Source organism: Mesorhizobium sp. P2_E7 (assembly GCF_056403855.1).
Map to the genome: position 1 here is coordinate 1 of NZ_JBFUER010000001.1, position 111856 is coordinate 111856.

At 62.1% G+C, this 111856-nt stretch carries 110 protein-coding genes and 2 pseudogenes (1 of these 112 cut by a window edge); 58 read left to right on the plus strand and 54 right to left on the minus strand.

The annotated features are described in order from the left end of the window. Positions 1-33: 33 nt before the first annotated feature. A complete protein-coding gene (locus tag AC1DYC_RS00005) occupies positions 34-2256 on the minus strand; it encodes an AMP-binding protein (RefSeq protein ID WP_477402891.1) in 2223 nt (740 codons plus the stop codon). A gap of 199 nt (positions 2257-2455) precedes the next feature. Between AC1DYC_RS00005 and parS the strand changes: the two genes are divergently transcribed. Next, the gene (gene parS, locus AC1DYC_RS00010; protein WP_477402893.1) at positions 2456-2944 is read left to right on the plus strand and encodes a type II RES/Xre toxin-antitoxin system antitoxin; all 489 of its coding nucleotides are present in this window, start codon (positions 2456-2458) and stop codon (positions 2942-2944) included. Next, positions 2941-3447, plus strand: coding sequence for an RES family NAD+ phosphorylase (locus tag AC1DYC_RS00015; RefSeq protein ID WP_477402895.1), 507 nt, complete (start codon positions 2941-2943; stop codon positions 3445-3447). Before parS ends, AC1DYC_RS00015 begins: the two co-directional genes overlap by 4 nt. Positions 3448-3451: 4 nt before the next feature. On the opposite strand, the gene AC1DYC_RS00020 is transcribed toward AC1DYC_RS00015, so the two are convergent. Beyond that, positions 3452-3859, minus strand: coding sequence for a tautomerase family protein (locus tag AC1DYC_RS00020; RefSeq protein WP_477402897.1), 408 nt, complete (start codon positions 3857-3859; stop codon positions 3452-3454). 112 nt (positions 3860-3971) lie between these two features. On the opposite strand from AC1DYC_RS00020, the gene AC1DYC_RS00025 reads away from it, so the two are divergent. Beyond that, positions 3972-4835 (plus strand): LysR substrate-binding domain-containing protein, encoded by an 864-nt coding sequence (locus tag AC1DYC_RS00025; RefSeq protein WP_477402899.1) that lies wholly within the window; start codon positions 3972-3974, stop codon positions 4833-4835. Between the two features lie 151 nt (positions 4836-4986). Here the strand turns inward: AC1DYC_RS00025 and AC1DYC_RS00030 are convergent, their stop codons facing one another. Continuing rightward, positions 4987-5910 carry a DMT family transporter gene (locus AC1DYC_RS00030; protein ID WP_477402901.1) on the minus strand — a complete coding sequence of 308 codons (924 nt, stop codon included), beginning with the start codon at positions 5908-5910 and terminating at the stop codon, positions 4987-4989. A gap of 351 nt (positions 5911-6261) precedes the next feature. Here AC1DYC_RS00030 and AC1DYC_RS00035 point away from each other — a divergent pair, with 351 nt between their 5' ends. Next, entirely contained in the window at positions 6262-6693 is a 432-nt protein-coding gene (locus tag AC1DYC_RS00035) for a nuclear transport factor 2 family protein (protein WP_477402903.1), read from the plus strand. 10 nt (positions 6694-6703) lie between these two features. Here the strand turns inward: AC1DYC_RS00035 and AC1DYC_RS00040 are convergent, their stop codons facing one another. Beyond that, on the minus strand, positions 6704-8206 hold the full coding sequence (locus AC1DYC_RS00040; protein WP_477402905.1) for a S10 family peptidase: 1503 nt from the start codon (positions 8204-8206) through the stop codon (positions 6704-6706). 138 nt (positions 8207-8344) lie between these two features. Between AC1DYC_RS00040 and AC1DYC_RS00045 the strand changes: the two genes are divergently transcribed. Then, positions 8345-8851, plus strand: a complete 507-nt coding sequence (locus AC1DYC_RS00045) for an OsmC family protein (protein ID WP_477402907.1) — start codon at positions 8345-8347, stop codon at positions 8849-8851. 152 nt (positions 8852-9003) lie between these two features. Here AC1DYC_RS00045 and AC1DYC_RS00050 read toward each other — a convergent pair whose 3' ends face one another. From AC1DYC_RS00050 to rplI, 10 genes are all read right to left on the minus strand, one after another. Next, on the minus strand, positions 9004-9225 hold the full coding sequence (locus AC1DYC_RS00050; protein ID WP_023689120.1) for a hypothetical protein: 222 nt from the start codon (positions 9223-9225) through the stop codon (positions 9004-9006). Between the two features lie 138 nt (positions 9226-9363). Then, a complete protein-coding gene (locus AC1DYC_RS00055) occupies positions 9364-9993 on the minus strand; it encodes a hypothetical protein (protein ID WP_477402909.1) in 630 nt (209 codons plus the stop codon). A gap of 79 nt (positions 9994-10072) precedes the next feature. Next, positions 10073-10828 carry an SDR family NAD(P)-dependent oxidoreductase gene (locus AC1DYC_RS00060; RefSeq protein WP_477402911.1) on the minus strand — a complete coding sequence of 252 codons (756 nt, stop codon included), beginning with the start codon at positions 10826-10828 and terminating at the stop codon, positions 10073-10075. 30 nt (positions 10829-10858) lie between these two features. Further along, entirely contained in the window at positions 10859-12340 is a 1482-nt protein-coding gene (gene purF, locus AC1DYC_RS00065; protein WP_112397309.1) for an amidophosphoribosyltransferase, read from the minus strand. A 129-nt stretch (positions 12341-12469) separates the two neighbouring features. Further along, positions 12470-13141 (minus strand): CvpA family protein, encoded by a 672-nt coding sequence (locus tag AC1DYC_RS00070; protein ID WP_477301946.1) that lies wholly within the window; start codon positions 13139-13141, stop codon positions 12470-12472. 48 nt (positions 13142-13189) lie between these two features. Then, positions 13190-14593, minus strand: coding sequence for a DNA repair protein RadA (radA, locus tag AC1DYC_RS00075; RefSeq protein WP_477288147.1), 1404 nt, complete (start codon positions 14591-14593; stop codon positions 13190-13192). Between the two features lie 230 nt (positions 14594-14823). After that, positions 14824-16314: a replicative DNA helicase gene (locus AC1DYC_RS00080; protein ID WP_477288145.1), complete on the minus strand. Its 1491-nt coding sequence runs from the start codon at positions 16312-16314 to the stop codon at positions 14824-14826. Between the two features lie 218 nt (positions 16315-16532). Continuing rightward, positions 16533-17510 (minus strand): small ribosomal subunit Rsm22 family protein, encoded by a 978-nt coding sequence (locus tag AC1DYC_RS00085; RefSeq protein WP_477402913.1) that lies wholly within the window; start codon positions 17508-17510, stop codon positions 16533-16535. 164 nt (positions 17511-17674) lie between these two features. After that, a complete protein-coding gene (locus AC1DYC_RS00090) occupies positions 17675-19024 on the minus strand; it encodes a class I SAM-dependent methyltransferase (RefSeq protein ID WP_477402915.1) in 1350 nt (449 codons plus the stop codon). A gap of 179 nt (positions 19025-19203) precedes the next feature. Further along, positions 19204-19788, minus strand: a complete 585-nt coding sequence (gene rplI / locus AC1DYC_RS00095; protein WP_477288139.1) for a 50S ribosomal protein L9 — start codon at positions 19786-19788, stop codon at positions 19204-19206. Here rplI and AC1DYC_RS00100 point away from each other — a divergent pair. Further along, positions 19787-20026 carry a hypothetical protein gene (locus AC1DYC_RS00100; protein ID WP_477402917.1) on the plus strand — a complete coding sequence of 80 codons (240 nt, stop codon included), beginning with the start codon at positions 19787-19789 and terminating at the stop codon, positions 20024-20026. The genes rplI and AC1DYC_RS00100 overlap by 2 nt on opposite strands. A 30-nt stretch (positions 20027-20056) precedes the next feature. On the opposite strand, the gene rpsR is transcribed toward AC1DYC_RS00100, so the two are convergent. The 7 genes from rpsR to AC1DYC_RS00135 form a co-directional block, all read right to left on the minus strand. Beyond that, positions 20057-20305 (minus strand): 30S ribosomal protein S18, encoded by a 249-nt coding sequence (gene rpsR / locus AC1DYC_RS00105; protein WP_006203718.1) that lies wholly within the window; start codon positions 20303-20305, stop codon positions 20057-20059. Beyond that, positions 20305-20805: a 30S ribosomal protein S6 gene (rpsF, locus tag AC1DYC_RS00110; RefSeq protein WP_477402919.1), complete on the minus strand. Its 501-nt coding sequence runs from the start codon at positions 20803-20805 to the stop codon at positions 20305-20307. The genes rpsR and rpsF overlap by 1 nt, the downstream gene beginning before the upstream one ends. 266 nt (positions 20806-21071) lie before the next feature. Continuing rightward, entirely contained in the window at positions 21072-22133 is a 1062-nt protein-coding gene (locus AC1DYC_RS00115; RefSeq protein WP_477402921.1) for a trypsin-like peptidase domain-containing protein, read from the minus strand. Positions 22134-22141: 8 nt separating this feature from the next. Then, positions 22142-23914, minus strand: coding sequence for a hypothetical protein (locus AC1DYC_RS00120; RefSeq protein ID WP_477402923.1), 1773 nt, complete (start codon positions 23912-23914; stop codon positions 22142-22144). After that, on the minus strand, positions 23914-25176 hold the full coding sequence (locus tag AC1DYC_RS00125; protein WP_477402924.1) for an ABC transporter ATP-binding protein: 1263 nt from the start codon (positions 25174-25176) through the stop codon (positions 23914-23916). The genes AC1DYC_RS00120 and AC1DYC_RS00125 overlap by 1 nt, the downstream gene beginning before the upstream one ends. Beyond that, on the minus strand, positions 25176-25529 hold the full coding sequence (locus AC1DYC_RS00130) for a hypothetical protein (RefSeq protein ID WP_477402926.1): 354 nt from the start codon (positions 25527-25529) through the stop codon (positions 25176-25178). The genes AC1DYC_RS00125 and AC1DYC_RS00130 overlap by 1 nt, the downstream gene beginning before the upstream one ends. A gap of 310 nt (positions 25530-25839) precedes the next feature. Next, the gene (locus tag AC1DYC_RS00135) at positions 25840-27768 is read right to left on the minus strand and encodes an LTA synthase family protein (protein ID WP_477402928.1); all 1929 of its coding nucleotides are present in this window, start codon (positions 27766-27768) and stop codon (positions 25840-25842) included. Between the two features lie 278 nt (positions 27769-28046). Here AC1DYC_RS00135 and fabD point away from each other — a divergent pair, with 278 nt between their 5' ends. The 7 genes from fabD (at position 28047) to gmk (ending at position 34817) form a co-directional block, all read left to right on the plus strand. Continuing rightward, complete coding sequence (gene fabD / locus AC1DYC_RS00140) at positions 28047-28994, plus strand: ACP S-malonyltransferase (protein WP_477402930.1); 948 nt, start codon at positions 28047-28049, stop codon at positions 28992-28994. 61 nt (positions 28995-29055) lie between these two features. Then, positions 29056-29793, plus strand: coding sequence for a 3-oxoacyl-[acyl-carrier-protein] reductase (fabG, locus tag AC1DYC_RS00145; RefSeq protein WP_477402932.1), 738 nt, complete (start codon positions 29056-29058; stop codon positions 29791-29793). Between the two features lie 200 nt (positions 29794-29993). Continuing rightward, the gene (locus tag AC1DYC_RS00150) at positions 29994-30230 is read left to right on the plus strand and encodes an acyl carrier protein (RefSeq protein ID WP_006203723.1); all 237 of its coding nucleotides are present in this window, start codon (positions 29994-29996) and stop codon (positions 30228-30230) included. 34 nt (positions 30231-30264) lie between these two features. Further along, on the plus strand, positions 30265-31527 hold the full coding sequence (gene fabF / locus AC1DYC_RS00155; protein ID WP_477402934.1) for a beta-ketoacyl-ACP synthase II: 1263 nt from the start codon (positions 30265-30267) through the stop codon (positions 31525-31527). Between the two features lie 202 nt (positions 31528-31729). Continuing rightward, the gene (gene mltG, locus AC1DYC_RS00160) at positions 31730-32989 is read left to right on the plus strand and encodes an endolytic transglycosylase MltG (RefSeq protein WP_477402936.1); all 1260 of its coding nucleotides are present in this window, start codon (positions 31730-31732) and stop codon (positions 32987-32989) included. Between the two features lie 256 nt (positions 32990-33245). Then, positions 33246-34136, plus strand: coding sequence for a YicC/YloC family endoribonuclease (locus AC1DYC_RS00165; RefSeq protein WP_477301927.1), 891 nt, complete (start codon positions 33246-33248; stop codon positions 34134-34136). A gap of 6 nt (positions 34137-34142) precedes the next feature. Beyond that, complete coding sequence (gmk, locus tag AC1DYC_RS00170) at positions 34143-34817, plus strand: guanylate kinase (protein ID WP_162712060.1); 675 nt, start codon at positions 34143-34145, stop codon at positions 34815-34817. 122 nt (positions 34818-34939) lie between these two features. Here the strand turns inward: gmk and rsmA are convergent, their stop codons facing one another. The 6 genes from rsmA to lptF all read right to left on the minus strand — a co-directional run bounded on the left by rsmA (position 34940) and on the right by lptF (position 42543). Continuing rightward, the gene (gene rsmA / locus AC1DYC_RS00175) at positions 34940-35779 is read right to left on the minus strand and encodes a 16S rRNA (adenine(1518)-N(6)/adenine(1519)-N(6))-dimethyltransferase RsmA (RefSeq protein ID WP_477402938.1); all 840 of its coding nucleotides are present in this window, start codon (positions 35777-35779) and stop codon (positions 34940-34942) included. A 10-nt stretch (positions 35780-35789) separates the two neighbouring features. Continuing rightward, complete coding sequence (gene pdxA / locus AC1DYC_RS00180) at positions 35790-36818, minus strand: 4-hydroxythreonine-4-phosphate dehydrogenase PdxA (RefSeq protein WP_477402940.1); 1029 nt, start codon at positions 36816-36818, stop codon at positions 35790-35792. A gap of 12 nt (positions 36819-36830) precedes the next feature. Continuing rightward, the gene (locus AC1DYC_RS00185) at positions 36831-37760 is read right to left on the minus strand and encodes a SurA N-terminal domain-containing protein (protein ID WP_477402942.1); all 930 of its coding nucleotides are present in this window, start codon (positions 37758-37760) and stop codon (positions 36831-36833) included. Positions 37761-37835: 75 nt separating this feature from the next. Further along, positions 37836-40259: an LPS-assembly protein LptD gene (locus AC1DYC_RS00190; RefSeq protein ID WP_477402944.1), complete on the minus strand. Its 2424-nt coding sequence runs from the start codon at positions 40257-40259 to the stop codon at positions 37836-37838. Then, complete coding sequence (lptG, locus tag AC1DYC_RS00195) at positions 40259-41341, minus strand: LPS export ABC transporter permease LptG (RefSeq protein ID WP_477288112.1); 1083 nt, start codon at positions 41339-41341, stop codon at positions 40259-40261. The genes AC1DYC_RS00190 and lptG overlap by 1 nt, the downstream gene beginning before the upstream one ends. A 2-nt stretch (positions 41342-41343) precedes the next feature. Beyond that, complete coding sequence (gene lptF, locus AC1DYC_RS00200) at positions 41344-42543, minus strand: LPS export ABC transporter permease LptF (RefSeq protein ID WP_477402946.1); 1200 nt, start codon at positions 42541-42543, stop codon at positions 41344-41346. A gap of 373 nt (positions 42544-42916) precedes the next feature. Between lptF and AC1DYC_RS00205 the strand changes: the two genes are divergently transcribed. The 8 genes from AC1DYC_RS00205 to AC1DYC_RS00240 all read left to right on the plus strand — a co-directional run bounded on the left by AC1DYC_RS00205 (position 42917) and on the right by AC1DYC_RS00240 (position 51151). Next, positions 42917-44407: a leucyl aminopeptidase gene (locus tag AC1DYC_RS00205; RefSeq protein WP_477402948.1), complete on the plus strand. Its 1491-nt coding sequence runs from the start codon at positions 42917-42919 to the stop codon at positions 44405-44407. 9 nt (positions 44408-44416) lie between these two features. Next, positions 44417-44866 (plus strand): DNA polymerase III subunit chi, encoded by a 450-nt coding sequence (locus tag AC1DYC_RS00210; protein WP_477402950.1) that lies wholly within the window; start codon positions 44417-44419, stop codon positions 44864-44866. A 95-nt stretch (positions 44867-44961) separates the two neighbouring features. Next, positions 44962-45951: a 3-oxoacyl-[acyl-carrier-protein] synthase III C-terminal domain-containing protein gene (locus AC1DYC_RS00215; protein ID WP_477402952.1), complete on the plus strand. Its 990-nt coding sequence runs from the start codon at positions 44962-44964 to the stop codon at positions 45949-45951. Positions 45952-45953: 2 nt separating this feature from the next. Continuing rightward, entirely contained in the window at positions 45954-46946 is a 993-nt protein-coding gene (locus tag AC1DYC_RS00220; RefSeq protein WP_477402954.1) for an NAD-dependent epimerase/dehydratase family protein, read from the plus strand. After that, positions 46943-47767: an MBL fold metallo-hydrolase gene (locus AC1DYC_RS00225; RefSeq protein WP_477402955.1), complete on the plus strand. Its 825-nt coding sequence runs from the start codon at positions 46943-46945 to the stop codon at positions 47765-47767. Before AC1DYC_RS00220 ends, AC1DYC_RS00225 begins: the two co-directional genes overlap by 4 nt. Next, positions 47764-49020, plus strand: coding sequence for a F390 synthetase-related protein (locus AC1DYC_RS00230; RefSeq protein ID WP_477402957.1), 1257 nt, complete (start codon positions 47764-47766; stop codon positions 49018-49020). Before AC1DYC_RS00225 ends, AC1DYC_RS00230 begins: the two co-directional genes overlap by 4 nt. Next, on the plus strand, positions 49017-50150 hold the full coding sequence (locus AC1DYC_RS00235) for a GNAT family N-acetyltransferase (RefSeq protein ID WP_477402959.1): 1134 nt from the start codon (positions 49017-49019) through the stop codon (positions 50148-50150). The genes AC1DYC_RS00230 and AC1DYC_RS00235 overlap by 4 nt, the downstream gene beginning before the upstream one ends. Further along, the gene (locus AC1DYC_RS00240; RefSeq protein ID WP_477402961.1) at positions 50147-51151 is read left to right on the plus strand and encodes a Rieske 2Fe-2S domain-containing protein; all 1005 of its coding nucleotides are present in this window, start codon (positions 50147-50149) and stop codon (positions 51149-51151) included. Before AC1DYC_RS00235 ends, AC1DYC_RS00240 begins: the two co-directional genes overlap by 4 nt. A 54-nt stretch (positions 51152-51205) precedes the next feature. On the opposite strand, the gene AC1DYC_RS00245 is transcribed toward AC1DYC_RS00240, so the two are convergent. The 3 genes from AC1DYC_RS00245 to AC1DYC_RS00255 all read right to left on the minus strand — a co-directional run bounded on the left by AC1DYC_RS00245 (position 51206) and on the right by AC1DYC_RS00255 (position 53417). Further along, complete coding sequence (locus tag AC1DYC_RS00245; RefSeq protein ID WP_477402963.1) at positions 51206-52372, minus strand: ATP-grasp domain-containing protein; 1167 nt, start codon at positions 52370-52372, stop codon at positions 51206-51208. 5 nt (positions 52373-52377) lie between these two features. Further along, on the minus strand, positions 52378-52770 hold the full coding sequence (locus AC1DYC_RS00250) for a hypothetical protein (protein WP_477402965.1): 393 nt from the start codon (positions 52768-52770) through the stop codon (positions 52378-52380). Between the two features lie 176 nt (positions 52771-52946). Next, a complete protein-coding gene (locus AC1DYC_RS00255; RefSeq protein WP_477402967.1) occupies positions 52947-53417 on the minus strand; it encodes a carboxymuconolactone decarboxylase family protein in 471 nt (156 codons plus the stop codon). An 86-nt stretch (positions 53418-53503) separates the two neighbouring features. Between AC1DYC_RS00255 and AC1DYC_RS00260 the strand changes: the two genes are divergently transcribed. After that, positions 53504-54163 carry a TetR/AcrR family transcriptional regulator gene (locus tag AC1DYC_RS00260; protein WP_477402969.1) on the plus strand — a complete coding sequence of 220 codons (660 nt, stop codon included), beginning with the start codon at positions 53504-53506 and terminating at the stop codon, positions 54161-54163. Positions 54164-54190: 27 nt separating this feature from the next. Here AC1DYC_RS00260 and AC1DYC_RS00265 read toward each other — a convergent pair whose 3' ends face one another. Together AC1DYC_RS00265 and AC1DYC_RS00270 are read right to left on the minus strand one after the other, a co-directional pair. After that, a complete protein-coding gene (locus AC1DYC_RS00265; RefSeq protein WP_477402971.1) occupies positions 54191-54967 on the minus strand; it encodes an OmpA family protein in 777 nt (258 codons plus the stop codon). Positions 54968-55054: 87 nt separating this feature from the next. Then, on the minus strand, positions 55055-58330 hold the full coding sequence (locus AC1DYC_RS00270) for a DUF6212 domain-containing protein (RefSeq protein ID WP_477402973.1): 3276 nt from the start codon (positions 58328-58330) through the stop codon (positions 55055-55057). 156 nt (positions 58331-58486) lie between these two features. Here AC1DYC_RS00270 and AC1DYC_RS00275 point away from each other — a divergent pair, with 156 nt between their 5' ends. Next, complete coding sequence (locus AC1DYC_RS00275; RefSeq protein ID WP_477402975.1) at positions 58487-59500, plus strand: glycosyltransferase family 2 protein; 1014 nt, start codon at positions 58487-58489, stop codon at positions 59498-59500. A gap of 38 nt (positions 59501-59538) precedes the next feature. Here the strand turns inward: AC1DYC_RS00275 and AC1DYC_RS00280 are convergent, their stop codons facing one another. Beyond that, positions 59539-59826: a hypothetical protein gene (locus AC1DYC_RS00280; RefSeq protein WP_477402977.1), complete on the minus strand. Its 288-nt coding sequence runs from the start codon at positions 59824-59826 to the stop codon at positions 59539-59541. 152 nt (positions 59827-59978) lie between these two features. Continuing rightward, complete coding sequence (locus AC1DYC_RS00285; RefSeq protein ID WP_477402979.1) at positions 59979-62657, minus strand: DUF6212 domain-containing protein; 2679 nt, start codon at positions 62655-62657, stop codon at positions 59979-59981. 235 nt (positions 62658-62892) lie between these two features. Between AC1DYC_RS00285 and AC1DYC_RS00290 the strand changes: the two genes are divergently transcribed. The 3 genes from AC1DYC_RS00290 (at position 62893) to AC1DYC_RS00300 (ending at position 66980) form a co-directional block, all read left to right on the plus strand. After that, positions 62893-63411: a hypothetical protein gene (locus AC1DYC_RS00290; protein WP_477402981.1), complete on the plus strand. Its 519-nt coding sequence runs from the start codon at positions 62893-62895 to the stop codon at positions 63409-63411. 496 nt (positions 63412-63907) lie between these two features. Next, positions 63908-66175 carry a sulfatase-like hydrolase/transferase gene (locus tag AC1DYC_RS00295; RefSeq protein ID WP_477402983.1) on the plus strand — a complete coding sequence of 756 codons (2268 nt, stop codon included), beginning with the start codon at positions 63908-63910 and terminating at the stop codon, positions 66173-66175. Positions 66176-66389: 214 nt separating this feature from the next. Then, a complete protein-coding gene (locus tag AC1DYC_RS00300; RefSeq protein WP_477402985.1) occupies positions 66390-66980 on the plus strand; it encodes a DUF995 domain-containing protein in 591 nt (196 codons plus the stop codon). 63 nt (positions 66981-67043) lie between these two features. On the opposite strand, the gene galE is transcribed toward AC1DYC_RS00300, so the two are convergent. Continuing rightward, a complete protein-coding gene (gene galE / locus AC1DYC_RS00305; RefSeq protein ID WP_477402987.1) occupies positions 67044-68123 on the minus strand; it encodes a UDP-glucose 4-epimerase GalE in 1080 nt (359 codons plus the stop codon). Beyond that, the gene (locus AC1DYC_RS00310; RefSeq protein ID WP_477402989.1) at positions 68124-69161 is read right to left on the minus strand and encodes a UDP-glucuronic acid decarboxylase family protein; all 1038 of its coding nucleotides are present in this window, start codon (positions 69159-69161) and stop codon (positions 68124-68126) included. A 1218-nt stretch (positions 69162-70379) separates the two neighbouring features. Between AC1DYC_RS00310 and AC1DYC_RS00315 the strand changes: the two genes are divergently transcribed. The 6 genes from AC1DYC_RS00315 (at position 70380) to AC1DYC_RS00340 (ending at position 74291) form a co-directional block, all read left to right on the plus strand. Next, entirely contained in the window at positions 70380-70994 is a 615-nt protein-coding gene (locus AC1DYC_RS00315) for a hypothetical protein (RefSeq protein WP_477402991.1), read from the plus strand. Positions 70995-71001: 7 nt separating this feature from the next. After that, positions 71002-71850 (plus strand): 23S rRNA (adenine(2030)-N(6))-methyltransferase RlmJ, encoded by an 849-nt coding sequence (locus AC1DYC_RS00320; protein WP_477402993.1) that lies wholly within the window; start codon positions 71002-71004, stop codon positions 71848-71850. Beyond that, positions 71843-72106: a VOC family protein gene (locus AC1DYC_RS00325; protein ID WP_477402995.1), complete on the plus strand. Its 264-nt coding sequence runs from the start codon at positions 71843-71845 to the stop codon at positions 72104-72106. The genes AC1DYC_RS00320 and AC1DYC_RS00325 overlap by 8 nt, the downstream gene beginning before the upstream one ends. Before the next feature lie 200 nt (positions 72107-72306). Then, a complete protein-coding gene (locus AC1DYC_RS00330) occupies positions 72307-72753 on the plus strand; it encodes a hypothetical protein (protein WP_477301863.1) in 447 nt (148 codons plus the stop codon). Positions 72754-72882: 129 nt separating this feature from the next. Further along, a complete protein-coding gene (locus AC1DYC_RS00335) occupies positions 72883-73458 on the plus strand; it encodes a TetR/AcrR family transcriptional regulator (protein WP_477402997.1) in 576 nt (191 codons plus the stop codon). Next, positions 73455-74291 carry an EamA family transporter gene (locus AC1DYC_RS00340; protein WP_477402999.1) on the plus strand — a complete coding sequence of 279 codons (837 nt, stop codon included), beginning with the start codon at positions 73455-73457 and terminating at the stop codon, positions 74289-74291. The genes AC1DYC_RS00335 and AC1DYC_RS00340 overlap by 4 nt, the downstream gene beginning before the upstream one ends. Positions 74292-74322: 31 nt before the next feature. Here the strand turns inward: AC1DYC_RS00340 and AC1DYC_RS00345 are convergent, their stop codons facing one another. Beyond that, positions 74323-74949 carry a TetR/AcrR family transcriptional regulator gene (locus AC1DYC_RS00345; RefSeq protein ID WP_477403001.1) on the minus strand — a complete coding sequence of 209 codons (627 nt, stop codon included), beginning with the start codon at positions 74947-74949 and terminating at the stop codon, positions 74323-74325. Between the two features lie 62 nt (positions 74950-75011). Between AC1DYC_RS00345 and AC1DYC_RS00350 the strand changes: the two genes are divergently transcribed. Beyond that, complete coding sequence (locus AC1DYC_RS00350; RefSeq protein WP_477403003.1) at positions 75012-75539, plus strand: DinB family protein; 528 nt, start codon at positions 75012-75014, stop codon at positions 75537-75539. Positions 75540-75790: 251 nt separating this feature from the next. Here AC1DYC_RS00350 and AC1DYC_RS00355 read toward each other — a convergent pair whose 3' ends face one another. After that, a complete protein-coding gene (locus AC1DYC_RS00355; protein ID WP_477403005.1) occupies positions 75791-76000 on the minus strand; it encodes a hypothetical protein in 210 nt (69 codons plus the stop codon). Positions 76001-76131: 131 nt separating this feature from the next. On the opposite strand from AC1DYC_RS00355, the gene AC1DYC_RS00360 reads away from it, so the two are divergent. Beyond that, positions 76132-76509, plus strand: a complete 378-nt coding sequence (locus AC1DYC_RS00360; RefSeq protein WP_477301853.1) for a hypothetical protein — start codon at positions 76132-76134, stop codon at positions 76507-76509. A 349-nt stretch (positions 76510-76858) separates the two neighbouring features. Further along, the gene (locus tag AC1DYC_RS00365) at positions 76859-77455 is read left to right on the plus strand and encodes a glutathione S-transferase family protein (protein WP_477403007.1); all 597 of its coding nucleotides are present in this window, start codon (positions 76859-76861) and stop codon (positions 77453-77455) included. Between the two features lie 182 nt (positions 77456-77637). On the opposite strand, the gene AC1DYC_RS00370 is transcribed toward AC1DYC_RS00365, so the two are convergent. Then, positions 77638-78288, minus strand: coding sequence for an outer membrane protein (locus tag AC1DYC_RS00370; protein WP_477403009.1), 651 nt, complete (start codon positions 78286-78288; stop codon positions 77638-77640). 413 nt (positions 78289-78701) lie between these two features. Here AC1DYC_RS00370 and AC1DYC_RS00375 point away from each other — a divergent pair, with 413 nt between their 5' ends. The 6 genes from AC1DYC_RS00375 to AC1DYC_RS00400 all read left to right on the plus strand — a co-directional run bounded on the left by AC1DYC_RS00375 (position 78702) and on the right by AC1DYC_RS00400 (position 83898). Then, on the plus strand, positions 78702-79466 hold the full coding sequence (locus tag AC1DYC_RS00375; RefSeq protein WP_477403011.1) for an SDR family oxidoreductase: 765 nt from the start codon (positions 78702-78704) through the stop codon (positions 79464-79466). After that, a complete protein-coding gene (uvrC, locus tag AC1DYC_RS00380) occupies positions 79463-81532 on the plus strand; it encodes an excinuclease ABC subunit UvrC (protein WP_477403013.1) in 2070 nt (689 codons plus the stop codon). Before AC1DYC_RS00375 ends, uvrC begins: the two co-directional genes overlap by 4 nt. A 175-nt stretch (positions 81533-81707) precedes the next feature. After that, positions 81708-82304: a CDP-diacylglycerol--glycerol-3-phosphate 3-phosphatidyltransferase gene (pgsA, locus tag AC1DYC_RS00385; RefSeq protein WP_097573323.1), complete on the plus strand. Its 597-nt coding sequence runs from the start codon at positions 81708-81710 to the stop codon at positions 82302-82304. Between the two features lies 1 nt (position 82305). Beyond that, positions 82306-82563, plus strand: a complete 258-nt coding sequence (gene moaD, locus AC1DYC_RS00390; protein ID WP_477403014.1) for a molybdopterin converting factor subunit 1 — start codon at positions 82306-82308, stop codon at positions 82561-82563. Positions 82564-82567: 4 nt separating this feature from the next. Next, entirely contained in the window at positions 82568-83044 is a 477-nt protein-coding gene (locus AC1DYC_RS00395; protein WP_477301841.1) for a molybdenum cofactor biosynthesis protein MoaE, read from the plus strand. A gap of 86 nt (positions 83045-83130) precedes the next feature. Further along, a complete protein-coding gene (locus AC1DYC_RS00400) occupies positions 83131-83898 on the plus strand; it encodes a YbaY family lipoprotein (RefSeq protein ID WP_477403016.1) in 768 nt (255 codons plus the stop codon). Positions 83899-83901: 3 nt separating this feature from the next. On the opposite strand, the gene AC1DYC_RS00405 is transcribed toward AC1DYC_RS00400, so the two are convergent. After that, complete coding sequence (locus AC1DYC_RS00405) at positions 83902-84378, minus strand: cupin domain-containing protein (protein ID WP_477301837.1); 477 nt, start codon at positions 84376-84378, stop codon at positions 83902-83904. A 63-nt stretch (positions 84379-84441) separates the two neighbouring features. Between AC1DYC_RS00405 and AC1DYC_RS00410 the strand changes: the two genes are divergently transcribed. Beyond that, positions 84442-84897, plus strand: a complete 456-nt coding sequence (locus AC1DYC_RS00410) for a MarR family winged helix-turn-helix transcriptional regulator (protein WP_477403018.1) — start codon at positions 84442-84444, stop codon at positions 84895-84897. Between the two features lie 87 nt (positions 84898-84984). Here AC1DYC_RS00410 and ndk read toward each other — a convergent pair whose 3' ends face one another. Then, a complete protein-coding gene (gene ndk, locus AC1DYC_RS00415; RefSeq protein WP_023701900.1) occupies positions 84985-85407 on the minus strand; it encodes a nucleoside-diphosphate kinase in 423 nt (140 codons plus the stop codon). A 220-nt stretch (positions 85408-85627) separates the two neighbouring features. On the opposite strand from ndk, the gene AC1DYC_RS00420 reads away from it, so the two are divergent. Further along, entirely contained in the window at positions 85628-85828 is a 201-nt protein-coding gene (locus AC1DYC_RS00420) for a hypothetical protein (RefSeq protein ID WP_477403020.1), read from the plus strand. A gap of 6 nt (positions 85829-85834) precedes the next feature. Here AC1DYC_RS00420 and bluB read toward each other — a convergent pair whose 3' ends face one another. Beyond that, complete coding sequence (gene bluB, locus AC1DYC_RS00425; RefSeq protein ID WP_477403022.1) at positions 85835-86470, minus strand: 5,6-dimethylbenzimidazole synthase; 636 nt, start codon at positions 86468-86470, stop codon at positions 85835-85837. Between the two features lie 88 nt (positions 86471-86558). After that, the gene (locus AC1DYC_RS00430) at positions 86559-87254 is read right to left on the minus strand and encodes a glutathione S-transferase family protein (protein WP_477403024.1); all 696 of its coding nucleotides are present in this window, start codon (positions 87252-87254) and stop codon (positions 86559-86561) included. Positions 87255-87324: 70 nt separating this feature from the next. Here AC1DYC_RS00430 and AC1DYC_RS00435 point away from each other — a divergent pair, with 70 nt between their 5' ends. The 3 genes from AC1DYC_RS00435 (at position 87325) to AC1DYC_RS00445 (ending at position 90039) form a co-directional block, all read left to right on the plus strand. Further along, on the plus strand, positions 87325-87837 hold the full coding sequence (locus AC1DYC_RS00435) for a DinB family protein (protein WP_477403026.1): 513 nt from the start codon (positions 87325-87327) through the stop codon (positions 87835-87837). 503 nt (positions 87838-88340) lie between these two features. Continuing rightward, positions 88341-88976 (plus strand): hypothetical protein, encoded by a 636-nt coding sequence (locus AC1DYC_RS00440; protein ID WP_477403028.1) that lies wholly within the window; start codon positions 88341-88343, stop codon positions 88974-88976. Positions 88977-89253: 277 nt separating this feature from the next. Then, positions 89254-90039, plus strand: coding sequence for a GGDEF domain-containing protein (locus AC1DYC_RS00445; RefSeq protein WP_477403030.1), 786 nt, complete (start codon positions 89254-89256; stop codon positions 90037-90039). A 443-nt stretch (positions 90040-90482) separates the two neighbouring features. Here AC1DYC_RS00445 and AC1DYC_RS00450 read toward each other — a convergent pair whose 3' ends face one another. The 6 genes and pseudogenes from AC1DYC_RS00450 to AC1DYC_RS00475 all read right to left on the minus strand — a co-directional run. Further along, complete coding sequence (locus AC1DYC_RS00450) at positions 90483-90989, minus strand: hypothetical protein (protein WP_477403032.1); 507 nt, start codon at positions 90987-90989, stop codon at positions 90483-90485. Positions 90990-91242: 253 nt separating this feature from the next. Continuing rightward, positions 91243-92577, minus strand: coding sequence for an acyltransferase family protein (locus AC1DYC_RS00455; RefSeq protein WP_477403034.1), 1335 nt, complete (start codon positions 92575-92577; stop codon positions 91243-91245). A 729-nt stretch (positions 92578-93306) separates the two neighbouring features. Beyond that, entirely contained in the window at positions 93307-93546 is a 240-nt protein-coding gene (locus tag AC1DYC_RS00460; protein WP_477403036.1) for a hypothetical protein, read from the minus strand. A 240-nt stretch (positions 93547-93786) separates the two neighbouring features. Next, on the minus strand, positions 93787-94797 hold the full coding sequence (locus AC1DYC_RS00465) for a methyltransferase domain-containing protein (RefSeq protein WP_477403038.1): 1011 nt from the start codon (positions 94795-94797) through the stop codon (positions 93787-93789). Positions 94798-94934: 137 nt separating this feature from the next. Further along, on the minus strand, positions 94935-96101 hold the full coding sequence (locus tag AC1DYC_RS00470; RefSeq protein ID WP_477403040.1) for a class I SAM-dependent methyltransferase: 1167 nt from the start codon (positions 96099-96101) through the stop codon (positions 94935-94937). Positions 96102-96589: 488 nt separating this feature from the next. Then, a pseudogene (locus AC1DYC_RS00475) lies at positions 96590-96802 on the minus strand (hypothetical protein); the annotation flags it as partial. Positions 96803-96893: 91 nt separating this feature from the next. Between AC1DYC_RS00475 and AC1DYC_RS00480 the strand changes: the two are divergent. The 3 genes from AC1DYC_RS00480 to AC1DYC_RS00490 all read left to right on the plus strand — a co-directional run bounded on the left by AC1DYC_RS00480 (position 96894) and on the right by AC1DYC_RS00490 (position 98615). Further along, positions 96894-97052 carry a hypothetical protein gene (locus AC1DYC_RS00480; RefSeq protein WP_477403042.1) on the plus strand — a complete coding sequence of 53 codons (159 nt, stop codon included), beginning with the start codon at positions 96894-96896 and terminating at the stop codon, positions 97050-97052. 26 nt (positions 97053-97078) lie between these two features. Continuing rightward, positions 97079-97654: an acyltransferase family protein gene (locus AC1DYC_RS00485; RefSeq protein WP_477403044.1), complete on the plus strand. Its 576-nt coding sequence runs from the start codon at positions 97079-97081 to the stop codon at positions 97652-97654. 133 nt (positions 97655-97787) lie between these two features. Next, positions 97788-98615, plus strand: a complete 828-nt coding sequence (locus tag AC1DYC_RS00490) for a sterol desaturase family protein (protein WP_477403046.1) — start codon at positions 97788-97790, stop codon at positions 98613-98615. Positions 98616-98648: 33 nt separating this feature from the next. Here AC1DYC_RS00490 and AC1DYC_RS00495 read toward each other — a convergent pair whose 3' ends face one another. From AC1DYC_RS00495 to AC1DYC_RS00505, 3 genes and pseudogenes are all read right to left on the minus strand, one after another. After that, positions 98649-98951 carry a DUF982 domain-containing protein gene (locus AC1DYC_RS00495; protein ID WP_477403048.1) on the minus strand — a complete coding sequence of 101 codons (303 nt, stop codon included), beginning with the start codon at positions 98949-98951 and terminating at the stop codon, positions 98649-98651. A gap of 163 nt (positions 98952-99114) precedes the next feature. Then, positions 99115-101195, minus strand: a pseudogene (locus AC1DYC_RS00500) (ATP-dependent helicase). A gap of 66 nt (positions 101196-101261) precedes the next feature. After that, a complete protein-coding gene (locus tag AC1DYC_RS00505) occupies positions 101262-101456 on the minus strand; it encodes a hypothetical protein (protein WP_477403050.1) in 195 nt (64 codons plus the stop codon). Positions 101457-101593: 137 nt separating this feature from the next. Between AC1DYC_RS00505 and AC1DYC_RS00510 the strand changes: the two genes are divergently transcribed. Then, on the plus strand, positions 101594-101752 hold the full coding sequence (locus AC1DYC_RS00510; protein WP_192259017.1) for a hypothetical protein: 159 nt from the start codon (positions 101594-101596) through the stop codon (positions 101750-101752). 28 nt (positions 101753-101780) lie between these two features. Here the strand turns inward: AC1DYC_RS00510 and AC1DYC_RS00515 are convergent, their stop codons facing one another. Both AC1DYC_RS00515 and AC1DYC_RS00520 read right to left on the minus strand, forming a co-directional pair. After that, positions 101781-103295 (minus strand): cupin domain-containing protein, encoded by a 1515-nt coding sequence (locus AC1DYC_RS00515; RefSeq protein WP_477403052.1) that lies wholly within the window; start codon positions 103293-103295, stop codon positions 101781-101783. Positions 103296-103677: 382 nt separating this feature from the next. Beyond that, positions 103678-104646 carry a LysR substrate-binding domain-containing protein gene (locus AC1DYC_RS00520; RefSeq protein WP_477403053.1) on the minus strand — a complete coding sequence of 323 codons (969 nt, stop codon included), beginning with the start codon at positions 104644-104646 and terminating at the stop codon, positions 103678-103680. A gap of 111 nt (positions 104647-104757) precedes the next feature. Here AC1DYC_RS00520 and AC1DYC_RS00525 point away from each other — a divergent pair, with 111 nt between their 5' ends. From AC1DYC_RS00525 to AC1DYC_RS00560, 8 genes are all read left to right on the plus strand, one after another. Further along, positions 104758-105591, plus strand: coding sequence for a hypothetical protein (locus AC1DYC_RS00525; RefSeq protein ID WP_477403055.1), 834 nt, complete (start codon positions 104758-104760; stop codon positions 105589-105591). Between the two features lie 49 nt (positions 105592-105640). Beyond that, a complete protein-coding gene (locus AC1DYC_RS00530) occupies positions 105641-106564 on the plus strand; it encodes a DMT family transporter (protein WP_477408100.1) in 924 nt (307 codons plus the stop codon). Continuing rightward, positions 106557-106775: a hypothetical protein gene (locus AC1DYC_RS00535; protein WP_477403057.1), complete on the plus strand. Its 219-nt coding sequence runs from the start codon at positions 106557-106559 to the stop codon at positions 106773-106775. The genes AC1DYC_RS00530 and AC1DYC_RS00535 overlap by 8 nt, the downstream gene beginning before the upstream one ends. A gap of 169 nt (positions 106776-106944) precedes the next feature. Further along, complete coding sequence (locus AC1DYC_RS00540; protein ID WP_477301799.1) at positions 106945-107391, plus strand: Ros/MucR family transcriptional regulator; 447 nt, start codon at positions 106945-106947, stop codon at positions 107389-107391. 138 nt (positions 107392-107529) lie between these two features. Next, entirely contained in the window at positions 107530-109407 is a 1878-nt protein-coding gene (locus AC1DYC_RS00545) for an ABC-F family ATP-binding cassette domain-containing protein (RefSeq protein WP_477287984.1), read from the plus strand. Between the two features lie 256 nt (positions 109408-109663). Then, positions 109664-109981: a hypothetical protein gene (locus AC1DYC_RS00550; RefSeq protein WP_477403059.1), complete on the plus strand. Its 318-nt coding sequence runs from the start codon at positions 109664-109666 to the stop codon at positions 109979-109981. A gap of 17 nt (positions 109982-109998) precedes the next feature. Then, positions 109999-110196 (plus strand): hypothetical protein, encoded by a 198-nt coding sequence (locus tag AC1DYC_RS00555; RefSeq protein WP_477403061.1) that lies wholly within the window; start codon positions 109999-110001, stop codon positions 110194-110196. A gap of 42 nt (positions 110197-110238) precedes the next feature. Further along, positions 110239-111856 carry the 5' portion of a molybdopterin-containing oxidoreductase family protein gene (locus tag AC1DYC_RS00560; protein WP_477403062.1) on the plus strand. The gene runs 491 nt beyond the window's last position, so only the first 1618 of its 2109 coding nucleotides appear in the window; it begins with the start codon at positions 110239-110241; its stop codon lies off the right edge, out of view.

Here is a 111856-nt window from a genome sequence, read left to right on the forward strand (position 1 = left end):
GCCAGCATTTGGAATAGTCGTCTCTGACCGCCCCTAAGCCGCCACGCCCAGCCCCAGCTTCTCGATCGCCAGCTTCCGCGTCGAGACATAATCCGTCTTGCCCGAGCCCAGCACCGGGATTTCCTCGACCTTGACGATGTCGTTGGGCACCATCAGTTCGGCCGCGCCCGCTTTCTTGCCGAAGGCGCGCAGTTCTTCCGGATCGGCGTCGTCAGCGGTGGTGACCAGCACGATGCGCTCACCGCGCCTTTTGTCCGGCACCGCCACCGCGGCGTGACGCTCTTCCGGCCATAGCGATTGCACCAGCATTTCGACCGCACCCAGCGACACCATCTCGCCGGCGATCTTGGCGAAGCGCTTGGCCCGGCCGCGAATGGTGATGAAGCCTTCGCGGTCGACCGAGACGATGTCGCCCGTGTCATGCCAGCCGTCCAGCGGCTGCAATTCGCCGGGGCGGTCCGCCGTCATGTAGCCCATCATCAGATTCGGCCCGTCGAGCCATAGTCTTCCAGCGTCTTCAATGCCCTCGACCGGTTCAAGCTTCATTCGCATCGCCGGCAAGGGCCGTCCGACCGTGCCGTCGCGGCCATGGATGGCGGTGTTGACGGCAACCACCGGCGCTGCCTCCGTCAGCCCGAACCCCTCGATGATCGAGGCATCGAAGCGCTCGCGGTAGACGCGGCGCGTCTCCGGCTTCACCGCTTCGGCGCCGGCGACGACGAAACGCAGGCTGGAGAAATCGCCATCCTTGGCGGTGCGGGCATAATTGGCGAGGAAGGTGTCGGTGCCGAACATGATGGTCGGCTTCACCTTGCGGGCGATCTCCGGGATGATCTTGTAGTGCAGCGGCGAGGGGTAAAGGAACAGCTTTACCCCGGTCACCAAAGGCAGGATGGTGCCGCCGGTCAGCCCAAAAGAGTGAAAAACCGGCAGCACGTTAAGCAGGATGTCGGACGGCGAAATGGTGATGCGCGCCTCAGCCTGCATGGCGTTGGCGTGAAGATTGCGATGCGACAGCACCACGGCCTTGGGCGTACCTTCCGAGCCCGAAGTGAACAGGATCACCGCGGGCTTCGCCGCATCCTGCCGCTGCAGCGGCAGGCGCCACAGCACAGCCGCGGTGAGCTTTTCCAGGGCGGTGACGCTTGCGCGCACATCCTCCAGCCACAGCATTTTGGCGCCACCGGCCTCGACGGCGGCGATGATGTCGGCAAGCGCGGCCTTCTCGACGAACGCCCGGGAGGAGACAACAGTGCGGATGACCGCCGTGCGAACCGCCGCGGTGACGCTCGCCGGCCCGGCGGTGTAGTTGATCATCGCCGCGACACGGCCCGCCGATAGCAGGCCAACGAAGGACAGCACCACGCCATTGGCGTTGGGCAAGAGCACCCCGACGGCTTCGCCGGGTGCCGTCACTGCCTCGAAACGGCGGCCGAGCACGCGCGCGCCGATGAACATCTTTCGATAGCTGAGCGAGCCGCTGATCACGTCCTCGATGATCGGATGCGAGGCGCCGGTGCGATCGGCTGCATCGCGCATGGCCAGGAACAGGCCGCGATCGAGGTTGCTGCCGAAAAGCCTGGCCTCGGCGATGCGGTCGAACAGCGCATTGGTGTTGGAAGCCTGGTCGGGATTGCGCGCCACCAGTTCGGCAATCGTCATCGGCTCCAGCACGCTGATCGACAGTTTTGGGAACCAGTGGCGGGGCGCCCGGTCTTTTGGTGTCAAGGACACCGGCAGGTCGCGCGCGCCGGCGACGAAGATCGGCACGATGCGGGCGTCGGCCTGCATGGCGATGCGGGTGACGGCGCGGAAGAGGCGGAACGCCTTCACGTCGGGTTCGACGTCATCGGGCAGGTAGACGGCAAGCCGGCCCTTGCCCTTCAGCACCCTGACCAGCCGCCGGCTGACGAAAAGATGCTCGGCGTTGAAGGCGATGGTGCGACCAAGCTCGCGCCATGGTTCCAGCCAGGGCGAACGCGCCGAGGCCTCGTCGAGAATGTGCAGCGTGTCGTCGGGCAGCAGCGACAGCATCAGCGCCGGCTCGAAGCGCGACTGGTGCGAGACGACGTAGATCACCGGCGTCGGCGCGTTGCGGGCAATGCGGATGCGACTATCCTCGATCCGGTAGGCAAGCTTGAACGGCACATAGAGCGGCGCCTGGGTGAAGCGCAGGTCGAGGCGAAAGGTCTCGATCGCGGCAATCAGCAGCCAGGCCAGCACAAGGCCTGCAAGCAGCGCCAGTGTCAGGATCATGCCGCGTCTCTCCCAACGTTCCAGTATTGCAGCTCTTCGTCCGCTTTGCAGCAGAGGGTAGCGCAATGGGGGGTAAGGTCAATGCGCGGGCGCGATGGAGCGGTGTTCCAATCTGCCGTCGCCAAGGGATGAGCCAAACGTAGGTCTTGAAATGTTGTGACACGTGTCGTAAATAAAGCGACACGTGACGGAGAAGAACATGGCCAGTTCCCCGATGGGTTTTGCCGAAGCACCGTATATGGAGCCGGAATTCGAACGAATGGTCGACCTGTTTGGCGGACCGAAGGTTCTTGGATTCTTGGTAGCCAGTCCGCTCGAAGCTCATGAAATGATCATGCATGGAATTCCGGGCCAGGCACTCGAGAGCCTCGTCAGGCGCCTGACCGTCATTGATCCCGCTGATGCGTTTGAAACTGCATTCGGCATGAGCGAGCGGACATTTCAGCGGCACAAATCGGATCACTCCAAGACCCTCAGTCGGGAGCAAGGTTCCAGAACGTGGAATTTCGCCAAGGTCCTGACGAAAGCCACATCCGTGCTCGGAACTCAGGAAGACGCGGAAAAATGGATGATTGAGCCGGCCATGGGGTTGGACAACCACCGGCCGATCGATCTGCTGGCCACCGCGGCGGGGACCGCGCTTGTGCAGGAGTTTCTTGAACGGCTCGACTACGGTGTCTACGCGTGACGCCTTTGCCGGGTTCTCTCGGAACAGGGCATGTGTTGGGCTGGAGGCTTGATCACAGACGCTTCAAGGCAACATGGGACAGTGGCGAAGGAGCCTTCAAGCTTGGCGGAAGGTGGAACAGCAAAGGGGTCAGAGCGGTCTATGCGTCCATCGACCCGTCGACCGCCATTCTTGAGGTGGCAGTCCACAAGGGGTTCCGCACATTGGATAGTGTTCCTCACGTGCTGACGGCATTCGACATCGTCGATCCATCACAGATTTATGTGGTGCAAACCGACGATGTCCCGAACGCGAACTGGCTGCGTCCCGGCATTCCCGGCGCGGGACAGCAGCAGTTCGGCGACAGTCTGCTGGCAAAGCATCCCATCTTTCTAATCCCCAGCGCGGTATCCCAGCACAGCTGGAACCTAGTGTTCGACCCCGGCCGGGCGGCAGGCCTTTACAGGTTGCATCTCCAGGAGGATTTCGCGCTTGATACAAGGCTTCATCCTCCTGCTGGGTAAGCAATCAAGCCGCGTTCAGCCGCCCGCTGATGAACCGGAACTCCTGGCTCTTGCCGCCATAGCCATAGGCAGCGGCTGGCACTTCGTGCACGAAGGCATAGCTCTCCTCGTGCACACCACCCAGCAGTCTACCAAAGGCGTCAAAGATCGCCTTCAGATACGCCTCCAGCTCCAGCTTGGTGTTGGTGCCGTCGACCACCTTGATGTCGAGCCAGAAGGTGTTGGCGCCATGCTCGGCCAGCGACTTGCCGCCGGCGAACCAGTGCTGCGGGTCGACATAGTTGACGGCGACGGCGGTGATCGTCGGGTCCTTGCGCAGATGGGTCGCCGTCAGCTCGGTGATTTCCTTGGCAATTGTCGCGGACAGCCCGGCGTCGGGCTTGCCGGTGACGCTGATGTTGATGATGGGCATTTTTCTCTCCTTGGTTTGAGCGGCGTCTGTTTGCCGTTGGAGAGACCATGCCACTACAGTATGATCAAAAAAATCGAATTGTTTCGAATAAAAGGTTCTGTATTATCGAAGTATGCAAGCGCTCGATCCCGATCTGCTGAAAACCTTCCTCGCCTTTGTCGATGGCGGTTCACTGGCCCAGGCTGCGTCTGTTGTCGGCCGCTCGCCCTCGGCGGTGACGGCCCAGATGCAGCGGCTGGAGGAGATCGTCGGCGAACCGCTGCTGGTGGCGCAGGGGCGCGGGCGAGGCCTGACGCCGGCCGGCGAGGATCTGGTCGGGCATGCCCGGCGTATCCTTGCGGTGCACAGCGAGGCCTGGCTGGCGCTGAAAGGCGCGCGCGCCGCCGGCCGCGTCGCCATCGGCACCACGCAGGATTTCGCTGACAGCGGCCTGCCGGAACTGCTGCGCGCCTTTGCGACCAGCCATCCGCGCGTCAGGATCGAACTGCGCGTCGGCCGCTCGGCCGAACTTGGCGACGCGCTCCAGGCCGGTCAGCTCGATCTGGCCATCATCATGCGCAAAACCCCGGCCAATGACGAAGTCGGGCTGTTCAGCGAGCCGATGCTGTGGCTGTGCTCGCAAAGGGGCCTTGCCGTGCGGGAAGAGGAGTTGCCGCTGGCGCTGCTCGACCCGTATTGCGGCTTTCGCGAAGCGGCACTCGCAGCCCTCGATGCCGCCGGCCGCCGCTATCGCATCGCCGCCGGCAGCGCCAGCCTTGCCGGCCTGCGCACCGCGGTCAACGCCGGCATAGCGCTGACCTTGCGCACCGCCCGCTTTGCCCATTCCGGCATCGTTGAAGCACCGCGCGAACTCGGCCTGCCGCCGGTGCCGATCGCACAATTCGCCATCCGGCTCGGCCAGGGCGCCGAACGGCCGGCACGCGACCTTGCCGCCTTGCTCAGCGACAATCTCGCGTTGCCCGGCCTTACCGGCTGATTTCCCCTTACCTGCTGATATCCAAAGAAAAAGCCGACCTTTACGGTCGGCTTTGAGGAAGACGGGTCGAGGGGTTTGGGGGGACTTGGGGGGTGACCCGTCGCACCAATAATGCCTGAGTCGAATGATGGTTCCATGACTCCGAAAATAATTATGGGGCTGCCGCACTTTTTCTCGCCACCAGCCAATCACGCCCGGCATGGGTAAAAACCGCGCACAGCACGATGGCGCCGCCGATCAGGCTGGCGGCCGGTGCGATCTCGCCCAGGAACAGGAAGGCAAACAGGATCGCGAACGGCACTTCGGCGGCGCCGAGCAGGCCGGATTCGGGCGCCGGGATCAGCCGCGAGCCTTCCGTCCACAGGATCGACGCCATTGCAAACGATCCTCCGAAGGCAACGAGCAGCACGGCGTCGCGGCTCGAAACCGCCAGCGGGTCGGTAACGAACCAGCCGAACACGAACAAAAGGAACGCCGACACCGCACCCGCCCACACCACGGGCATGTCGCGGAAGGCGCGCACCATGATCATGTAGAGCGCGCTGCCGGTGGTCATCAGCAGTGCGAGCCCGTCGCCGAACAAATGGCCGCTGCCGAAGCCGGAGCCAACCATGATCGCAACGCCGCACAGCGAGACGGCAGCGGCAACAAGCGTCTGCGCCCGGAACGGCTCGCGCACCAGCACGAAGGCGAGCAGCGCGGTGATGAAGGGCGCGGTGGCATAGATGACCGCGACATTGGCGACATAAGTGAATTTGAACGCCGAGATGAAGGCGATGCTGGCCGCCGCGCCCTCGATCGCCAGCAGCCAGCCACGCCAGCCAAGCCGCAGGCTCTCGCGCCCGCCGGAGCGGCGCCGCCGCCACAGCACATAGAAGGTGATCAGGATCGAGCCGACGAAACCGCGCCAGCAGGTGATGGTCAGCGGGTCGGCATGGATCGATTTGGTCAGCACGCCGGTGAGGGCGAAGAAAGCCGCCGACGCCGACACCAGCGTGATGCCGAGCGTACGCTCGGCGGCGATGCTGGCCGCGCTGTTCATGAGCGTGTCGGGCTTGTCGAGGGAATCCGCCATGTCACCAGACTACGCTTGCTGTCCTGGCACCTTGCTGTCAGCAGGGGGCATCATCCCATGGCACAGCCGGCGCGCCTCTGCGCCAGCTTCGGGCTTACGTTGGGGCAGGGGCCGGCGGCATTCGCTGATGCATACAAAGGGCTTTTACGCGGACAAAAGCCACTTAACAGTGGTCGCTGACGCCATTGCGCGCGGCGGCGGACGTGCATGTTCGGGGTCTTGCAATGCTGGACGGCCCCAGCCCAATCAGGTAATTTTGAGGGCTCGCGGATTGATCGGCGCGGCTCAACCCGGCAGCGGACTACGGAGAGGGCGCGCCAATGCGTGCGCTGCATAAGCCCGGGAGTTTCGATGACCGAAGTAATCGATCGACTGGTGACGGCGATGAACGCGCATCATCTCGACGCTGTCACCGCTCTCATCCACGAGAACTATCGGAGCGTACAGCCGGCGCACCCGGGCAGAGCCTTCGTTGGGCGTGAGCAGATGCGCGCCAACTGGGAGGCCATGTTCACGGGAATACCTGACTTCCACGCGGCGATCACGCGCTCGGTCCAAGACGGTGACACGACCTGGATCGAATGGCATTGGTCAGGGACTCGCAGCGACGGGCAACCCTTCGAGGTGCGCGGGGTCACGCTGTTCGAGATCATCGACGGTCAGATTGTGGCCGGGCGATTGTATCTGGAGGACGTCGAGCGCCAGGTTGTCGGCATCGAAGACGCGGTTGAAGCCCTCTCCGGGCGCCGTCCGCCAACGACCAGCAGTGGAACCGGTTCGTGACCTCGCCACCTCACTGCGTCGCCTGGTAAAGCTCCGAAGCGGCCTCCTTCAGCGCGCGCCGGCCGTCGGGCCTGAAATACATCATGTGGCCGCCCTCGATGACGTCGAGACGGATGGGCTTGGCGTTGGCGAGCGTCGGGAGCTGGTTCACCAGATAGCGTGAGGCGAGATAGGGCGTCACCAGATCGGTGTCGCCATTGACGATCACCACGCCGAGCGCCGGGTTCAGCGAGCGCGCGCGTTGCAGATCGTCCATCACCCCGGCATAACCTTGCCGCGAGCCGCCGTAGTCCCAATTGTGGGTCACGTCGCCATTGAGCAACCGGTAGCTGACGTCGGTACGAAAATTCAGCTCGTCGCGCGCATAGGCGACTAAGGCCGAGGTCAGTGCCGGCACGCTGCGGTCGAGCACTGGATCAGGGCCGGCGCTGGGGGCGCTTTCCGGCGCGATGTCGGCAGTGGCGATCATGCCGTCATAAGGGCTGAGCACCTTGCCGCCGGTGCGCTGAAATTCACGCGCGAACAGGCCGGTCGGAATGCGGGCGAAATTGCGTTGCACGAGCTCGAGCGGCAGGCCCGTGATCTCGGCCACGCGCTGGCTGGCCAGCCGCCCGCCTTGTTCCAGCCCGCTGGTCAGAGCCGTGAGGTAGTCACCCAGAGCGTACTGTTCGACCACGGCGAGTTTTTCACGCAATGCCTCGCCGCTGATGCCTTCGCTGCGCAGCCGCACCGCCGCCAGCGAGGGCAGTTCGAGCGCCCAATGCAGCGGCTGGAATTCGTCTGGCAGCACCAGCGTGAATTCCAGCGCCGGCGAGATCAGCACGATGCCGTTCGGGCTCAGGCCAACATCCTCCTGCAGGGTCCTGGCGAGAAGCGCCGCCCGAAACCCGCCATAGCTTTCACCGGCAAGGAAGAGCGGCGATCCGGTGCGGCCGTTCTGGGCGAGATAGAGCCGGATGAAAGCGCCGATCGAACTGGCGTCCTGGCTGACGCCCCAAAAATCTTTCGTGTCCTGGCCGGGCGCCTCGCGGCTGTAGCCGGTGCCGACCGGATCGACGAAAACGAGATCGGTCATGTCGAGCCAGCTGTCGGGATTGTCGATCAGCTTTTGCGGCGGCGGCAGGAATTGCCCATCCGCGCCGGTCGCGATGACGCGCGGCCCTAGCGCGCCGAGATGCAGATAGGCCGACGCGGCGCCCGGACCGCCATTGAAGACGAAGGTGATGGGACGAGCCTTCTCTGCGCCCGCCGGTGGCAGCGTGTAGGCGACATAGAAGATCTCAGCCGTGACATCGGCCTTGCCGGAAAGCAGCGACAGCGTGCCGGCCTTGGCCTGGTAGTCCAGCGTGCGCCCGGCAATGGTGATCGAATGACTGGTGATCTGCGGCGCCGGCAGCAGCGACAGCACACCGCCGGCAGGGGCGGGGCGCTCGGGCGTTTCGGCTAGGCCTGGCGCTATCAGTGTGCCAAGCATCAGGAGAATTGCGGGAATGAGCTTCAGCTTGGCACGCATGACACCTCCGGGAATGGCTCCCGCATAGGTATGGTCTAGGCGGTCGAAGTCAAAGTAACTATTCGCGACGTCGTGGCCCCTCTGTCCCGCCGGCATATCAGTGCTATCAAAGCGTGAAGGACTCGAAAGGGACAGGCCATGGACGCCACCGCACTCAAAGCCATGCAGGCGCCGCTGAAGGAGGCTTATCGCGGCGATGCCGCGCAGGCGCTGATCACGCTTCGCGCCAGGGGCTCGATCGACGACCAGTCGATTGCCTGCAAGGTCGAGACGGGCAGGGCGCTGGCCGTGGCCGGGCTGCATCCTGCAACCGGTGGCTCAGGGCTCGAACTGTGTTCGGGCGACATGCTCCTCGAGGCGCTGGTCGCTTGCGCCGGCGTGACGCTGAAGGCGGTGGCGACGGCGCTGGAGTTCAGGCTTGGTGCTGCCACCGTCGAGGCCGAAGGCGATCTCGACTTTCGCGGCACGCTTGGCGTGGCCAAAGATGCCCCAGTCGGCTTCCGCGCCATCCGGCTGAATTTCAACCTCGACACGGACGAGCCGCAGGAGCGCATCGATTCACTCATCAAGCTGACCGAACGCTATTGCGTGGTGTTCCAGACCATAAACAGCAAGCCGGAGTTGACGGTGAGCGCGTGGCGCTAATCTCCCCCCTTGAGGGGGAGATGTCGCCGAAGGCGACAGAGGGGGTCGGGCCGACCGGGCGCGACCTCATATGGCAGAAGGAGGTTGGCGCTCTACGCGCGGCGACCCCCTTTGGCCTGCCGGCCATCTCCCCCTCAAGGGGGGAGATTACGCTACTGCGCCGCCGGCTCTTCCGCGTCCCCCTCATCCGTAAACGGCGAGGCGCTTGGCACGCAGTTCACTGCCCAGCCGGCCGGGGTCGGCTGCTTCTGGTATTCGGTGATGGCGTTGGTGCACTGTTCGCGGGTGTCGAAGGTGCTGGGCAGCACCACCATGCCGCCTTGCGGGCCGGCGATCACCAGGTACCAGACCAATGCTACGCTGGGAGCAGCCATGGGAATTCCTCGCTTTGATGGATGTCGGATTCGGATCGACCCTAGCAACTCCCGGCTGATGGCGAAAGCAGGGCGACGGGGGAGGGCCCTGCCAGATCATCACAGACCCGTGAACAGAACCGCTCCCCCACACGTCTCTCAGTTCACCGCAAAGCAGTAGAACAGGCCGTCGCCGCCGGTGCCTTTCAGCGCGTCCTGGCTGCAGCCGCCCCGCGAGGCATGCGAGGAGTTCCAGGATTTCGCCGCCGCCGACTCGTCCAACCCGGTGCGGTCGTGATGGCCCATCATCGCCGCGCCCTCCGCGCCACTTAGCGTCCAGTCGCCGCAGGTCTGGTCGGCGATCTTGGTGCCGTCGGGCTTCGAGCCGGTCAAAATGTCGTGCCGGTTCGGCTTGTCGCCGCGACCGTTGACCACTTCGCCCTTTTCGGTGAGCGCCGTTTGCTTGCTGATGGCGTTGGCATCGCTGTGCAGCGAGGCGACGTCGTCTGCGATCTTTTCGCCCTTGGCGTTGACCCACGGGCCCTTGCCGATGCGGTCGCGCGCATCGATATCGGCGGTCGAGAGATAGGCGTGCCATTCCTTGCCGGTCACCCCAGCAGCCTCTGCCAGCGAGGCGCAATGCGCATCGGCGCCCTTGAGCCCGCCGAGATCGGCGCCCTTGCCGGAACCGACACTCGTCACGAAGAAGCTCATCTTGGCGTCTTGGGCGAAGGCTGCGCCAGCCGTGGCGGCAATCGCAGCGGTGGCAACGAGAAGAAGTCTACGCATGTCGGTCCTCCGGTTTCGAATGTCCTACATTCGAAGAAACGTAACTGGAGGCCTGTTTAATCCCGATTCAGCCCAGCTTTTATTCCGGCTGCTGATAGGCGACGAAGCGCTGGTGCCTGGCCTGGAAGATCAGCCCCGTCTCCTTCAACTCGGGGCTGGCCAAGGGCACGATGCGCTTTGCAATCTCTGATGGGTGCGGCAGCGTCTCCGGATCTTCGCCGGGCGCGGCCTGAGCACGCATCGCGGTGCGGGTGGCGCCGGGATCGACAGCATTGATGCGCAGCGCCATGCTTTGTGTCTCATGCGCCCAGGAGCGCGCCATGGCTTCCACCGCCGCCTTCGACGCCGCATAAGGCGCCCAGAAGGCGCGCGCCGAATGCGCGGCCCCGGATGACATGAGAATGGCGCGGCCGGCGTCGGAGAGCCTGAGCAGCGGGTCGACCGAGCGGATCAGCCGCCAAGTCGAGATGACATTGATGGTCATCACCTTCTCGAAGGTTTTCGCCTCGACATGGCCGATCGGCGAGATGACCCCGAGCACGCCGGCATTGGCCACGAGGATGTCGAGCTTGCCCCAGCGCTCATGAATGGCACCGCCCAGCCGGTCGATGCCGGGCATGTCGGTGAGGTCGAGCGGCACCAGCGTCGCTTCGCCCTTGCCGGTTTTTGCGCGTTCGGCCTTGATCTGGTCATCGAGCTCTTCCAGGCCGCCGACGGTGCGGGCAACCGCAATCACATGCGCGCCGGCGGCGGCAAGTTCCTTGGCAATGAAATAGCCGATGCCGCGCGAAGCGCCGGTGACGACCGCGATGCGGCCGGAGAGGTCGAGGGTCATGCGAGCGCTTTCAAGGATGGCAGTTGGGCTTTAGGCCCCGTTGTTCGCCAGCAGCGACAGCGTGCGCACATTGTCGTGGCCTTCGAAGTCGAGCAGGCGGGTCGGGTACTGGCCGGTGAAGCAGGCGTCGCAGAATTGGGGCTGCTCATTGTCGCGGCCGGCCTCGCCGACGGCGCGATAGAGCCCGTCGATGGTGAGGAAGCCGAGCGAATCCACACGGATGAATTCGGCCATCTCCTCGATCGACATGCGCGACGCCAGAAGCTTCGACTTCTCCGGCGTGTCGACGCCGTAGAAGCACGACGCGCTCGTCGGCGGCGAGGCGATGCGCATATGCACTTCCCGGGCGCCGGCATCGCGCACCATCTGCACGATCTTCTGGCTGGTGGTGCCGCGCACGATGGAATCGTCGACCAGCACCACGCGCTTGCCCTCGATCATGCGGCGGTTGGCGTTGTGCTTGAGCTTTACGCCCATATGGCGGATGGAATCGCCGGGCTGGATGAAGGTGCGGCCGACATAGTGGTTGCGGATAATGCCGAGTTCGAAGGGGATGCCCGCGGCCTGGGAAAAGCCGATCGCCGCCGGCGTGCCGGAATCCGGCACCGGCACGACGATATCGGCCTCGACCGGGCTTTCCTGCGCCAGTTCGGCGCCGATGCGTTTGCGCACCTCGTAGACATTGCGGCCTTCGACCGAGGAGTCCGGACGGGCGAAATAAACATATTCGAAGATGCAGAAGCGGGTCTTCTGCGGCTCGAACGGGAACAGGCTCTCAATGCCCTTCGAGGTCACGACGACCATTTCGCCGGGCTTCAGGTCGCGAACGAAGCGGGCACCGATAATGTCAAGCGCGCAGGTTTCGGAGGCGAGGATCCAGGCGCCGTCGAGGTCGCCGAGCACCAGCGGGCGGATGCCGAGCGGGTCGCGGCAGCCGATCATCTTCTTGGAGGTCATCGCCACCAGCGAGAAGGCGCCTTCGACCTGGCGCACGGCGTCGATGAAGCGAGAGTTGAGGTCGCGCTCCTTGCTGGTCGCAACCAGGTGCAGCAGTGTCTCGGTGTCGGAGGTCGACGAGAAGATCGCGCCCTGCTTCTGCAGCGCGCGCTGCACGGTCATGGCGTTGGTGAGGTTGCCGTTGTGGGCGACGGCGAAGCCGCCATCGGCGAGTTCGGCGAAGAAGGGCTGGATGTTGCGCATGCCGGCGCCGCCGGTGGTGGCGTAGCGCGTGTGGCCGATGGCGCGGTTGCCTTGCAGGCTGTCGATGACATGCTGCTTGGTGAAGGTGTCGCCGATCAGGCCGACATGGCGTTCGACATGGAACTGCGTGCCGTCATAGGAGACGATACCGGCCGCTTCCTGGCCGCGATGCTGCAGCGCATGCAGGCCCAGCGTGACGATGGCCGCGGCGTCCTGCCGGCCGAAAATGCCGAACACACCGCATTCGTCGTGGAAATGATCGTCTGCTTCGGCGGAAAGCACGTCGTCTGCGTCTGCCTTCGAAACTGCCATGGGGCTCAAGCTCCGCTAAAATGGCCATATAAGGCGACAGCGCCGCGAAAGCAACGCACGCCGTGCGCCGTTTACATCATAGTCAGCTCATAAATGGCGCCCGCCCGGTGGGCGCCATACCGTTTCAGGTCAGTTTGCCGGTGCGGCCGGGGCCGGAGCGGCGGGCTGTGCCGGCGCATTGTCGGCCGGAGCGTCGGTCTCGTCGTCGGGCGCTGGCGCATCCTCGCCTGTTGCCGGAGCATCCGCCGCCGGCGCATCGGCTGCCGGAGGTGTCTCGGGTGCTGCCGGCTGATTCGGATTGAGCTTCTTCAGGATGGCGTTTTCCGGATCCTCGGGCAGCAGGCTTTCCAGCTTTGCGCCGATGGTCTCGAGCAGCGGCTTCGACTTGGCGTTGGCGATCCAGGCCGGAGCCTTGGCGCCGGCCAGCCAGTTGAAGAACAGAAGCGCCACCGCAACGACGAGGATGCCGCGCGCCGCGCCGTAGAGGAAGCCGAGCGTACGGTCGAGCGCGCCGATCCTGGAATCGATGATCCAGTCGGCAAGCTTCATGGTGATGACGGAAACGACGATCAGCGCGATGAGGAAAACGATGCCGGCGGACGCCGCCATGGCGATCTTGTCGCTTTCGACATAGGGCTGAACGTAAGGCAGCACCGGCTTGTAGAAGAAGAATGCCGCCGCGGCGGCAGCCGCCCAGGAGACGACGGACAGGATTTCACGGGACAGGCCGCGAACCATGGCAAGCATCGCCGAGACCAGGGTGAAGCCGACGAGAATTCCGTCAAGCAGCGTAATCGGCATGTTGTTCGCCCCACTCCGATTCTCTTTTCACGGCTCGGGCGAGCCGCGTTAGTCTTCCTCGTCGACACGGCTGCGCCTTGAGCCGGCTATGCGTGCCACGAGATCGGCAAGTTCGGTTGGCTGGAAAGCGCCGGCTCCGATCCCCCCGACAACCTCCTCGCTGCCCAAGGGCAGAACCGCACTTCCAAAACCCAGCTTTTCGGCCTCTTTAAGGCGTTGCTGCGCATGCGCAACCGGCCTCACCGCGCCCGACAAGCTGATTTCGCCGAAATAGACGCAATCGGCGGGAAGGGCAAGACCGGTGAGCGACGAAACCAGTGCAGCAGCGACCGCCAAATCGGCAGCCGGCTCGGAAATCCGGTAGCCGCCGGCGACGTTGAGATAGACATCGTGGGTGCCGAAGCGCACGCCGCAATGGGCCTCGAGCACGGCCAAAATCATCGACAGCCGCGCGCCGTCCCAGCCGACGACGGCGCGGCGCGGCGTGCCGAGCGAAGACGGCGCCACCAGCGCCTGGATCTCGACCAGCACCGGCCGCGTGCCCTCCATCCCGGCGAAAACCGCCGCGCCCGGCGACTTTGCATGGCGTTCGCCAAGGAACAGCTCCGACGGGTTGGCGACTTCGCGCAGGCCCTTGTCGGACATTTCGAAGACGCCGATCTCGTCGGTCGGGCCAAAGCGGTTCTTGACCGTGCGCAGGATGCGGTAGTGGTGGCCGCCTTCGCCTTCGAAATAGAGCACCGCGTCGACCATGTGCTCGACGACGCGCGGGCCGGCGATCTGGCCTTCCTTGGTGACATGGCCGACCAGCACGATGGCAGCACCCGTGGATTTGGCATAGCGGATCATCGCCTGGGCAGCGGCGCGTACCTGGGTGACGGTGCCGGGTGCCGAATCGGCCATGTCGGTCCACAGCGTCTGGATCGAATCGAGGATGACGAGATCCGGCCGCCTGCCATCGGCGATGGTGGCCAGGATGTCCTCGACATTGGTTTCGGCCGCGAGTTCGACCGGTGTGTCGGCGACGCCAAGCCGCTGTGCCCGCAGCCTGATCTGCGCGACGGCTTCTTCGCCCGAGACATAGACGATGCGGTGACCTTTTGACGCCAGTGCGGCAGCCGCTTGGGTGAGCAGCGTCGACTTGCCGATGCCGGGATCGCCGCCGACCAGCAGCGCCGAGCCGCGCACGAAACCGCCGCCGGTGGCGCGGTCGAGTTCGCCAATGCCCGAGATGATGCGCGGCGCATCCTCGATGTCGCCGGACAGGCTGGTCAGCACCACGGCGCGGCCCTTGCGGGCATTGCGCGTGTTGGCCGGTCCGGAGCCAATGCCGCCCGACGTGCCTTCCTCGACCAGCGTGTTCCACTCACCGCACGCATCGCATTTGCCGGCCCAGCGCTGATGCACTGATCCGCAATTCTGGCAGATGAACTGGACGCGGGATTTAGCCATGGGGCGGGGCGGCCTGCAGATAGCCAGAGGTCGGCGATCCTGCGCACCCCCCTCTGTCCTGCCGGACATCTCCCCCGCAAGGGGGGAGATTGGCTGCCATCGATGCTTTCGCCAATCGCCGACGTCGCAAGATGAGTGCCACCCGCAAAGGCGCTGATCTCCCCCCTTGCGGGGGAGATGGCCGGCAGGCCAGAGGGGGGTGTGACGGAGTGTGACGGTAGGCCAAAAAGCTACTCAAACCTCTCCGCAATATGATGCTCTTCAGCAAGGTCGGAAAACCGCGTGAATTCGCCATGGAAGGCAAGGCTGACCGAGCCCGTCGGGCCGTGGCGCTGCTTGGCGACGATGACTTCTGCCTTGCCGCGCATCTCGTTCATCTCGTGTTCCCACTTGATGTACTCGTCGGTGCCGGGCTTAGGCTCGCGGTTCTTCAGATAATATTCCTCGCGATAGACGAAGATCACCACGTCGGCGTCCTGCTCGATCGAGCCGGATTCGCGAAGGTCGGAGAGCTGCGGGCGCTTGTCTTCACGGCTTTCGACCTGACGCGACAGCTGCGACAGCGCGATGATCGGCACGGAGAGTTCCTTGGCCAGCGCCTTGAGGCCGGTGGTGATCTCGGTGATTTCCTGCACGCGGTTCTGCGAGGCCTTGGCGGATGAACCCTGCATCAGCTGGATATAGTCGATGACGATGAGGTCGAGGCCGCGCTGGCGTTTTAGACGGCGCGCGCGAGCGGACAGCTGAGCAATGGAAATACCGCCGGTCTGGTCGATGAACAGCGGGATTTTCTGCATGGTCTGCGAGCAGGCGACCAGTTTCTCGAAATCCATCTCCGAAATCTCGCCGCGGCGGATTTTTGACGACGAAATTTCCGTCTGTTCGGAAATGATACGGGTAGCCAGCTGTTCAGACGACATTTCCAGGGAGAAGAAGCCGACGACGCCGCCATTGGCTGCCTTGAACGAGCCGTCGGCCTGCTGCGCCGGCACATACATCTCGGCAATGTTGAAAGCGATGTTGGTGGCGAGCGATGTCTTGCCCATGCCCGGACGGCCGGCAATGATGATCAGATCCGACGCCTGCAGGCCACCCATGCGGCGGTCGAGATCGCGCATGCCCGTGGCGAGGCCTGACAGGTGGCCGTCGCGCATATAGGCGGCGTTGGCCATGTCGACGGCGGTCTTAACGGCGTCGGTGAAGCTCTCGAAGCCGCCATCGTAGCGGCCGGTCTCGGCCAGCTCGAACAGCCGCCGCTCGGCATCCTCGATCTGCTCGGACGGCGCCATGTCGACCGGCGCGTCATAGGCGATGTTGACCATGTCCTCGCCGACCGTGATCAGCGCGCGGCGCGTGGCCAGATCATAGATGGCGCGGCCATAGTCGGTGGCGTTGACGACGGTGACGGCTTCGACGGCGAGGCGCACGACATATTGCGCCACCGTCATGTCGCCGACCTTCTCGTCGGCCGGCAGGAAGGTTTTCAGCGTGATCGGCGTCGCCACCTTGCCCATGCGGATGAGCTCGGCTGCGACCTCGAAGATTTTGCGGTGCAGCGGCTCATAGAAATGGCCGGCCTTGAGGAAGTCGGAGACCCGGTAGAAGGCATCGTTGTTGACGAGGATGGCGCCGAGCAGCGCCTGCTCGGCCTCGATGTTGTTCGGCGCCTCACGATAAAGCGGTTGCTCCGCCACGCCGAATTTTCGTGCTGCCTCTGCCATGATGTCCCCGATTTCGATCCCGGCTTCTCGATACCAGAACGCGAAAGATCCGGTGCTGACTTATATGCATCAGTTGCGCCCAATCGGCGTTGATGCCCGCTGTCCACAGGGACGGCAAACCGTCCACAGGACAGAATTCCCGTGCTCTGATTCCGATTGACTCGCCAAATGCTGATTGTATTGGCTCGACAGGAACGAAGCAAGAACAATCTCGGTGGCTATCCGCTTCGTCCGTCCAATCTATCGCCCCAGTCCAGCCGCCGCGCTGCCCTGAACAGCTCACCGTCGCGCTTGGTGAAAAGCGTCTCGTCTGCGCTGCCGTCCGGCAGGCACAGTTTGAGCAGCACCTTGCCGGAGCCCGATTTCGGCGGCGCAATGACGCGCGGCTGATGTGCGGGCGCCGGCTGCCGCGACGCCGCGACGTAGATGAACTTCTCGTCCTCCCAAGGCACATCCGCATCCTTGGCCAGCCGGTGCAGGCGCGAGCGTGCGACGCGGCGCGAAAAATGGCACCAGTCGGGCGGCTCGAGCGGGCAGGGCGCCTCGTGCGGACACGGTGCCAGCACATGCGCGCCGGCCTCCAGCAATTGCTGCCGGACTGCCAGAATGCGCTGCCAGCCGGCCGGCGTGCCCGGCTCGACGATCAGCAGCGTATCGGCCGTCAATTGCCAGAGCCGGCCGACAAGTTTCGGCAGCGATGCCGGCGCGATCTCGTCCAGCACATAGGCGCAGGTCACCAGATCGGCAGGCTTGAGATCGGCAAGGTCGATGGTGACGTCGCCGGCGCGCCAGTCGGTGCTGGCGGCGATGGTTTCAAGAGCGAGCGACTGGCCGACCTTGCGCACGGCCGCACTGGCTTCAACCAGCACGGCCTGCTGGAGGTCAGGCCACTGGTGCGTGGTGGCCCAAAGCACCGTACCAGGACCGGCGCCGACATCGAGCAGGCTCTTTGGCTGGAAATCGGGCCGTGCATCGGCGAGCGCATCCAGGCTGGCGCGCACCGCGGCATAGGTCGCCGGCAGCCGCGTCGTCAGATAGGCTTTGACCGCCATCTCCTCGGCCATGTGCAGGCGGCCATCGCGCAGTTCGGCGCGGTAGCGGTCGGACAGCGTCTTGGCCGCCTGGCGCAGCGCCGGCAGCGGTATTGTTTCGAGCAGGCGTTCGATGCCTTGTCGGAGCGGTGCGGGCAGTTCCACGCTCAGGCTGCCCGTGGCGCGAGCAGGATGACGGAGGCGCCGGCAATCCCGGCAGGGACGGCTGCGATGAAGAGGAGGGTGGTCATCAAAAAAGGCCTCGCGAAAACGAGACCTTTTTCAGTGTCATAGCCGGCAATGGCAAGCGGCAATCCGCAATCGAGGCGTTATTCCCGATCCGACACCTTGCGGCGGCGTGCCGGCTTGGCGGCAGCGGACCTGGCAGCAACCGATCGCGCAGCGACGGACCTGGCAACAGCAGGCTCGGCGGCTGCCGTTTCCTGTCGATGCCCCATCTCGCGCATTTCCAGCGCCTTTTCACATTTGGCCATATAGTCGCGCGTCATCGGCAGCGTGTCGTTCTTCTTGGCGATCTGGATCTGGAAGATCACCAGATCCTGCCAGCGGAAGGCGGCTTCCGAGGCGGCGAGATAGAACTCCCACATCCTGCAGAAGCGCTCGTCATAGATGGCCTTGGCCTTGTCGCGGTTGGCGGCAAAGCGCTGGCCCCAGTGCTTCAGCGTATCGGCATAGTGCAGCCGCAGCATCTCGATGTCGGTAACCACCAGCCCCGACTTCTCGATCGCCGGCATCACCTCCGACAGCGACGGGATGTAGCCGCCGGGGAAGATGTATTTGCGGACGAAGGCGCTGGTCGCCCACGGCACGCCGGAGCGGCCGATCGTGTGCAGCAGCATGACGCCGTCCGGCTTCAACAGCGTCGCCGACTTTTCGAAGAAGGTGCGGAAATGGTTGACGCCGACATGCTCGAACATGCCGACCGAGACGATGCGGTCGAAGCGCTCGTTGAGTTCGCGGTAGTCCTTCAGCTCGAAATGCACGCGGTCCTGCAGGCCTTGCGCATGCGCCCGGTCGGTGGCGACGCCGTGCTGTTCGGTGGACAGCGTCACGCCTTGCACGTCGACGTCGAAAGCCTTGGCGAGGTAGAGGCCAAGCCCACCCCAGCCGGAGCCGATGTCGAGCACGGTCTGGCCGGCCTTCAGCCTGAGCTTGGCGGCGATGTGGCGCTTCTTGGCGACCTGCGCCTCGTCGAGCGTCATGTCCGGCTGTTCGAAATAGGCGCAGGAATACTGCATGTCCTCGTCGAGGAAGAGCCGGTAGAGGTCGCCCGACAGATCGTAGTGGCGCTGCACGTTGCGGCGCGAGCGCGAGGCGGTGTTGATCTGCTGCAGACGGCGGAAAGCGTGGCGCAGGCCCTCGATCGCCTTCGACCAGGTGGCGTCGATGCCGCCGCTGCCCATGTTCTGGAAGGCGATGCGCATCAGGCCGAGAACGCCGCCCTCAAGGATGTCGAGTTCGCCGTCCATGTAGGATTCCGGCACCGCCAGCATCGGATCGAAGGTGATGGCGCGTTCGGCGTGCCTGGTCTTGATGTGCATGTGCACCGGCTCGCCGCTGCCGTCGCCGAAAACCACGGTCAAACCCTTCGGCCCTGTCACCTTGAGATTGCCTGTGCGCACCAGGCGGTCGAGAACGCGCTTCAACAGAATATTCATCACCAAATGTCCCCTCACGGTCAGACTGGCTGTCTAATTCTGCCTTAATATATAGGGGCTCGAAAAGTTCCATTTGGCATAAAAATGCCCGGGCGAGACGGCCCGGGCATTGGTCCACAAAGGCTGGATGACGACAATGTGATTGGGAGCGCTGCTCCCCTTCGCTTGTCCTTAAGCGATCAGGCGTTGTCTTCGCCGCCTTCGAACTCGGTGTTCGGGTCGAAGAAGTTCTCCGGCCGCGCATTGTCGTTGATGTCGTCGCCATAGATGGCTTCGGCTGTGGTCAGCGTCTCGCCCTTGGCCTGGCGCTCGGCTTCCTCGGCCGTGCGGGCGATGTTGAGGCTGATGGTGACCTCGACTTCCGGATGCAGCGCGATCGCCACATTGGTGACGCCGATGGTCTTGATCGGCTGGTTGAGCTGGATCTGGTTGCGGTTGACCGAAAAGCCTTCGGCCGTCAGCAGCTCGGCGATGTCACGGGTCGACACCGAACCGTAGAGCTGGCCGGTTTCGCCGGCCGAACGCACGGCGATGAAGCTCTTGCCGTCGAGCTTTTCGGCGACCTGGCTGGCTTCCGACTTGCGCTCGAGGTTGCGGGCTTCGAGCTGGGCGCGCTGGCCTTCGAACTTCTTCTTGTTGGCTTCGTTGGCGCGCAGCGCCTTGCCCTGCGGCAGCAGGAAATTGCGGGCAAAGCCGTCCTTGACCTTGACGGTATCGCCCATCTGGCCGAGGCGGGAAACGCGTTCGAGAAGAATCACTTGCATGGTCTTGTTCCTTCGTCTGGGCACCGATCATAAGGTCGGCGCCGAATTGAGTGGAACAGGTCAGGAAGCTCTGAGCGCCTTGGCGCCGGTGTCGCTGTCCTGCCTGTCGCGGGAGTTAGAGGCTTTTCACCTCAACTCGGGATTTCAATGCATGTCGCCCAAAAGTGGGTCCCGGTTTTGGGACAACGACATGCATCATCAAAATACCCATGCGGCGCCCGTCGCCGTGGGAGAATAGAGCGGGCGGCGAACCGCCCGCTCGAAAGTCTTAACGAACCACGTAGGGCAGCAGGCCGAGGAAACGGGCGCGCTTGATCGCCTTGGCGAGTTCGCGCTGCTTCTTCTGGCTGACGGCGGTGATGCGCGACGGCACGATCTTGCCGCGCTCGGAAATGTAACGCTGCAGCAGACGCACGTCCTTGTAGTCGATCTTGGGCGCGTTGGCGCCGGAGAACGGGCAGGTCTTGCGGCGGCGATGGAACGGGCGCCGGGTCGGGATCTGATTGATGTCGACCATTATTCTGCACCCCCTTCAACACCTTCGCGCGGACGGCGCGGACCACGATCGCCACCGGCATCGCCGAACGAGCGCGGCGGACGATCACCACGGTCGCCACGATCACGGTCGCCGAACGAGCGCGGACCACGATCGCCACGGTCGCGGTCGCCGAAGCCGCCGCGTTCCGAGCGCTCTTCGCGCTTCTGCATCATGGCCGACGGGCCTTCCTCATGCGCCTCGACCTTGACGGTCAGGAAACGCAGCACGTCTTCGGACAGGCCCATCTGGCGCTCCATCTCGTTGAGCGCTGCGGGCGGGCAGGTGAGGTCCATAAGCGTGTAGTAAGCCTTCCGGTTCTTGTTGACCCGGTAGGTGAGGGACTTCAGTCCCCAGTTCTCGACCCGGCCGACGGACCCGCCATTTGCTGCGATGACGCCCTTGTACTGTTCGACAAGCGCATCGACCTGCTGCTGCGAGAGGTCCTGCCGGGCAAGGAACACATGTTCGTATAGAGCCATAGTGGTTCAGTGCCTTTCTTCGTTTCTCTCCCGGATCCTCGCGGCAAAAGCCTCTGCAACTTCTCTGACCCGCTGGTCCCGAAGGGGGCGGGGAAGAAAGGAGCATTTCGAGACGGTCGAGAGCGGAGACACGGGAGGCGGAAGCGCTTCTGGCTTCACACGAAGGTTTTGGGTAAAACCTCCGGCCCTCCGTTCAGCCCCCAGCAAGGACCGGCAGATTGCGGGCGTCTATACAGCAATTTGGCCAGGATGCAAGCAGGGCGGCGTCACTGTACGGCCGGCTTGGCGACAGGCGGCAACAGCACCTGGCGGAATTCAGGCGTGTCCAGGATCTTGCTGATCAGAATGCCTTCATTGGCGAAAAACCGCTCACCCAGCGCATTCTTCACGATATTTCCGCCGGAATGATGAATGGCGACGACTTTCCAGGCGTCGTTGAACACCGGCGATCCGCTCGATCCCGGCATCGTGTCGGTCATATATTGCAGCCGCTGCTCGAAAATGTTGACCACCTCGTTGGCGGTTGCAGCGATCTTCTTCGGTCCACCAGAGGGATGCTGGATGATGGTGACATGAGCGCCGACCGCGATGCTGCCTGCCGCCCCTTCGACAAGCTGCAGGACACCCCAGGAGGACAATGGTGGCTGGCCGTCAGCCTCGAGAATGCGCAGAATGGTGCAGTCGAGCTTGTCGATGGGGCTGGTCACGAAGGATGCCTTGGGGTCGACCGGATAGGTGCTGTGCGCCCGCAATCGTCCGGCTGCATCCTCTTCGAAATTGAATTCGACCACCGTTCCGGCAGCCGCCTCGGCCGATGGAACGACATGGTTGTTGGTGAGCACAATCCCTGGCGCAACGAGAAAGCCTGTCCCCAGGCCGGCAGGCGACACGACGCGGCAGATGGAACGTGACGCTTCGACCCCCTTGTAGAGCCAGGAGATGCTCTGCAGCGTCCCGCTCCACACCTTTTCCAGGGCGCTTTCCTGGGGCGGCGCCAGGTTTACCGACGGCGTCGGCGGCGGCAGCGGCGTTTGCGCCTTTGCCAGCGCGCCGTCGATCTCATCGATGAGATCGAGAACGTTAGCGTTGATCTGCGCCTTGCGCGTCGTTGCCTGGTCCTGGGTGATGACGCCCCGGCGTCGTTCTCCGGCCAGGTCGCGTATTTCGCCGGCCTTCATGATGAGTTCGCGGTAAAAGCCCGCCATCCTCTTTCCCGCCGGGCTGCCGTCTCTCGGCTGGCCGGCGATGAAATTGCGCAAGAGGTCTACCGCTTCCGCCGTGTAACCCTCGGCGATCTGGTTCTGGGCGTCCTGGAGGATTTCGTGCATGGATAACCTCAGCTGTCGACCGGCGCCATGTAGATTCGGTGGATGGCGCGGAATACGGGACGATACAGAGAGACCGTCAGAAGGATTGGGAGAAACGCCACCAGAAGCACCGCCAATGACACAAGGGCACCAAAGGAAAAATCAAAATAGTTATAAATGCTCGACGCGATAAACGCCAAAAATATAAGTATGAAAATAAGCAATGAAATTGATGGTGTTGAAAATATCGCAAACATTAGAAGGTAAATGCTTGCAGATCCGTTCATAAATTTCCGCGGCACATAGAAAATTATGAACGACAGAGCGGGAATAATAAGTATAGAAAAAACAATCAAATAAGTCATTCCGCCACTAAAGAAAACTACAACCGAAGCTATCACCGAAAAGTATAATAAAATCGAAAATAGAGCGCCGAAGGTGGCAAGCTTTACGTCCCATACCTTTGATGCGTAAGAAAAATTTGACGCCATATATATTCCATGAGCCAACAGTATGCCAAGCGCCGCAACGGCAGTGCCGAGCTCCATATCAATTGCATTGTAGACGTATATCGCGATAAGAAATAAAACAAAAATACCTAGGGATGAAGAAAAAAAGCTGGATACAAGGTACAGGACGTGATTTGAAGGATTGTTGAATTCGAAATGTCGATCAAGTTTGAACAAAGTAATAATAAGAATGGGAGGTATAAAGAAAAGAAGTGCGTACACAAATATGTACGAGATATATGCGGTATCTATCGTGTATGCAAAAATCACAAATAGTAAAACTATCATAGATATCGATATAATTTGCACTAAAAAATTGTAAATAAAAACTATGTGTATTCCAGTAGACCAAAAATAAGGATTTCCTACCAGAAGTTTTCTATCCCAGCGAATTATGCCATTTGGTGTAATCCGCTTGGGATTGGGGATTAATTTCCTCCAGGAAAATCGCCGCTCCGAGTCGGCGGGATTGTAGGCGCTGTTCGAGAGATGGCACGTGGCCATGAGAAGAGACAGCAGAAGGAAAAGGATCGCCCTGTTGCGATCAAGAAAGCTCGATCTGGAAGAGATCTCATTGGATCCACCGTCAGCAAAATCCTTGCTCCATTTTACGACGTGCATTCTGTCCGAAAGTCCTGTTCCGGCAACGGGAATATTGTTCTTGTTGGAGAACGTAGCGCATGACTGAGAGGAGCATTCGGTTCCGAAACTGCCGCACGAGCTTGAATCGTCGAACGAAGAGTTCAATCCATATTTGGGCGATATCGCAGCAGTAGCTTTTCTCGCCTGATCGTCGTTTGCTTCAAAGCAAAGGCCAAAGGCATATTTGGCCATTGTGTCGTAGTCGCTCGCAAACGCACTGTCGGGTTGGGTGGCGGCAATTTTCCTGGACAAAATATGATTGAGCCCGGTGGGGATGGCTCCTGCGGCGTAGAGACAGACGAAATACAAGAGCAGCGTGGTCAGGAATGTTCGCCAGTCAACTCTGGGAGGCGAGATTCGCCACAGGGAGAACATCCAGTAAGCCATCGCAAATACAATGGGCACCCAGATGAAGAGGGCATAGAAGTCCAGCGTCGCGAGCGTGGGAATGTCCGTGGGACTAACTTGAATAAGTGCCGCGGGGGCGCAGAGCGCGCAATACCCGAGCAGCGACCACCACAGCACGTGTAGAATGCTTGTGCGCCAAATAATGGGCCGCGCTGCCAGCAGCCACTTGTCGAATTGCTGCATCGGGCTCAGGTGGCTTAGCCCCCTGAGCATTCTCGTCCTTGAATTGATGATCCCTGCCATCAGACGGCTTCTCCCGATTCAAAGAGCTGCTTCACCGAACGGGAGATGTCGCGGAAATAGGTGAAGTCGACTTTCTGGCCTTTCAGGATCTCTAGAAACTGTTCGCGGCTCAATTGCCGGTTGGTCGTCACCACGAACGACATTCCATTGTACGAAACGCGTTCCACCATGGGCCGACGCAGCTTCTCGCGCAACTCGGAGATGTCGTCGCGACAGTCCAGCTCAAACATGTTCTGCCGCCGGTTTTCGCCGACGCCCTCGATCGGGCCATTGTAGACGACCCGCCCGTCGGTGAGGAAAAGAATGTCATCGGCAATGGCCTCGACCTCATGCAGATGTTGCGAACTGAGCAGCACAGCCATCGGATCGCTGATCGAACGCGACAGGTCGCGGATATCGCGCAGCACGGTAAGTTGTGATCGGATATCGAGATTTGCCAGCGGCTCATCCAGTGCAAGCAATTTGGGCTTCCAGATCAGAGCCCGCGCGAGTTCGAAACGCAGCTTGAAGCCACCAGACAACTCGTTCCAGCCAAGCTCAAGGTATTCGCCGAGCCCTAACCTTTCTACGACGTAGGTGAACTCCCGATCGTTTTCAGCGCCGAGGATACCTTTCGTCGCTGCGGCATACCGCAGGTTCTCCTCCAGCGTTCCGTGCCATTTGGCCAGTGATTGCGGCACATAGGCGATCTGGGCCTTGACTTTCGACCAGTCGATGACCGACTCCGCGGGCGCGCCTAGATAGGGATAGCAGAGCGTCCCCTCCATATGCTTCAGTTCGCCGACGACCATTCGAAACAATGTGGTCTTGCCATTGCCGTTTTCGCCCACCACTCCTGTGATCTCGCCCAGTCGCAATTTCAGGTCGACGCCATGGAGCCGGAATTCCTCCGGCTTGCCGGTCCGGTAGGTGTGCCCGAGATTGTGGCATTCGAACACGATGCTGCGATCGAGCTCGACCGGCTGATACTGGTCAAGGCGCTCGTCGAAAGCCTGCTTGTTGCGCAGGACGTCTTCGTGTGGATGTTCATGGTCGGCAACAATGCTGTCCAGCAGCGCAAGCATTTCCGTCTGCAGCTTCGTCTGCTCGATCTGCTCAGAGCTATCGGAGAAGGTCGCCTTGAGCAGAAGTGCCCGATGGCGAAGTTTTCGATCAAAGGCAAAGATGTTGGCGAACCGGATCAGGCTGTCTGCGCCGGACGCCGGATCAAGCATCAGATCCTGGCGCGTGGATTCAGCCTCGGTCGTGATGTTCTCAGACATCAGGAGGTTCCACCGGGTACAGGGCCATTCGGTACTTGCGGTGGGACGACAACAACAACCGGCGGCGACCGCAGGATCACCGCCTCATAGATATCGTCCTTATGGTTCAAAGCGTCGGACACACATTTGGCGCGCTGAACCTTGAAATCACTCTCGGTAATAGTCTGCTTGCGGAGTTGCCTCACAATGTCTGAAAAGGAGCCGCACCTGACCAGCGCTTCATTTCGATCGTCGCGGGTGCCAAATTCCGTCGCAAAATCCAGCATCCGATCGAAGAAGTATTCAAACTGACCGGCGGCAACCAGCCCGTCCAGCTCCTTTTCCCTGAAAACAACATCGGCAGCGTTTGCCATCCCCCGAAGTATTCCCCTCGTAGCTCGCATCACTGCAAGCAGAAATCCCCTGAACGAAATCTATAGTTGAACGTGTTGGCTGGCAACCGACTGGTTTGTTTGAGATCGGTTTGTTACCGCCTCCTTTGGAAAGAGGTGTCGGTCGCGGGGTGGCGCCGCCATACATCCGGTCGCAAGTCGAAAGCATCCCCGGCACAGCAAACCGGCTAAGCGCCCCGACTTGTTCCAGCAGATCGCCAACAAGTTCGCACCGTTGCACTAACGAATTGAGCGCGCCGGGAGTCCGCCCGGCTCTCGCAAGCGCCGTCCTTCAGCTCATATGCAGGCTGACACCGTTGACCGTTTCAGGGAAGAAGTCTGGTGCCGCTCGGCGCTTGCCGAACATCATGTCATATTGCAGCAGGCGGAAATCGTTGATCGCCGGATCGACGTCCTTCTGCCGCGCCCAATCGGACGTCGCTTCGCCTGACGGTGTCAGCAGAAGATTGCGGTCGACGACGCGGTAGCGTTCGCGCAGCGCGCCGAGGAAGCCGGTGTAGTAGGGGTGCGTGATCCCGGCCGTGGTCAGGATGTGGTAGGGCAGGAAGGCCGGGCTGACCGCCCCCATATCCTGCGCCGGACCGGTGCGGTTCGACCAGATGATCAGCGGCGTCTGGTGGTGCTCAAGTGCGGCCTCCGGCGTCGGCTCCTTGCGCGGCGCGACATTGTCTTTGAGGAAGCCGGTCTCGACATAGACGGGACCAAGCGGCGGCAGATGGTCGCCGAAGAAGGCAATGACCGTCGGCCGCTCGCGGTTCTTCGCCCATTCGATCAGCCGTTCGAGGCCACGGTCGGCATCGGCCGAACCCTCGGCGTAGCTCAGCAGCGATTCCCGCGCCCACGTGCTGATCGGCGCGGCGATCTTGTGGGTTGGATTGTAATAGCGGTACGGCTCGTAGGGGCCGTGGTTCTGCAGGCTGACGGCGAAGAAGAACACCGGCCGGTCGCTAGCGTCGGCCTCTGCGATGATCTCGTCGGTCATTGCCGCGTCGGAGGCCAGCGGCCCGCGCTTTTCCAGCGGCGGCAGCGTCTCTTCCGAGCGGAAATCGTTGAAGCCAAAATCGGCATAGACCGCGCCGCGGTTCCAGAACCAGTTGGTGCCGGGATGGATGGCGCGCGCCCGGTAGCCTTCGCTTTTCAGGAAGGTCGCCAGCGACGGTGTTGGCGTGCGCACATATTGCTGATACGGGATTGAGCCCGCCGGCAGGAAGGCGTTGGAAAAGCCGGTCAGCGCCTCGAATTCGATGTTGGCGGTCATGCCGCCGAATTCCGGCGAGAACATGTAGCCCGAGCGCAAAGCGCGCACATTGGGGATCGGGTCCGGCGTGATGGTAACGCCGGGCAGCTTGGTCGGATCCCAGAAGGATTCGCTCATCACCACGATGATGTCGGGTTTCTCGTCCGGCACCGAGGCCGTCACATCAGGCCTGTCGATCGCGTCGATCGCCTTGTCGGAATAGCCGGCCGGCGCAGAGACATGCGCCATCGGCACGTTGAGCGCGAAAGCCAGTGCAAACCCGTTGGAGGCGTAGTTCTCCTTCTGGTCCCACATGATCGGGATGATCTGCAGCCGGTCGCGGGTCCACGAGAAGGTGGCGTAGTCCATGATCGAGACGAAGAAGGCGAGCAGCGGCACCGCCAGCGTCAGCCGCGCCAGTCGCCCCTTGCGGCTGAGGATCGGCACCTTGCGGCGCCACAGCCGCCAGCCATAGATCAGCAGCGACAGTCCGGCGACGATGCCGACGGCCATGGCCACGGCCGTCCAGGGCCGCTCACGCACCAGGAGCGGCATCAATGCCATGATCTGGCGCGAATAGAGGAAATCGGTCGGGTAGAGCGGATCGCCGAGATAATGCGACTTCTGGTGCCCGACGAAGGCCAGCGCCAGCGTCAGCGGCGCCACGATCATCAGGCTCTGGTGGCTGCGGCCAAGCACGGCGTCCAGTCCGATCAGCACCAGCGCAAAGACGATGATGGTGGTCCAGCCGGGTTTGAAGGGCTGCAGGAAGAAGTCGACCGTGCCGAAGAAGTCGCCGCGCACGATCCATTCGATGGCGAACACCAGGACGGCGGCGGCAAGCAGGGTGACCAGACCGTAGCGGATGACAGGCCATCTGCGCCCCGGCAGGTAGCCGGTGGACGGATCGTCTTCCAAGAACTGTGGCGCGGGTACTGCCGCGCCCTTCCTGATCCTTGCCACGTCTCTTCCCCCGGCCCAAGCAACGCGTTTTTCCACCCGCGTCACCGTTCTGTCATAGAACTGTCATCCAAAAGCTAGCGCCTGTGGCGAAAATAAGAAGAGCCAGCAAACGATTCGTGAGCGGTTTTCATCAGGAGTGATCGGCAAAAAGCCTTTCGGAACAGGGACTCAAGGCTGGCTTCCACCTCGGACAAGGGCCGAAATGCCGCCATCGGGCTTGACTTGGCGGTCCGCCTTGCGTCACAGGCAGGAAAAATCAGGCGCTGGAGAGAGCCCAAATGGCCGTTGTATTCACCTTTCCGGGACAGGGCAGCCAGGCTGTCGGCATGGGCAAGGACCTCGCCGACGCCTTCCCCGAGGCGCGCAGGGTCTTCGAGGAAGTCGATGACGCGCTGGGTGAAAAGCTGTCGAAAGTGATCTGGGAAGGCCCGGAAGAGACGCTGACCCTGACCGCCAATGCCCAGCCGGCGCTGATGGCGGTGTCATTGGCCGCGGTGCGGGCGCTGGAAGCGCGCGGCTTTTCGCTGAAGGGCAAGGTGGCTTTCGTCGCCGGCCATTCGCTCGGCGAATATTCCGCCCTTGCCGCCGCCGGCTTCGTCTCGGTCGCCGATGCCGCCCGGCTGCTGCGCATCCGCGGCAATGCCATGCAGGCAGCGGTGCCGGCCGGCGAGGGTGCGATGGCGGCGATCATCGGACTGGAACAGCCCGATGTCGAAGCCGCTTGCACTGAAGCCGCAGCCGGCTCCGGCAAGGTCTGCCAGATCGCCAACGACAATGGCGGCGGCCAGCTGGTGATCTCCGGCGCCAAGGTTGCGGTCGAACTCGCCGCGAAACTGTGCACCGAAAAGGGCGCCAAGCGGGCGCTGATGCTGCAGGTCTCCGCGCCCTTTCACTCCGCGCTGATGGCGCCGGCGGCAAATGTCATGCGCGAGGCACTGGCCGGGGTGACGAAAAATGCGCCGGTGGTTCCCGTCGTCTCCAACGTCACCGTGACCCCGACCAGCGATCCCGACGAGATCGCGCGGCGCCTGGTCGAGCAGATCACCGGTCGCGTGCGCTGGCGCGAAACCGTGGAGTGGTTCGGCGCCAACGGCGTCACCACGCTCTACGAGATCGGCGCCGGCAAGGTGCTGTCCGGCCTGGCGCGCCGCATCAACCGCGACATCGCCACATCGGCCGTCGGCACGCCCGCCGATGTGGAGGCGGCGCTGGCCGCGCTTGCATAATCCACTGGCGATTTGACCCCTCCCGTGGGAAGGGTGTTCTCTTAAGATCAGGAGACAAAAAATGTTCGAACTGACCGGCCGCAAGGCGCTTGTCACCGGCGCATCGGGAGGGATTGGCGAGGCGATTGCCCGCGTGCTGCATGCGCAAGGCGCCATTGTCGGCCTGCACGGCACCCGCATCGAGAAACTCGAGACCCTGGCCGGCGAACTCGGCGATCGGGTAAAGCTGTTTCCGGCCAATTTGTCGAACCGCGACGAAGTCAAGGCGCTTGGCCAGAAGGCGGAAGCCGAACTCGAAGGCGTCGACATACTGGTAAACAATGCCGGCATCACCAAGGACGGCCTGTTCGTGCGCATGGCGGATGCGGACTGGGATTCGGTGCTGGAAGTGAACCTCACCGCCGTGTTCCGGCTGACCCGTGAACTCACCCATCCGATGATGCGCCGCCGCCATGGCCGCATCATCAACATCACCTCGGTGGTCGGCGTCACCGGCAATCCAGGCCAGACCAATTACTGCGCTTCCAAGGCCGGCATGATCGGCTTTTCCAAGTCGCTGGCGCAGGAGATCGCCACCCGCAACATCACCGTCAACTGCGTCGCCCCGGGCTTCATCGAATCGGCCATGACCGACAAGCTCAACGACAAGCAGAAAGAGGCGATCATGGCGGCGATCCCGACACGCCGCATGGGCACGAGTGTTGAAGTGGCGTCTGCCGTCGCCTATCTCGCCTCCAACGAAGCCGCCTACGTCACCGGCCAGACCATCCACGTCAACGGCGGCATGGCGATGATTTGAGGGGATAGGGCCGGCTTGTGAAAAGTGACCATTTCGCCTTTTACCTTAGCCAATTTTCGTGTAATGCGGCCCGCAACCCGGCGGTTCGGGCAAAAACCGGTCCGGCGTCGTTGCGTTTCCGGCAGGACCATCTTTCAGCTTGATTAGCGGCATTCTGCCCGCTAACGAAGACAGACAAACAAAAGACGAGGATGCCCCAAATGAGTGACACCGCAGAGCGCGTCAAGAAGATCGTCATCGAACATCTTGGCGTCGATGCCGACAAGGTGACGGAGCAGGCGAGCTTCATCGATGATCTGGGCGCGGACAGCCTCGACACGGTCGAACTCGTCATGGCGTTCGAAGAAGAGTTCGGCGTCGAGATTCCGGACGATGCGGCCGAGACCATCCTGACGGTCGGCGACGCCGTGAAGTACATCGACAAGGCTTCGGCCTGACGCTATCCGCAGTCATCACCGGGGAGGACCTGCGATGAGGCGTGTCGTCGTCACGGGCCTTGGCCTGGTTTCGCCATTCGGCATGGGCTTCGAGCACAGCTGGAAGGAACTGCTGACCGGCCGCAGCGCCGCCAAGCGCGTCACCGAGTTCGAAGTGGAAGATCTTGCCTGCAAGATTGCCCACGTCATTCCGCGCGGTGACGGCACCAACGGCACGCTCAATCCCGAAGCTGTGCTTGAGCCCAAGGAACTGCGCAAGATCGGCGACTTCATCCTTTACGGGATTGCGGCCGCCGACGAAGCGCTGAAGGATTCCGGCTGGGAGCCCGGCACCGAAGCCGAACGTTGCGCCACCGGCGTCATGATCGGCTCCGGCATTGGCGGCCTCGAGGGCATCGCCGAGAATGCGCTGATCCTGCATGAGCGCGGACCGCGCCGCATCAGCCCGTTCTTCATTCCCGGTAACATCATCAACCTGGTCTCCGGCCAGGTGTCGATCCGGCACGGGCTGAAAGGCCCCAACCACGCCGTCGTCACCGCCTGCTCGACCGGCGCGCACGCCATTGGCGATGCCGCCCGGCTGATTATCTTCGGCGATGCCGACGTGATGCTGGCCGGCGGTGCAGAATCGCCGGTGACCAGGCTTTCGCTTGCCGGCTTCGCCGCTTGCCGGGCACTGTCCACCGAGCGCAACGACACGCCTGAAAAGGCCTCGCGTCCCTATGACCGTGACCGTGACGGCTTTGTGATGGGCGAGGGCGCCGGCGTCGTCGTGCTGGAAGAGCTCGAACACGCCAAGGCGCGCGGCGCCAGGATTTATGCCGAGGTCACCGGCTACGGCCTGACCGGCGACGCCTATCACATCACCGCACCCGCCGAAGACGGCGACGGCGCCTTCCGCTGCATGACGGCGGCGCTGAACCGGGCCAAGCTGACGCCCGCCGATCTCGACTACATCAATGCGCATGGCACCTCGACCATGGCCGACACGATCGAGCTCGGCGCCGTCGAGCGGCTGGTCGGCAATGCCGCCTCGAAGATCTCGATGTCGTCGACCAAGTCGTCGATCGGCCATCTCCTGGGTGCCGCGGGGGCCGCCGAGGCGATCTTCTCGATCCTCGCCATCCGCGACAACATCGCGCCCGCCACCATCAATCTCGACAACCCGGAACGCGAAACCGCGATCGATCTGGTAGCGAACACGCCACGGCCCCGCCAGATCGACGTGGCATTGTCCAACTCCTTCGGCTTTGGCGGCACCAACGCTTCGCTGGTGTTCCAGCGTTATATCGGCTGATTGCGGTATCGACCGGCGCGCCAGCGGTCTGTCGTCAATTTTGCCATATTCGAGCCTACTCTGCCGCTGGGGATTCGTCGCATCGGCCTGAAATCGAAGGCGCTTTTTTTGAAAGCACGATGCGTAGGCTTGAAATGTTAGGGCACGCTGTGCGTCCAACCGGACGCATGGTCGCTCTAAGAGATCAGATGGTAGGGCGCTTATGAACACCAATCCGGGCGGCAGCGGACAATTCGGACAAAACCAGCAGACCGGCCCGATCGTGCCGAAGACCGCGGCCGAGGCCTTGCGGCCGGAAGCCGGCACACCGCCGCCGAAGCGCTCTCGCGCCTCGCGCAGCCAGGTCGTGGTGTTCATGAACTTCGTCATCTCCGCGGTGATGTTGATGATCCTCGCCGCCGGCGTCTCGCTCTATTTCGGCAAGCAGGCGTTCAACGAACCGGGCCCCTCGGTCGCCGGCGACACCTTCCTGGTCAAGCCGAGCACCGGCGTCCAGGACATCGCCGACCAGCTTGAACGGCGTGGATTGATCAGCGACGCCCGCATCTTCCGCATTGGCGTTCGCGTCTATGGCAATGATTCAGCGCTGAAGGCCGGCGAATACGAGGTCAAGCCGCGCGCCTCCATGCGCGACATCATGGAGCTTATGAAGAGCGGCAAGTCGGTGATGTACTCGCTGACCATTCCCGAGGGGCTGACGGTCGAGCAGGCGCTGCAGCGCGTCGCCCAGCAGGATGCGCTGACCGGGGACATGCCGGCGACCAAGCCGGCCGAGGGCAGCCTTGCCACCGATACGCTGCGCTTCACCCGTGGCGCCACGCGCCAGCAGATGGTCGACAAGCTGCTCGCCGACCAGAAGAAGCTGGTCGACGAGGTCTGGCAGCGGCGCGCCCCCGACCTGCCTCTGGCCAATGTCGACGACTTCGTCACCTTGGCCTCGATCGTCGAAAAGGAAACCGGCAGGGGCGACGAGCGCTCGCGCGTTGCCGCCGTCTTCCTCAACCGTCTGGCGAAGGGCATGCGGCTGCAATCGGATCCGACCATCATTTACGGGCTGTTCGGCGGCAAGGGCAAACCCGCCGACCGGCCGATCTACCAGTCGGACATCGAGAAGCAGACGCCTTACAACACCTACCTCATCAATGGCCTGCCGCCGACGCCGATCGCCAATCCCGGCCGCGCCGCGCTCGAGGCCGTCGCCAACCCGTCGAAGACCGACGATCTCTACTTCGTCGCCGACGGCACCGGTGGCCATGTCTTTGCCACGACGCTTGCCGAGCACAACGAGAACGTTGCCCGCTACCGGGCGATGCAGAAAAAGCAGGCTGAAGACGCCGCCAAGGGCGCCAAGACCCCGGGCCAGACCGACGCGCCGGCGGATGGCGACGACAGCGGTGACGCCGGTGGCGATGCCGGCGCCGACAGCGGGGATGCCGGCGCCGATGCGGGTGCCGCCCAGTAGCAGGCCGGCGCTTTTTGACGGATTGACCTTACGCGCTGCGGACATAGACGACGCGTTGCTGCTTTGAACGCGCAACGCGGTTCGAAGCATATTGGGCCTTGCTCTGAGGCCTCTGCAGATTTCGACACTGCGAGCTCAAAACGACACCGGAAATCAACACCTTGCCGGTATTGCGATTCTGACATTCGCGCTGCCCGTGATATCGAACGCGAGCGGGATTTCAGAATCGGAACATCAGGGAGACACGAGCCGCATCATGAATTTGCAGAGCATGACCGGATTTGCACGCGCCGTCGCCGAGCACGACGGCGCCTCGATCGCCTGGGAGGTCAAGTCCGTCAACGGCAAGAGCGTCGAGGTCAGGCTGCGGCTGCCGCAAGGTTTTGAGCGGCTCGAGCCGGCGGTCCGGCAGACGCTGCAGAAGCGGTTTTCGCGAGGCAATTTCCAGGCGACGCTGACCGTCGGCCGCGCTGCCGGCCAGCAGGTGCAGCCGGTGGTCAACGACGTCTTCCTCCGGGATCTGGCCGGCCTGGCCAAGCGGCTGCAGGAGCAGTTCGGTGTTGCCCCGGCAACCGCCGACGGCCTGCTGTCCCTGCGCGGCGTATTGGATATACCTGAAACCAGCGAAACCGAAGAAGTGCGGGCAGCGCTCGACACGACAATCCTGGCAGCGCTGGAGGCGGCGCTTACAGGTCTCGAACAGGCACGCCAGAGCGAGGGTGAGGCGCTGCGCTCGCTGCTTTCCGGCCATATCGATGCCATCGAGGCGCTGACGCTCAAGGCCGAGGCCGACCCGTCGCGCGAACCGGCGGCAATCCGCGAGCGGATCGCCGAACAGGTGCGGCTGCTCATGGACGCGTCGGCCAATCTCGATGCCGGCCGGTTGCACATGGAAGCGGCGTTTCTGGCCACCAAGGCCGATATCCGCGAAGAGATCGACCGGTTGAAGACGCATGTGGCGTCGGGCCGTGCGCTGCTGGCAAATGGCGGCGCCATCGGCCGTAAGCTCGATTTTCTGGCGCAGGAATTCAACCGCGAATCGAATACGCTGTGTTCCAAGTCGAACGCCGCCGCCGTCACCGCCATCGGGCTGGAACTCAAGGCGGTGGTCGACCAGTTTCGCGAACAGGTCCAGAATCTGGAGTAACCCAAAATGGGTGCCAAGGAGCCGATGGTTGCCAGGGATCTGGGGTCCCGCATTCGCCGACGCGGGCTGATGCTGGTCCTGTCGTCGCCGTCCGGCGCCGGCAAGTCGACGATCGCGCGCAACCTGCTGGAAAGCGATGGCAGCCTGGAACTGTCGGTCTCGGTCACCACCAGGCCACGCCGCGGCTCGGAGATCGAAGGCGTCCACTACCACTTCCGCACCATGCGCGAATTCGAGCGGCTGCGCGATTCCGACGCGCTGCTCGAATGGGCTGAAGTGCACGGCAATTGCTACGCGACGCCACGCGAGCCGGCCGAACTGGCGCTGGCGCAAGGCCGCGACATGCTATTCGACATCGACTGGCAAGGCGCCCAGCAGCTCAAGGAGAAGATGCGCGCCGACATCGTCTCGATCTTCATCCTGCCGCCGTCCATGAAGGAATTGAAGGCGCGGCTGAAGCGCCGCGCCGAGGACCAGGAGCAGGTCATCGAGACCAGGCTGAAGAACGCCCGCAACGAGATCGAGCACTGGAAGGAATACGACTTCGTCATCGTCAACGACGATCTCGACCGCGCCTTCGCCGAAGTGCGCGGCATCGTGACGGCAGAACGGCTTCGGCGCGACCGCCGGCCGGGTTTGTTCGATTTCGTATCGGGGCTGTTGGACGAGAAGACGGAGTGAATCTTCCTTCTCCCCGTTTACGGGGAGAAGGTGGCCCGAAGGGGCGGCACCGTGCCTACGAACGTTTGCACTGCCCCTCATCTGCCTGCCGGCATCTTCTCCCCGTAAACGGGGAGAAGGAACTACACAGCGTTCGTCAGCCTTACGAATTCATCGACGCTGAGCGTCTCCGCCCGCCGGGTCGGATCGATGTTGGCGCGCATCAGCAAGGCCTCGCCCCCCAGGCTCTTCACGCTCTGCCGCAGCATCTTCCGGCGCTGGCCGAAGGCGGCCTCGGTGACGCGGCCGAGTTTTTTCACGTCGGTCGCCAGCGGGCTGGCACGCGGCACCAGATGCACCACCGAGGAGGTCACCTTGGGTGGCGGCGTGAACGCTTGCGGCGGCACGTCGAAGGCGATCCGCGCTTCCGTCCGCCAGCCGGCCAGAACGCCGAGCCGGCCATAGGCGTCGCCGCCGGCGCCGGCGACGATGCGCTCGGCCACCTCCCGCTGGAACATCAGCGTCATCGATTGATAAAAGGGCGGCCAGTCGGCAACGGTCAGCCAGCGGATCAGAAGCTCGGTCCCGATATTGTAAGGCAGGTTCGCGGCAATCCTCACCGGGCCGCCGCCTTGCGACGCGGCACTGGCAAGAGCGGCAAAGTCCGTCTTCAGCGCGTCGCCGCTGATCACCTCAAGCCGGCCCGGATAGTGGCTGGAGACCTCGGCCAGCGCCGCCAGGCAGCGTTCGTCGCGCTCGATGGCGACGACGCGCCGGGCGCCGGCAAGCAGCAGCGCCCTGGTCAGCCCGCCAGGCCCGGGGCCGACCTCGATCACGGTGCTGTTAGTCAGGTCGCCGGCGACGCGCGCGATCTTGCCGGTCAAATTGAGGTCGAGCAGGAAATTCTGGCCGAGCGCCTTCTTCGCCTGCAGCCCATGGCGTTCGATCACCTCGCGCAGCGGCGGCAGCCCATCGATGCTCACGGTTTTGGGCTCATGCGGCTGCGACCTTTGTGTCGGTATCGGCTAGCCGGCGGGCCAAATTCAGCGCCGCGATCAGGCTGTCGGGACGTGCGATGCCCTTGCCGGCGATGTCGAAGGCTGTGCCGTGATCGGGCGAAGTGCGGATGAACGGCAGGCCAAGCGTGACGTTGACCGCCTCGTCGAAGGCCAGCGCCTTGGCCGGGATCAAAGCCTGGTCGTGATACATGCAGATCGCCACGTCATAGCCGGCGCGGGCGCGGGCATGAAACATCGTATCGGCCGGCAGCGGCCCAAAGGCGTCGATGCCTTGCGCGCGCAACATGTCGACCGCCGGACGGATGATGCGCTCATCCTCCGTCCCCATGGCGCCGCTTTCGCCTGCATGCGGATTGAGGCCGGCAAGCGCGAGCCGCGGCTTTGCGATGCCGAAGCGGCTTGCAAGATCGGCGGCGGTGATGCGCGAGATCGCAACGATCAGCTCCGTCGTCAGCGCCTTCGGCACCTCGGCCAGCGCGATGTGGATGGTGACCGGAACGGTGCGCAATTCGGGGCCGGCGAGCAGCATCACCGGCGTCACCGCGCCACCGGTGTGCAGAGAGGCCAGATGCGCCAGATATTCGGTGTGGCCGGGAAAGCCGAAACCGGCATCGTAGAGCGGCTTCTTGGCGATCGGACAGGTGACGACAGCGGCCGCATGGCCGGCAAGGCAGTCGGCGACGGCGCGGTCGATCGCCTCGATGGTGCCGGCGGCATTGGCCGGATCGGGCCGGCCGGGATTGTCGGTGAAGCGGGCCGCCAACGGCACCACGGGCAAAGCACGTCGAAAGACATCAGCTGCTTGCGCCGGCACCGTCTCTGCGATTGCCACCTCGGAGCCGAGCCGCCGCGCCCGCGCGGCGATCAGCGCCGGATCGGCGAGGAGATAGAAAGGCGCTGCACCCGAATCGCGGGCGCTCTGCCAGGCGGCAATGGCGATTTCCGGTCCGACGCCGGACGGATCGCCGACGCTCAGCGCCAGCGGAAGCTCTGTCTCACGCACGCTGGGCCGATTTCAGCGCGTGACGATCTTGGCTTTGGCCTTCAGCTCCTCGACATATTTGGCCGAGAGTTCGTCGGCGTTCTTGTCGCCGGTGCTTTCGCTCTGGAACACCATCTGGGCAGCCTTGTCGTCGGAAACCTCGCGTGACGAGCAGATTCCGATGAATTCGATGCCGCGATCGGTCTCGCGCACGGCCGTGGCGCCGCCCAGCTTGGTGGCCTTGATCTGCTCGGCCCAGTCCGGCGGCAGTTGCGGCGCCAGCACCCGGGGGAGATCGCGAACGGTGACGTCGATGAGGCCCTTGGCGAATTCACGCGTGGTGTTGCAACCATTGAAGCGTGCGCGCATGGCCTCGGCCTCACGCTTGCGTTTGGCGAGTGTGGCGCTGCGCTCGGCCTTCGGCACCACGAAGATCACCTGCTGCAGCATGTACTCGGTGGCGCTCGGCTTGGCGCCGCCTTTTTCGAGCATGTGCTTGACCAGATCCTGTTCGCTCATCTGTCCGCCGCCGCCGCTATAGCGTGCGCTCAGCGCCTGGTTCCACGCCATCTGGGCGCGGATGAATTCCTTGAAATGCTCCTTGGTCACGCCGGACTGCGTCATGACGCCGTCCAATTGCTTGAGCTGCATCTTGTTGTTCGAGGCAAAGCGCTGATAGGCGGCCTCGACCTGGGCGTCGGTGATGCGGATGCCGAGGCGCCTGGCCTCGGCCATGCGCAGCGTCTGGTCGATCATCTCCTGGCCTGCGTCGCCCTTCTTGCGCTGCAGTTTCAGGAAGGCAGCCCGGTGCGCAATGTCGCCGGTGGTGATCGGTATGTTGTTGACGACATACTTGATTTCACTGGCGAAGGCCGGCGGCGCCATCATGGTGAACGAGACCGAGGTCGCCGCTACCAGGAGCGCGAATCCTGCCGAAAACAGGTATTTCCTCATCGAAAGCATCCCAATTCTAGCCCGGTTTTGGATGATCGAATGCCGTGCCCGCTTTATGCGGCAAAACGATGTCGTCAGCCGGCTCTACTGGATGGTGTCGATCGAGCTTTGTGACGAACCGAAATCGCCGAGCGTGCGGAACGACAGGTTGAAGCCGACATTCTGCGACACTTCCTTGGTGATGAGGTCGCGCGATTCCGAGAACGTCATCAGGTAGGTGAAGCAGGAATCATTGTAGGCAAAGCCGACGCCGTCCTTGACCAGCACGCTTTGCTGCAGGTCGTAGGTGCCGGTGCCGAACACGCGCCAGTTTTCGGCCAGGTGCGTCGAGGCGCCGAGCGTGACTTCGTGGCGATCGGTGGTGAAGCCGTAGAGCGGCTGCGCCTGGATGAAGGCGTATTTGGCGCTTAGCGAAACCGGCAGGCCGGAATAGGCGGCCTTCACCTCGGCGCGGCGAACTTCGAAGCTCTGCTCGTCGAAGCGGCCGCTGAACGAGCCGGAGAAGCCGCTCGGGCTGCTGAAGCCGATAAGGCCGACATAGTCGGAGGTCGCGGTCTCCAGTCCCGAATTGGCGCCGACATTGACCAAATCCGGCGAATCGAAGGAGTTGCGGCCGCCCAGCTGGTAGGATTGGCCGAAGATGGCGTTGGTGCCCCAGCCATTGTCATAGGCGCCGGAATAGCGGAACCCGACATTGGCGCGGCTGCCGCCTTCGACGCGGTCGTAGCCGGAGAACTTGTCGCGCTCGAACAGTGTGGTGGCGTCGAAGACGAAGCTCTGCGCATCCTCGTTGGGAACGGCCAGGCCGCCGACATACTGCTCGTTCGGGCGCACGAAGACCTGCGCCATCGGTTCGACGACGTGGCTGGAGCCGGTCATCGAGAACAGCACCGGCCAGCGCATCTCAAGCCCGGCGGTCGCCATATAACGGGCAAAGGAGGACCGCATGTCGTCGGAGGCATTGATTCGCGGATCGGTAGCCATCTGATTGATGGCGGCGAGCGAGCCGGAGGAGGCGTTGAGATAGTCGACGTCACCTTGCAAAGCCAAAAGCGGCGTCAGCTGCAGTCCGCCATCGGTGGTGAAGGTGCGCTTCCATTCCGCCTCGGTGGTGAATCGGCCGGATTCGCCCTCGATGCCGCGCACGCGCTGAACGCCCGGCGCATCGGGGGGGAGGAAAAAAGCCTGATCGATGTCGTCGCGGCGGATGACACGCGCGTTGACGTTCAACGACAGCTGGCCACCGGCCACCGACATGTCGGGGATATAGGCGTAATCGAGCGAGGGCAGCACCCAGGGCTGCTTGTCGCTGCGCGCGAAGGGATTGCTGTCCAGCGTGTTTTCCTGAACCTGGAAACGCATGGCGCGCACATCGAAATAATTGCGATCGTTGAGGCCGGTTAGGTAGACCGAGGATTGGTGGACGTAGTCGTTGTAGCCGTCGATCGTATAGGTGCGCGAGAAATTCTTGTCGGTCTGCAGCAGGATGTCCCAGCCGAAATCCCAGCGCGGATTGATGGCGAACTGGCCTTTGGTGCCCATCATGCCGCGGAACTTGTTGGGGTCGCCCGCTTCACCCGAGTTAACGTTGTGCCCGAAATCGTCGATGAATTCGTCCGGATTCTCCTGACGGATGCCGGCGATCTTCAGCGTGTACTGGCCATTGTTGAAGCGCTGGCGCCACTCGGCCTCGCCGAGGAAACCCTGCTTGGTATAGCCGCTGCCGGTGACGGTGAGGTCGTAGGTTGGCGACAAAGCGAAATAGTAGGGGACATGGACGCCGACGCCGAGATCGGAGTTGAAGGAGATGCCGGGGATCAGGAAGCCGCTTTTGCGCTTGACCGTCGGGTCGGCGATCTCGAACGCCGGCAGATAGGCCAGCGGGAAGCCGAAGAATTCGAAATTCGCGTTCTCGAAGCGAACCGTCTTCTTTTCGCCGTTCCAGATGATCTTCCTGGCTTTGACCCGCCAGGTCGGCGCCTTGTCCGGCTTGTCCTCGCAAGGCTCGCAGGCCGTATAGACGCCGTTGTGGAACGTCGTCAGCACGCCGCCCATGCGTTCGGCGCTTTCGGCCGCGAAATAGGCTTTTTCGGGGGTTTCGACGCGCAGCGCGTTGACGAAACCGTCGGCGAAATCGTCGGTAATGTCGATATGCTGCGAGTTGATCTTGGTGCCGTCGCTGTTGACGATCTCGACATTACCGCTGGCGACAAGCCGCTTGGTGTTGCGATCATACACGACACGCTGGGCGACGAGCTTGTTGCCGCCGTAATCGATCTGGACGCCGCCGACGGCGGTGACCGTCTGGTTGTCGTTGTTATAGACGAGCGTGTCGGCCGCCAGCAGCATCTGGGTGCCAGACGGAACCTTCGTTGCCACGTCGGTGACGTCCTGCGCCAGCGCAGGAGCCATCGGCACGCCGCAAGCAAGCAGGCATGCCAAGGCGCTCGCCGAATAAAGGCGCGCCAAACCGGCCTGCCTATGGCTGCGCAAAGCCGCCTCCCTCACTAGCCGTCTTCCTTGTATAGCAGGAATGTCACCCCAAAGAACATAGCCACGACAACCGGAACCCATGCAGCCACGGCTGTGGGCACGAATCCCGCCACGCCGAATGCCTTGACCAATACCGAAACGACATAAAGCAGAAAGCCGGCGAGGACGCCACCCAGAATCATCGTTGCCGACTGCCCCATCCTCGCAAATCGCATTGAAACTGTTGCCGCAATCAGCGTCATGGCCACAAGCAGGAACGGTAACGCCACCAGCGAATCGAACTGCATGGCGAAGGCATTTGCCTTGAGGCCGAAGGAGCGGGCAACCTCAATCTTGCCGGGAAGCTCGTAAAACGGGATCGTTTCGGGGCGCGCCAGCCGCTCCTGCACGAATTCCGGCTTGAGGTTGGTCGGCAACTGGTCGGTCGCTTCGGAGCGGATGTTGCCGTCCTTGAACACCTTGACGTCCTGCAATTCCCAGTAGCCGTCGCGCAGGAAAGCCCGCGCCGCGTCCTTGCGCTCGACGATATTGCCTTGCGGATCGAGGACGAAGAACACCGCGTCGGCCATTTCCAGGCCCTGGTTGAGAATGGCGCGGGCGCCGATGATGGTGTCACCGGAACTGGTTTTCTGGCGGATCCACGGCGTGGCATCGGCCGCCACCGTGTTCGAATTGCCGGACCGCAGCTGGTTTTCCAACTGCTCCGACCAGGAAAAGCCGTGCGCGGCGATCGGATTGAGCACGCCGACCGACAGCGCGCCGAATAACAACGCACCGATGCAGCAGGGCAACAGGAACTGCCAGGCCGACACGCCGGCCGAACGCGCAATCACCAGCTCATATTTGCGGTTGAGCGACACCAGCGTCGCCATCGCCGAAAACAAGCCGACAAACGGCACCGTCTGCAGCATGATCATCGGCATCCTCAGCGCCGAGATAGCGACCGCCGTGCCGTAGGTGAAGCCCGGCAGGCCGGTGATGCGGCCGGACAGTTCGGTGAAGTCGATCAGGAACACCAGCGCCAGAAGGCCAATGAAGAACCAGATCGTGATCGACACGTAGCGAAAGAAGAAGTAGCGGCCCAGGGTCCAGCCCATCGTCAGGCTCCCTGGCCGGATGTGTAGCGCCGGGTGAGGCGCAGCTTGAGCGCCGTCCAGCCATCGCTGACGCGGCCGGCGAAATTCGTCAGCCAGTCGGCCCAGCTGCCGGGCAGTTCCATGCTTCGCGAGGTGACGATAAACCAGATGGCGACCGCCGAGGCGACGACCGGCACGCCATAGACCATGTAGGCGTATTGCGGAATCTTGTCGGCTTTACCGGCGGCAAAGAAGCCCAGCCAGCGCACGAACAGCGCAATGGCGATGGCTGTGATCAGCGGATGGATGCGCGCCTCGCGGTGCGAGCGCGCATCGCCTGCCACGGCCAGCGCGATCAGCGCGAACACCAGCGAGTATGACCATTCGGAAAAGCGCTGGTCGAGCTCGGCCTTGTAGGCGCCGGGCCTGCGCTGGAAGATCTTGTCGTTGGGGTCCGGGTTGAGCAGGTACTGCGTCGTTCGGTCCTTGGGCAGCAGCAGAATATCGTTCGCCGCCGACATGAAGGCGGACAGATCGAAGGCGTAAGAGGTGAAGCGGATGACCGAAAGGTCGCCGGTCAGCGACTTGCGATGAATGACGCCGTCATTCATCATCAGCACCTTCTCGTCACCCTTTTCAACGACGCTGCCGCTCTTGGCATAATAGATCAGATTGGCGCCTTCCTCGCGCGAATCGGCGACGAAGATGCCGCCAAGCCGGTTGTCCGGCAGCCGCTCGCCGACCTGCAGGAACAGCCCGTCGTCGATCTTGCGGAACGTGCCCTCCTGGATGATCAGCGACAAAAGATCGGCGCGCGAGGATGCGATCAGCTGGCGGTTCTTCTGCCTGGCATAGGGTTCGATCCCATTGTCGACGGCGAAGGAAAAGACGCTGGCCGCCAGCGCAAGCAAAAGGATCGGCCGCGCGATCGTCCAGCGCGAGGCGCCGGCGGCGTTGATGACAGCCAGTTCCGAATCGGAGTTCATGACACTGAGCGTCTGGGCAACCGCCACCACCAGAGCGAACGGCACCACGATCGGGATGATCGTGGGGATGATGAGGGCCGCGACCTCGAAGAACGTCAGCGCCGATTGGCCGTTGTCGGTGACGAGGTCGATGCGGGCGAGCACCTGCGTCGTCCAGACAATGGCCAGCGTCCAGATCAGCGCAGCGAGAAACACCGCCAGCGCGCGACGCATGATGTAGCGTTCAACGACCTTCATGTAAGGCTTTTCTCGATTTGCCGAACGGCATCATGCCCGCAGACAAGGTAGTCGTCCGGCTGCGCCTGTACAACTGGGTCTGCAAAGCCTTTCCATCTCAGCGGATCGATCCGATTTCCGTCCCACATCGCCCGTCCCGCGGGCCGGAGTGTCGGCGGCAATGGATAAGAAAGGGAGAACATCGATGGTTAACAACAGGTTGCGGCAGGAAAGCGGGGCCGTGCCGCGACGAATCGTCATCGATTCCACAGCGCATATGGGCCCCGATTCCGGCAAAGTCTTGCCAAATGAAGGAAAACGACCAAATGTCGCGCATCTTCCCTGAGAACGCATCTTCCCTGAAAATCCGAGCCGTTTCCGAAAGCAGGACCTGATGACTTTGAGACCGTTGATTGCCTTCGCCAAATTTGCCGCGCTCAAAAAGGGCAGCGTCTTCGTGCTGGCGGCCGACGATGGCGGTCTTGGCGAGCCGGCAAAGGCCTGCGATCCGGACGGAACGTTGGCGCGGGCGTTTCCGGTGGCGGAGTTTTCCGGAAAATTCGCCAGCGTGGTCGAAGTGCTGGCGCCGCAGGGGACATTGCTCGACCGGCTGGTGGCGGTCGGCACCGGCAAACTCTCCAGCCTTGACGACGTTGCCTGGTTGAAGCTTGGCGGCACCGTTGCCGCGTCCCTGCGCAAGGCGACCGAAGTGGCCGTCATTCTCGATGTCCCGGGCGCAAAAATTAGCGGCAAGCAAGCGGCGAATCTGGCTGCCGGCATCATCCTGCGCAGCTACGCCTTCGACAAATATAAGACCAGGAAGGACAAGGACGACGCCGAGCCGAAGAAGCCGGTCAAGGTCACCATCCACACTGCCGATCCGGCCGCCGCGAAAAAGGCGTTCGCCGACGACGTGGCGGTGATCGACGGCGTGCTTCTGGCGCGCAACCTGGTCAACGAGCCGGCCAATGCACTCGGCCCGGTCGAATTCGCCGCCCGCGCCAAGGAGCTGGAAGCGCTCGGCGTCGAGGTCGAAATCCTCACCGAGAAGGAAATGAAGAAGCTCGGCATGGGCTCGCTGCTCGGTGTCGCGCAAGGCTCGCCGCGCGGCGCCCGCATGGCCGTCATGCAGTGGAAGGGCGGCAAGGCCAAGGATGCACCGGTCGCCTTCGTCGGCAAGGGCGTCACCTTCGACACTGGCGGCAATTCGATGAAGCCGGCTTCCGGCATGGAAGACATGAAGGGCGACATGGGCGGCGCCGCCGCCGTCACCGGGCTGATGCATGCTTTGGCTGCGCGCAAGGCCAAGGCCAATGTCGTCGGCATCATCGGGCTGGTGGAAAATGCCGTCGACGGCCATGCCCAGCGCCCGGGCGACATCGTCACCTCGATGTCGGGCCAGACCATCGAGGTGCTCAACACCGATGCCGAAGGCCGCCTCGTGCTGGCCGATGCGCTGTGGTACTGCAACGATCGCTTCCAGCCGAAATTCATGGTCAATCTGGCGACGCTGACCGGCGCCATCATGGTCGCGCTCGGCCAGCATTATGCCGGCCTGTTCTCCAACAATGACGAACTGTCGGACAGGTTGACGGCGGCCGGCCAGGCGACGCAGGAGCGGCTGTGGCGCATGCCGCTTGGGCCCGAATACGACAAGCTGATCGATTCCAAGAACGCCGACATGAAGAACATTGGCGGCCGTTATGGCGGCGCCATCATCGCCGCGCAGTTCCTGCAGCGTTTCGTCAAGGAAACGCCGTGGGCGCATCTCGACATCGCCGGCACCGCGATGGGTTCGCCGCCGAGCGAGATCAACCAGTCGTGGGGCTCGGGTTTCGGCGTCAGGCTGCTCGACCGTCTGGTGCGCGACAGCTACGAGGGATAAGGCTCAGGCATGGCCGATGTCCTGTTCTACCACCTGACCGAATCGACGTTGGAGGATGCGCTTCCGGGCCTGCTCGAGCGCAGCGTCGATCGCGGCTGGCGCGCCGTGGTGCAGACCGGCACCGAGGAACGGCGCGACGCGCTCGACCAGCATCTGTGGACATTCCGGGACGATTCGTTCCTGGCGCACGCGACCGACCGCGAAGCCTATCCGGCCGAGCAGCCGATCCTCTTGACCACCAGCGAGGCCAATCCTAACCAGGCGCAGATCCGCTTCCTCGTCGATGGCGCCGCTCCCGCCGATCTCGCCGGCTACGAACGCGCCGTGTTCCTGTTCGACGGCCACGACGCGGCCCAGGTCGAAGGCGCCCGCACGCATTGGAAGGTGTTGAAGGAGGCCGGCCACGCCGTGACCTACTGGCAGCAGACGCCCGACCGGCGCTGGGAGCGCAAGGCCTAGAGGCTTGCGCGGGCGCGTCTTGAAAACGACGCTGTTATCTCCGAACGATCCGATCTAAGGATTGCGAAAAGCGCAACTCACGCGGCGGGCTGAGAATGCGGGTCAAGATCATCGGAACCGGGCGAGCCGTGCCCGCTCAATGCGTGACGTCGCGCAGTCTCGACGCGCTGCTGGGGCTTGGCGATGGCCATATCGAAGCTGCCACCGGCGTCATCGAGCGCTATGTCTGCGAGGCCGAATCGCAAGTCGATCTCGCCTGTGCGGCGGCGCGCCTGGCGCTTGCAGAGGCCGGGCTCGAGGCAAGCAGCGTCGATCTGGTTATCGGCGGTTGCGGCGTGCCTTACCAGCCGCTGCCGGCGACCGCACCGCTGGTCATGCAGCGCCTCGGCCTGGCGGATGGATCGGCCGCCGCCTTCGACGTCAACAGCACCTGCCTCGGCTTCCTCACCGCGTTCGAGACTGCGTCGCGCCTGCTTGAGGCCGGGCAATGCCGCACCGCGCTGGTGTTTTCCTCCGAAATCGCCTCGCGCGCTCTGCCGTGGCAGGACCAGCCGGAAATCGCGGCCCTGTTCGGCGACGGCGCCGCGGCCGCAGTGCTGCAGCTGGCGGCACCCGGTGAGGGCAGGGTGGCGGCCAATCTGATGCGCACATACCCTTCCGCCTACGAAGCCTGCAGCATCGGCTCCGGCGGCACGCGCTTCGACTTTCATCGCCAGCCCGAGGAATTTGCTGGCCACAGCCTGTTCCACATGGACGGCAAGGAACTGTTTCGCGTGACGTCGCGCCATTTCAACGGTTTCGTTGCCGAATTGCTCGACCGCGCCGGCTGGCGGCGCGACGATGTCGATGTCGTCGTGCCGCACCAGGCAAGCCCCTTCGCGCTCGCCCACATGGCACGCCAGACCGGCTTTGCGCCGGAGAAGCTGGTCGATATCGCGGCCCACTACGGCAACCAGATCGCTGCTTCCATTCCCTTCGCGCTCGATGTCGCGCGCGGTGAGCGGCGCATTGCGCCAGGCGCGAAAGTGCTGTTCCTCGGCACCTCGGCCGGCGTGTCGTTCGGCGGCATGGCGCTGGAAGCCTGAGCATGGGACGCGTGCTCGTCACCGGCGCCAGCGGTTTTCTCGGCGCCCATGTCATGGCGCGGCTCGCGGCATTAGGCACGCCGGCGCTCGGCATCGGCCGTGACGCCCGACGCTGCGCCGCGCTCGAGGCCGCCGGCCATCCCGTGCTTCGCCTCGATCTGTCTCAACCATTCGCTACCGCCCGCGCGCTCGAGGGCGTCGATGCGATCGTCCATTGTGCCGCTCTTTCGGCGCCCTTCGGCAGGCTTGCGGATTTCGAGACGGCCAATGTGACAGCCACCGGCAACCTCGTCGATTTTGCCCGCCGGCAGGGTGTGCGCCGCTTCGTCCATATCTCCAGCCCAACGGTGTGTTTCGCCTATCGCGACCAACTCGGCGTCCGCGAGGAAGCGGCCCTGCCGCCGCCGGTCAACCACTATGCCCGCACCAAGCGGCAGGGCGAGGAGATCGTGCTGGCCGCCCCTGAGATCGGCCCGGTGGTGCTGCGTCCGCGCGGCCTCTACGGCCCGGGCGACCGCACGCTGCTGCCGCGCCTGCTGCAGGTGGCCCGGCAGCGCCCGCTGCCGCTGTTTCGCGACGGCAAGGCGCGCATCGACCTTACTTACATCGATGATGTCGTCGATGCTGTGCTTGCCGCTCTGTCCGCTGGCAGCACTGGCGAGGGTCAGATCTTCAACGTCTCCGGCGGCGAGGTGGTGCTAGTGCGGGATATCGCCGAGGCGGCCTGCGCCCGCGCCGGCGTGCAGCCGCGCTGGCGCAAAATGCCGCTTTGGCCGGCGATGCTGACGGCGGGGCTGGCCGAGACGGTAGCTGAGCTTTTGCCCGGCCGGCCCGAACCGCCGGTGACGCGCTACGGTCTTGGCCTGTTCGCCTACGCCCAGAGCCTCAATATTGCCAAGGCGGCCCGCATCCTCGGTTGGGCGCCGAAAGTGTCGTTCGAGGAAGGGCTCGGCCGCACTTTCGGCAAGGCGGCGGAAAATCGGGGGGCGGCGTGAAGATCGTCTTCGCCAACAGCGCCTGGGTGAGCGCCGCCGAACGCCTGATCCTGCGCGGCGGCAGCTGGACGAGCGTGCTGCTCAGGGTTCGCTATGGGTTGATCCTGCATCCGCAGGCGGGTCCAGTGCTCATCGACACCGGCTATACGCCGCACGTCACTGTGGGCGACGGGCGCAGCACGGCGCTTCGTCTCTACAGCGCGGTTCTCAAGCCTCGGCTTAACGAGACTGAACAGCCGCTCGCGGTGCTGGCCCGTTTCAGCCTGTCGCCACAAGATGTGCGCGCGGTCATTATCACCCATTTCCATGCCGACCACATGTCCGGCCTGTCACTGTTTCCCAACGCGCGCTTCATCGCCAATGACGCCGCCTGGGCGCGGACCAAGGCCAAGACTGTGTGGCAAAATCTGCGCCATGGCGTTTTCAAAGAACTGTTCCCGCCCGATTTCGAGACCCGGCTCGACGGGCTGTCGTCGAAACAGCAAATCGAGCCCCGCGGCGGCGTTCCCGGCGGCGCCGACTTGTTCGGCGACGGCAGCGCTGTCGCCGTCGATCTGCCCGGCCATGCCGATGGCCAGTTCGGCCTTTTGTTCCCCAACCTGGATCGGCCTTTGCTCTATGCCGTCGATGCGCAATGGCTGATCGCAGCGCTTGTCGAAAACCGGACGCCCGGTCTGCCGGCTACCTTGCTGGCCGAAGATGCCGCCGCGCTCGAACCGACCAGCGCGACGTTGCGCCGGTTTATGGCAACCGGCGGCGAGGTCATGCTTTGCCATGATCCGGCGATGACGGCCTACGATCTGGCCGGAGAGGGAGCATGAACGGGTCGGCCGAAGCGGTTCGTGCGTTTGCGCTAACGCAATGGCTCTCGCGCAAGAGCCGCGAGGGGTTCGAACGCTGGCAGGCCCATGCTTTGCGCCGCTTTCTCGACCGCGACCTGCCGCGAGCGCGGTTCTACGGCAAGGCGCCGGGTCATCTCGTCGATCTGCCGGTGACCGACAAGGCGACGCTGATGGGCAATTTCGAGGGCTTCAACATCTGCGGCGTCACGGTCGCCGAGGCCTGGAAGGCGCAGGCTGGCGATTGCCGCATCGGCGCGCTGACGGTCGGTGCCAGCACCGGCACGTCGGGCAATCGCGGCCTGTTCGTCATTTCGGAAGCGGAAAAATATCGCTGGCTGGGTACGATCCTGGCCAAGGCCGTGCCCGACCTACTCTGGCGCCGACAGCGTGTCGCGGTGGTCCTGCCGCAAAACACCGGGCTTTACGAAAGCGCCCGCAAATCGCGGCGCATCGATCTCGGCTTCTTCGACCTGACGCGCGGGCCGGAGAGCTGGCGTGCAGCGCTTGAGGATTTCGCGCCGACGGTGATCATCGCGCCGCCAAAGATGCTGCGGCATTTCGCGGCCGAGGGTTTTCGCTTGAAGCCGCGGCGGGTCTTTAGCGCTGCCGAAACGCTTGATCCGGTCGACCGTCCGGTCATCGAAACATTTTTCCGCTTGCCGCTCGACCAGATCTACATGGCGACGGAAGGGCTGTTCGCCGTCACCTGCCGAAAGGGCAGGCTGCATCTGGCCGAGGATTCGGTGTTCTTCGAGTTCGAGCCCGCCGGCGATGGCCTGGTCATGCCGCTGGTCACCGCCTTTCGCCGCCAGACCCAGATCATGGCGCGCTACCGGATGAACGATCTGTTGCGGCTTTCGCAAACGCCATGCCGCTGCGGCTCGCCGCTTCGCACCGTCGACGAAATCGTCGGCCGCATGGACGATGCCTTCCGACTGGCGTCATCGCTTGGCCAGATCCTGGTCACCCCCGACATATTGCGCAATGCGGTGCTCAAGGCCGACCGGCGCATCGACGATTTCCGCCTGATCCAGACCGCGCCCGATGCGATTGAGCTCAGCCTCGCGCCCGGGCTTGCCGATGAAGCTGCCGCCGCGGCGCATGGGGCGGTGCGGACACTGCTGGCGGCGCGTCAGGCGACAGCGACGGTCAGCCTCGTGCGGAAAAACCTGCTGCTGGAGACCAGCCGCAAACTGCGCCGGGTCGAATGCCGGTTGGGAGCGGGGCCGTGAACGCGCCTGCCACATTGCCGCTCGATCAGCTTGACCGGGTGGAGAACAACCCACGCGAGGTCGAAGCCTTCGTGCAGCTTTTCAACGAGATACCGGTGCGAGACCTCGTCCGCAATCTGACGGTCGCCGTCGAAACATTCGAGATCGCCGGCCGTTCCTTTCCGCTGACGCTGAACAACAGAAGCGAAGCGCCGAACTGCTACATCTGCTGCCCGTCCAGTGCCTATATCGACTACGCCATCGACGAGACCCGCAATTTCGTCTCGTCGCCCTTGCTGCAAAAGGCGATCCGGATGCTGATCGGCCTGTGTGCACCGCTGGTCAGGGCCAGCGGCCTCGACCATCAGGTGCAGGTCAACAACTGGCTTTATTCGACGAATCCCGTGCCGCTGCTCGATCCCCGGGCGATCGCGGCGATGCGCGACAATCTCACGACGCGCTTTCCCGACCGCGCTGTTCTCATCCGTTCGCTGAACGAGATCGCCGATCCCTCGACTATAGCGGCGCTGAAGGCGGAAGGGTTTCGCCTGCTGGCGGCGCGGCAGATCTACATCTTCACTGAGCGCGGTTCGGCCATGACCGGCGACATGAAGCGCGACCGCAAGCGGCTGCGCACGACGCCTTTCGAGAGGGTCGGCGATGCCGATTTCACCGAGGCCGACTATGCGCGCTGCGAAGTGCTCTACCGCATGCTCTATCTCGACAAATACACGCCGCTCAACCCGCACTACACCGCCCGCTATATCGGCGAGATGCACCATCGCGGCATCCTCAAGCTGGCCGGTCTGCGTCGCGCCGGCGGTGAGCTGGTCGCCGTTAGCGCGCTGTCGAAAAACGGTAGAACACTGACGCAGCCGATCGTCGGCTACGACACCGGCCTGCCGGTAAGCGAAGGCCTCTACCGCATGATGATGGCGCTGGCGCAGGACCATGCCAGCGCGCATGGCCTGTTCTTCAACATGAGCGCCGGCGCGGCCGCCTTCAAACGCTTGCGCGGCGCCGTGCCGACGGTGGAATACAACGCCGTCTATGCCGGCCATCTGCCGCGCCGCCAACGCGTGGCGGTGCGGATCATGGAATTTGTGCTCGCGAAGATCGGCATTCCCCTGCTCAGGAGATTTGAACTTTGAGCGAAGCTCGGCAACAGAAGCAGAAGAATTATTGGCAGGCGGTGATGCGGTCTGCCGATATCAAAGCCAGGCCGAAGCGCATCCTGTTCGACGGCGCGCCGCTGGTGCTGTTTCGCTCGGCGCAGGGCATAGCAGCCCTGTTCGACCGCTGCGCCCACCGGCTGGTGGAACTGTCGACCGGCAAGGTTGTCAGCGGCGAGATCGAATGCCCCTATCACGGCTGGCGCTACAATGGCGAAGGACGCTGCACCGCCATTCCCGGCCATGTCGGTGACATGCCGCACTATCGCGTCCGCCGCTACGCTGCGATCGAGCGCGACGGCGTTGTCTTTGTCTCGTCGGGAACGCCCGAGGGCGAGCCCTATCTCCATTGCATGCAGGGCAAGGATGTCGTCGTGAAGCGCGTGCGCAGCTCGGCGCAATCGACGGTGCTCGATGCGGCCGAAAATATTCTCGACGCCACCCACACCCACTTCACCCACAAGGGCGTGCTGCGTGGTCTCACGGCAAAGCGCCATCTCGTGCGCGTCGAGGTGACCGGCGGCGAGGGTTGGGTCGAAAGCTGCTACACCGGCGAGGACCGCCAGCAGGGGCTGGTCAGCCGGCTCCTGGAAGGCGAGCGCGCCAGGACAATCGGCCGCTACCGCCACCCGGGCATCGTCGAACTGGAATATTGGGGCAAGGGCGGTCTGGCACTGGCGACGACGTTCCATTTGCGCCAGGCCGACGAACGGGCCGTCGAAGGCGTCGGCTGGCTCATCGGCCCACGCCAGGGCCTGTTTGGCGAGCTCAAGGCGCTTGCCTTCCGGCCGCTCTTTGCCTTCGCGCTCCAGCAGGATCGCCGGGTGCTGAAATCGGCGAGCGACAACGCCCGCATCCCGCCACAAGTCCAGCCGGCGATCGGCCCGCTGGACTTCCTGCGCCGCGACATAGCGGCGATCATGGACGGCAAGACGCCGCCGGCGGCGGCGGAACCGAGGGTGTACCAGATCGAGCTGTAGTGGGTAGGTGAACGAACGCAGTGTCTCGTTCCTTCTGTCCCGCCAACATGGATCTCAGATACGCTCCGCCGGCCCATTCCACTCGATGTCCCGCGTCGACGCGGCTTGCAGGCTGATGCGCTGGCGTAGTGCGGTGCCGGCGATCTCGGCCAGCGCGCGCCATTGCGCTTTTTTGGGCGCCGGGTCGCCAGTCCAGTCGAGCAGCTCATCGGCCTCGCGCATGGTTTGGCGGAAGCGACCAAGACCATCCGATCGCAGCGCCGCCGGCAGCCCGAAGATCCACATCGCCAGTCGCACCGTCTGTGGCCTGGCGACATCGGCCTTCACTTCCGGGCCATCGTCCAGCATGGCATCCGCGAAGCGCTGCGGATCGCGGAAGAAATGCAGCCCGCTCACGGCACGCGGATTGCACTCCAGCGGCAGCACGTTGCCGTCCTTCTCGCGCATCAGGTCGAAGGAGATCTGGCCGGTCCAGCCGGTGCCGGCGACGAAGGTTTCGACGAAGTGTCGCGCGGCCGCATCCTCGACCGGCTCGAAGCAGATGCCGGCGCCTTTGCCGGCGCGATAGAGCGACCGGTAAAACGCCAGCGCCTTGAGCTTGCCCTCAATCGCCAACGCATAGGCACTGATCTCGTCGCCGGCGACGAAACGCTGCGCCACCCAAGGGGCGGCGGGCGAGGGGTGAATGCCGTTGAGTTCGGCCGGCGATGGCCGCAGCAGCACGTCACGAGCGAAACGCGACCACACCGGCTTGAACACCAGTTCGTGCGAATGGCCGCGCACGCTCGCAAGATCGGCATCGCTTTGCAGCAGCGTCGTCTCCGGTACGTCAAGGCCGAGGCCTTGCGCCAGCCGGATGAAGGCGTGCTTGTCGTGGACGCGGGCAAGCATCGCCATGTCGGGTGCGAGCAGGCGGGCCGGCATGGCGCGGTCGCGCCAGAGGCGGCCGAGATAGAAGACTTCTTCACAGGTCGGGATGACCAGTTCCACACCTTCCGTACGGACGAGAGAGGCGACGGCGCCTGCATAGGAATCAGCGGCAAAGCGCGGCGGCGGCAGGCGATGGTAGGCGGCGCATGCGGTGCTTGCCGCAGCGATCGGCCGGGCCGGGCTGTCGGCCAGGATCACCCGCCGCCCGGCGCCGTGCAGCAGCCGCGCCAGATGCAAGGCCACCGGCGCGCGGGCGCCGGTGACCAGCACGGTGCTGTCTGCCCCCGCCACCCTTGTCAGCCGCCCTTGTCTTGACGGAGTATTTCGCGATTGGCGCGCAGGAGTTCGAGGTAGCGCGCCTTCGCTTCTGGCTCGGCGAAGCAGTAGAAACGAAACAACTCGTTGCCAGCACCCTCAAAGCCATGAAAAGCCGGCGCTTCCTTCGTTGCCTCGCTTGAGGCGCGATCGAGCGAAAACAGATCCTTGAAAACCGTCCCGTCTTCCGAATGCGCAATCGTGATTTTTTCCAGCCGCCCGTCCTTGTAAACGAATGTGGCGCGCGACTGGTTGCCTTCGGGGTTTTCGCTGATCTTCTCCAGGACGCCGTTGCCTGCCTGGGTTGGGCATGTGACGGAAACATTGAGAAAGTCGCCACTGGCAAAGGCGTCTGCGCTGCCGCACATCGCCAACAGGAGTGCAGTCAGGCTCTTTACGAGACGGGACATGTTCCGCACTGCGAATGATCTCTGCTTCTGCCGCGAACATGTGGCGGCCGTCTTGTGAAGTCAAACCTTGCTCCACCGCTGGCCTGAGCGCTTGCTGACACTGGTGACGGCCCGCCAATGCGGGCCATCACCAAGTCACGTCACTCCCCGCCCATTTCTTTCTTGAACGTGTCGAAGTCGACCTGCATGCCGTTGAAGATGGTGCTCCAGTGCCGCGTCAGCGCCGCCATCGCCACGGCTTCCTGGATCTCCTCGTCGGTCGCGCCGGCGCGCTTGGCGTCCTGGGTGTCCGACCAGACGCAGTAAGTGCAGGGAATCTGGGCCGCCACCGCCAGCGCGATCAGCGACTTGACCTTCGGCGGCAGCGCCGTCTTGTCGCTGAGTTCGATGGCCTTGACCTCGGCCCAGGCGCCGGGCAGACCGGCCTTCGGGAATTGCTTCACGAAGGTAGGCACGCCGCCCATGGTCGACTGGATGTCCTTGATGGTCGCGTCATAGTCATCGGCACGAGCGGGTGCGGCGGCCAGCGTCAAGGTCAGCGCGCAAGCGGCCGCCGCGAGCAGCGGGCGAACGAGGGAATGGGTCGATGAAAGCGTGCGATAAGCAGACATGGTTTTCTCCTCTGGTGTTTGTTAGCCTTACGGTGTAAGGTGATGTGGAAATTGAACCTTACAGTGTAAGTTGTCAAGCGGCGCCCATGGACGCACCGATCAAAAAAAAGCGAGCACGCGGCCGGCTGTCCCGTGAAATGATCGAGGACGCCGCCTTCGAAGTGATCGAACGGGAAGGGCTTGCCGGCTTTTCGATGCGCAAGCTCGCCGCCGCGCTCGGCTGCGAGGCGATGAGCATCTATCATCACTTCCCCTCGGTGGCGCATCTGCACGAAGCCCTGGTCGACCGGCTGATCGGCGCGCTCGAAATGCCCGACGCCGGCCTGCCGTGGCGGCAGAGGATGCGCATGGCCATGCAGGATTTCCGCCGCCTCGGCCGCGAGCATCCGGCCTTCGCGCCGTTCCTCGTTACCTACCGGATGAATTCGCCAACCTGCCTTGCCTGGCTAAACAGCGTTATCGGTCTGTTCGAAGCCGGCGGCTTCGACACCGAGCTGGGGGCGCGTTTGTTCCGCACGGCCGGATACTACCTTATGGGCGCCATCCTCGACGAGACATCAGGCTATGCCCGGGGTCCGTCGGCGGTCAGCACGGTCAGCGACGAGCAACTGGCCAGCGATTTTCCCAATGTCATGGCCGCCGGCCGCTATTTCGGCACCGCCGAATTCGACGCGACATTCGAGCTTGGTCTCGACATGCTGCTGGATGAGATGGAACGGCTGCGCGACAGCGCCAACACAAGGTAGGCAGGCGCCGGCCAATCTCGCGAGCTGTTACATCAGGGACGCGGTTGCCAGACGACTGCGAACGTCGTTCGGCTTCTGGTCGCCAATGTACTCGACTTTCGTGTCCACCAGACGGTCGCTGTCGATCCCGGCCGCGATCAAGATATCCTCGATCGCCTTCACGCGCTGCTTGGCCAGTTCCTTGTTCGTCTTTGCAGCGTCGGCGCCGGTGAATTCCGTGGCCGCGAGAGCCGTCAGTTCGACATTGCAGCGTGAGTCCCGGATGCTGGCGGCGAACGTCTCGAGGTCGGCCTTGACCCGCGGTGAGATCACATATGACTGGCTATAGAAAAACAGATCGACCTGCACAGGGCTGCGCTTCTCATATTGCCGGCACGATATTCCTTGCTTTGGCAGCGTGTACAGGATCGCGCTCCGCGCAGTATTGGTGTCGGCGACGCCGTCATCAACCCAATGCGAAAGCGCCAGCACCATTTCGGGCTTGACGCCTTGCGCCTTGAGGAAATCGCCGGTTGCATCGAGCCTGCGACCAGCGATGTCGTAGGCTTTGTTGTAGTTGCCTTCCTTGCTTGCCGTTGCGTAGAGCCGGTAGCCGCAATCGTGCCCAGCATCCTTGACGAAAGCCGCCAGCGCCTTCGCGGATTCCCCGGATATCTTGCCGTCGCCCTTCTCGAACAAGACCCGGTACGAGTTCCACTGGACGCATTTCGGGCCCACGTCGCGTTCTTGGGCAGCCGCGGTGAAAGGGGCTGCGCTGCAGACAAAGACGATAAGGGCCAGAACAAGACTGAATAACTTCTTCATCTTCTGGCACCTCCTGAACGCGCTCAGTTTTGTACCGCACTCGGTGCTTCGACAAGGTAACGTTCTCGCGATAACGACACGTGCCTGTCAGTCCCACACCAGCAAGAGCTTGCGCCAGAAAGCATTGGACGGCATCGGCTTCGAGCCGCGTGGCAGCCGGATTGCCAGATAGATCGTCAGCCACTTGCGATCGACCTCGCGGATCGAAACTTTCAGGTCATGCAGCTCGAACGGTCTCGAGACGCGCGTCCATCCCGAGAATGACAAGGCGCCGACCGGAGCATCGTGTTTCCACACGAGTTTTTCTTCCTGCCTGCCCAGCGCCATGGCGAACTCGAATGGAGATGCGTCATCGTGGGCGATCTCCACCGTCGCGATCACACTTCTGGCAAAGGCCGGGAAGGCCGAATTGAGGGCAGCAACAACCGGACCATGAGTGTTCGGCCGCAGGAATATGCCGCCATTGTCGCCGGCGATGAGCAGCGTCGGCAGCTCGGAGGGATAATCCGTCACAAGCGTTGCACGCTTTAGTTCATCATTGGTCATTCGACGCGTGCGTTGGCGCTGTTGCGGCGCGTTGAGGCGCGGGCGCCTCGCACCGTTCGAAACGACATGGCGGATATGGACGCTTGAAAAGCCGCCGAGGACGCGCGCGTCCGGGCGGCTGCCGCCGCATTTGACTGCCAACAACAAATCGCGTCTGCCGGTTGCCGGCGAACTGACCATCGCCCCTATCTCACGCGCCTCGTGCCGTCGGCTGACATCAGCCCAACCGCTGCCGCTGCCATCCTCAAGCAGCCGGGCGAGATTGCTGAAGGTCTGGTTTTCTGCGTCCACGATCGCAAGCTGAAACTGCGCAGAGCCCGTCAGCTCTTCGTCGAGGTAAACCCAACACGTCGCGCCTATGGCGCCTGGCGGGCAGACGCCTTTCAGCAAAGCCATGGTGACATTGCTGCCCTTGGCTTCGAGGAACAACTGGTCCGGAGACTGTTCGACATAGCTCAGCAGGTCCGGATCGGCATCCGGGTACGAACTGACATGAGCCAGGCGCATGGGCTCGGCGGAAAGATACTGCTCGCGGTACAGCGAGGAATGCAGCTCCGGCACCGTCTCTTCGGTCGACGCGTTGAGTATTTCAACCATACCCAGGGCGAAGTCGCTTCGCCCTGCGCGGGCGAGAAGTGAAATCGCGGTATCCGCCCTGCCTTCGCGTGCCGCGATCTCGGCCAGCAACTGCATTGCATCTGCGGCATTGGCGGGACCCGTACTCAACCTGAGATACCGCTCGTCGTTGACCCGCAGCTCCAGATTCCAGAGGTTGAGCTCCTTCTCATGATTGTCGGTGTTCGAGCTGATGGCGAGTTGCACGAACATGTCCGTTTTCGCGAATCGATGCTTTCGAAAGACCGCGATGATCGGCTTGCGATTCCTCAACCACTCGGCATTTCGATTCATGCCGGTCGGCGCCGACCGGTACCAATAAAGCGGCTCCGGGACGGGGACGATCTCCAGACCTGCCAGGTCCGCGCGAAGGAAAAACTCCCAATCGCTTGCGGAAAACCCCCGCTCTTCGTTCAGGTAACCTATCTTGTCGAACACCTCACGCCGGAACATCGCATTGGCATCGCCATACGGATTGTTGAGCATGGCGATGTCCGTCGGTCCGCCGACCGGGAAGTAAAGCACATAGCCGCTCTTGGTGTCCGGCGGCACGAAGGGCTCGTTGAGCCACTTGGCGAAGGTCGTGCAGATATCGGCGCCGGACTTTTGCATGCCGGCGACGAACGTACTGACGGCGTTTGGGAACAGCACGTTGTCGTCGTCCAGGAACAGGATCAGCGAACCCCTGGCGGCACGGATACCGGTGTTGCGCGCCTTGCCGAGAAAGCCGTTCTTCTGCCGGATGATCCGCCAGCCTCGCTCCTCGAACTCCGGTTCGAGCTCCGCCAACAGGTTGATTGCATCGGGATCGGTGCTGCCGTCATCGACGACGATCAATTCGATGTTGGCATAGTCCTGGCGCCGAACCGAGGCAATCGCCTGCGGCAACAGGCGCGCCCGGTTGTAGTGCGCAGTGATGATCGAAACGAGCGGCCGTTGGCTCCGGCTGCGACTGGAGACTTTGCCGGGGTCGCGGGAGAATTTTGCGTGCAGCCTGCCCCAGGCTTTCTCGAGCGCTTCCCGTTTTTGCACGGGCTTTGCCGGACCAAACGATCGGCTTTCCAGCACAGACGCAATCTTGGCCGCGATGGCGGAAGCCGACGCCGCCATCATGACGGCGTCAGCCGACTTCGGATGGAGCACGTCGCGAATGCTGCCGACATCTGTCGCAATGAACGGAATCTCTTCGTTGAGGCACGTCATCACTTCCAGCGGCAGCTGAGCCGCTGAGTGCGTCATCGCGACCAGAGCATGACTCTGCCGCAGGTATCTGTAGATATCAGGCTCATCTCGAATGGGCAGGAGCTTCAATTTGAACGGCCATTGCCGCGCACGCCGAACGATCATGCCGCCCGAATGCTCGCCCAGGACATGACCAAACGCGCCGACAACCGTCACGGTCAGATCGGTGACGCCGCTGTCGGCCAGACGATCGAGCGCATCGCAGAACAGCGTCAGTCCATCACGCGCCTCTGTGCCTGAGAAATGAACCACTTCGGCGGCGGGCCGCTCTCGCGGCCTGTAGTGATCGACAGCGAAGTTCGAACGCCACTCCTCCGGCTCGAGTGGCGCAGCAATGTGACTGCTGGTGGGCAGCTTCCATCCCGCCTTGGCCATCCAGTCGAGCAGCGACTGGCCAGCGATGACAAGATGGTCGCACGTTTCGGCCGACGTCTTTTCCATGTGCGCGACGGTCATCTGCTCCTTGCGTTCGACCGCCCGGGAATTGGCTTCCAGCTTCCACGCAAGCGGCTCATGCGCGAGCACGACGATCGCAGGAGGGTCTGGAAAGACGCCTGTGCGCTTCGCAAGCGTAGAAAAATGCGCCAGCCCGCCTTCAAGCGCAAAATAGACGACGTCGAATGCATTCTGCTTGAGGTAGTGGTAGACGGCCAATGAGTTCTTGTCGCTGGACTCCGTGCCGCGCAGCAACTCGGGCGAGGGCGGCAACAATTCGAGCCGCACCAGGAAATTGTCGAAGCACCATTTGCCCAGCCTGGCGATTTCCTGATCGTCGGGCTGGCTGCCCAGCGGGCTCGGCGCCCAAAGCAGCGTCACGGTATCGCCGGTTCCCGCCAGATGCTGCGCCAGCGCGTAGGTCACCGACCCGTGATCGCCAGTCGCCGTCGAGCCGAACTCAACCTCCGAAACGACACACACATTGCGAGGCTTCTGGCTTGCCTGTCGCTTGGCCTTGGGCATAGCGCCTGCCTTGGAACCAACGCTCAATGAGTCCCCCTTGTCAGCCCGCTTCGCTCGAAACAGTCTTGCCAACAGTTGGATAATACTTTGATAATCGTCTTGTGGGACACACCATATCGCACCTGCCTTTCGCGTAAACGGGTTTGATGACGTTCGATGGTTGAACTTCGATCCCCAAAGCATCTCGCGCGACTGGACGACCGGCCGATTGACGTGACCGATGGCGAGATCTTGTGCTTTGTCGGACTGCGCAACGAAGCGACGCTGTTACCGCACCTTCTCAACCATTACCGCGGCCTCGGCGTCGATCGGTTTTTCTTCCTGGACAATGGTTCCACGGACGGGACGCGTGAGCTGATCCTGGAGCAGCCGGACAGCCACTGCTTCCACACGGAAGGATCGCATTTCGCTGAAAACATCGATCCGCCGCGATGGATCAACACGCTGATGAATGTGTTCGGCACCGGCCATTGGTGCCTTTCGATCGACGCTGACGAGCTTCTTGTCTATCCCGATTTCGAGCGAGTAAATCTCCGGCAGCTTTGCAGCTATCTCGATTCGACCGGCGCCGACGCCGTCATAGGCTCCATGATCGACATGTACGCCGACGGCCCGTTGGCCGAATACAGCTATGATGGCAAGATCCCGCTTGTTGAAGCCTCACCCTACTTCGACCCGGAGCCGGGGTGGCTGCGCGCCCGCGACGGTATGTATCCACCCGAGCAGATGTTCGGTGGCGTGAGGGAACGGGTCTTCTGGCACGGCCGGTTCAAGCAAACCTTTCCCCCGTGCCTGACAAAGGTGCCGATCGTAAAATGGGGGCGGGGCACGCATTATCACGTCGCACAGCACACGATCAGCAAGGTGCGATTCAGCGAATTACGCGTCGCATTGCTGCATTTCAAATTCGTCTGGGGATTTCGCCAGAAATCAGCGTCGTCTCTGAGTGAAAATGCGCAGCTCAAGGAAAAGACGCTCGAGGAACGCGCGGCCTACATGGAAGCCCTGGAGCGCAATCCGAAACTCGCCCTTCGGAACCAAAGGTCTGTCCGCTATCGGGGTGACGCCGCCCAACTCGTCGAACTCGGCTGGATGAAGACCTCGGAACGCTACGCCGGATTCGTATCAACCCTGGCCGCACAACACGGGCGCAGCGACTACGCCACTTGATGTGCTCGAACTGTTAAAGGGAAAAACCCGGCTGATGCTTATCCGCCGTAGCGGCCGCCGCCTTCACCGTGGTCTTTGCTCCCATCACCGCCCGCAAACTGGCCCAAACTGTTGAGAGCAAGCGCCTTGCAGGCTGTCGGAGCATTCGGGTAACGGTGCAGATAATCCTCAAGCGCCTCGATGGTGCCGGTTTTAAGGGCTTGCTCGCAGGCAAGCTCGGCTTCCTTGACGCCAACTTCGGTCTTCGCCTGTGCCGCGTCAGAAAAAGCGACGCTCAACCCCAGCAGACTGAGTCCACCCAACAGCAGCGAACGAATTCTACGCATAACACACCCCACCTACTTCAACCCACTGAAATATTAGCATCTGTTAACGTTTTGTCAACCATTCTGGGAAGGTTCCACCAACGTGGTTAACGCGCACGATTGATGAACGGCCTCGCTTGGGCTCGGATCTCCCTTGCTGGTTGGATCGACGTTTAGTCGCTGAACAGTGTCAGCTTGCGGAAGAACGCATTGGTCGGAAAACCATTGGACGTTGCGGTGAAACGAACGGCCAAAACGATTGAAAGCGGCATCTTCCGTCGGATGCGAAGCGCTGCCACCAAGGGATGACGCACAAATCTGTCTTCGATGCTCACCCAGCCTGAGAAGGCGATCGCTTGCGCGCCGATGTCCTGTTGCCAATCTATGGTTTGGTCGGGGCGAGCAAGGGCGATACCGAAATCCATCGCCGGCGCATCGGCATGGGCGATTTCAACGATTGCTTCCACCTTCCGGAAGAAGGCTGGAAATTGGTGGTCAAGCGATGCGGCAACTGCGCCGCCCGCATGCGGACGCAAGAACACCCCGCCGTCATCCGGTGCGACAAGCAGCAGCGGGAGAGCCGAGACGCGCGGTGTAAGCAACCGCGCACTCCTCAGTGTGTCGTGGTCGAGGATGATCGTATTGCCGCCGACATCAGGACGGTCCGGGGCATTGGGGTACGTGGCGGGGCGTCCAAGCAAGGTGGCAGCCGTATCTGGGCGACCGATCGACCCGGCAATACTGGCAAGCGTCTCTATGGCCGCATCGCTGTTCGGTTCGATGTCGCACAGCTCCAGATATTTTCGATTGCCGGGGGTATATTTCAGGTTCTCGCGGGCACTTTCAATTTCAGACCGGTGCGTGTTCTGGGCGACGGCCAAATGATGCAGCAGGCGGAAATCATCGGATTGGCTCGACCTGAACGCCTCCAGGACGGGAAGCCGGTTGTCGTACCAGTTCGACGTCCGAAACATTCCATCCGGTTTCGAGCGATACCAATACAGCGGCTTTGGAATCGTCCTGATCTTGAGACCGGCGAGAGAGGCTCGCGCAAAGAATTCCCAGTCGTGCATGGCGTAGCCGGGCTTTTCGATCAGGAAGCCGATCCGCGAAAAGACAGATCGGCGCATCATCGCATTCGCGTCACCGTAGACGTTGTGGATCAGGCCGAGCGCGTCGGGACCACCCAGGGGCAGGTACTGGATCAGCCCGTCGGCGCGATCTTCGGGCACAAAGTCCTCGTAGAAGATCAGTTGGAACGCAGTGCAGATATCGGCATCCGATGTAGCCATCGCACGCACGAAATGATCGACGGCCTCCGCAAACAGCGCGTTGTCATCGTCGACGAACAGGATCAGCTCGCCATGCGAAGCGCGGATGCCGGCATTTCGCGCCGCGCCGAGATGCTTGTGCGGTCGGCGCAGGATCTTCCACCCGCGCTGACGAAAGGTTGGTTCCAGCGTATCCAGCAATCGCCTGGCTTCGTCCATGTCGCTTCCGTCGTCGACCAGAACCAGTTCCAGGCGATCGTAGGTTTGCGCTTCGATCGCCGCGATTGCCTGTTTCAGATAGAGCGGCCGGTTGCGATGGGCCATGACAATGGAGACCAGAGGTGAGGGCCCGGCACTTTTGTCGACTCGCCTGCGCCTGGCCGACGTCGGCAAATTGCGCGTATCCAGCCAGGACTGCCGACATTGGCTGAGACTGTCGACAGGCAAGGGGTGAGGCGGGTCATCGAGCGCCGCCGAAATCGACTGTGCCAACGCGGAAGCGTCAGGATCGGTAAGCCGCGGCTGCCTCGCCTGCGCATTCCAGCGCTCGAAGTTCGCGTCGACATTGGTCGCAACGAAAGGCAATCCCGCCTCGATACAGGCGGCAACGGTGCCGCCCGTCGATGTGGCGCGGGCGGGGATGACGGCAAGCGCGCCGGTCCGCGCGACGTAGTCGAGCCTTGCGGCGAGGCTTGCGTGCGCCAACAGGTTGAGCTTGAACGGCCACCGCTCGGCGCGTCTCAGAAGCAGTCCACCGCTGTGCTCGCCCATGATCTTTCCGAATGGACCGAATGCGGTGACCGTCAGCCCTTCTGGCGCAGTTGGCGCGATGATGTCGAGCGCGTCGCAAAGCAGCGTCAGGCCATCGCGGAAGCGCCACCCGGCCAAGACGGCAAGTTCTCTTGCGCTTCCCGCCACAATCGACGGCCGCGCGCCGGCTGGACCGAGACGATCCTGCAACGGCAACATCGGCGTCACGATCGCCTTCTTCACCTTCCAGTCCTTCGACAACATCCACTGTCGCAAGGCGGCCGACACACAGATCGTCCTGTTCGCCATTTCGGCGCAGTATTTCTCCATGTAGGCGACGGCAATCGCCTCGGTGCTGTCCATGAATGCCTTGTCGGCTTCATGTTCCCATTCTTCCGGTGCGTGGGCGACGACCACGATCGGCGGCGCGGCAAAGGCCGCAGTCTCGACCGCCAGCAGCGTGTAGTAAGGCAACCCGCCCTCGAGCGGCGCATAGACCAAATCGTGGCCGGACCGTTCGAGATAATGCAGCACAGCGGCGGACCGGCTCTCGGGCGTCGTCAGCGAAGGAAGCAACTGATCGGACTTGTCGAGAATTTCCAGTCGCACCGAGGCCGCCTCGAGGTCGCGGTGGCGCGCTGCCTCCGCCGCTGGAGCATTCCTGCCTGGAACCCATAGCAGGGTGACCTCGTCGCCATCTTCGGCGAAAAGCCTGGCAAGCTCGACCATGGCGCCGTCTTCGCCACCATGATCGATTGTATTTGTCACGACGCAGACGCGGCGAGGCTTGCCTTCCTTTGACGGCCTCCGCTCCTTGCCACCAACGGCCATCCGACTTCCTCTGATTCAAATCCGCCGAGTGCGCTCCGCAGCACAGTCGATCTGCAATGATGCCCGCGACGGGTTTACTTTTCAGTGATCATCCTTCTGCGTCATTGGTAAACCAAATCGTCAATCAGGTCCTGAAACGGCTGCACAATCAATCGACTGATACAACTTTAGCGACACGGAATATTCAATCTTTACGCCTCCCAGCTAGTCATTGACGGCATAGCAGGAGGCGCAAATGAAAACGATAATGAAGTTTCTCGGTGCGCTCGGTTTGATGGGCGCACTGGTCTCGGCAAGCTCCGCAGGAGAATTGCTGCGACCGCGCATCAACCTTGGCACTGCCAACGTCAAGACCATCAGTGGCGATCGCGGCGGCTATGTGATCGACTATGCCATCCGTGCGCTGAAAATGCGCCGCAGCGGCACCTTTGTGCGGTTCAACGGTTCGTGCGACTCGGCCTGCACGCTTTATCTGTCGATGCCCAAGAGCAAGGTGTGCATCACGCAGAGCGCGTCGTTCGGCTTTCACCTGCCGTATGGCGTTGGCGCGCGGGGCAATCAGGTGGCCGCGAATTTCATGATGAAAAACTACCCTGGCTGGGTTCGCGGCTGGATCGCCAAGCGTGGGGGGCTGAAGAGCTCCATCGCGACCATGACTTACGCGGATGCGAGCCGATTTCTGCCGACCTGTCCTTCCCAACAGCGGGGCATGACCGTCGCGAGCCTGAGCCCGACGCGTCTGCGTGGCGGCTGATTGCCGGCGCACTACTGAAACATCACGACGGCGGGTGCTCGACAGCGCCCGCCGTCGCCGATTCATGCGGGCGGGTGCACAGTTGATGGAGCGGCTCACTTGGCCACAAGGCGTCGCCGATGAATGCGTTCGGTTAACCAGTTCTCAAGAGACTTGGTTAACGCAAACTTGATTTTGTTGACTCTTTTTTAGCGCAAGCCGATTCTGCGGGTGGGGGTTTGAACGCTATCGGCCGTGGTTTGGGCCGAGGCGCAAGCTGGCGGCGGGTAGTTGTATGAGCATCGGCGGCAGTAGGGGGTCGGCGAGCCGACCTGAGATCGGCCCTACGGAATCGAAGGCGGGGACGGCTTCGTCGAAGGATGTGCGCTTCCGGCGCAGGAGCCTGCGGATCATTTGCACGGGCCTGTTGTCCTGGCTGCTTTTGGGCGTCTATCGCAGCGCAATCATTGATCCGCAAACGACTTTTCCAGGCCTTTTGGGGGCCATCCCCAAGGGATTGGCATCAAGCTACTACGACCTGATTGTCGTTACATCCCTGACCGTGGTGACCCTGATCCTGCTGTTCCTGACAAAGGCCAGCCGTCTCGGCTCCGCAATCGTCGTGTTCCTCTTCTATGTTGCTGTCGTGGTCTGTCTGGGCTGGGGATTTGCCAACATCAATCTCGTCAAGATGCTGGGCGAACCGTTCACGTTCCAGTGGCTGGTCTATGGCGACTTCCTGCAGAATGCCGATGCCAGGAACGCGATGGGCGACGCGCTCAACATCAAGGACTTCGCGACCCTTTCCGGGTCCGTCATTCTGGTGCTCATCCTTGGCTATGCCGCGGCCAGTCTGTGCCGGCGGCTGAGCGCCGTTGGTTACGGGGCCTTTCTGGGCGTGCTCGTTGTGTGTGTCGGCGCGGCCATCGCCGGTACCGGATACCACGTGCGGGCGGAAGCGCTGCCGGCGGCCAAGATCGACAATCCGATCCTGTATTTTGTTGAATCGGCCCTGCTCAATCCAACGCCGGTTGTGCTGACGATGAATGCCAGCACCAATGACCCGGATGTCGCCAGCGTCGGCGAGCGTCCGCCGGAAACGTCGACCTTCAAGGCGCCGACGCCAAACCCGATCAAGAACGTGCTGATTTTCATGATGGAGTCGGTGCCATCCAAATACATCGAGACGTTTGGCGGCAAGTATCCGGTCACACCGAATATCAAGAGTTATGCAAAGGACTCGATACGGTTCGACAACATATATGCGCACGCACCGTCCACGCATTACTCGATATTTTCTCTGCTCACCTCGATGTACAACGACATTTCATACTATGGCATGACCACCAGGTATCCATATCTGCCGCTGGATACGATCTCCAACACCCTGTCCAAGAACAATTTCCGCACGGGGTTTTTCTGGAGCGCGGATTCCCGATTCCAACGGGTCGACGAGTTTTTCCTCAACAAGGGACTGGATGTGATCCAGGACTACCGGGGGCAGAAGTGCGGCACCCCGACCTTCAAGCTCAGCTCCGAGCAGTGGAAGAACATGGACTACAACAGCGATCTTTGCACGGCGCAGTCGATCATCGACTGGATGAACAAGGACGAGGGAAAACCCTTCTTCGGCATAATGTTCACGGCGATGACCCATTATCCCTACATCACCGACAGCCCGATGTTTTCGAAGATGGCGCCTTCTTCCGACGGCAACACGCTGGTCCACTACTCGGACGACCAGAAATTCAATGCCTATCTCAACGCCCTGAAGGTCGGCGATGCGGCACTTGGCGAGATCCTTGAATCGCTCAAGCAGTCCGGCAAGCTCGATTCGACGCTCGTGGTCATATTGGGCGATCATGGCGAGGCGTTCGGGGAGCATGGTGACTACATTCATGCCAGCGCGATCTACGAGGAAAACATCCACATCCCGCTGATCATGATCAACAAGTACCTCTTTCATGATGACGTTGCGCATCCGGTCGGCGGCATCGTCGATATCGCCCCGACGATCTTCGACATACTGGGACTTCCGCTGCCGAAGCAGTGGCAGGGGCGCAGCCTGTTCAGCGAGCAACGGCCAAACAAGACCTTCTTCTTCAACCCCTGGGCCGGTTTCCTGTTCGGCTATCGCGAGAACGATCGAAAGGTCATCTTCAACGCCACCACCGGCAAGGTCGAGGAATACGACCTCAAGGCCGATGCCGGTGAACGAACCAACCTCTTCACGGTCGATGCCGGCGACCGAAACGCGCTGCTGCAGCCCATCGCCGGATGGGTGCAATCGCAGAGGCAGCGCGTAGCCGACCTGGTGGCCGCCGCGGCGAAAGACGCACGACGATGCTCCATAACCAGTCTCGAGGTCGACGCTGCCGGCATCAATCTCCAGGGCGCGCCTCGGTTCGACGTCGTGGTCGACGGAAAGACCGTCGCCGAGATCGACGTCCCGGGCAAGGAAAGCACGGCATCGACGCCCGAAGCCGCCGTGGCGGAGCTGATGCAGGCGTCAACCGAGGCCAAGCCGTTCCACATCGATCTCAGCAACGTACCGAACCCGAAGACGATCGAACTTCGCTATGTCAACGACCTGTGGGGCGGAGACGGCAAACCAGGTGATCGCAACCTGTTCATCAAGAGCGTCAAGGTGAACGGTCAGCTGGTGCCAAACACCAGGCTGCATGTCGACGAGCAGTCTCATGGCTACACCGACGACAACGGAACCGCCATGTATAGCAACGGCTCGCTATGGGTTAGCGGCCCCTTCGTCGAGGGATGTGTATAGCGTGCCGCGTGCCTGACCGTCGTCCTCGATTTGCCGCCCGTGCGCGCCGCGACAGATACTGTTGGCCCTCCCGGTTGACATCTTCGCGCGGCAGTCAATAGCATGCGAAATACTGATGATTGTGGCGTGGAGCCACTTGTCGGCGCAGGACGGACCGGGCCCGTTCTTGCGGTATGCTCGGCTGGTCGACGCCCGCTTGGGAAGCGAACATTGAATGCGACCGTTCAACATGACGACCCGGACCGGATTGCCATCTGAAAGAGCGAGCGGGGTGAGGCGCCATCGACTTGCCAGGTCTGTCTCGCTTGCCGCCCTCCTGGCCATTTGGTGCCAGGTGGCGCTGTGCGGAGCCGCGCACGCAGTTGGTGCCAAAGACAGCGCACCTGCAAATGCCGTTACCGTCCCGACGGCTTTCGAACTGCAGCTTGTTTATGCCGACCGCACCTGGATATGGGATAACGGAGCCGCCTATTTCGGACAGAAGGGCAGACCGGTCCGAGCCTGGACTTCCGAGCAGGACGCGACTTCCGTCGCTGAGGGGAAATGGCATCTAAGCAACGATGGCAAGATGTGCATGGATCTCGTCTGGCGGTCCAAGACCTACGCCGCAGCGCCGATCCGCACGTGTTTCAGCCACCGCTTCCGGGGCGGGACCCTCGAACAGCGCAGGGATCCGGACGGTGTCTGGTACAGTTTCCGGCACTCTTCGGAAAACCTTTCCGACGAGCAGCGGAAATTCGAGGAAGGCGATACAAAGGGCGCGCAGTTCGACGAGATTCGTAGTGTGATCGATTCCAAAAGTTGAGGCTCGCTGAGAAGCTCTCACCTCAGCGAGCCCACGTCCCCGACACACGACAAACAGGGACGACTACCAGCTTTGCGAGCTGGTATTGCTCTCCGATGCATTTGGCGTGTCTGGCGCAGCTGACCGGCGGCGCTTCGCCGTCGGCATCGGAAGTGTGGACGCGGTGGACTCCAGTCCGAAGAATGGGGCGGCTGTCCTGACGATCGTATCGATGTCGGAAAGTTCCGGCACGAAACCCAGATGTTCGCGCGCTTTGACAGGGTCGGCATAGAGCTCCGCCGGGTCTCCCGGGCGCCGGGGCTTGAAGACGGCAGGAACCGATTTTGTCGTCACCCGACTGACGGCTTGCAGGATCTCCTTGATCGACACCCCGCGTCCGGTGCCGAGATTGACCGACAGGCTTTCGCCACCCGCCTCCAGATGCATGAGGGCCCTCAGATGCGCGCGGGCCAGATCGCTGACATGGATGTAATCGCGCACGCAGGTGCCATCCGATGTGTCGTAGTCCGTGCCGAAAACCTCGATCGCGTCGATCGTGCCGGATGCGGCCATGAGCACGCGCGGGATCAGGTGCGTTTCAGGCGAGTGCCACTCACCGAGCTCACCGTCGGGATCGGCGCCGCAGGCGTTGAAATAACGCAGGATCGCATATTTCATTCCGTAGGCGCTGGCATAGTCCCTGATGATCTGCTCGCCCATCAGCTTGGTCCGCCCATAGGGGCTGATTGGATTTTGCGCCGAGGTCTCTTGAATGGGCAGTGTTTCTGGCACACCGTATGTCGCGCAGCTGCTTGAGAAGATGATGTTTTCGATCGAGCTTGCGCGTGCCGCGTCCAGCACCGCGATGGTACCCGACACATTGGTCGAATAATATTCCGCGGGCTCATGAACAGACTCGCCGACATAAGCCAGCGCTGCAAAGTGGATGATCGCCTTCGGCTGATAGGTCCTGATCGCCTGCTGCAGCACTGTCCGGTCCCGGATATTGCCGACGACAAGCGGCCCCCAGGCAACCGATCTCTCGTTGCCGCGGCTCAGATTGTCGAAGACGACGGGCAGGTAGCCGGCAGCTGACAACAGCTTGCAGGTGTGGCTACCGATGTAACCGGCCCCGCCTGTCACCAGGATTGCCGGGCGGCTCATTTACATCGTAGCTTCTTTGACGGGCCGTCTCTGGTAGAGCAGGGCGTCAAAATAGGCCGCGGTATGCGCGAGCCCCTGGCTCAGGCTGATCTTTGGCTCCCAACCAAGATTTGCCCGGGCAAAGGAGATGTCGGGCTTGCGCTGTTTGGGATCGTCGACCGGCAGTGGCCGATGCACGATCTTCGAGCGCGAGTTGGTGTATTCGATCACCTGTGTCGCCAGTTCCAGAATGGTGAATTCGGCAGGGTTGCCGAGATTGACCGGGTGCTTCGGTGAACTCGGTGCGTTCATCAGCCGGATGAAGCCTTCGATCAGGTCGTCCGCATAGCAGAATGAACGGGTCTGCTGGCCGCTGCCGTAGACGGTCAGGTCGTCACCGTGCAAAGCTTGGACGATGAAGTTCGACACGACGCGGCCATCGTCGGGCTGCATGCGGCGGCCATAGGTGTTGAAAATCCGGGCGACGCGGACATCGAGGCCATACGTTCTCGAATAGTCGAAGAACAGCGTCTCGGCCGAACGCTTGCCCTCGTCATAGCAGGATCGCGGACCGTGCGGGTTGACGTTGCCGAAGTAGCCTTCCGGCTGCGGATGCACCAGGGGGTCGCCATAGACCTCGGACGTCGAAGCCTGAAATATCTTGGCATTGTTCCGCCGCGCGAGCTCAAGCAGGTTCAGCGAACCAAGCACGCTTGTCTTGAACGTATGGATCGGATCTGCCTGGTAATGCGGCGGGGAGGCCGGGCAGGCGAGATTGTAGATTTCATCGACCTGGAGATCCAACGGCAGTGGGTCGACGATGTCGTGCTCGATGCACGTAAATCGGGGATCGCGCAGGAGGGCATTGAGATTGTATCTTTTGCCGGTGTGGAAATTGTCCAGCGCGACAACGTCGTACCCCTCCAGCAAAAGACGCTCGCACAGATGCGAACCCAGAAATCCTGCCCCACCGGCAACCAGGGCGCGGCCCCGATTGGAGTTCGCGCCCCTTCGGCTTTTCCCGGACTCGAGTTTCAGAACATTGACAGTTCTACCCATACTCTACCCCTTTGCCCTTACGCACTGCGCACCCTACCGCCGGCCATAGCGTTGCCCGGCGACGTTCCTGAGAACGTCACAAACCTTCCGCGTCGGCGGAATCGTCCACTCCTGATGTCTGTCGATTGCTTTCTGAGTTCGCTGGGCGACGTTACGCGGCTATTAGCTGCCGTTCAGCATTCGATACGCCCCGAATCGCAGTCACGCGTCTGGTGCCACCATCGCCCATTGCTCGCCCAAATTGCACATCCCAACGTACCGAAAATATACCTGTGGAAATCATAGTCAACTAAATTAGCGAATCGTTAACCGTGTTCGTCCGGGAGTGGTTAATCGTGGGGTCGGCGACGCACTCGCGGCAATCCGAGAATTGACGCCGAAATTAGAAATATACCAACAGAAAACAAGAATATTTATGCGGTTTTTCGATAGCTGAATGCGGATATTCGGCAGGATAAGTTTATTTACGGAGCAGGGCTAGTCATATTGAAGGCAATAATAGTACTATAAGTGGTGAATTATCCTCGTGAAAGTTGACATTTGGAAATATCGAAAATATTGCTGCATCGCACTTTGTCCATAAATTCTTACGAGGCAATGCGATTGGCGCCCGAGGCGACTCGGGTAAAAAATGTTCGCGGCATTCCCAATGTATGAGGTTATGTTCGGCTCATCCGTTGGAGTGGGCGCGTTCATGCTCTTTAGTTCCTGGGTCGATATTCAGCTTATCCGGGAAAGGATATGTAATACAATGAGAATTTAGCAGTATGGACCAAGCGGCTAGAGAAGATTGATTGCTGGTTACAGTTACGATGAAGCGCATGGCTGCGTTACTATGTATGAAAACTTGCATCGAAGGCATTTCGGATTGAAATATGTGCCATCGTACCACTTGTAGGCCTCGGGAGCGAAATTCCCCTGGGCACAATATGCGCCTCAATAATCAAATCGTGGAACGGTCCTGGCGCCCATCCATTTATGTAGACTTTTTTATTTTAGCAGTTGCTCATGAGCGTATAGGTAGAAATCCGTCAGTGCTGCCACACAGATATGACGCCGTTGCAGTTGGGCGGCGGGCGGCTCGCTTGGCCAAATCCGCACAAACATTCATTTGGCTATTATCTTTGTCTTGGACAGACGAGGCGCGCTGCGCAAGCCATCGCCTTTTGATCCCTAGGGCGCTATTGGCAAGCTGGTCGAACACTCGGGTTATTCTCAATGCGCTTTCTCTTCTTCCTGATCCTGCTGGCCGGTATCGCCGTCGGCGTCGTCTATCCCTGGGCGATGACGAACTTCTCGGGTCATGAGATCGGCAGCTACAGGGTCTTTGAACAAGGCCGCTTCAAGCCGGCGACGGTGGCGCTCTCGGCAGGCGATGCACCGGTCAGGGTGCTGGTCGACCTGACGGCGCGGGCCGAGCGCATCGTATCGCAGCAGCGCACTGTGCTGACACTGACCGCTGCCACCGGTAGCCGCACGGTGCTGGCCTCGACGCTGCAGTTCAATCACGCCGACAATCCGCGCCAGGTCAGCCCGCAACTGCCCGACAAGATCTTTCGCGACGAAGCGGGCGTGATCGCGACCGTCAGCCCCGGCGCCTATCTCTTCACCGTCGGCCCGGGCGATGCCGATGATATCCCGATGCGGGCGGTGGACCTGGTGCTGCGCTCCGGTGCCGGCGAGATCGACAGCCGCGCCCGACCGGTCGGCTATGGGCTGATGGCCGTCGGCCTGATCGGCTTCCTGCTCTCCTTGCGTTTCGGCGGCAGCCGGCCGGAGAACCCGAACTCGAAGCCGCCGCCGCCACGCTGGGGCAGGGGCTCCTCGACGTGAGTGCAGCATGAATTACCGTCACGCCTATCACGCCGGAAATTTCGCCGATGTCGTCAAGCATGTCGTGCTCAGCCTTCTGCTCGACTATCTCAAGCAGAAGGACAAGGCGTTCCGTGTCATCGACACCCATGCCGGCATTGGCCGCTATGATCTGTCGTCGACGGAAGCGCAAAAGACCGGCGAATGGCAGGGCGGCATCGGTCGCCTGATCGATGCTCCGCTCGACAAATCGGCAGCAGGGCTGCTTGCCCCCTATCTCGAAGCGGTGCGTTCGCTCAATCCCGACGGTGGGGTGAAGAAATATCCGGGCTCGCCACTTATCGCCCGCCATCTCATGCGCAAACAGGACCGGCTGTCGGCGATCGAACTGCATGGCGATGATGCCGCCAGGCTGAAGACGCTGTTTGCCGGCGATTTCCAGACCAGGGTGATCGAACTCGACGGCTGGCTGGCGCTCGGCGCGCATTTGCCGCCGAAGGAAAAGCGTGGGCTGGTTCTTATCGATCCACCGTTCGAGGAAGCCGGCGAATTCGACCGCCTCGTCGACGGGATGCAAAGAGCGCACAAGCGCTGGCCGGGCGGCATCTATGCGCTGTGGTATCCGATCAAGGATCGCAAGGCGATCATCGCCTTCAGGAAGGCGCTCAAGCAATCCGGCGTCCCGAAGCTGCTCGACATCGAGTTTGAGATCCGGCCTGCGTCGCGGGAGCCGAGCCTCGACGGCAGTGGCATGGTGGTGGTCAACCCGCCCTTCACGCTGGAGCGTGACCTGCGCATCGTGCTGCCGGCTTTGCACAAATTGCTGATGCTGGAAAAGCCGGCGCACTGGTCGCTGGAATGGCTGGCCGGTGAATAGCAACGCTTCGCTGCGGGCGCCGCATGCGCCCGCAACCTCCAGCGAAGTCATGCTTGCGGTGTCCTGCGACAGCCGTGCGGCGGTCGATGCCATGAACGAGGCGGCGGCGAAACATGGCGGCACCGCCGACATCAACGCCCAGCAGGATTATGGCTTCATGTACAATCGCAGCCTGGCCGATCCTGACGGCCATAACTGGGAAGCAATGTGGATGGACCCCTCCGCCATACCGCAGGGCGACGCCAAGCAGGGCTGAAGCGGGATAGAGCGCCGGCCATCGCAGTCCCGCTTTCCCAGACATAGGGAAGGCGGGTACTTCAAAGGTCAGGACGGGTGGTTTCACGGCTGCGCACCGGCAAAACCGCTTGCGAACCGGGAAACCATCGTCCGCGCGACCGCTTGACCGCGCGCCGCCGAATCCGCACAGTGCACGCAGTCGACGTTTGAGAGGCTGCCATGACTCGCTTTGCCAAATCCGCTCTTGCTGCCCTGATTTCGCTTTGCACGCCGCTGGCCGCGCCTCTTGGCCAGCCGGCGCAGGCCGCCGATCTTTCCGTCTATTCCGACGAGGACAGCGGTGTCTGCGGGCAGGCCTGGGTGCTGAACAAGATCTCCAGCCGCTTTTCCTATCAGGTGCATCACGTGCCGCATCTGCCCGATGTTTCGATCACCGATTTCCAGCGCATTCACCAGCATCGCTACCTGCCGGCCAGCGAAGAATGGCCGATCGGCCGCCGCTATTGCGGCGCTACCGTCAGCCTGTCCGATGGCCGTGCCCGCACCATCTGGTACCTGATTGAGGAAGGCCAGGGTTTTGCCTCGATCGGCGACAATGTCGAATTCTGCGTTTCGGGCTTCGACCGCTGGATGGTCTACAACGGCCGCTGCCGCGTCCTGCGCTGAGAGCAGTACCTTTCTCCACCTTTAACGCCTGCGGCAAGATCGGCCGCAGGCGTTTTCATGTGGCGTGTTGACAGGGGCGCTGATTGATCGCATAGATAGACAGACCTGTCTCATCATCAGCAAAAGATCATGACACCATCGTCTGCGATCCACAAACGCCAGCACGTCGTCGAAACCGCCTACGCCCTGTTCAAGCGCGCCGGCTTCCATGCCACCGGCATCGACCGCATCATTGCCGAGGCCGATGTGGCCAAGATGACGATGTATCGCCACTTTCCCAGCAAGGACGAACTGATCGTTGAGGTGCTCGACTATCGTGCCCGCCGTTTCGAGCGTCAGCTCGACCAGCTTGCGCAAGAGGTCGCCACGCCAGAGCGGAAGATCGCAAATATCTTCGACTGGCACGAACGCTGGTTCAGCAGTCCTGATTTCCACGGCTGCCTGTTCGCGCATGCCCTGGCCGAATTCGGCGATCCCGCCCATCCGGTATTCCAGGCCGTCGCCAGGCAGAAGAACGGCCTCAAGCGGCGCATGCGGGCGATCCTTGAGGACATAATGCCGTCGAAGCAGGCTGAGGACGCCGCGGCGGCACTGCTGATGCTGATCGAGGGCGCGACGCTGATGGCGCAGATGGGGCAGCCCGCCATCGACAGTGCCCGCAAGGCGGCCGATGCCGTCATCGCCGGCGCGCGTGCAGCGCAATGAGCGCGACGGTCATTGCGCTCGCGCTGTTCGCGGCAGTCCTGCATGCCGGCTGGAACGCCTTCCTGCGGACGGGTGCCGACAGGCTGTGGACGGTCACCGTCATGAGCTTTTCGAGCACACTCATCGCCATTCCAATGGCGCTTTTCCATTCACTTCCCGCAACCGGTGCCTGGCCCTATGTCGCGCTCTCGGCCGGCCTCCAGGTCAGCTACAGCGTGTTCCTGGTCGCCGCCTACCGCTATGGCGAGTTGGGGCAGGTCTATCCGATCGTGCGCGGCAGCGTACCGCTGCTGGTCACACTCGGCGGTTTCGCGCTGGCCGGCCAGCAGCTCACAATGCCCGAGATCGTCGGCGTCACGCTGGTCGCCTGCGGCATCATGGGCCTGTCGCTGGGCAGGGGCAGGGCATCGACGACCTCGATCCTCTACGCGCTGGCGACCGGCGCGATCATCGCCGCCTACGCGACTGTCGACGCCATCGGCGTGCGGGCGGCGGGCGACAGCGGCGCCTACACCGCCTGGGTGCTGCTGATCTACGGCGCCTTGCTGCCGGCGACCTTCATCGTCTTGCGCGGCAGGCTCGTCGTCAACTTCAGCGCGCCGGAAACCCGTAAGGCACTCGCCGGTGGCTTGTTCGCGCTGCTTGCCTATGCCGTCGTGGTCGCCGCCTTCGCGCTCGGCCCGGCCGGTCCGATCACCGCCATCCGCGAAACCAGCGTTGTCTTTGCCGCCTTCATCGGTCGGTTCTTCCTCGGCGAGCAACTGACGCCGAGGCGCATCAGTGCCTGCGCCGTCGTCGCGCTTGGCGCCATCTGCCTCGGCTATCAGCCGTGAGCGGCAAGCGATCTCGATCGCGCCATTCTGGTCATGCGCTGCGGCCGGAACCCGACACGTAGGCGCAGATCAACTCGACGAGTTGCTTCTGCAACTCCGGCGCATCGAGCATGTCTCGACGTGCGGCATTGTGGATGACGCCTTCGACCGCCGAGGACAGCACGCGGGCAACGGTCTCATTGTCCTTCCTGCGCTTGCGATATTGTGTCACCGCCACCGTGTAGTGGTCGAGGTAGCGCGACTGGAACGAGGCATGGGCGGCGCGCGAGCCGCGATCGCCTGGCACCTCGTCGAGCAGCACCTGATGCAGCGTCGGATGGATGCTGTGCGCCTCGATCATGCCGCGCACCAGCTCCTGTGCGAATCGCTTGAGCGGCTTGTCGTCTTCTGCTGATTCGGCGATCACCGACAGCACCTGATCGAAATGTCGCCGGCGAATTGCCTCGACCAGCGACAGCTTGTCGGGAAAATATTGATAGAGCGAGCCGATGCTGACACCGGCGGCCTCGGCCACCTTGTTGGTCGTAAAGCCGGCCCAGCCGAGCGCGCTCAGAACGTGAGCACCAGCTTCGATGATCGCTTCCACGGTTGCGCGCGAACGCGCCTGGCGCGGCTGCTTGCGCATGCGCGAGCGCGGCTTTGCAATGCGAGTAGACATGTCCGCTCCATCAGCCAAGAATATGGACAACATACTCACATTTTTTGGAAAGGATACGGGCCATGAGCGCGCTGGATCTGCTTCGCAGTCTCTTCGTCGATCAAGCCTGGGCCAATGGCGAGTTGCTTGAGAAGCTCGCGGGTATGGATCAGCAGAAGCATGCGAAGGAACGTCATTCGGCGATCCGTCTGCTCAACCACAATCTCGTCGTGTCGAGAATATTCGCGGCGCATCTTTCCGGCACGCATCACGGCTACGCGTCAGACAATACTGAGGACACGCCGTCGCTCGATGAACTCGGCGCCGATGTCGCGGCGATGGATCGTTGGTATCTCGATTATCTGGAGACCTTGTCGCCGAAACTTCTGTCACAGCCTGTGCCCTTCATCTTCACCGACGGCGACAAGGCAATGATGTCGCGCCAGGAAATGCTGACCCACGTCGTCACTCACGGCGGCTACCATCGCGGTGAGATCGGCCGCATCCTGGTGCAGATTGGTGTCACGCCGCCATGGGATACGTTTGCCGTACATCTGCATCAGAGTGAGCCTTCGCGTCGGCTGCAGCTGCGTGAGCCGGTAGGGGTGTAGCGCCTACACCCCTTGGATTCCAAGGGATGGCGGCTCCCAGCATAAGCATTGCCGCGATCCTTCATCTATCCCTTTGTTCGCTGGGCATCTCCGGCGCGCCGAAGCTGGCGATCGCTCTTCTCGTCGAAAGATGTTCGGCACAACAAGATGGGTTCAGTCCCATCAAATGCTGTCTTTCAGAGCCTCAACCTAACCTCTCTCAATATACGAGTAAAAAGCTCGCATTCACTTTGGTGCTGTTTCTGCAGCCGTCAGGATGAAGCAAGATCAGCCTCTGCGGCGCGATGATTTTTGGCGATCTGATAAGCCACCGATGACCACATGAGATCGACGGCGCTGCAAGAGAATGTGAGCTTGACGAGAAGATCGCATGAGTCGCGCTGCACGAAATTTCTCTCGCAAAAGTTCGCTGTGACGCGCGAAGATTCTTTGCCGGTTTCTGTACCCACCATCGCGAACATGCTCTCGGTGTAACCGAAATTTAATCTGCGAAATTCAATGTAATGCTTCGCTGGCTAGACACACGCGAGTCAGATATGAATTAACTTGCCGGGTCACTAACGGCCATCGGCACAAACTCAAGGGGCATCGCATGGCAAAGACCACGACGAAGGCGCCGGCGGCGAAAGCGCCGGCAAAGAAAGCGGCACCGAAAGCTGCCGCGAAACCTGCAGCAGTAAAGAAGGCAGCACCGAAGGCAGCGGCAAAGCCGGCAGCCAAGGCAGCGGCGAAGCCGGCAGCTAAGGCAGCGGCAAAACCCGCCGTCAAGGCAGCAGCGAAACCCGCCGCCAAGAAGCCGGCAGCCAAGGCAGCGGCGAAGCCTGCTGCGAAGGCAGCAGCCAAGAAGCCGGCAGCCAAGGCAGCGGCGAAGCCCGCCGCCAAGGCTCCGATGAAGGCCGCCGCCGCCAAGTCGACGGCAGCTGTGAAGAAGGCAGCACCGGCCAAGAAGCCAGCCGCCAAGAAGAAGTAACAGCGGACGACGTTCCATCTCAAAGCTCCCGGGAACTTTGCCGATTGGCAGATTCCCGGGAGCTTTTTTGTTGAGCTTTGGGTCTTGTCTTGATGCCTATCGTTCTCTCGAAATCGACGCCACTTCCGTGCGACATGCATTAGCCACTTCATTGTCGGCGGATTGGCTGCCTGGTTTTGCCCTTCTGGCAGTTGCCCCCTCGGAGAAGATCGGCCAACACTAAAACGGTCGCATGCGAGCGGGTTCGGGCGACGCGCTCTTGACCTCTGTTTTACGCGCGTCGTTCTCTCAAGACCGAACCCACTTTTTGAGCGACATACGCTGGCCGTCTGAAAACAGGGAACCGATCATGCCGAAGCTGCTCTACGCGTCCTCATCCCCCTACAGCTCCAAGGTGCGCATGGCAGCACTCTATGCCGGCATCGCCGTCGAGCTGGTGCCGGTCAAGACCGAGGACAAGCCCGCCGAACTGCTGACGGCCAATCCGCTCGGCAAGATCCCGGTGCTGGTGCTGGACGACGGCCGCTCGATCCACGACAGCCGCGCCATCACCCAGCATCTCAACCGCGCCTCGAAGAATCTGCTATTGCCGCGCAATGCCGACAAGCGCCTCGAGGCCGAAGTGCTGGAGGCGCTGGCCGACGGCATTTGCGACTGCGCGCTGTCGATGGTCTATGAGCGGCGCACGCGGCCCGAGGAGATGGTCTACCAGCCCTGGCTCGATCGCCAGTGGACCAAGATCACCGCCGCACTCGACCTCCTCAACGCCAATCCGCCGAAACTGCCGAAGAAGATCACGCTCGGCCAGCTGGCGCTGCGCGCCTGCCTTGGCTATCTCTCGCTGCGCTTCGCCGGCAAATGGGAAAAGGGCCGCGGCCGGCTGACCCGCTGGGCAGCCCGCTTCGATGAGAAGTTTCCGGAGCTGAAGGTGGCTGTGCCGGCGTGAGAACTGCCGATCTCCCCCGCAAGGAGGGAGATTGGATGTCACGACAGCTTTCGCCAATCGCCAACATCGAGCACAACGGCGCCCGGCGCCGCATATTCCAAACAGAAGAGCAGAGCCGCCTCACCAAACAAAAAAAGCCGGGCACGAGGCCCGGCTTTCTTGTGTCGTGGCTTGAACGACAGTTAGAACTTCATACCGACGCCGAAGGTGACGCGGTTGTCGCTTTCCTTGACCTTGGTGCCGACGCTGTCGAAGCTCTTGGAACCGAAGTCGGTGTAGCGGTACTCGACACGGCCGAACACATTGTCGGTGATCTTGATGTCGGTGCCGACGCCGGCCGTCCAGCCGAGCATGGTGCTGCTGTCGCTGTCGCCCGGAACCGAGACCTTCTGGTTCTTCAGGGCGCCACCGCCGGTGCCGTAGAGCAGGATTTCCGGGGTCACAGCGTAACCGAGACGGGCGCGCAGCGAGCCTTCGAAGCCGCCCTTGGAATTGACGCCGCCGCTGTCACCCTTGACGCCGTTGTAGCCGAGATCGGCTTCAGCGCCGTACACGAAGTTTTCCTGCTGCCACTGATAGCCGCCGAAAACGCCGCCGACGAAGCCCTTGGTCTTGATGTCGGGGCCGCCGTCGTGGACCTTGGCATGACCGCTGAAACCGTAGCCCGCGCTGATACCGGCATAGGGGCCGGCCCAGGAGGCGACGGGGAGTTCGGCAACCGGGGCAGGTGCCGGGGGCTCTTCCGAGACGACGTCAGCGGCAAAAGCAGTGCCGCTGAGGGCGAAGAGCCCGAGCGCGACCGCGATTGGCGCGAATTTGAGATTGGCTTGCATTGTTGTTTACTCCTTAAGCCACAAGACACGTAGGCTTGTTTGTCCTGAGCGCCATCAACCCGTCCGGGGGATGAAACGGATCTGGCACTCAACGGTTCCGAATGTCGTGTCAAAATGCGGCGGCAGCGAACCTGAAACTGGGTCATTCCCCGGCGCGAATGAGGCCGAAGCTTGACGTTGCATCTTCGCAACAGCGAAATGTCAGCACGCTTGCGATGCTGCACTGCACTCGGCTTGGTGCAAGGACTCCAGCGTCCTATATTGCGGACCTGCCGACCCGAATCCGGGTCGGGCCAAGGTGCTGAAAAGGCCGCTTCGCCACATTCCTGCCCCAGGTGGAAACGGCATTTAACACCTGGACGCGTCACAATGTGCCGGCTAGCGGATCAGAGGCGCCAATTGAGGATTGACAGATGATCGAAGCCGCCGGAACGGCGCTGGTGACGGGTGGGGCAAAGCGGATCGGCAAGGCGATCGTCCAGGATCTGGCCGCGCATGGCTTTGCCGTCGCCATCCATGCCAACCGCTCAGGCGCCGAAGCCGATGCGCTTGCCGCTGCTATCAGGGGCGAGGGCGGCCGCGCCGCCGTGGTCGCCGCCGACCTGACCGACATGAACGCCGTTGGCGATCTCGTCGGTCGGGCAGAGGCAGCACTCGGCCCGGTCACGCTTCTGGTCAACAATGCGTCGCTGTTCGTTGACGACAGCGTCGAGGATTTCGACTGGGCCGCCTGGGACCGCCACTTCGCCATCCATGTGAAGACGCCGGCGCTGTTGGCGCAAAACTTCACCCGTGCCTTGCCGCAAGGGCGGGAGGGGCTGATCGTCAACATCATCGACCAGCGCGTCTGGCGGCCGACGCCACGCTATTTCTCCTACGCGCTGTCGAAGTCGGCTTTGTGGACGCAGACTGAGATGCTGGCGCAGGCGCTCGGTCCGCGCATTCGTGTCAACGCCATCGGCCCTGGCCCGACGTTGAAGAATGCGCGCCAGGACGATCATGATTTCCAAAAGCAGGTCGACGGCCTGATCCTGAAGCGCGGCCCGCAATTGGCCGAATTCGGCGCCACCATCCGCTATCTCTGGGATGCGCGCTCGGTGACCGGCCAGATGATCGCGCTCGACGGCGGCCAGCATCTTGCATGGCAGACGCCGGATGTGACAGGCATGGTGGAATGAGTCCCGCAGACCAGAAAAACAAGACGCGCGCCGGCGCCGCTGACGATATGCCGCCTGAGATCGACCTCGAGGACGAGGCGGCCGAGGAGATCGTCGAGCTCGAGGCCACTGGGCCTGATGTCGCCTTCACCGCGATAGACTGGGCGCCGCATGCCGGTGACGCCGACGGCATGGTCGGCGCTGAGGTCATCCAGACGCTGGTCAAGCGGCTGCCCAATGCGCCCGGCGTCTACCGCATGATGAACGCCGCCGGCGACGTGCTTTATGTCGGCAAGGCGCGCAGCCTGAAGAAGCGCGTCACCAACTATGCGCAAGGCCGTTTCCACACCGCCCGCATCGGCCGCATGGTGCGCGAGACGTCGACGATGGAGTTCGTCGTCACCCGCACCGAGATCGAAGCGCTGCTGCTCGAAGCCAATCTTATCAAGCGCTTGCGGCCGCGATTCAATGTGTTGATGCGGGACGACAAATCGTTCCCCTATATCCTGTTGACCGGCGATTACGTCTCCCCCGGCATCTACAAGCATCGCGGTGCGCGCTCGCGCAAGGGCGACTATTTCGGCCCGTTTGCCTCCGCCGGCGCGGTTGGCCGCACCATCAATTCGCTGCAGCGCGCCTTCCTGCTCAGGAGCTGCACCAACTCCTTCTACGAGAACCGCACCCGGCCGTGCCTGCTTTACCAGATCAAGCGTTGCGCCGGTCCCTGCACCGGCGAGATATCGCACGAGGGCTATGCCGAGCTGGTTTCCGAGGCGAAAGATTTCCTCTCCGGCCGCAGCCAGAAGGTAAAGACGGAGATCTCTGAAGCCATGCAGCAGGCGTCACAGGAGCTCGATTTCGAACGCGCTGCCATCTATCGCGACCGGCTGGCCGCCCTATCGCATGTGCAGAGCCATCAGGGCATCAACCCGGCCACGGTCGACGAGGCCGATGTCTTCGCCATCCACCAGGAGGGCGGCCAGGTCTGCATTCAGGTGTTCTTCTTCCGCACCGGCCAGAACTGGGGTAACCGCGCCTATTTCCCCAAGGCCGATCCGGCGCTGGAGGGGGCGGAAGTGCTGGGCTCGTTCCTGGCGCAGTTCTATGACGACAAGCCGACGCCACGGAACATTCTTCTGTCGCGGGGCGTCCAGGACCAGGAGCTGCTGGCCGAGGCGCTGTCCACCCGCGCCGGCCGCAAAGTGTCGATCTCGGTGCCGCAGCGCGGCGAGAAGAAGGATCTGACCGACAACGCGCTGCAAAATGCCCGCGAGGCGCTCGGCCGCCGGCTGGCTGAAACTTCGACGCAAGGGCGTCTGCTTGCGGGCTTTGCCGAGACCTTCGGCCTGCCGAAGCCGCCTGTGCGCATCGAGGTCTACGACAATTCGCACATTATGGGCACCAACGCCGTCGGCGCCATGGTCGTCGCCGGGCCGGAAGGTTTTGTGAAGAACCAGTACCGGAAGTTCAATATCCGCTCGACCGAGATCACGCCTGGTGACGACTTCGGCATGATGCGCGAGGTGATGGAGCGGCGCTTTTCAAGGCTGCTGAAGGAGCACGGCGATGTCGCCGTGGCCGACGATGCGGCGGCAGGCGACGACATCGAGGAAGATATCTCCGGCAGCTTCCCGGCCTGGCCCGACGTCATCCTGATCGATGGCGGCCAGGGCCAGATGAGTGCGGTGCGCAAGATCCTCGCCGATCTCGGCATCGAGGACCGCGTCGTGGCGATCGGCATTGCCAAGGGGCAGGATCGCGACGCCGGCCGCGAGCGCTTCTTCGTCAAGGGCAGGGACTCGTTTTCACTGCCGGTGCGCGATCCGGTGCTCTATTTCGTCCAGCGGCTGCGCGACGAGGTCCATCGCTTTGCCATCGGTTCGCACCGCGCGCGGCGCAAGAAGGAATTGGTCAAGAGCCCGCTCGACGAGATCGCCGGCATTGGTCCCGGCCGCAAGCGGGCGCTTTTGCTGGCCTTCGGCACCGCCAAGGCGGTCAGCCGCGCGGCGGTCGAGGATCTGGTCAAGGTCGACGGCATTTCCGAGCAGGTGGCGAAACTGGTCTACAATCATTTCCATGAGAATTGAGCGCCAGTGACACCGGGAGTGTCTGTGCGATCGAATGTCAGCTGCCGTCTTTTCTCAGAGACCACTCGAATCCCCGCAATCGCGCGCTATTTTCGTCTGGCCAATCGAATCTCGGCTGTTGACCCCCTACATCCGGTTCTGATTTGAGTACGCAGGCAGAAAGAGTCCCCCCGATATGGCCCAGCGCGCGTTCAACCTGCCCAACATGCTCACCTATGCCCGCATTATCGCGGTGCCGCTGGTGGTGCTGTGTTTTTTTCTCGAAGGACATCTGAAATCGAGCGACTTCGCCCGCTGGTCGGCATTGATCATCTTCCTGCTGGCCTCGATCACCGATTATCTCGACGGCTATCTGGCGCGCGCCTGGCAGCAGACTTCCAACATCGGCAAGATGCTCGATCCGATAGCCGACAAATTGCTGGTCGCCACCTGCCTGCTGCTCTTGGCCGCCGACACCGACCGCCACGCCGGCATTGCCGGCTGGTCGCTGTGGGCGGCAATCATCATCCTGTGCCGCGAGATCCTGGTCTCGGGCCTGCGCGAGTATCTGGCGGCGCTGAAGGTCTCGGTGCCGGTGACGCAGCTCGCCAAATGGAAGACCGCCATCCAGATGGTCGCCATCGCTTTCCTGCTGGCCGGGCCGGCCGGCGACAAGATCTTCCCGCTCACCACGCAGACCGGGCTGGTGCTGCTGTGGATCGCCGCACTGGTCACGCTCTATACCGGCTACGACTATTTCCGCGCCGGCCTCAAGCACATCATGGACGAGTGAGATGACCACGCGGCTCATCTATTTCGCCTGGGTGCGCGAACGGATCGGCAAGCCCGAGGAAGACTTAGAACTCCCCGCCGGCATCGAGACGGTCGCCGATTTGCTGCGCTGGCTGAAATCGCGCGGCGAGGAGTATGAGCACGCGCTGCAATATCCCGAGGTGATCCGCGTCGCCATCAACCAGGAACATGTCGAGCATCGCCAGAAGATATCCGGCGCGCGCGAGATTGCGCTGTTTCCGCCGATGACCGGGGGCTGACACCATGTCCGGCGCGCCGACGGTGCGCATCCAGCGCGAGGATTTCGACGTCGCCGCCGAGATCGCGAAACTGACCGAGGGTCGCGCGGACATCGGCGCCGTGGTGTCCTTCTCAGGACTTTGCCGCGACGAGCAGGGCCAGCTGTCGGCACTCGAGCTCGAACATTACCCTGGCATGGCCGAGGCCGAGATCGGCCGCATCGCCGCCGAAGCCACAGCACGCTGGCCGCTGCAAGGGCTGACCGTCATCCATCGCCACGGCAAGATCGCGCCTGGCGAAAACATCGTGCTGGTGGTGGCTGCGTCCGCGCACCGGCAGGCGGCGTTCGAAGCGGCGAATTTCCTGATGGATTTCCTGAAATCGCGCGCGCCGTTCTGGAAGAAGGAACACCGCGTGGACGGCACCGATGGTGGCTGGGTCGAGGCCAAGGACGCCGACGACCAGGCCGCGGCGCGCTGGACACAGTCGCCGCCGGACTGATCCGCAGCCGGAATATTGCCATGCAGCCGCCTTCCATTGACCGCATTCCCTTGGCCAAATCGCATCTGGCAAAAGGGAGCAAGGGCATGCTGGACAGGATCGCTGAGTTCTTTGTCTTCGGTTTTGTGCCGCTGGTCATCGGCATGCTGGCCGTTCCCGAGCTTTCCGTCGCCGCCGAGAGAACGCTGAAGGGCGAGGTGATGTATCGCGAGCGCATCGCGTTGCCGCCCAACGCCGTGCTTTCGGTGCAGCTGGCCGATGTGTCGCTAGCCGATGCACCGGCCGCCATTGTCGGCGAGCGCAAGGTGGCGCCGGCCGGCCAAGTGCCGATCAAGTTCGAGATCAGCTTCGACCCAAAGGTGATCCGGCCCAACATGACCTACGCGCTGCAGGCGCGCATCACCGCCGACGACAAGCTGCTGTTTATCACCGATACACGCTATCAGGTCGATCCGCTGAGCGACGCGCCGCAGGCCATCGTTCTGAAAATGGTAGCGCCGAGCGACACGCCGACTTCGGCTTCGCTGTTCGATCAGAGCTGGCTGGTCGACTACATCGACGGCATCGGCGCGATTGCCCAACCCAAGGCCACGTTCAGGGTCAGCGAAGCCGGCAAGGCCGGCGGCAGCGGCCCTTGCAACGCCTATTTCGCCACTGCCAAGGTCGAGGGCGCGACGATCGCCATCAGCGACATCGGCTCGACCTACAAGGCCTGCGCGCCAGAGGTGATGGCCGAGGAGAAGGCGTTGTTCGAGGCGCTGGCCAAGGCGGCGTCCTATCGTGTCGATGGCGGAAAGCTGATCATCGCCGACAAGGACGGCCGCGACATTTTGCGATTCAACGCAGCGAGTTGAGGCTCACGCCTGCGGTGGCGGCGGCGCCGGTGTCAGGCCGAACCGGCGCATCAGGTCCATAAGCCTGGCACGGTCGGGCGGCCCGCCGGCGCTGAAGATGGCGAAGGCCTCGCGAAAATAGTCCGGACCGATCGCCGCCGGCGTCACCACGCACAGCACCTTGGCGGTCTCGGCGGTATTGTTGTCGAAGCGATGGACCGCGCCGCGCGGAATGCACAACGCCTGGCCAGGCCCGATATCGTGCCGGTGTCCGTCGACGGTCAGCGTCAGCACGCCTTCGATCCCGTACATCGTTTCCTCATAGTGGTCGTGGCTGTGTGCCGGGGCGGGCAGGCGCTGCGAGCCGGCGACCGTCAGTTCGAAGGCGGCGATGCTGCCGTTCGATTGGTCGCCGGTAACCAGGAAGCGCACGGCAAGGCCGCCATGGCTGATTGTCTCCTCGGCGGGATTGACGCGAACCTCGTTGGCCTTGTCTAGCATTTCATCCTCCTATGTGGTAAATCGAATTTACCCAATCAGTAAACTCAATTTACCAAGGTGTCAATGCCGCCGTCCACCGAAGATCCACCGAAGAAGCCGCCGCTGATCGGTGCGCTGCTGCGTGTGCCGGCCATGGCCATTCACCGCAAACTGATCCGGGATCTTAGGGCATCGGGTTTCGACGACCTCAGCCCGCCGCATATGGCGGTGATCCAATATCCCGGCCCGGATGGCCTTCGGCCGAGCGCGCTTGCCGAGCGCGCGGCGATGAGCAAGCAGGCGATGAATCAACTGCTGAAGACACTGGAAGCGATGGGTTACATCACCCGCTCGGCGGCACCCCACGAGAGCGGTGGCACCATCGTCCACTTCACCGACCGCGGGCGCGCCGCCTACCAGAAAATGGCCGACATCCTGCTCGACGTCGAACGGGAATGGGCCGAGGAACTTGGCGAGAAGCGTTTCACGGAGCTGAAAACGCTGCTCGGCGACCTCTGGGACACGCCGCTCATCCGCTGAAAGCGGCATGAAGCCGAAGCCGGGACCGGACCAAAGAAAAAGGCCGGCGAAACGCCGGCCTTTTGCATGCATTCCGTTCGCGTCGGCTCAGCCGACGATCTCGGTGTCGGAAAACCAGTACTTGATCTCCTGCGCGGCGGTTTCCGGCGCGTCGGAGCCGTGCACCGAATTCTCGCCGATTGACAGCGCGTGCACCTTGCGGATGGTGCCTTCGGCGGCGTTGGCCGGATTGGTGGCGCCCATCACTTCGCGGTTCCTGGCAATGGCGTTTTCGCCTTCCAGAACCTGCACGATGGTCGGCGCCGACGACATGAATTCCACCAGTTCGCCGAAGAACGGACGATCCTTGTGGACGGCGTAGAAGCCTTCAGCCTCACGGCGGCTCATCCACACACGGCGCGAAGCAATGACGCGCAGGCCAGCCTCTTCCAGCATCCTGGTGATGGCGCCGGTGAGGTTGCGTCGCGTCGCATCCGGCTTGATCATGGAAAAGGTGCGTTCGAGCGCCATGGGGTCGTCCTTGTCTTGAGATTGGAATGTGGAGTGGCGGGCTCTATACAAGCCGCCCGGCCCATTGCCAAGGGGAGGCGCTCCATGTCCTGGAACGGTGCCGCCATCGTAGGGGCGACAGATCGTCCGGGGCGAAGATAGACGGCTCGCAGGGGCGGGACTATAATCTCCAGGGAAATCAGTTGGACGGGAAGCCGGACACCGGAGGACCTTCTACGAGATGAACCGGCCCTATTTAAGACCCGGGGACCTCAAGGGCATCCTGCTGATGGTTGCCCTCTTCGGCGGCCTGGTCGTTGCCATGCTGCTCGGGCTTGGAAAGAATGCGAATTTCGGCTTCGGCCCGGAATGGCAATGTACGCCGATGCCGAAGGGCGATCCGATCTGCGTCAGGCTCATCGCCAAGGATGAGGCGAAGTGACCGGAGTTACCGCCTGATCGTCACCGGCGGCCGCCGCTGCTCCCAGCCCTCGCGTTCCAGCGTCGGCACATCATGCTCCTCGCTGGCATAACCGAGGCAGAAATAGCCGATCAGCGTCCATTCGGGCGGCGTGTCGAGGATCTTGGCCATCTCGGCCGCATCGAGGATCGACACCCAGCCCATGCCGATGCCTTGCGCCCGTGCCGCCAGCCACAGCGTATGTACCGCCATGACGGCCGAATAGTCGATGGTCGCCGGCATGGTCATGCGGCCGAGCCCGTGGCCCTGTTGCGTCGTGCGGTCGGCAAAAACCGCGAACTGGCAGGGTGCTTCATTGAGGCCGGCAAGCTTCAGCCTGGCATAGAGCGCTGCGCGCTCGCCCGAAAAGCATGCCAGCGCCTCGGCGTTGCAGCGCTCGAAAGAGTTTCTCACGGCGGCGCGCCGTTCGGCACTCTCGACCACCACGAAACGCCAGGGCTGGCTGAGCCCGACGGACGGCGCGATGCTGGCAAGCTCCAGCAGCCGTTCCAGCGTCCCCTCGGGCAGAGCCGTCCGCTCGAAGCGCCGCACATCCCTGCGCCAGCGCAGCAGCGTGACGAGCCCGGCGCGAAAATCGTCGGTAAAATCGGGGGGTGGTGGCATGGCGCCAGGGCTTTCGTTGGGCAGTAGGGATTAGGCAGTAGGCAATACAGCGCGAAAACCCTACTGCCTACTGCCTAATCCCTATTCCCTAGGCAGCGGCAGCTGCCACCGTACGGCCAAGGCCGTCATGAAGGTCGAGGCAGCGTCCGAACCATTGCGCAACGATGTCGCTGTCGTCGAGCAAGCGGTAGGGCGAGGTGATGCGCGCCCATTGCAGCGCGCCAAAGACGATGTAATCGGCAAAGAGCGGCGAGGCGCCGCCGATGAACGGCTGATAGCCGAGCATCGAGCGCAGCGGCTCCAGCGCGGCACGAAAGCCCGCAAGCCCGGCATCGCGCACGGCCGTTACTGCTTCCAGCGGCTTGCCGAAGCGCTGCTCGCGGCTGGCGCGGAAATAGGCGGCGTTCTCGTCGTCCTGCATGGCGTGGATGTCGAGCAATGCTGCCGTGGTGACATAGGGATGGATGGTGAGCTGCGACCAGCGCTCGATGAAACGCACCATCGCCTTGCCGCCGTCGCCGGCAAAAAGCGTCGGCCGCTCGGGATAGGTCTCGTCCAGATAGAGCGCGATGGCGAAGGAATCGGCCACCACATGATCGCCGTCGCGGATCACCGGCACGGTCTTGGAAACGCCGCCCTCGACCCTGGGCACGTCGAGGAAGCGTGTCGGCAGGCTGGATTTGTCCAGCCCTTTATGCGCAAGCGCCATGGCAATCTTCCAGCAATGCGGGCTGAACGGACGGGTCGTGTCGCGTCCGACGAGTTCATAGAACAGAATGGTCATTGGCGGCTGCGTCCTCGCGGTCTAATTAGGCGCCTGCGGCTGAAGCGGAACTGGTCGGCGGGAAGAGAAGATGAAACAGCATTTCATGATGTTTGCGGCCTACAATCAATGGGCCAATGGCCGCATCTACGATGCCGTCGCCGGGCTTGACGACGAAGAGTTCAACCGCGACGTCGGCGCGTTTTTCGGCTCGATGATGGGCACCCTCAACCATCTGCTTGCCACCGACCGCATCTGGATGAAACGCTTCACCGGCGAGGGCGATGCACCCGCAAAGCTCGACGCTATCCTGCACCGCGCTTTGCCAGGCTTGAGGCTGGCGCGCGAGGCCGAGGACAGGCGGATCGTCGACTGGGTCGGCGGTCTGACTGAAAAGGCCTTGTCTGGTCGCTTCTCCTACATGACCGTTTCCGACATGCGCACCGTCTCGCAACGGCTGGCGCCGGCGCTTGGCCACGTCTTCAACCACCAGACCCATCACCGCGGCCAGGCGCACACCATCCTGACCATTCTCGGCCGGCCTTCGGTATCGCTTGATCTGGCACTTTTCCAGCGCACGGACGAAGGCCGCGCCTACGCCTGATCTCCTGACCGCGCTTCCCGTTTGGGCGTCCCGTTTCACGGAAACGCCGAACCGTCCCGCTCATCGGTAGACTGAAAAGCGTTCACATCGTCGTGGATTCGCGCCTGGGGGCACTCCCCTGCGGTCGATGCATTTGCGCCGGCCGTCGACGCCTCGGCGACGAACAACGTCAAGCTCTGTACCCCCCAGCCGGGCTTTGAAGATCCTGTCGGCACTGCCGATTTGGGGCCCTTCGGCACTCGGAAGGGCACAGATACAACCTGCTCCAACTTACAGTGGAGGTTTTGTTGATGAAATTCGACAAAGTTTAAATATTGAGGCAAAAACTTATTTTTTTTTAGAAAATCAATACACTGATTGAGAACTGCAATCTCGATCGCCAGAAAAAATAAAGAAACTCTAAGGAATGGCCGTGCGTAGCTCTACGTGCATAAGCATATGTCGTCTTGGGTGTTCTGACATGTTGCAGTGCAAAAAGTAGAAGGGCAACAAAGGAGAGTGTCATGGCTAATATCACTCAAAAAATCGCTAGAACAATAGCGACGAGTGCAATTATCGTTATTTTTGCCGCTCCCGCGAATGCAGGAGGCGGAATTGGCGTCGGTGCTGGCGCATCCATCGGCGGTGCTGGCGGTGTCAATGCCGGTCTTGGCGCCTCGGTTGGCGGTAGCGGCGGCATCAATGCCGGCGCTGGCGCCTCGGTCGGCGGCAGCGGCGGTGTCAATGCCGGTGCCGGCGCCCAGGTTGGCGGCAGCAGCGGCGTTACTGCGGGCCTCGGCGCCTCAGTCGGCGGCAGCAGCGGCGTCAACGCTGGTGCTGGCGCCAAGATTGGTGACGGCGTCAACGCTGGTGTTGGCGCCACGGTCGGCGGCAGCGGGGGTGTCAATGCCGGTGTTGGCGTCAACGTCGGCAGCGGCATCAACGTCGGTGTCGGCGTCGGCATTGGCGGAACGCCCGGTACCCCCGGCACTCCAGGAACTCCTGGAACACCAGGCACCCCTGGGGTGCCCGGTGTCGTTTCCAGCATGTCGAGCAGCCAGCTGACGCGCATGAAGAAGCGCTGCATCGATGTGCTCAGCAGCGAGGGCACCTACGACAGCGACCTGCGGCAGCTCTGCCTGATGATCTCCCGTCGCTGAGACGGGTTTCGCCGGGAGTGTCGAAACCAGCCGTGAGGCTTTACGACACTCTCCTACCGCATGCCCCGGACTTCCCGAGGGACATGCGCTGACGAGAAGCCTCCGGCCAGTCGGAAAGCCCGCCACGCAAGTGGCGGGCTTTTTGTGATCGCCGGCACCTTCACGGCGATCGGCCGTGCTTTTCGACGGGCTGTTAACCACATTACAATTGAAGGCAAGGTTTTAGCGTTTCATTTGCGTTCCGGTTGCAATATGGCGGATAGAGCGGGAGAATGGCATGCGGATCGATCTGTCGCCCACGAGTTGGGGCAGGGTCATAACGGTCACAGTTGCCGGCACAGCGATCTGCATCGCGGCCGCCTTCTTCGTCGATTCCTACAATTTTCCGTCGCTGTCGCCTGAAGCGCTGCGCTGGGCGCAGCTCACCGATCTGCTGCTGCCGCTTGTGCTGGGTGGATCGTTCTTCTCTTTCCTGATGTACAAGATGCGCCAGCTGGCAATTGCCCAGAAGAACTTGAGCATCGTCGCGGCGACCGACAGCCTGACGGCGGTGTTCAACCGCGGCGCGTTTTCGATGCTGGTCGAAGCCTATCTCGAACAGGCGCGCCGCCAGACCGTCGTCAATGCCGGCGCCTTGCTGATCGTCGACGCCGATCATTTCAAGACCATCAACGACCGACTGGGCCATGATTGCGGCGATCAGGCGCTCAAGCTGATTGCGCAGACGATCAAGGCCCAGCTGCGCGGCGCCGACATTGTGGGGCGTATCGGCGGCGAGGAGTTCGCCATCTTCCTGCCTGGCGTCGACCCGTCGCAGTCGTGGCTGGTCGCCGAGGGGATCCGGCGGCGCATCCGCGAGGTCGAGTTTGCTCCGGGTGGACGGCCTTGCCCGCTCTCGGTGAGCATCGGCGGCGTCGCCTTCAGCGGACCCACCACCTATGCCGACATGTTCCTGACGGCCGACCGGCACCTCTACAAGGCCAAGTCGAACGGGCGCGACCAGGTCAGTTTTGAGACAACCGGGCCGCGCGGCCTGCTGTCCGGCGACCCGACGCTGCATTGAGCGCGAGCCTGTATGGCGTGGGCGGCGCTACAGGAACACCGATCTGACATAGCGTAACGGGGCAGTTATCTTCCAGGATGTCGATTTCAGCAGGGCGTAGGGCGGTGGCCGGGTCGTCTTGCAGCCCACTGATGAAATGAATTCTCTTTTCGCCGGATATCGTCGCAGGCGAAAGCTTCGCTGTCGAGGCCGACAATGATCGCGTTGGAGCGTAGTCACACCACATCAGCATCGACGCTCCTGAGAAAACGCCAAGCCCGAGGATGCGTAGAGGCTGGTCTCGCCTGTTCCCGATAATCCGCTCGTATTCGGCGAAGTACGACAGTGCCTTGGGCGTTCCATAGCTGCTGTAATATTTCGTCGCCAGAGCATCCATGGCGGAGCCAGGAGGGCCACCACTTGCGAGCCGCGTTATTGAGCAGATGTTGGATTCTGTTCGCCCGTTAGGCCGAACTCACTACCGGATTTGCAGGAACCATCTGCGCTGTCGCTACCCGACCATTGATCAGCACATGGCTCACACGGTTTGTAAGACCGACCCGCCACCTATCAATGAAGACGAATGGGAGCGAAAGTAGCCCTATTATGACAACCGTCACACCTGCCATCAGGACAAATCTAGGGACAGAGCTCATAGCGACCGTCTCGATATAGAGCTTGCTGGATATTGAATTCAGTACCGATATCTGTACGAGGTAAACTGGGAAGCTCAGTATTCCAAGCCATTTCCCGACGTTGCTGGACAGCGGTTTGGCAAGGGGTGCACATGCGAGTACTGCAAACAGGACCATTCCGGCGCCCGCAGTCTCAACGCAAATATGTATTTGCTCTAATTGGATAAAACCCGACAGCACAAAGAAGAACATGACCGCGCCGCGACCATTGACCAGCCAGTAAAAGGGCGTTCCCATGAGGCTTAATGTGACCCCGCCGACGCTGGCGATGATCATCGAAAGGCCGACAGGCGGCTATTCGAACAGCGAAGTTCGCGTTGCTTTCAAAATGCTGGACGCGATCGACGCTGCGGTAAAGGCCAAGGCCGCAGTCGTTCTGCTCGAAGATGAGCAATTCGCTATCCTTGCCGATCTGCTACAGAAATTTCGCTGGTCAACCGTGTCTGCCAGCATGGTCGCATTTGTCGACGCGGTGGAGGGCGCGGCGATGGTCGACCCGAACACACCGCCGCCGAGAACCAAAAATAGGTCACGCCGGCCCGTTCGCACCGCTGGGCCCCAACGAGGGAACGCCGGCCAAGACTGCGGATGCCTTCAAGCTGGCCTTGCGTATCAGCAACCTGCTGAAGCCCTGGACGATGAGCTTCCGTCCAGGTTTCTCAATCAGGAAGTGGCCCGCGAAGGCAGCAACGAGGCAGATAGGAAATACAACGGCAGGCGCTGTAAGATAATTCAGCCCATCCAAAGTGATGACTTTCATCACAATCATATGGACCATGTAGAGGGCAAAGCTTGCATCTCCCAGTAAAACGAACGGCCCCCACCCGAGAATTTTACCAAAAGCGCCTCGACCGGACGCCATCATGGCGATGAAGATGGCAAAGGCGAAACAGGAACCGCAACCGGCGAACCACTGCGAAAAGACAACCGACCACTGGCTGGGCCCAACCAGTACCGGAAAGATATATGCGAGCCAAATGCACAGCAAAAGCAGGGCAGTCACCTCAATCGCGGTAGACAGACCAAAACCAGCACTGTGCATCGCTCTACCTCGCTGCCAGATTCGGCAAGTGACAATCCCCAGTCCGAACTCCAACAGGCGGCTTGGCGGGAAGGTGTAAAAGAGTGCGTACACCGTTACCGTGAAGACATCCCCCGTAGGAGGGACTTGAAATGCGCTCGCGAGAGCCCATAGGGCCGCGATCGGCAAAACACATATAGCGACAAACAGCCACTTCGTCCGAGACAACAAAACGATGAGCAGCGGGAACATCGCATAGAAAAACATTTCGGTTGAGATTGACCATGCAACGGAATTCCAGCTGAACACAGATGCGTTGGTCGGCACCCAAGACTGAAGGAGCAGCGCGTTGATCACAAAAGAAACGTCTCTGTTAGCGAGTCCGGTCCCGTCGAATACCTGAGAATCGGCCCTTACGAACCAGTAGACCGCGATCAGGCAGACGATATGGAGCGGCCACAGCCTGGCAATCCGACCCAGCATGAAATCTCGGTATGAGAGTTTTCCACTTCCATGCACGTGCGTGAGGATGAACCCACTCAGAACGAAGAAGAAGCTGACGCCGTGGGCAAATGGCAGATTGGGTCCAGCCTGCGCCCAATCGAAATAGAGCGTTGCATGCAGCCACACTATGGAAGCCGCCGCCGCGAAGCGAAGGCTGGTTAGTGACTTCAGGTTTTCTCGCGACAATTCCGGCGCCCCCCCTCTTCGGCGTGCGTATAGGTTTTCTGCATCAAGGCTAAGGTCGGCCCAGCGACCGCCAGACGCTACTGTGCGTGGGTCTAGCTTCTGGCGCCCAAGCATCTCGGTGCCGAAGCCTTGCCGGCCAGCGGCGTGCGGCATGATCTCCGGGATGCCGGCCCGGTCGCATGCGGTCTTCCATACCTTGTAGACGCCATCCTTGTTGGCGTAGATCGATTCTATTCAGCGGATGACCTGTTCGAACTGTCGATATGCTTTGTGTATTTCCCAAGGATCCACCCATCATACGACAATATTCGTTTTCAGATCTCGTTTGGAGATGTGCGGGTAGCGCAAATCGTCGACCATCCTCAATACTTATGGGAGGAGGCTACCTACCAAAGCTTCATATCTCAATATACCATCATCATTTATCAACAAATTGGAGCTTATAGTTCTAGTGGAATCTATATCTTATTCTGTATTGTTGGGGAATATGGCGGGTTTCGTGTTAGAATTGCCAAAAAATCGGGTTTTATGATCTTTGGGCTAACTCTCGTATCCTGGTGTGATTTTGGCGTTTATACGAAAATTACGTCGACAAAGCTGAAAATATCGTTTTTGTCTATGGCTGCTCGCAGCCGTCCGCCATCCCTTCGCCGTCAATCGGCCAGACAGCAGCGACACCACGGTTCTCGATTTCATCGACCTCAAGGCGATGCTGATCATCGCGCTCATCTTCATCCGCTGGAGCGGCTTTTGCCTGCACTAGGAGCAATCGCCGGCGGGGCGGCGAGGTCTCGCCCGCGCCAGCCCGCCAGTCGGAGTGACCGCTCTCGCCAACTCGATTTTAGAAGGCTGCGGCCTAACGGCAAACCCGCCGCGCCAAGGCTATTCCATGTCGGGCACGTCGCCGCTGGCGAACAACACGGTCGGTGGTCCGTAGTCACCGAGCACCGGGTCGGCATCACGGCTCCAGGCAATCACCCCGACATGTTTTGCGGCGAGCCCCTTGGCCGTTCGGATGGCGCGGTCCTCGCTCTGCTGGTCGGCCGGCCCGAAGGCCACGAACAGCTCGCCGTCCTCGCCGCGATCAAAGGCGACGACAACGATCAGCTTCGGATCAGACATGTTGGAAACCCAGGGTCTGTTGAGTACCGACGCACGAGGCTGCGGCACGGTGCGGCGATGTCGACAGATCCCTATCATATCGTCACAAATTGAGTCGCGTTCAGCTTCAGCTTCTGGTGAGATGAAGCCATGCAGGATCAGCATTTCGACGAGCCGGTTCGGGTCGCGCTCGGCAGATCGGAAAACATCAAGCCAAACAAACCAAAGAGGTCGAATTGGTCATTCTGCCTGCACCACGTGCTAGGCCAAAAATAGGCGGATCGCCTCATCTCGAATCGACGTGAGGTTCGCGTCCCATTTTTTCAGTAACTTAGTTGCCGTTTGATATGCCCCCTCGACATGAGGCGTTGTGACCTTGCCTGCGGCAAGGACATCGTTTAACGGCGGCATCGGAGTCAGACTCGGCATACTTTTGTGTTTGTGCTTTTCCGACGCAAATCGCCGATAAAGCTCAATTTCATGGTGCCGCTGGATGACCCCCATTCGCGCCGCGTAGTAAGCAGCTCTGTCGTGCGGGGTTGAGGTCTTGTCGCGGCGTGCCGTGTCGTAATTCGCCGGCTTCGTCGCTCGGACACTAAAACTCGCCGCTAGGGACCGGTGACCATATTCGGATATCTGTGCGGCCAAGCCTTCATGACGGCTATGGTTTGATCTGATCATTGCGAGGGCGCTGACCAGAGGCAAACTCTTCAGCGTGGATTGCTCATGCTCTGGCAGCAATTCTAGAAACCGGTCGAACTGCGTGACAAGAGCATGGGTCACCATCGCTGCGTGTGGAACGTAGCTGTCCTCCAAGATGAAGTCGTCGCATAGGAAGGTTTCAACGGCCTGTGGTGTCATGTTGAAATAGTGGCTCGGAAAGCCATGGTAGCCTTGGAGGAAGGCGGTATCGATGAACATCTCGCCGCCGTCTTTAAGGACCCGCCTCACTTCGGCGGCTGACACGAGCGGATTGAACACATGTTCGAAAACCGCCCCTGATTCCACGTAATCAAAGCTCTGCATTTTGAACGGGAGCGCCTCGGCCTCGGCGACCAAGTCGACACTATCAGTCGGCAGAATGTCCATCGAAATTACGCGGCTATCAGAAGCCGGGACGTTGCCTGAGCCGAGATGAAGGCAAATTGCATTGTCCTTGATGTAACTGGGCGGCGAATAGGTAGCTGTGTTCTTCGAAATGAAGGCGCTCGGCGGAGGTGTGATATGGAACTCCTGTACCTGCCGCACCAGTACCGGGATGCCGTTGATCACCGGATATTCCTCACCCGCGTCGGAACGGAGCCGACCGCTCTCATATGAAATGGCTGTGCCGGTCCTCGGGCATTGAAGGATCGGAAGCATCCGATCGAGAGAAGTCGGGCGGCGTCCGTCAGCCAGACTAGGGGTTATCAAGTGCATATGACTAGGTCGTGCGTGTTCACCAGAGGCGCCATCTGAATTGAGATCGTGGAGAAGTAGCGTTTCCACGCACGAAGAATGTAGTTCGGGGTATGCAAGGTGTTTACGTACAGCTGCCTTGATGCGGCAAACCCGGGCTCCAAATCGTCGTTGCCACCCGTCACCTTGATGCCGCGTTCGATCAGTTGTGACAGCGTGTTGCCGTCATTGATTTGCATGAAGAACTGCGTCAGTCCGTGAACTGAAAAAATTCCAATCCCGTTCGATTTGAGTACGCGTCTGATTTCGGCGAGGTAATAAAACTGCATTTCCTCGGTAAGGTGAGTGAACACGGAGATGCCGAAAACGGCATCAAAGCTCTCGTCATCGAAAGGTATTTTGCCGCCTGGCTCCGTCAATCTGAAGTTGCTTTTGGAAAGGCCGGCGGAATGAAGAGTGCCCATGTTAACAGGATCGATGTCGGTGCCGAACATATCGATGCCCGGAAAGTTCTGCAAATATTGGGTGACCCGGCCTGATCCCATCCCCCAGTCGAGAACGTCGAGCTTCTGTGAATCATTCAGCGAGATGCAATGCTGTTGGATGAGGTCGTGGATCTTCTGCGCCTCGTCATATCCGGTGAAATGGTAATAGTTCTCATTATTGTTGCGGATGACCCTATTGGCACTCGTTCCTGCGATCTGACTATGGCTGCGTTTCGTCGGGACATAGTATGTCGTCCCTATGCGTTCGCCACTCTTGGTCATGCATTGAAGCGTTGCGGAATCAGTCCCGGGGCATATTGTGAACTCGACGGAAAACGAGGGTTCGTTGCTGAGCTCTAGCCGGGCCAATACGTGCTCGTATAGTTCGGGCAATGTGGTCGGCTTGGTCTTCACCGGAGAACCGTTGCATTGGATTTCGAAGGCCGCCGGAACCGCATAGGGAGGAATGACCACGGCAGCGAATGACCAAGAATCTGAGGACCGGCTAATCGGAAAAACAAGCCAGCAACCTTGCGCCACAACCACTGTTTTCAGTGCGTCATAAACAGCCGGGGGAGGTCGACGCGCGTCAACCAGCTTCTCGTCGCCCAACACAGCCTCGCGCAAAGCGGCAATCTGGTCGATGGCGGGCTCTCCATGGTTATGGGAGGAGGTTACCTCCCAAAGCCTCATCTCTCAATATGCCATCATCAATTGTCTACAACAAATGGGAGCTTATGTTTCTAGTGGAATCTATATCCTATGCTGTATTGTTGGGGAATATTGCGGGTTTCGTGTTAGAATTGCCAGAAAATCGGGTTTTATGATCTTTGGGCTAACTCTCGTGATTTTGGCATTTATACGAAATTTACGTCGACAAAGCTGAAAATATCGTTTTTTGTCTATGGCTGCTCGCAGCCATCCGCCATCCCTTCGCCGTTAATCGGCCAGACAGCAGCGACACCACGGTTCTCGATTTCATCGACCTCAAGGCGATGCTGATCATCGCGCTCATCTTCATCCGCTGGAGCGGCTTTTGCCACTGCACTAGGAGCAATCGCCGGCGGGGCGGCGAGGTCTCGCCCGCGCCAGCCCGCCAGTCGGAGTGACCGCTCTCGCCAACTCGATTTTAGAAGGCTGCGGCCTAACGGCAAACCCGCCGCGCCAAGGCTATTCCATGTCGGCACGTCGCCGCTGGCGAACAACACGGTCGGTGGTCCGTAGTCACCGATCACCGGGTCGGCATCACGGCTCCAGGCAATCACGCCGACATGTTTTGCGGCGAGCCCCTTGGCCGTTCGGATGGCGCGGTCCTCGCTCTGCTGGTCGTCCGGCCCGGGCGCATCGGCGGCGAGGAGTTCGCCATCTTCCTGCCCGGCGCCGACCCGTCGCAGTCCTGGCTGGTTGCCGAGGGGATCCGGCGGCGCATCCGCGAGGTCGAGTTTGCCCCGGGCGGCCGGCCCTGTCCGCTCTCGGTGAGCATCGGTGGCGTCGCCTTCAGCGGACCCACCACCTACGCCGATATGGTTCCTGACGGCCGACCGGCACCTCTACAAGGCCAAGTCCAACGGCCGCGACCAGGTCAGTTTCGAGACGACCGGGCCGCGCAGCCTGCTCGCCGGCGACCCGGCAACGTTTCATTGAGAGCCGAGCGTGGCTGGGATCATGGATTGTATTTTGCCGCCCCTATCACTGGGGAGTTCCTGCCGGGATTGCTGATCGGCTATGTCGCGCGCCGCCGACCGCTGCCATTTCCGCGAGCCTGCATAGTTCTGGGCTGCATCATTGTTGCTGTAGCCGGCTATTACGCTGGGCCGATGCTCGGGACCACGACCGGCCTGCTTCGCCTCGCTATCGATGGAACGGCTGCGTCGCTGATCGTATGGGGCGTGCTGTCATTGGAGGGCGCCGGCTGGCACCCAGCCAGGTGGCTCACATTTCTGGGCGATATTTCATACTCGACCTATATGTGGCTTTGGCCGACCATGATCGCAGTGTCGCTGCTGTTCGGTGCATGGTTGAGCCATTCAGCGGGTGTCGTCTCGTACATCATTACCACAGGCATTTGTGTCCTGATGGTAAGCTGGGCAAGCTATCGATGGATCGAGCGCCCGTCCACGCGATGGGCAGGTGGGCTGTTCAAAAGGCCGGCGCGATCCGGGCCGATGGCGGCAAGCTCTCCAGTTGCCGTCGTGCCGCTGCCTGCCCCTGCGCTGTCGGACGGACTGGCGGTTCGCCAAACCTGAGACCTGGTTTGGCCAGACAAGCGACCCGTGCCGGCAAATGGCAGTAATCCGCCGCCAGCCATCATCAACAATCCGTTCATCCCTTGGCCGTTAATCTCCGGCGAGCCGATCTCCGGCTACAACGAGGGCAGGGGTGTCCGATCTCATAGACCTCAAGGCGGTGCTCATCATCGCGCTTATCTTCATTCCGCTGGAGCGGCTGTTGCCGCTGCATGCGGAGCAATCGCCGGCGCGCCGGCATTGGCTGAACGACGTCGTCTACCTTTTGTTCAACGGCATTGTCATCAAGATCGGCCTGCTCATCGTCATCGGCACAGCCATGCTGGTGCTCCACCGGTTTGTTCCGGCCGGACTTGCGCAGGCGGTGCAGTCGCAACCGGTCTGGCTGCAGGCGGTGGAGGTTCTGGTGCTGGCCGATGCCGGCTTCTACCTGGCGCATCGCGCCTTTCACGCCGTCCCGTTCCTGTGGCGCTTCCATTCGATCCACCACAGCATCGAGGAGATGGATTGGCTTGCCGCGCACCGCGTCCATCCTGTCGACCAGATCCTGACCAAATCGGCCTCGTTCCTGCCGGTTTTCGCGCTCGATTTTTCCAGCACCGCCATACTGATCTTCACACTGGTCTATCAGTGGCAGTCGCTGTTCATTCACTCGAACACGCGCATCAAGGTCGGACCGTTGAAATGGCTGCTGGCGTCACCGCAGTTTCATCACTGGCATCATGCCAATGAGCGTGAAGCCTGGGACAAGAATTTCGCCGGGCAGCTGCCTTTGCTCGATATGCTGGGCGGCACCTTGTTCATGCCAGACAGGATGCCGCAGAAATACGGCACCGATGACCCGGTCCCGCCACTCTATCATCAGCAGCTTGCCTATCCGTTTGTCGGCGGCACCGAACGGCTCGCGCAGCCGGCGAGCCTGGCCGAAGCCTCACCGACGCCGGCCGGCAAGTCCGAGTGATCTTTTCTCCGGCTGGTCTGGTCCAGCCACCTCTCAGGCGGCGTAGCCGCCATAGCCACGCGCGACCGGCTTGACCGAGAGGATTGGCTGGACAGGTGGCCAGAGGATGCCCGCCGTCACCGCAAAGGTGATCAGCGCATCGCGCGCGGCCTCGGTCGAGATTTCGCCGGCACGTGCCGCCTCGCACGCCTTTACCGCGGCGCCATAGCTCAGGCGCCGGCGCGACGGCGGAAATTCGGTCAGGAAATCATGCATTTCGAACAGCGAAGCGAGCATGCGTTTGTGGCCGGCGCCGACGGTGACGGCAACCGGGGTGAAGAACATCGCGTCGTGCATTCTGGCCTCTCTGGATGGGCGGAAGGGCGACGGTCGCCGCTCTCCGATCGCGGGTTGGACGCCAAAAAACGCGGCTGGCCGCCCGAGGTTCCCTAAGAGATGCCACGACAGAGAAATTTGCTTTTTGCGGCCGCTCCCCGGCCAGCGCGGTTGCGGCCGGCGGTTATCTCCACATGCCGCGCATGCGGGCGCCGAGGTCGACCCTGATTTCAGGTCTGTGGCGCGGATCGTCCTTTGCGTGGACGCTCGCCCACGAGGTCTGCTCGAAGGCGCCGAGGATCGAGGCCGGGATGAAGCGGCTGCGTGAGGCGTAGACGTTGCGGTCGCCGCGCGCCGGCTGGTTGTGCGGATAAAAGCGCTGCGGCGTCACCAGGTGCAGGCCGTCCTTGGCCCGCGTCATCGCGACGTAAAGCAGCCGCGCTCCTCCTCGATGTCTTCCTTGGTGCCGACGCCGAGATCGGCCGGGATGCAGCCATCGACGGTGTTGAGCACGAAGACGTTCTTCCACTCCTGGCCCTTGGCCGAATGGATGGTCGACAGGATCAGATAGTCCTCGTCGCGATGCGGTGGCCCGGCCTGGTCGCTGGTTGCATCCGGCGGATCGAGCGTCAGCTCGGTCAGGAAGCGCTCGCGCGAGGCATAGCCGGAACCGATCTGCTCGAGCTGCATGAGGTCGGCGCGCCGTGTCGTGGCGTCCTCATGCATGCGCTCGAGATGCGGCTCGTACCAGAGCCTGACCTGTTCGAGATCTGCCGGCCATTTACCTGACCTGGCGCGCAAGCCGGAAAACAGGGAAACGAATGCCGGCCAGTCCTCCGCCGCGCGCTGCGGCGGCCGGTAGCGGGCCAGCCCCATCGCTTCGTCGAGCGATGTCGCCATGGCCTCGACGACGGCGCTGGCTGCCGAAGGGCCGATGCCGGGCAGGAGCTGCAGCACGCGAAAGCCGGCGACGCGGTCGCGCGGGTTCTCGGCAAAGCGCAGCACCGCCAGCACGTCCTTGACATGGGCGGCGTCGAGGAATTTCAGCCCGCCGAACTTGACGAACGGGATGTTGCGGCGCGTCAGCTCGATCTCCAGCGGCCCGCTGTGATGCGAGGCGCGAAACAGCACCGCTTGCGATTTCAGCACCGTGCCGGCCTCGCGCTCGGCAAGGATCGCCTGGCAGACGTAATTCGCCTGTTCGGCCTCGTCGCGCACGCTGACCAGTTTCGGCTTTTGCGAGGATTTGCGCTCCGACCAGAGGTTCTTGGTGAAGCGCTCCGACGCCTCGGAAATCACCGCATTGGCCGCAGCCAAAATGGTCTCGGTCGAGCGGTAGTTGCGCTCCAGCATGATGACGTCTGCGGCGCGCGCGAATTGCTGGGGGAAATCGAGGATGTTGCGCACTTCGGCGGCGCGAAACGAATAGATCGACTGCGCATCGTCGCCGACCACAGTCAGCCCGGCGCCGTCCGGCTTGAGTGCGATCAGGATCGAGGCCTGCAGCCTGTTGGTGTCCTGGTATTCGTCGACCAGTACGTGATCGAAACGGGAGGAGAGATGCGCGGCGATTTCAGGCTCGGCGGCCATCTGCGCCCAGTAGAGCAGGAGGTCGTCGTAATCGAGCACGTTCTGCGCCTGCTTGGCCTCGACATAGCGGGCGAACAGCTCTTTCAGCTGTTCTGCCCATCTGGCGCACCAGGGAAAAGCCGTGCCCAGCACCTCGCCGAGCGGCGCCTGCGCGTTGACAGCGCGCGAATAGATCGCCAGGCAGGTGCCCTTGGTCGGAAACCGGCTTTCGGTCTTCGAAAAGCCGAGCTCGTGCCGGGCAAGATTCATCAGGTCGGCGGAATCCTCGCGGTCGTGAATGGTAAAGGCGGGATCGAGGCCGATCGTCAGCGCATAGTCGCGCAAGAGCCTCGCGCCGATGCCGTGAAACGTGCCCGCCCAGGCGAGCGCGTCGGTAATGACGGACGCGTCGCGGCCGAGCACCTCGCCGGCAATGCGTTCGACCCGCCTGGCCATTTCGCTGGCAGCGCGGCGCGAGAACGTCATCAGCAGGATGCGTCTCGGATCGGCGCCCTTGACGATCAGATGCGCAACCCGGTGGGCCAGCGTGTTGGTCTTGCCGGAGCCGGCGCCCGCAATCACCAGCAACGGCCCGGCGATCTGGCCGTCACCATGCTCGACCGCCAGCCGCTGCTCGGTGTTGAGCTTGGCGAGATAGGCGGGCTGCAGGGTCGAATCATTGATGGCGATGGTCATCGCCCATCAAGCATCGTTTCCGCTTTGTTCGCAACGGGCTAGCGCGGCGCGGTCTCTAGCGGGCCTTTATCCCTCTGTGGGGATGGCTGCCCTATCTCCTCTCCGCGGAGCAACGCCCATTGCCGCCGGCTGGCGTCGCAAGGCGCGTTCGTCGCCGGGCATCGGTAGCGGATCGAAATCGTCGGGCACGGCGTCGATCGCCTCCTTGGCGACACGATAGGTAGCATAGGCGACAAGGCCGGCAATGAGCAGACGGATCATGGTGCGATCTCCTTTGCTCAACCAACCGCAGAGGCGGCGTTTTGTTCCAGCCGGTGACGCGGCCCGATGCGGCGTGCAACCAAACCCGAACCACCTCGTTGCCTTTACGAAGGAGAGGGCAAGCCCAGGAGGTTGCCATGAAGAGGCTTCTGATTCTGTTTGCCGCCGGCTTGGCACTCGCGGCCTGCGACAGCGACATCCAGCCAACCAAAGCCCCGGTGCTCGATCAAACCCCGCAGACGGATTCGGCGCCAAAGCCCGCAACTGGTGGCGAACAACCACCACCGGCGCAATAGATCGGGTCATCGCGGCCAGGATGAATCTTTACCGCCCCAGCAGATTTCGGGCGGCATGGAGCAGGGTGGACCAGCGCGATACGGCCTTGTCCAGTTCGAAGACGAGATAGCGCGCGGGTTCGGCGCCCACGGACTTCAGACCGTGCATTGCACCGGCAGGATGATAAAGCAGCGCCGGCGCCGAAACCACCTTGCCCAGCGTCTCAATCGCACCGGAAAACAGGACAATTGCCACGTCATAACGGTCGGCGTGGGGCGCGTAGCCGACGCCAGGCATTGCGATAGAGACATGACAGTGCAATCGATCGAGCCATCTGGTCCTTGCGTTGAGGACGGCTCCCCGGTTGCGCTTGCCGAGATCCGCAGCAGCAAACAGCATGTCTGAGCTCCGCATGAAGGCCAGCTTCGACGCTTCGCCGGGCGCATGGCCTCGCTCATTGCACCATTTGAGCATCGTGTAGAGCACTGGTTTGTCGCTGGCATTGACCAGCGTGTGCGGCTGGAAGGCGGGGTAATAGGCGAAATCGCCTGCGTTCATCGTCTCGCGTCGAACGCTCTCAGACCCGACATCGTCGGCGGTAATCAAGGCTGCTTGCCCCGAAACGACGACGAGGATTTCTTCTTCCACATGGGCGTGCAGTGAATGCGGCGTGGCGCCGGGCGCCAGTACCGATGAGTGCGCGTCCATGAATTCGATCTTGGCCGTGCGGCCGCGAAAGTGTGGCATCGAGGCGAAATGTGCCACCGGCTTGGCCGGCAGTTCGGGCAGGTCGAACACGGCATTCGGTATTGCGGCAAGCCTGCGCTTGCCGGGCGGTCTGGCGATCTGGTTGACACCGATCGGCGAGCGGCCGGAAACGACCAATACCGGCGGTCTTGGCTCCGTCTTGAAATGAAACGGCCAGTCGAAGGTCTCGGGAATGAAAACCGGGCGGTCGGCGCGGGCATATTGCAGCAGCAAGGCGACGCGTGTGGCCGTCGACGGATTTTGCGAGCCATGCCAGACTCTGCCGTCAAAAACCAGCGCGGCACCATCGCCAACGTCGGGCTGAACGATTGTTGCGTCTTGAGCAAAACTCCGCGCTGCATCCAGCACAGCCGCATCGGAATTTTCCGTCGAATTCATTCCAAGCCTGGCTTTGATCTCCTGAATCGTGGCGCCATAGCGGTGCGAACCCCTGACGAATTTGAGGCCCGACGCGGAATTTGTGTTCTCCAGCCCGAGCCACACGGTCAGGAAGCCGCCATCGGCCGATGACGATTCGACATCGCAGTGGAACGGATGCTCTGTGTCGGGACGCCTGATGACGACATGCGCGGCCCACAGAATGATGTCTTCGCCGAGGACCGGACGTACCAGCTCAAGGATGCGCGGGTCGCTGGCGATCTTGTAGTAGTGACGATTGGCGACAGCGGACGCCTTGCTCCATACCTTCTTCTTCTGGCGTTCCTTGATCAGCCTGGGGAGAAGGCGGCCCCGTTCCTTGCGGCTTAGAACCGGAAACGGACCAGCGAAACCGTCGCGCTCGATGTCGTCGATCATCAATCAGCTCGCTTCAGGTGAACCCAATCGGAACCGATTGCCTGAGCCGAGAGTACGACAGGCGCGCATCGCAAAACAAGAGCGGCGAAGAAGGCCGGCGCCGCTTGGGAGGAAGCTGAAAGCGCCGGCCAAGCGGGAAAACAGGCCCGCCGCGCGACGGAAGATAGCTGAGTCTTTCCTCTGCGTCATGAGGTGAGCGCACAAGTCTCCTGGGCGGCCCGGAGCAACTGCAAAAACCAACAGTAGAACCTGAAATTTTTGTCGGAAATCAATCGATCCGGTCGGACAGCTTTGCGAAAATACCCGAAGCCGTTGGTAGGAAACTATGGTGAAGTGCAAGAAATAGTAGTGCGCTGAGCAATAACTCTCAGTAGGAGCGACCTCAGGCCATCGCCTGCCGCAGCACCGGGCCGCTGGCGATCTCGGCGTCCAGCTGGCACTGCGTCAGCGCCGCCTCGGCCATGATCCACTGCTTGAACAATTCCACCTTGCGCGCATAGGGCGCGGTGACCGGGCTGACGAAATACCAGCCGGCGCTGTTGGGGTGATGCACGGCAAACGGCGCCACCAGCCGCTCGGCGCGGATGTCGCTCGCCATATAGGCGCGGTTGGCGACTGCAAAGCCCATGCCGGCATTGGCCGCCTCATAGGACATCATGCAGGAATCGAAATAGATGCTCTTGGCCTCGCCGAGCACGGAGCTTGCGCCGGCAAAACCCAGCCACGACTGCCAGTTCTGCGTGCAGGTGTCGGAATGCAGCAGGGTGAAATACCTGAGGTCGTCCGGCGTCACCTTTGACAGCGGCCTGTCGCCGAGAATTTCGTGGAACAGCCTCCTGCTGCATACCGGCGTCAAATCCTCCTTGAACAGAAGGTCCGCCGCCAGGTCGGGAAAGCTGCCGTCTCCATAGCGGATCTCCAGGTCGAACTCGGAGGTGGCGAACTCATTCGTCGCATAGGAGGTCGAGACCCGCATCTCGATTTCGGGATATTGCCGCTGGAACAGCGGCAGGCGCGGAAACAGCCAGCGCGCGGCGAACGTCGGCAGCACCGAAATCTTCAGCACATGCGCCTGCGACTGTCCGGTCGCTTCCATGCTGGCCGCCACGATCCGCTCCAGCGCCTCGCGAACGCGCGACACATAGGTCTCGCCCTCGGGCGTCAGCGAAACCGCATTGCCGCCACGCTGGAAGATCTTGAAGCGCAGCTGGTCCTCAAGGCTTTTGACGCGCTGGCTGACCGCGGAAGCAGTAATGAACTGCTCTTCACCGGCGCGCGTGAAGTTACGGTGCCGCGCGGCACTTTCGACGATCTTCAGCGAATTGAGGTTGACCTGACTGAGCAGACGCACGGGTTTCGACCTTAAGCTGGGCTTACACTAGCACCAGCATTCCTAATTTTACAGGGGTGGGGAAATTAATCGACAGTTTACCAAGTGATGCCCCCACCCTGGAGAAGTAGAATGAACGCCCATACCATTCCCGATTTGCGCTATGCGATGAGCCGTGAAGCCATTATCGGTCACGAAACAGCCTGGAAAGTGTCGAGTTTCGGCGTTGCGCAGTATCTGCACGGCTACGACCCGGCGTTGCTCGCGGCGATCGAGGAGGCGGCGTTGAAGCTCAAGTCCAGCCACGCCGTGCACAAGCATCTCGACCTGACCTTCATCACCGGCGCCGATCGCTTCATTCCGGAGATCAAGGAACTGCTGCATGACAAGCTGCGCCTGGAACGTCTGTCCGACATGATGGGCACCAAGCTCGAGCCTTACCCGCTGTCGATCGTCGGCTCCACCGTCACTTTCATGAATCCCAAGGACGGCGCCGTCGATTGGCATTGCGACGGTGTTCCGGTCACCGAACTCATTCCGCTGTCGATCAGCAATCCGCTGGTTGGCGGCCATCTCGAAATCTACTGCGACGATTCCGAGACCGGCCGCGCCATCCTCGAATCCGGCCGCGAGATCCCGCGCAACCGTATCATGCGCATCGACCACAAGATGAATTACGCGACGCTCGGCCAGTTTCTCGGCGTTCTGCACCGGACGGCGCCGATCCAGTTCGGTGAGCGCGTCACTCTGGTGCTCAACCAGCGCTCGGTGGCCAAGCCCTATGTCGATGACAACCGCATGTTTTATCTCGCAGCCGACAATGATCATGATCGCGAATGGGTCAACGAGCTGGCCGAAGATGTCTGGACAAACCAGCTGCCGGCCTATCGCCGCTTTGAGGAAGAACGTCCGGTTGCGGCGGCGACCGATGCGCCGTTCCCGGGCGGCTCAAGGGAATCTTGGTAGCCAGAGCATAGAAGTGGACACCGGTTTGACCGTCGGTTCGGAAGAAATCATGGTCGGCGATAGGGGCAGGGCGCCATCCCGGCGGCTCCGGGATGGATCGGGCTCGCCATCGGCCCTGGTCTTCGCCGCCGGCGCGGTCGCACTGTGGTCGACAAACGCACTGGTCGGCAAATCCCTGCTGGCCAGCCACCCGGTGTCGCTGGTGCAGTTGCTGCAGTTTTGCGGAGCGGCGCTGGTGTTCGCCGTCATCCATTTGGCGAGCCGCAAGGACGCCGCGCCGGAAAACGCAGCCACGGGTGCCAGGGCGGTCGCGGTCGGCATCATCGGCCTGGTCGGTACCATGGTGCTGCAATACATCGCCTTTGCCTCCATGCCGGTGATCGAGGCCAATCTCGTCGCCTACACCTGGCCGCTGATGGTTGCGGCGGCAGTCATCGTGCTGGGCAAGCCGCAGCGTCCGGTGCTTCTCGGCTTGACTGCCGTGCTCGGCTTTGTCGGCGTGGCGCTGGTGATTTCGGGTGGCCGCGGCCAGCCATTTCTCCAGGGCAGCATCGTCGGCTATCTCGCCGCCTTCGGCTCGGCACTGTGCATGGCGTTCTATTCGATCGCGGTCGCGCGCCTGGCCACACGGTCGGAGCGTCTGCTTTTGCCTTCGGCACTGGTCGGCGTCGGCCTGACCTTGCTGTGGTGTGTTCACGACGGCGCGGCTTGGCCAACTGGAGCGGACCTCCTGCTTGGCCTCTATCTCGGCGCCGGCCCGATGGGGCTGGGCTATTATTTCTGGTCGCGCGCCTTGAAGCTCGAAGGCGGCGGCAAGGTTGCGGTCGTCGCCTATCTGACGCCGATCGCCTCGACGCTGCTGCTGACGCTGTCCGGTGAGAGCCTGACGCTGACCGCGATTGCCGGTGCGGTCCTCGTCATCGGCAGTTGCATTGCGGTGGGCATAGAACGCTCGGAGGCTGAACATGCTTGACGACGATGAACGCCTCGCCAGACAGGAAGCATTCTGGCTGATCAAGGAGTTCGGCGCCGAGGCGCCGCTCTATGCCGCGATGAAAGCCGAAAAGGCGATCGAGCAAAAAGACTTCGGGCGGTGCGCCCGCTGGAAACGTATTCTAGAGATATTGGCCGACTCCAGACCCGTCAGCTCCGCAACGGCGAAATCTGCCGCGTCGAAGTATTAGATTTTCTAATTTGCAACGTTGCAACCGGATGTGGAAACATCCTCCGGCACCGATTCTCGATGATTTACTGACGCTTAACGACCCGTTGGGGGGTGCTGTTAAGTGGATACATCGAGAACACTCTTCAAAAAAAAGCCGGCAACTGCATCACCGGCGGGAGAAAAACAAATTGCACACTCTCGACAACAAGACTGCTATTGAACTGACCGCCGACATTGTATCGGCCTATGTCGGCAACAATCCACTGCCAGCTGCTAGTCTACCGGATTTGATCGCAAGCGTCAGCGCATCTGTCCGCAAGTTGGGCAATGCGGTTGCCGTGGAGAGCCCTGCGCTCAACCCGGCCGTCAATCCGAAGCGTTCGGTGTTTCCTGACCACATCGTCTGCCTTGAGGATGGCAAGAAATTCAAGTCGCTGAAGCGCCACTTGATGACCGATCATGGCCTCAGCCCGGACGAGTATCGCACCAAATGGAGCCTGCCGTCGGACTATCCGATGGTGGCGCCGAACTATTCCGCGACCCGTTCGGCATTGGCCAAATCCTCGGGCCTCGGCCGCAAGCCGGCCGTTCCGGCCGCCGCGGCCAAGGTGACGAAGCGCAAGCCAAAGGCCTGAACTAGGCGGTCTCTGAAAGTTAGTCTGCTGTTTGCAGTCATGGACGGCGCGCTTCAGGCGCGCCGTTTTCATGCCTTGTGCTGCCAGCCGACCCCCAAGCCCTTGCGAAGCGCCGCCCTCCCGTGCAAAAGCCCCGGCATGCTTATCATCAACGACCTTTCGCTCCGCATGGCCGGACGCTTGCTTCTCGACCACGCGTCGCTGACCTTGCCGGCCGGCACCAAGGCCGGCCTCGTCGGCCGCAACGGCACCGGCAAGACGACCTTGTTCAAGGCGATCACCGGCGATTTCCCCTCCGAGACCGGCTCGATCAGCCTGCCCAAGAACACCCGCATCGGCCAGGTGGCGCAGGAAGCGCCAGGTACCGAGGAACCGCTGATCGAGATCGTGCTCAAGGCCGACCTCGAGCGCTCAGCACTGCTTGAGGAGGAAAAGACTGCCACCGATGCTCACCGCATCGCCGACATCCACATGCGGCTGGCCGATATCGATGCGCACTCGGCTGAGTCGCGCGCGGCCACCATCCTTGCCGGCCTCGGCTTCGACGACGCCGCGCAGCGCCGCCCGGCCTCGTCCTTCTCCGGGGGATGGCGCATGCGCGTGGCGCTTGCCGCGGTGCTGTTTGCCGAGCCCGACCTTCTGCTGCTCGACGAGCCGACCAACTATCTCGATCTCGAAGGCACGCTTTGGCTGGAGAACTATGTGTCGAAGTATCCGCACACGGTTTTGCTGATTTCACACGATCGCGACCTGCTCAACCGCGCCGTCAACTCCATCGTTCATCTCGACCAGAAGAAGCTGACCTTTTGGCGCGGCGGCTACGACCAGTTCGAGCGCCAGTACACCGAACAGAAGGAGTTGCAGGAAAAGGGCCGCGTCAAGCAGGAAGCCGCGCGCAAGCATATGGAATCCTTCGTCGAGCGCTTCCGCGCCAAGGCTTCCAAGGCCAGGCAGGCGCAGTCGCGCATCAAGGCGCTGGAGAAGATGAAGCCGATCGCCGCGATCGTGAACGACACGGTGCGGCCGTTCTCCTTCCCTGAGCCGGTGAAGACGGTGGCGTCGCCGATCGTTGCGCTCAACAACGTCAATGTCGGCTACACCGAAGGCCAGCCGATCCTGAAGAAGATGACGCTGCGCATCGACGCCGACGACCGCATCGCGCTGCTCGGCGCCAACGGCAACGGCAAGTCGACCTTCGCCAAGCTTTTGTCGGGCCGGCTGAAGCAGGAGACCGGCACCATGACGGTGGCGCCGGGCCTGAAAGTGGCGATCTTCGCCCAGCATCAGCTCGACGATCTCAGGCCGGATGAAAACGCCTATGAGCATGTCCGCCGGCTGATGCCGGAAGCGCCGGAATCCAAGGTGCGCGGCCGCGTCGCCCAGTTCGGCCTGACCACCGAAAAGATGAACACCGCCGCCAAGGACCTGTCGGGTGGTGAAAAGGCGCGGCTGCTGATGGGTCTGTCGGCCTTCGAAGGTCCGAACCTGTTCATCCTCGATGAGCCGACCAACCATCTCGACATCGACAGCCGCGAATCCTTGATCCACGCGCTGAATGAATTTCCCGGCGCCGTCATCCTGATCTCGCACGACCGCCACTTGCTGGAGGCGACGGCCGACCGGCTGTGGCTGGTCAAGGACGGCGCGGTCAACCCGTATGATGGCGACCTGGAGGACTACAAGACGCTGGTCACCGGCGTGTCCGGCGACCGTCGCGGCAAGCGCGAGGCCGAGAAGGCATCAAAGGCCGATCGCCGCCGCGATGCGGCCGCGCGCCGCGCCGCCTTCGAGCCGCTGGCCAAGGAAATCCGCGCCACCGAGGCGCTGATGGACCGCATTCGCAAGCGCATTGACCTGATCGAGGACGAACTCGCCAATCCGGCGGTCTACGAAAAGGATCCGTCGACGGCGACGAGGCTGGCGAAGGAGCGTTCGCAGCTGGCGCAGCAATTGGCCGGCCATGAAGAGAAGTGGCTGACCATGTCGGCCGAGTATGAGGAAGGCACGGCGGAGTGAGTGCGTAATCTCCCCCCTTGTGGGGGAGATGCCCGGCAGGGCAGAGGGGGGCGCTGTCCCGCCGTCCTGTCAGCCTTCAACCACCCGCTGCCGGCTTCGGTGACAAATGGATGGGGCTCAATAGGTCGCGATCCTTCGCGCCCCCCTCTGTCCTGCCGGACATCTCCCCCACGAGGGGGGAGATTGGCTAATCATTGGCCCTACACGCCGTCTCGCCATCCCGCTAATCTCACGTCCGGACAAACCCGGAGCGCCTATGTCAGCCGTCGATGATTTCATGGATGAGTTTGCACGTGAGCACGGGTTCTTCTTCGGCCTGCACCAACGGCGTTTCGACCCTGTCACGGCCGAACGGGCTTTGCAGGCTCTGAAGCGCACGGTGATCGGCACCGATCATGGCGCGAATTATCGTCTGGTCGATCTTCTATTCCATGCGGAAGTCGAATTGAGCGCCTACGCACATCATCATCGCGACAACGAGTCGTTTGACCACTATTTCAACCTGCTCTTCTCCGAGATTGTCGAGCGGGTTAATGCGGTCGGCCGGCTAGGCGAGGCTATGCGCGGGAACTAGCATTCGGAGCGCTGTCGATGTCCAAGGCACTGTGGATCGAGGCCGGGAAGATGCTGGCGGTTGACCCCAAAGGTGTCGTCAAATGCCCCGACTGTGGCGAGGCGGAGCTGACGGTTTTCGACACTCCGGCAGGCGCAACCCATGTCGAGCGCCACATGCGTTGCCCAAAATGTGGTGCCTACAATGCGCTGCTCAAGCGCACTGATGGCCTGTAACTGGCCCTACACGCCGCCCGCGAAACTCGATAGACAAGCCCCATGAACCAGCACGCCAAGCTCCGCATCGGCCATTCGGCCTGTCCGCATGATTGCCCGTCGACCTGCGCGCTCGAGGTCGAGCTGCTCGACGGCAACCGCATTGGCCGCGTCCATGGCGCCAAGGCCAACACCTACACATCGGGCGTCGTCTGCGCCAAGGTCGCGCGCTATGCCGACCGTGTCCACCACCCCGACAGGCTGTTGAAGCCGCTGGTGCGGGCCGGCGCCAAGGGCGACGGCGTCTGGAAGGAATCCAGCTGGGAAGCGGCGCTCGATCTCGTCGCCGAGAAATTCATCGCCGCCGAGGAAAGATACGGCTCGGAGACGGTCTGGCCCTATTACTATGCCGGCACGATGGGGCTCGTGCAGCGCGACGGCATCGACCGGCTGCGCCACGCCAAGAAATATTCGGGCTTCTTCGGCTCGATCTGCACCAACCTAGCCTGGACCGGCTGGATGATGGGGGCAGGCGCCTTGCGTGGGCCTGACCCGCGCGAAATGGCCAAGTCCGACTGCGTGGTGATCTGGGGCACCAATGCCGTGGTCACGCAGGTCAATGTGATGACCCACGCCGTCAAGGCTCGCAAAGAGCGCGGCGCCAGGATCGTCGTCATCGACGTCTATGAGAACGCGACAATGAAGCAGGCCGATATGGGCCTAGTGCTGAAGCCCGGCACCGACGGTGCGCTGGCCTGCGCGGTTATGCATGTCCTGTTCAGGGAAGGCCTGGCCGACCGCGCCTACCTCGAAAAGTACACCGATGATCCAAAGGGGCTGGAGGCGCATCTGAAGACGCGCACGCCGGAATGGGCCTCCGCCATCACTGGCCTTGCCGTCGCCGAGATCGAAGCCTTTGCGCGATTGGTTGGCACGACCAAAAAGACCTATTTCCGCCTCGGCTATGGCTTTGCCCGCCAGCGCAACGGTTCGGTCAACATGCACGCGGCGTCCTGCATCGCCGCCGTCACCGGTGCCTGGCAATATGAGGGCGGCGGCGCCTTCCATTCCAATTCCGGCATCTTCAAGCTCAACCAGGATGTGCTGGAAGGGACCGCGATGCGCGATCCCAACATCCGCCATCTCGACCAGTCGCGCATCGGCCCGGTGCTGACGGGCGCCGAGGACGCGCTGTTCGGCGGCCCGCCGGTGACGGCAATGCTGATCCAGAACACCAACCCGGTGAATGTCGCGCCCGAGCAGCGGCTGGTGAAACAGGGTTTCCTGCGCGACGACCTCTTCACCTGCGTGCACGAGCAGTTCATGACCGACACGGCAAAACTCGCCGATGTCGTGCTGCCGGCAACGATGTTTCTCGAGCACGACGACGTCTACAAAGGTGGTGGCAACCAGCACATCACGCTTGGTCCCAAGCTGATCGAGCCGCCGGAAGGGCCGCGCACCAACCATTTCGTCATCGAGCAACTGGCCGAACGTCTCGGCGTCGCCGACCGGCCGGGCTTTGGCCTGACCGAGCAGCAGCATATCGACATCATCCTGGGCAAGCGCGGGCTGGGCAGCTTCGCCAGCCTGAAGGAAGACAAATGGGTCGACCTGCAGCCGGATTTCGAGGCGGCCCACTTCATCGCTGGCTTCGGCCATGCCGACAAGAAATTCCACT

Excerpts from the sequence above, each read along its gene's own strand:
- AC1DYC_RS00515 (WP_477403052.1), bottom strand. The coding sequence starts at position 103,295 with ATGATCGACGACATCGAGCGCGACGGTTTCGCTGGTCCGTTTCCGGTT.
- rplI (WP_477288139.1), bottom strand. The coding sequence starts at position 19,788 with ATGCAAGTGATTCTTCTCGAACGCGTTTCCCGCCTCGGCCAGATGGGC.
- fabG (WP_477402932.1), top strand. The coding sequence starts at position 29,056 with ATGTTCGAACTGACCGGCCGCAAGGCGCTTGTCACCGGCGCATCGGGA.
- AC1DYC_RS00285 (WP_477402979.1), bottom strand. The coding sequence starts at position 62,657 with ATGGCCGTTGGTGGCAAGGAGCGGAGGCCGTCAAAGGAAGGCAAGCCT.
- AC1DYC_RS00345 (WP_477403001.1), bottom strand. The coding sequence starts at position 74,949 with ATGTCTACTCGCATTGCAAAGCCGCGCTCGCGCATGCGCAAGCAGCCG.
- AC1DYC_RS00260 (WP_477402969.1), top strand. The coding sequence starts at position 53,504 with ATGGACGCACCGATCAAAAAAAAGCGAGCACGCGGCCGGCTGTCCCGT.
- AC1DYC_RS00320 (WP_477402993.1), top strand. The coding sequence starts at position 71,002 with ATGAATTACCGTCACGCCTATCACGCCGGAAATTTCGCCGATGTCGTC.
- AC1DYC_RS00125 (WP_477402924.1), bottom strand. The coding sequence starts at position 25,176 with ATGTCTGAGAACATCACGACCGAGGCTGAATCCACGCGCCAGGATCTG.
- AC1DYC_RS00370 (WP_477403009.1), bottom strand. The coding sequence starts at position 78,288 with ATGCAAGCCAATCTCAAATTCGCGCCAATCGCGGTCGCGCTCGGGCTC.
- AC1DYC_RS00530 (WP_477408100.1), top strand. The coding sequence starts at position 105,641 with ATGGTCGGCGATAGGGGCAGGGCGCCATCCCGGCGGCTCCGGGATGGA.
- AC1DYC_RS00410 (WP_477403018.1), top strand. The coding sequence starts at position 84,442 with ATGCCGCCGTCCACCGAAGATCCACCGAAGAAGCCGCCGCTGATCGGT.
- AC1DYC_RS00055 (WP_477402909.1), bottom strand. The coding sequence starts at position 9,993 with ATGCGTAGACTTCTTCTCGTTGCCACCGCTGCGATTGCCGCCACGGCT.
- AC1DYC_RS00460 (WP_477403036.1), bottom strand. The coding sequence starts at position 93,546 with ATGTCTGATCCGAAGCTGATCGTTGTCGTCGCCTTTGATCGCGGCGAG.
- AC1DYC_RS00030 (WP_477402901.1), bottom strand. The coding sequence starts at position 5,910 with ATGGCGGATTCCCTCGACAAGCCCGACACGCTCATGAACAGCGCGGCC.
- AC1DYC_RS00470 (WP_477403040.1), bottom strand. The coding sequence starts at position 96,101 with ATGAGGCTTTGGGAGGTAACCTCCTCCCATAACCATGGAGAGCCCGCC.
- AC1DYC_RS00450 (WP_477403032.1), bottom strand. The coding sequence starts at position 90,989 with ATGATCATCGCCAGCGTCGGCGGGGTCACATTAAGCCTCATGGGAACG.
- AC1DYC_RS00315 (WP_477402991.1), top strand. The coding sequence starts at position 70,380 with ATGCGCTTTCTCTTCTTCCTGATCCTGCTGGCCGGTATCGCCGTCGGC.
- AC1DYC_RS00330 (WP_477301863.1), top strand. The coding sequence starts at position 72,307 with ATGACTCGCTTTGCCAAATCCGCTCTTGCTGCCCTGATTTCGCTTTGC.
- radA (WP_477288147.1), bottom strand. The coding sequence starts at position 14,593 with ATGGCTAAATCCCGCGTCCAGTTCATCTGCCAGAATTGCGGATCAGTG.
- AC1DYC_RS00550 (WP_477403059.1), top strand. The coding sequence starts at position 109,664 with ATGTCAGCCGTCGATGATTTCATGGATGAGTTTGCACGTGAGCACGGG.
- AC1DYC_RS00020 (WP_477402897.1), bottom strand. The coding sequence starts at position 3,859 with ATGCCCATCATCAACATCAGCGTCACCGGCAAGCCCGACGCCGGGCTG.
- AC1DYC_RS00165 (WP_477301927.1), top strand. The coding sequence starts at position 33,246 with ATGAATTTGCAGAGCATGACCGGATTTGCACGCGCCGTCGCCGAGCAC.
- AC1DYC_RS00535 (WP_477403057.1), top strand. The coding sequence starts at position 106,557 with ATGCTTGACGACGATGAACGCCTCGCCAGACAGGAAGCATTCTGGCTG.
- uvrC (WP_477403013.1), top strand. The coding sequence starts at position 79,463 with ATGAGTCCCGCAGACCAGAAAAACAAGACGCGCGCCGGCGCCGCTGAC.
- AC1DYC_RS00005 (WP_477402891.1), bottom strand. The coding sequence starts at position 2,256 with ATGATCCTGACACTGGCGCTGCTTGCAGGCCTTGTGCTGGCCTGGCTG.
- AC1DYC_RS00205 (WP_477402948.1), top strand. The coding sequence starts at position 42,917 with ATGACTTTGAGACCGTTGATTGCCTTCGCCAAATTTGCCGCGCTCAAA.
- rpsF (WP_477402919.1), bottom strand. The coding sequence starts at position 20,805 with ATGGCTCTATACGAACATGTGTTCCTTGCCCGGCAGGACCTCTCGCAG.
- AC1DYC_RS00040 (WP_477402905.1), bottom strand. The coding sequence starts at position 8,206 with ATGCGTGCCAAGCTGAAGCTCATTCCCGCAATTCTCCTGATGCTTGGC.
- AC1DYC_RS00300 (WP_477402985.1), top strand. The coding sequence starts at position 66,390 with ATGCGACCGTTCAACATGACGACCCGGACCGGATTGCCATCTGAAAGA.
- bluB (WP_477403022.1), bottom strand. The coding sequence starts at position 86,470 with ATGCCACCACCCCCCGATTTTACCGACGATTTTCGCGCCGGGCTCGTC.
- AC1DYC_RS00045 (WP_477402907.1), top strand. The coding sequence starts at position 8,345 with ATGGACGCCACCGCACTCAAAGCCATGCAGGCGCCGCTGAAGGAGGCT.
- AC1DYC_RS00455 (WP_477403034.1), bottom strand. The coding sequence starts at position 92,577 with ATGCCGCACGCCGCTGGCCGGCAAGGCTTCGGCACCGAGATGCTTGGG.
- fabF (WP_477402934.1), top strand. The coding sequence starts at position 30,265 with ATGAGGCGTGTCGTCGTCACGGGCCTTGGCCTGGTTTCGCCATTCGGC.
- moaD (WP_477403014.1), top strand. The coding sequence starts at position 82,306 with ATGACCACGCGGCTCATCTATTTCGCCTGGGTGCGCGAACGGATCGGC.
- rpsR (WP_006203718.1), bottom strand. The coding sequence starts at position 20,305 with ATGGTCGACATCAATCAGATCCCGACCCGGCGCCCGTTCCATCGCCGC.
- AC1DYC_RS00495 (WP_477403048.1), bottom strand. The coding sequence starts at position 98,951 with ATGCACGACGCGATGTTCTTCACCCCGGTTGCCGTCACCGTCGGCGCC.
- AC1DYC_RS00555 (WP_477403061.1), top strand. The coding sequence starts at position 109,999 with ATGTCCAAGGCACTGTGGATCGAGGCCGGGAAGATGCTGGCGGTTGAC.
- AC1DYC_RS00275 (WP_477402975.1), top strand. The coding sequence starts at position 58,487 with ATGGTTGAACTTCGATCCCCAAAGCATCTCGCGCGACTGGACGACCGG.
- AC1DYC_RS00365 (WP_477403007.1), top strand. The coding sequence starts at position 76,859 with ATGCCGAAGCTGCTCTACGCGTCCTCATCCCCCTACAGCTCCAAGGTG.
- galE (WP_477402987.1), bottom strand. The coding sequence starts at position 68,123 with ATGAGCCGCCCGGCAATCCTGGTGACAGGCGGGGCCGGTTACATCGGT.
- pgsA (WP_097573323.1), top strand. The coding sequence starts at position 81,708 with ATGGCCCAGCGCGCGTTCAACCTGCCCAACATGCTCACCTATGCCCGC.
- AC1DYC_RS00375 (WP_477403011.1), top strand. The coding sequence starts at position 78,702 with ATGATCGAAGCCGCCGGAACGGCGCTGGTGACGGGTGGGGCAAAGCGG.
- AC1DYC_RS00050 (WP_023689120.1), bottom strand. The coding sequence starts at position 9,225 with ATGGCTGCTCCCAGCGTAGCATTGGTCTGGTACCTGGTGATCGCCGGC.
- mltG (WP_477402936.1), top strand. The coding sequence starts at position 31,730 with ATGAACACCAATCCGGGCGGCAGCGGACAATTCGGACAAAACCAGCAG.
- AC1DYC_RS00090 (WP_477402915.1), bottom strand. The coding sequence starts at position 19,024 with ATGAATATTCTGTTGAAGCGCGTTCTCGACCGCCTGGTGCGCACAGGC.
- AC1DYC_RS00025 (WP_477402899.1), top strand. The coding sequence starts at position 3,972 with ATGCAAGCGCTCGATCCCGATCTGCTGAAAACCTTCCTCGCCTTTGTC.
- lptF (WP_477402946.1), bottom strand. The coding sequence starts at position 42,543 with ATGAAGGTCGTTGAACGCTACATCATGCGTCGCGCGCTGGCGGTGTTT.
- AC1DYC_RS00430 (WP_477403024.1), bottom strand. The coding sequence starts at position 87,254 with ATGACCATTCTGTTCTATGAACTCGTCGGACGCGACACGACCCGTCCG.
- AC1DYC_RS00035 (WP_477402903.1), top strand. The coding sequence starts at position 6,262 with ATGACCGAAGTAATCGATCGACTGGTGACGGCGATGAACGCGCATCAT.
- parS (WP_477402893.1), top strand. The coding sequence starts at position 2,456 with ATGGCCAGTTCCCCGATGGGTTTTGCCGAAGCACCGTATATGGAGCCG.
- AC1DYC_RS00130 (WP_477402926.1), bottom strand. The coding sequence starts at position 25,529 with ATGGCAAACGCTGCCGATGTTGTTTTCAGGGAAAAGGAGCTGGACGGG.
- AC1DYC_RS00255 (WP_477402967.1), bottom strand. The coding sequence starts at position 53,417 with ATGTCTGCTTATCGCACGCTTTCATCGACCCATTCCCTCGTTCGCCCG.
- AC1DYC_RS00310 (WP_477402989.1), bottom strand. The coding sequence starts at position 69,161 with ATGGGTAGAACTGTCAATGTTCTGAAACTCGAGTCCGGGAAAAGCCGA.
- AC1DYC_RS00405 (WP_477301837.1), bottom strand. The coding sequence starts at position 84,378 with ATGCTAGACAAGGCCAACGAGGTTCGCGTCAATCCCGCCGAGGAGACA.
- ndk (WP_023701900.1), bottom strand. The coding sequence starts at position 85,407 with ATGGCGCTCGAACGCACCTTTTCCATGATCAAGCCGGATGCGACGCGA.
- AC1DYC_RS00215 (WP_477402952.1), top strand. The coding sequence starts at position 44,962 with ATGCGGGTCAAGATCATCGGAACCGGGCGAGCCGTGCCCGCTCAATGC.
- AC1DYC_RS00230 (WP_477402957.1), top strand. The coding sequence starts at position 47,764 with ATGAACGGGTCGGCCGAAGCGGTTCGTGCGTTTGCGCTAACGCAATGG.
- AC1DYC_RS00340 (WP_477402999.1), top strand. The coding sequence starts at position 73,455 with ATGAGCGCGACGGTCATTGCGCTCGCGCTGTTCGCGGCAGTCCTGCAT.
- gmk (WP_162712060.1), top strand. The coding sequence starts at position 34,143 with ATGGGTGCCAAGGAGCCGATGGTTGCCAGGGATCTGGGGTCCCGCATT.
- lptG (WP_477288112.1), bottom strand. The coding sequence starts at position 41,341 with ATGGGCTGGACCCTGGGCCGCTACTTCTTCTTTCGCTACGTGTCGATC.
- AC1DYC_RS00100 (WP_477402917.1), top strand. The coding sequence starts at position 19,787 with ATGGTCTTGTTCCTTCGTCTGGGCACCGATCATAAGGTCGGCGCCGAA.
- AC1DYC_RS00150 (WP_006203723.1), top strand. The coding sequence starts at position 29,994 with ATGAGTGACACCGCAGAGCGCGTCAAGAAGATCGTCATCGAACATCTT.
- AC1DYC_RS00355 (WP_477403005.1), bottom strand. The coding sequence starts at position 76,000 with ATGTTCGCGATGGTGGGTACAGAAACCGGCAAAGAATCTTCGCGCGTC.
- AC1DYC_RS00445 (WP_477403030.1), top strand. The coding sequence starts at position 89,254 with ATGCGGATCGATCTGTCGCCCACGAGTTGGGGCAGGGTCATAACGGTC.
- AC1DYC_RS00400 (WP_477403016.1), top strand. The coding sequence starts at position 83,131 with ATGCTGGACAGGATCGCTGAGTTCTTTGTCTTCGGTTTTGTGCCGCTG.
- AC1DYC_RS00360 (WP_477301853.1), top strand. The coding sequence starts at position 76,132 with ATGGCAAAGACCACGACGAAGGCGCCGGCGGCGAAAGCGCCGGCAAAG.
- AC1DYC_RS00220 (WP_477402954.1), top strand. The coding sequence starts at position 45,954 with ATGGGACGCGTGCTCGTCACCGGCGCCAGCGGTTTTCTCGGCGCCCAT.
- AC1DYC_RS00525 (WP_477403055.1), top strand. The coding sequence starts at position 104,758 with ATGAACGCCCATACCATTCCCGATTTGCGCTATGCGATGAGCCGTGAA.
- AC1DYC_RS00440 (WP_477403028.1), top strand. The coding sequence starts at position 88,341 with ATGGCTAATATCACTCAAAAAATCGCTAGAACAATAGCGACGAGTGCA.
- AC1DYC_RS00350 (WP_477403003.1), top strand. The coding sequence starts at position 75,012 with ATGAGCGCGCTGGATCTGCTTCGCAGTCTCTTCGTCGATCAAGCCTGG.
- AC1DYC_RS00290 (WP_477402981.1), top strand. The coding sequence starts at position 62,893 with ATGAAAACGATAATGAAGTTTCTCGGTGCGCTCGGTTTGATGGGCGCA.
- AC1DYC_RS00510 (WP_192259017.1), top strand. The coding sequence starts at position 101,594 with ATGAAGAGGCTTCTGATTCTGTTTGCCGCCGGCTTGGCACTCGCGGCC.
- AC1DYC_RS00115 (WP_477402921.1), bottom strand. The coding sequence starts at position 22,133 with ATGCACGAAATCCTCCAGGACGCCCAGAACCAGATCGCCGAGGGTTAC.
- AC1DYC_RS00395 (WP_477301841.1), top strand. The coding sequence starts at position 82,568 with ATGTCCGGCGCGCCGACGGTGCGCATCCAGCGCGAGGATTTCGACGTC.
- fabD (WP_477402930.1), top strand. The coding sequence starts at position 28,047 with ATGGCCGTTGTATTCACCTTTCCGGGACAGGGCAGCCAGGCTGTCGGC.
- AC1DYC_RS00505 (WP_477403050.1), bottom strand. The coding sequence starts at position 101,456 with ATGATCCGTCTGCTCATTGCCGGCCTTGTCGCCTATGCTACCTATCGT.
- AC1DYC_RS00265 (WP_477402971.1), bottom strand. The coding sequence starts at position 54,967 with ATGAAGAAGTTATTCAGTCTTGTTCTGGCCCTTATCGTCTTTGTCTGC.
- AC1DYC_RS00270 (WP_477402973.1), bottom strand. The coding sequence starts at position 58,330 with ATGCCCAAGGCCAAGCGACAGGCAAGCCAGAAGCCTCGCAATGTGTGT.
- AC1DYC_RS00060 (WP_477402911.1), bottom strand. The coding sequence starts at position 10,828 with ATGACCCTCGACCTCTCCGGCCGCATCGCGGTCGTCACCGGCGCTTCG.
- AC1DYC_RS00210 (WP_477402950.1), top strand. The coding sequence starts at position 44,417 with ATGGCCGATGTCCTGTTCTACCACCTGACCGAATCGACGTTGGAGGAT.
- AC1DYC_RS00120 (WP_477402923.1), bottom strand. The coding sequence starts at position 23,914 with ATGGCAGGGATCATCAATTCAAGGACGAGAATGCTCAGGGGGCTAAGC.
- AC1DYC_RS00070 (WP_477301946.1), bottom strand. The coding sequence starts at position 13,141 with ATGCCGATTACGCTGCTTGACGGAATTCTCGTCGGCTTCACCCTGGTC.
- AC1DYC_RS00185 (WP_477402942.1), bottom strand. The coding sequence starts at position 37,760 with ATGCTTTCGATGAGGAAATACCTGTTTTCGGCAGGATTCGCGCTCCTG.
- AC1DYC_RS00080 (WP_477288145.1), bottom strand. The coding sequence starts at position 16,314 with ATGGCAGAGGCAGCACGAAAATTCGGCGTGGCGGAGCAACCGCTTTAT.
- AC1DYC_RS00335 (WP_477402997.1), top strand. The coding sequence starts at position 72,883 with ATGACACCATCGTCTGCGATCCACAAACGCCAGCACGTCGTCGAAACC.
- AC1DYC_RS00280 (WP_477402977.1), bottom strand. The coding sequence starts at position 59,826 with ATGCGTAGAATTCGTTCGCTGCTGTTGGGTGGACTCAGTCTGCTGGGG.
- AC1DYC_RS00435 (WP_477403026.1), top strand. The coding sequence starts at position 87,325 with ATGAAACAGCATTTCATGATGTTTGCGGCCTACAATCAATGGGCCAAT.
- AC1DYC_RS00545 (WP_477287984.1), top strand. The coding sequence starts at position 107,530 with ATGCTTATCATCAACGACCTTTCGCTCCGCATGGCCGGACGCTTGCTT.
- purF (WP_112397309.1), bottom strand. The coding sequence starts at position 12,340 with ATGGCAGTTTCGAAGGCAGACGCAGACGACGTGCTTTCCGCCGAAGCA.
- AC1DYC_RS00420 (WP_477403020.1), top strand. The coding sequence starts at position 85,628 with ATGAACCGGCCCTATTTAAGACCCGGGGACCTCAAGGGCATCCTGCTG.